The sequence below is a fragment of the Clavibacter sp. A6099 genome (assembly GCF_021919125.1).
Classification (GTDB): domain Bacteria; phylum Actinomycetota; class Actinomycetes; order Actinomycetales; family Microbacteriaceae; genus Clavibacter; species Clavibacter seminis.
Map to the genome: position 1 here is coordinate 1 of NZ_CP083439.1, position 112,321 is coordinate 112,321.

General features: G+C 73.3%; 106 protein-coding genes and 3 tRNA genes (1 of these 109 cut by a window edge). 60 read left to right on the forward strand and 49 right to left on the reverse strand.

Annotated elements, in window-relative coordinates; genetic code table 11:
• The 10 genes from dnaA to KYT88_RS00050 all read left to right on the forward strand — a co-directional run bounded on the left by dnaA (position 1) and on the right by KYT88_RS00050 (position 11,450).
• Complete coding sequence (gene dnaA / locus KYT88_RS00005) at positions 1–1,434, forward strand: chromosomal replication initiator protein DnaA (RefSeq protein WP_011931220.1); 1,434 nt, start codon at positions 1–3, stop codon at positions 1,432–1,434.
• A gap of 542 nt (positions 1,435–1,976) precedes the next feature.
• Positions 1,977–3,128: a DNA polymerase III subunit beta gene (gene dnaN / locus KYT88_RS00010; RefSeq protein WP_043583638.1), complete on the forward strand. Its 1,152-nt coding sequence runs from the start codon at positions 1,977–1,979 to the stop codon at positions 3,126–3,128.
• A 20-nt stretch (positions 3,129–3,148) separates the two neighbouring features.
• Positions 3,149–4,036: a phosphogluconate dehydrogenase (NAD(+)-dependent, decarboxylating) gene (gnd, locus tag KYT88_RS00015; protein WP_011931222.1), complete on the forward strand. Its 888-nt coding sequence runs from the start codon at positions 3,149–3,151 to the stop codon at positions 4,034–4,036.
• A 7-nt stretch (positions 4,037–4,043) separates the two neighbouring features.
• Positions 4,044–5,258, forward strand: coding sequence for a DNA replication/repair protein RecF (gene recF / locus KYT88_RS00020; RefSeq protein ID WP_043583636.1), 1,215 nt, complete (start codon positions 4,044–4,046; stop codon positions 5,256–5,258).
• Entirely contained in the window at positions 5,255–5,767 is a 513-nt protein-coding gene (locus tag KYT88_RS00025; protein WP_079533820.1) for a DciA family protein, read from the forward strand. Before recF ends, KYT88_RS00025 begins: the two co-directional genes overlap by 4 nt.
• A 189-nt stretch (positions 5,768–5,956) precedes the next feature.
• Positions 5,957–8,002 carry a DNA topoisomerase (ATP-hydrolyzing) subunit B gene (gene gyrB, locus KYT88_RS00030; RefSeq protein WP_043583634.1) on the forward strand — a complete coding sequence of 682 codons (2,046 nt, stop codon included), beginning with the start codon at positions 5,957–5,959 and terminating at the stop codon, positions 8,000–8,002.
• An 82-nt stretch (positions 8,003–8,084) separates the two neighbouring features.
• Positions 8,085–10,772: a DNA gyrase subunit A gene (gene gyrA / locus KYT88_RS00035; RefSeq protein WP_119374000.1), complete on the forward strand. Its 2,688-nt coding sequence runs from the start codon at positions 8,085–8,087 to the stop codon at positions 10,770–10,772.
• On the forward strand, positions 10,765–11,172 hold the full coding sequence (locus KYT88_RS00040; protein ID WP_011931227.1) for a DUF3566 domain-containing protein: 408 nt from the start codon (positions 10,765–10,767) through the stop codon (positions 11,170–11,172). Before gyrA ends, KYT88_RS00040 begins: the two co-directional genes overlap by 8 nt.
• Positions 11,173–11,220: 48 nt before the next feature.
• A tRNA-Ile gene (locus tag KYT88_RS00045) sits at positions 11,221–11,297 on the forward strand.
• Between the two features lie 80 nt (positions 11,298–11,377).
• Positions 11,378–11,450: transfer RNA gene (locus tag KYT88_RS00050), tRNA-Ala, on the forward strand.
• A 127-nt stretch (positions 11,451–11,577) separates the two neighbouring features.
• On the opposite strand, the gene KYT88_RS00055 is transcribed toward KYT88_RS00050, so the two are convergent.
• Positions 11,578–12,204, reverse strand: a complete 627-nt coding sequence (locus KYT88_RS00055) for a hypothetical protein (RefSeq protein WP_234424836.1) — start codon at positions 12,202–12,204, stop codon at positions 11,578–11,580.
• Positions 12,205–12,326: 122 nt separating this feature from the next.
• On the opposite strand from KYT88_RS00055, the gene KYT88_RS00060 reads away from it, so the two are divergent.
• On the forward strand, positions 12,327–12,866 hold the full coding sequence (locus tag KYT88_RS00060) for a peptidylprolyl isomerase (protein WP_015488823.1): 540 nt from the start codon (positions 12,327–12,329) through the stop codon (positions 12,864–12,866).
• Complete coding sequence (locus tag KYT88_RS00065; RefSeq protein ID WP_043583631.1) at positions 12,866–13,729, forward strand: rhomboid family intramembrane serine protease; 864 nt, start codon at positions 12,866–12,868, stop codon at positions 13,727–13,729. Before KYT88_RS00060 ends, KYT88_RS00065 begins: the two co-directional genes overlap by 1 nt.
• A gap of 392 nt (positions 13,730–14,121) precedes the next feature.
• Here the strand turns inward: KYT88_RS00065 and KYT88_RS00070 are convergent, their stop codons facing one another.
• A complete protein-coding gene (locus KYT88_RS00070) occupies positions 14,122–14,361 on the reverse strand; it encodes a cell division protein CrgA (RefSeq protein WP_015488825.1) in 240 nt (79 codons plus the stop codon).
• A 105-nt stretch (positions 14,362–14,466) separates the two neighbouring features.
• On the opposite strand from KYT88_RS00070, the gene KYT88_RS00075 reads away from it, so the two are divergent.
• Genes KYT88_RS00075 through KYT88_RS00085 form a run of 3 tightly spaced genes read left to right on the forward strand, consistent with a single transcriptional unit; the run spans position 14,467 to position 16,063 of the window.
• On the forward strand, positions 14,467–15,267 hold the full coding sequence (locus tag KYT88_RS00075) for a class E sortase (protein ID WP_043583629.1): 801 nt from the start codon (positions 14,467–14,469) through the stop codon (positions 15,265–15,267).
• 2 nt (positions 15,268–15,269) lie between these two features.
• The gene (locus KYT88_RS00080) at positions 15,270–15,428 is read left to right on the forward strand and encodes a hypothetical protein (protein WP_043560276.1); all 159 of its coding nucleotides are present in this window, start codon (positions 15,270–15,272) and stop codon (positions 15,426–15,428) included.
• Positions 15,425–16,063: an anthranilate synthase component II gene (locus KYT88_RS00085; RefSeq protein ID WP_043583627.1), complete on the forward strand. Its 639-nt coding sequence runs from the start codon at positions 15,425–15,427 to the stop codon at positions 16,061–16,063. The genes KYT88_RS00080 and KYT88_RS00085 overlap by 4 nt, the downstream gene beginning before the upstream one ends.
• A gap of 172 nt (positions 16,064–16,235) precedes the next feature.
• Here KYT88_RS00085 and pknB read toward each other — a convergent pair whose 3' ends face one another.
• The 7 genes from pknB to KYT88_RS00120 all read right to left on the reverse strand — a co-directional run bounded on the left by pknB (position 16,236) and on the right by KYT88_RS00120 (position 25,446).
• Complete coding sequence (gene pknB, locus KYT88_RS00090) at positions 16,236–17,984, reverse strand: Stk1 family PASTA domain-containing Ser/Thr kinase (RefSeq protein WP_043583626.1); 1,749 nt, start codon at positions 17,982–17,984, stop codon at positions 16,236–16,238.
• Positions 17,985–18,118: 134 nt separating this feature from the next.
• Positions 18,119–20,032, reverse strand: a complete 1,914-nt coding sequence (locus KYT88_RS00095; RefSeq protein WP_043583625.1) for a protein kinase domain-containing protein — start codon at positions 20,030–20,032, stop codon at positions 18,119–18,121.
• Positions 20,029–21,480, reverse strand: a complete 1,452-nt coding sequence (locus KYT88_RS00100; RefSeq protein WP_043583623.1) for a peptidoglycan D,D-transpeptidase FtsI family protein — start codon at positions 21,478–21,480, stop codon at positions 20,029–20,031. Before KYT88_RS00100 ends, KYT88_RS00095 begins: the two co-directional genes overlap by 4 nt.
• A complete protein-coding gene (locus tag KYT88_RS00105) occupies positions 21,477–22,874 on the reverse strand; it encodes an FtsW/RodA/SpoVE family cell cycle protein (protein WP_043583621.1) in 1,398 nt (465 codons plus the stop codon). The genes KYT88_RS00100 and KYT88_RS00105 overlap by 4 nt, the downstream gene beginning before the upstream one ends.
• On the reverse strand, positions 22,867–24,129 hold the full coding sequence (locus KYT88_RS00110; RefSeq protein WP_043583619.1) for a PP2C family protein-serine/threonine phosphatase: 1,263 nt from the start codon (positions 24,127–24,129) through the stop codon (positions 22,867–22,869). Before KYT88_RS00110 ends, KYT88_RS00105 begins: the two co-directional genes overlap by 8 nt.
• A gap of 4 nt (positions 24,130–24,133) precedes the next feature.
• Complete coding sequence (locus tag KYT88_RS00115) at positions 24,134–24,718, reverse strand: FHA domain-containing protein FhaB/FipA (protein WP_043583617.1); 585 nt, start codon at positions 24,716–24,718, stop codon at positions 24,134–24,136.
• On the reverse strand, positions 24,715–25,446 hold the full coding sequence (locus tag KYT88_RS00120; protein WP_043583615.1) for an FHA domain-containing protein: 732 nt from the start codon (positions 25,444–25,446) through the stop codon (positions 24,715–24,717). Before KYT88_RS00120 ends, KYT88_RS00115 begins: the two co-directional genes overlap by 4 nt.
• A gap of 199 nt (positions 25,447–25,645) precedes the next feature.
• On the opposite strand from KYT88_RS00120, the gene KYT88_RS00125 reads away from it, so the two are divergent.
• The 4 genes from KYT88_RS00125 (at position 25,646) to KYT88_RS00140 (ending at position 29,979) form a co-directional block, all read left to right on the forward strand.
• Positions 25,646–25,732 (forward strand) — tRNA-Leu (locus tag KYT88_RS00125).
• A 170-nt stretch (positions 25,733–25,902) separates the two neighbouring features.
• A complete protein-coding gene (locus KYT88_RS00130) occupies positions 25,903–28,158 on the forward strand; it encodes a bifunctional lysylphosphatidylglycerol flippase/synthetase MprF (RefSeq protein WP_237583707.1) in 2,256 nt (751 codons plus the stop codon).
• Positions 28,155–28,841 (forward strand): response regulator, encoded by a 687-nt coding sequence (locus KYT88_RS00135; RefSeq protein ID WP_043583611.1) that lies wholly within the window; start codon positions 28,155–28,157, stop codon positions 28,839–28,841. The genes KYT88_RS00130 and KYT88_RS00135 overlap by 4 nt, the downstream gene beginning before the upstream one ends.
• 7 nt (positions 28,842–28,848) lie before the next feature.
• On the forward strand, positions 28,849–29,979 hold the full coding sequence (locus tag KYT88_RS00140) for a sensor histidine kinase (RefSeq protein ID WP_043583609.1): 1,131 nt from the start codon (positions 28,849–28,851) through the stop codon (positions 29,977–29,979).
• Between the two features lie 30 nt (positions 29,980–30,009).
• On the opposite strand, the gene KYT88_RS00145 is transcribed toward KYT88_RS00140, so the two are convergent.
• On the reverse strand, positions 30,010–30,591 hold the full coding sequence (locus KYT88_RS00145) for a hypothetical protein (protein ID WP_043583607.1): 582 nt from the start codon (positions 30,589–30,591) through the stop codon (positions 30,010–30,012).
• A 94-nt stretch (positions 30,592–30,685) separates the two neighbouring features.
• Positions 30,686–30,808 carry a type B 50S ribosomal protein L36 gene (ykgO, locus tag KYT88_RS00150; RefSeq protein WP_011931244.1) on the reverse strand — a complete coding sequence of 41 codons (123 nt, stop codon included), beginning with the start codon at positions 30,806–30,808 and terminating at the stop codon, positions 30,686–30,688.
• A gap of 44 nt (positions 30,809–30,852) precedes the next feature.
• Here ykgO and KYT88_RS00155 point away from each other — a divergent pair, with 44 nt between their 5' ends.
• The 4 genes from KYT88_RS00155 to KYT88_RS00170 all read left to right on the forward strand — a co-directional run bounded on the left by KYT88_RS00155 (position 30,853) and on the right by KYT88_RS00170 (position 34,734).
• Entirely contained in the window at positions 30,853–31,926 is a 1,074-nt protein-coding gene (locus KYT88_RS00155) for a GTP-binding protein (RefSeq protein WP_043583605.1), read from the forward strand.
• A gap of 141 nt (positions 31,927–32,067) precedes the next feature.
• Positions 32,068–33,882 carry a RecQ family ATP-dependent DNA helicase gene (locus KYT88_RS00160; RefSeq protein ID WP_051629200.1) on the forward strand — a complete coding sequence of 605 codons (1,815 nt, stop codon included), beginning with the start codon at positions 32,068–32,070 and terminating at the stop codon, positions 33,880–33,882.
• An 18-nt stretch (positions 33,883–33,900) separates the two neighbouring features.
• Positions 33,901–34,125 (forward strand): hypothetical protein, encoded by a 225-nt coding sequence (locus tag KYT88_RS00165; protein ID WP_043583603.1) that lies wholly within the window; start codon positions 33,901–33,903, stop codon positions 34,123–34,125.
• 357 nt (positions 34,126–34,482) lie between these two features.
• Positions 34,483–34,734, forward strand: coding sequence for a hypothetical protein (locus KYT88_RS00170; protein WP_043583601.1), 252 nt, complete (start codon positions 34,483–34,485; stop codon positions 34,732–34,734).
• Here the strand turns inward: KYT88_RS00170 and KYT88_RS00175 are convergent.
• The gene (locus tag KYT88_RS00175) at positions 34,731–35,768 is read right to left on the reverse strand and encodes an alpha/beta fold hydrolase (RefSeq protein ID WP_043583599.1); all 1,038 of its coding nucleotides are present in this window, start codon (positions 35,766–35,768) and stop codon (positions 34,731–34,733) included. The genes KYT88_RS00170 and KYT88_RS00175 overlap by 4 nt on opposite strands.
• A gap of 139 nt (positions 35,769–35,907) precedes the next feature.
• On the opposite strand from KYT88_RS00175, the gene KYT88_RS00180 reads away from it, so the two are divergent.
• A complete protein-coding gene (locus KYT88_RS00180; RefSeq protein WP_237583708.1) occupies positions 35,908–36,273 on the forward strand; it encodes a PadR family transcriptional regulator in 366 nt (121 codons plus the stop codon).
• Positions 36,270–37,598 carry a hypothetical protein gene (locus KYT88_RS00185; RefSeq protein ID WP_043583595.1) on the forward strand — a complete coding sequence of 443 codons (1,329 nt, stop codon included), beginning with the start codon at positions 36,270–36,272 and terminating at the stop codon, positions 37,596–37,598. Before KYT88_RS00180 ends, KYT88_RS00185 begins: the two co-directional genes overlap by 4 nt.
• Positions 37,599–37,614: 16 nt before the next feature.
• Here KYT88_RS00185 and KYT88_RS00190 read toward each other — a convergent pair whose 3' ends face one another.
• On the reverse strand, positions 37,615–38,004 hold the full coding sequence (locus tag KYT88_RS00190; RefSeq protein WP_043583593.1) for a VOC family protein: 390 nt from the start codon (positions 38,002–38,004) through the stop codon (positions 37,615–37,617).
• Between the two features lie 236 nt (positions 38,005–38,240).
• On the opposite strand from KYT88_RS00190, the gene KYT88_RS00195 reads away from it, so the two are divergent.
• From KYT88_RS00195 to KYT88_RS00215, 5 genes are all read left to right on the forward strand, one after another.
• Positions 38,241–39,047 carry a sugar phosphate isomerase/epimerase family protein gene (locus KYT88_RS00195; RefSeq protein ID WP_043583591.1) on the forward strand — a complete coding sequence of 269 codons (807 nt, stop codon included), beginning with the start codon at positions 38,241–38,243 and terminating at the stop codon, positions 39,045–39,047.
• Positions 39,044–40,153, forward strand: a complete 1,110-nt coding sequence (locus tag KYT88_RS00200; RefSeq protein ID WP_043583590.1) for a Gfo/Idh/MocA family protein — start codon at positions 39,044–39,046, stop codon at positions 40,151–40,153. Before KYT88_RS00195 ends, KYT88_RS00200 begins: the two co-directional genes overlap by 4 nt.
• A gap of 95 nt (positions 40,154–40,248) precedes the next feature.
• Positions 40,249–40,956 (forward strand): HEAT repeat domain-containing protein, encoded by a 708-nt coding sequence (locus KYT88_RS00205; protein ID WP_081840883.1) that lies wholly within the window; start codon positions 40,249–40,251, stop codon positions 40,954–40,956.
• Between the two features lie 22 nt (positions 40,957–40,978).
• Entirely contained in the window at positions 40,979–42,004 is a 1,026-nt protein-coding gene (locus KYT88_RS00210; RefSeq protein WP_237583709.1) for a MerR family transcriptional regulator, read from the forward strand.
• Positions 42,005–42,102: 98 nt separating this feature from the next.
• Complete coding sequence (locus KYT88_RS00215; RefSeq protein ID WP_255720128.1) at positions 42,103–42,729, forward strand: dienelactone hydrolase family protein; 627 nt, start codon at positions 42,103–42,105, stop codon at positions 42,727–42,729.
• A 22-nt stretch (positions 42,730–42,751) separates the two neighbouring features.
• Here the strand turns inward: KYT88_RS00215 and KYT88_RS00220 are convergent, their stop codons facing one another.
• The gene (locus KYT88_RS00220; RefSeq protein WP_043583585.1) at positions 42,752–44,239 is read right to left on the reverse strand and encodes an MFS transporter; all 1,488 of its coding nucleotides are present in this window, start codon (positions 44,237–44,239) and stop codon (positions 42,752–42,754) included.
• An 82-nt stretch (positions 44,240–44,321) separates the two neighbouring features.
• Here KYT88_RS00220 and KYT88_RS00225 point away from each other — a divergent pair, with 82 nt between their 5' ends.
• Positions 44,322–45,065, forward strand: a complete 744-nt coding sequence (locus tag KYT88_RS00225) for a TetR/AcrR family transcriptional regulator (protein WP_043583584.1) — start codon at positions 44,322–44,324, stop codon at positions 45,063–45,065.
• A gap of 10 nt (positions 45,066–45,075) precedes the next feature.
• Here the strand turns inward: KYT88_RS00225 and KYT88_RS00230 are convergent, their stop codons facing one another.
• The 9 genes from KYT88_RS00230 to KYT88_RS00270 all read right to left on the reverse strand — a co-directional run bounded on the left by KYT88_RS00230 (position 45,076) and on the right by KYT88_RS00270 (position 58,633).
• The gene (locus KYT88_RS00230) at positions 45,076–45,771 is read right to left on the reverse strand and encodes a TetR/AcrR family transcriptional regulator (RefSeq protein ID WP_043583582.1); all 696 of its coding nucleotides are present in this window, start codon (positions 45,769–45,771) and stop codon (positions 45,076–45,078) included.
• 76 nt (positions 45,772–45,847) lie between these two features.
• Entirely contained in the window at positions 45,848–49,516 is a 3,669-nt protein-coding gene (gene uca / locus KYT88_RS00235; RefSeq protein WP_200871129.1) for an urea carboxylase, read from the reverse strand.
• Positions 49,513–50,205, reverse strand: coding sequence for an urea amidolyase associated protein UAAP2 (locus tag KYT88_RS00240; RefSeq protein WP_051629199.1), 693 nt, complete (start codon positions 50,203–50,205; stop codon positions 49,513–49,515). The genes uca and KYT88_RS00240 overlap by 4 nt, the downstream gene beginning before the upstream one ends.
• On the reverse strand, positions 50,202–51,044 hold the full coding sequence (locus KYT88_RS00245) for an urea amidolyase associated protein UAAP1 (RefSeq protein WP_043583580.1): 843 nt from the start codon (positions 51,042–51,044) through the stop codon (positions 50,202–50,204). The genes KYT88_RS00240 and KYT88_RS00245 overlap by 4 nt, the downstream gene beginning before the upstream one ends.
• The gene (locus KYT88_RS00250) at positions 51,041–52,636 is read right to left on the reverse strand and encodes an APC family permease (protein WP_043583578.1); all 1,596 of its coding nucleotides are present in this window, start codon (positions 52,634–52,636) and stop codon (positions 51,041–51,043) included. Before KYT88_RS00250 ends, KYT88_RS00245 begins: the two co-directional genes overlap by 4 nt.
• 255 nt (positions 52,637–52,891) lie before the next feature.
• Positions 52,892–56,260 (reverse strand): thioester reductase domain-containing protein, encoded by a 3,369-nt coding sequence (locus tag KYT88_RS00255; RefSeq protein ID WP_237583710.1) that lies wholly within the window; start codon positions 56,258–56,260, stop codon positions 52,892–52,894.
• A gap of 124 nt (positions 56,261–56,384) precedes the next feature.
• A complete protein-coding gene (locus tag KYT88_RS00260; RefSeq protein ID WP_237583711.1) occupies positions 56,385–56,996 on the reverse strand; it encodes a 4'-phosphopantetheinyl transferase family protein in 612 nt (203 codons plus the stop codon).
• Between the two features lie 258 nt (positions 56,997–57,254).
• Complete coding sequence (locus KYT88_RS00265; protein ID WP_051629197.1) at positions 57,255–58,085, reverse strand: hypothetical protein; 831 nt, start codon at positions 58,083–58,085, stop codon at positions 57,255–57,257.
• Entirely contained in the window at positions 58,082–58,633 is a 552-nt protein-coding gene (locus KYT88_RS00270; RefSeq protein ID WP_043583575.1) for an RNA polymerase sigma factor, read from the reverse strand. The genes KYT88_RS00265 and KYT88_RS00270 overlap by 4 nt, the downstream gene beginning before the upstream one ends.
• Before the next feature lie 219 nt (positions 58,634–58,852).
• Between KYT88_RS00270 and KYT88_RS00275 the strand changes: the two genes are divergently transcribed.
• Positions 58,853–59,563 carry a CHRD domain-containing protein gene (locus KYT88_RS00275; RefSeq protein WP_043583574.1) on the forward strand — a complete coding sequence of 237 codons (711 nt, stop codon included), beginning with the start codon at positions 58,853–58,855 and terminating at the stop codon, positions 59,561–59,563.
• Between the two features lie 5 nt (positions 59,564–59,568).
• Positions 59,569–60,237: a class F sortase gene (locus KYT88_RS00280; RefSeq protein ID WP_237583712.1), complete on the forward strand. Its 669-nt coding sequence runs from the start codon at positions 59,569–59,571 to the stop codon at positions 60,235–60,237.
• Between the two features lie 21 nt (positions 60,238–60,258).
• Here the strand turns inward: KYT88_RS00280 and KYT88_RS00285 are convergent, their stop codons facing one another.
• The 3 genes from KYT88_RS00285 to KYT88_RS00295 form a co-directional block, all read right to left on the reverse strand.
• Positions 60,259–60,528, reverse strand: a complete 270-nt coding sequence (locus KYT88_RS00285) for a hypothetical protein (RefSeq protein WP_167332591.1) — start codon at positions 60,526–60,528, stop codon at positions 60,259–60,261.
• A 4-nt stretch (positions 60,529–60,532) separates the two neighbouring features.
• Positions 60,533–60,799: a hypothetical protein gene (locus KYT88_RS00290; RefSeq protein WP_119374231.1), complete on the reverse strand. Its 267-nt coding sequence runs from the start codon at positions 60,797–60,799 to the stop codon at positions 60,533–60,535.
• Between the two features lie 116 nt (positions 60,800–60,915).
• Positions 60,916–62,199, reverse strand: coding sequence for a hypothetical protein (locus KYT88_RS00295; protein WP_043583573.1), 1,284 nt, complete (start codon positions 62,197–62,199; stop codon positions 60,916–60,918).
• Positions 62,200–62,339: 140 nt separating this feature from the next.
• Between KYT88_RS00295 and pcp the strand changes: the two genes are divergently transcribed.
• Together pcp and KYT88_RS00305 are read left to right on the forward strand one after the other, a co-directional pair.
• Positions 62,340–62,981: a pyroglutamyl-peptidase I gene (pcp, locus tag KYT88_RS00300; RefSeq protein WP_043583572.1), complete on the forward strand. Its 642-nt coding sequence runs from the start codon at positions 62,340–62,342 to the stop codon at positions 62,979–62,981.
• A 242-nt stretch (positions 62,982–63,223) separates the two neighbouring features.
• The gene (locus KYT88_RS00305; RefSeq protein WP_043583570.1) at positions 63,224–64,411 is read left to right on the forward strand and encodes an FAD-dependent oxidoreductase; all 1,188 of its coding nucleotides are present in this window, start codon (positions 63,224–63,226) and stop codon (positions 64,409–64,411) included.
• Positions 64,412–64,424: 13 nt separating this feature from the next.
• Here the strand turns inward: KYT88_RS00305 and KYT88_RS00310 are convergent, their stop codons facing one another.
• Positions 64,425–65,819, reverse strand: a complete 1,395-nt coding sequence (locus KYT88_RS00310) for an MFS transporter (RefSeq protein WP_043583568.1) — start codon at positions 65,817–65,819, stop codon at positions 64,425–64,427.
• A 72-nt stretch (positions 65,820–65,891) separates the two neighbouring features.
• Here KYT88_RS00310 and KYT88_RS00315 point away from each other — a divergent pair, with 72 nt between their 5' ends.
• Positions 65,892–66,644 (forward strand): phosphotransferase, encoded by a 753-nt coding sequence (locus KYT88_RS00315; protein WP_043583566.1) that lies wholly within the window; start codon positions 65,892–65,894, stop codon positions 66,642–66,644.
• 4 nt (positions 66,645–66,648) lie between these two features.
• Here the strand turns inward: KYT88_RS00315 and KYT88_RS00320 are convergent, their stop codons facing one another.
• Together KYT88_RS00320 and KYT88_RS00325 are read right to left on the reverse strand one after the other, a co-directional pair.
• On the reverse strand, positions 66,649–67,050 hold the full coding sequence (locus KYT88_RS00320) for an NUDIX hydrolase (protein ID WP_043583564.1): 402 nt from the start codon (positions 67,048–67,050) through the stop codon (positions 66,649–66,651).
• Entirely contained in the window at positions 67,047–67,541 is a 495-nt protein-coding gene (locus KYT88_RS00325) for a MarR family transcriptional regulator (protein WP_043583562.1), read from the reverse strand. The genes KYT88_RS00320 and KYT88_RS00325 overlap by 4 nt, the downstream gene beginning before the upstream one ends.
• Positions 67,542–67,782: 241 nt before the next feature.
• Between KYT88_RS00325 and KYT88_RS00330 the strand changes: the two genes are divergently transcribed.
• From KYT88_RS00330 to KYT88_RS00340, 3 genes are all read left to right on the forward strand, one after another.
• Positions 67,783–68,451 (forward strand): COG1361 family protein, encoded by a 669-nt coding sequence (locus KYT88_RS00330; protein WP_043583560.1) that lies wholly within the window; start codon positions 67,783–67,785, stop codon positions 68,449–68,451.
• An 86-nt stretch (positions 68,452–68,537) separates the two neighbouring features.
• The gene (locus KYT88_RS00335) at positions 68,538–69,608 is read left to right on the forward strand and encodes a S26 family signal peptidase (RefSeq protein ID WP_043583558.1); all 1,071 of its coding nucleotides are present in this window, start codon (positions 68,538–68,540) and stop codon (positions 69,606–69,608) included.
• Positions 69,605–70,447: a LamG domain-containing protein gene (locus tag KYT88_RS00340; protein ID WP_043583555.1), complete on the forward strand. Its 843-nt coding sequence runs from the start codon at positions 69,605–69,607 to the stop codon at positions 70,445–70,447. The genes KYT88_RS00335 and KYT88_RS00340 overlap by 4 nt, the downstream gene beginning before the upstream one ends.
• Positions 70,448–70,499: 52 nt before the next feature.
• Here KYT88_RS00340 and KYT88_RS00345 read toward each other — a convergent pair whose 3' ends face one another.
• The 7 genes from KYT88_RS00345 to KYT88_RS00375 form a co-directional block, all read right to left on the reverse strand.
• The gene (locus KYT88_RS00345; protein ID WP_043583553.1) at positions 70,500–71,483 is read right to left on the reverse strand and encodes a nuclear transport factor 2 family protein; all 984 of its coding nucleotides are present in this window, start codon (positions 71,481–71,483) and stop codon (positions 70,500–70,502) included.
• 366 nt (positions 71,484–71,849) lie between these two features.
• Complete coding sequence (locus KYT88_RS00350; protein ID WP_237583713.1) at positions 71,850–72,542, reverse strand: hypothetical protein; 693 nt, start codon at positions 72,540–72,542, stop codon at positions 71,850–71,852.
• A gap of 125 nt (positions 72,543–72,667) precedes the next feature.
• Entirely contained in the window at positions 72,668–73,312 is a 645-nt protein-coding gene (locus KYT88_RS00355; protein WP_237583714.1) for a TasA family protein, read from the reverse strand.
• Positions 73,312–73,959, reverse strand: a complete 648-nt coding sequence (locus tag KYT88_RS00360; RefSeq protein ID WP_119374319.1) for a signal peptidase I — start codon at positions 73,957–73,959, stop codon at positions 73,312–73,314. Before KYT88_RS00360 ends, KYT88_RS00355 begins: the two co-directional genes overlap by 1 nt.
• Entirely contained in the window at positions 73,956–74,741 is a 786-nt protein-coding gene (locus KYT88_RS00365) for a sortase (RefSeq protein WP_237583715.1), read from the reverse strand. The genes KYT88_RS00360 and KYT88_RS00365 overlap by 4 nt, the downstream gene beginning before the upstream one ends.
• A 115-nt stretch (positions 74,742–74,856) precedes the next feature.
• The gene (locus tag KYT88_RS00370) at positions 74,857–75,555 is read right to left on the reverse strand and encodes a TasA family protein (protein ID WP_043585959.1); all 699 of its coding nucleotides are present in this window, start codon (positions 75,553–75,555) and stop codon (positions 74,857–74,859) included.
• A 146-nt stretch (positions 75,556–75,701) separates the two neighbouring features.
• The gene (locus KYT88_RS00375; protein ID WP_043585961.1) at positions 75,702–79,106 is read right to left on the reverse strand and encodes a CLIPPER-2 domain-containing protein; all 3,405 of its coding nucleotides are present in this window, start codon (positions 79,104–79,106) and stop codon (positions 75,702–75,704) included.
• A 405-nt stretch (positions 79,107–79,511) separates the two neighbouring features.
• On the opposite strand from KYT88_RS00375, the gene dnaK reads away from it, so the two are divergent.
• The 6 genes from dnaK to KYT88_RS00405 all read left to right on the forward strand — a co-directional run bounded on the left by dnaK (position 79,512) and on the right by KYT88_RS00405 (position 85,361).
• The gene (gene dnaK / locus KYT88_RS00380; protein ID WP_043585963.1) at positions 79,512–81,383 is read left to right on the forward strand and encodes a molecular chaperone DnaK; all 1,872 of its coding nucleotides are present in this window, start codon (positions 79,512–79,514) and stop codon (positions 81,381–81,383) included.
• Positions 81,380–82,033 (forward strand): nucleotide exchange factor GrpE, encoded by a 654-nt coding sequence (locus tag KYT88_RS00385; protein ID WP_043585964.1) that lies wholly within the window; start codon positions 81,380–81,382, stop codon positions 82,031–82,033. Before dnaK ends, KYT88_RS00385 begins: the two co-directional genes overlap by 4 nt.
• 120 nt (positions 82,034–82,153) lie before the next feature.
• The gene (locus KYT88_RS00390) at positions 82,154–83,170 is read left to right on the forward strand and encodes a DnaJ C-terminal domain-containing protein (protein ID WP_043585966.1); all 1,017 of its coding nucleotides are present in this window, start codon (positions 82,154–82,156) and stop codon (positions 83,168–83,170) included.
• Between the two features lie 19 nt (positions 83,171–83,189).
• Entirely contained in the window at positions 83,190–83,645 is a 456-nt protein-coding gene (locus KYT88_RS00395) for a heat shock protein transcriptional repressor HspR (protein ID WP_043585993.1), read from the forward strand.
• Positions 83,642–84,868, forward strand: a complete 1,227-nt coding sequence (locus KYT88_RS00400; RefSeq protein ID WP_043585968.1) for a class I SAM-dependent methyltransferase — start codon at positions 83,642–83,644, stop codon at positions 84,866–84,868. Before KYT88_RS00395 ends, KYT88_RS00400 begins: the two co-directional genes overlap by 4 nt.
• 52 nt (positions 84,869–84,920) lie before the next feature.
• Complete coding sequence (locus tag KYT88_RS00405; RefSeq protein ID WP_043585970.1) at positions 84,921–85,361, forward strand: YdeI/OmpD-associated family protein; 441 nt, start codon at positions 84,921–84,923, stop codon at positions 85,359–85,361.
• Positions 85,362–85,389: 28 nt separating this feature from the next.
• Here the strand turns inward: KYT88_RS00405 and KYT88_RS00410 are convergent, their stop codons facing one another.
• From KYT88_RS00410 to KYT88_RS00435, 6 genes are all read right to left on the reverse strand, one after another.
• On the reverse strand, positions 85,390–85,626 hold the full coding sequence (locus tag KYT88_RS00410) for a helix-turn-helix domain-containing protein (protein ID WP_043585972.1): 237 nt from the start codon (positions 85,624–85,626) through the stop codon (positions 85,390–85,392).
• The gene (locus KYT88_RS00415) at positions 85,626–86,264 is read right to left on the reverse strand and encodes a hypothetical protein (RefSeq protein WP_043585974.1); all 639 of its coding nucleotides are present in this window, start codon (positions 86,262–86,264) and stop codon (positions 85,626–85,628) included. The genes KYT88_RS00410 and KYT88_RS00415 overlap by 1 nt, the downstream gene beginning before the upstream one ends.
• 85 nt (positions 86,265–86,349) lie before the next feature.
• On the reverse strand, positions 86,350–86,769 hold the full coding sequence (locus tag KYT88_RS00420; protein WP_043585976.1) for a BLUF domain-containing protein: 420 nt from the start codon (positions 86,767–86,769) through the stop codon (positions 86,350–86,352).
• Positions 86,770–87,184: 415 nt separating this feature from the next.
• The gene (locus KYT88_RS00425) at positions 87,185–87,913 is read right to left on the reverse strand and encodes a 2'-5' RNA ligase family protein (RefSeq protein WP_043585978.1); all 729 of its coding nucleotides are present in this window, start codon (positions 87,911–87,913) and stop codon (positions 87,185–87,187) included.
• Between the two features lie 163 nt (positions 87,914–88,076).
• On the reverse strand, positions 88,077–89,105 hold the full coding sequence (locus KYT88_RS00430; RefSeq protein WP_043585980.1) for a LacI family DNA-binding transcriptional regulator: 1,029 nt from the start codon (positions 89,103–89,105) through the stop codon (positions 88,077–88,079).
• A 120-nt stretch (positions 89,106–89,225) separates the two neighbouring features.
• Complete coding sequence (locus KYT88_RS00435; RefSeq protein ID WP_237583716.1) at positions 89,226–89,543, reverse strand: hypothetical protein; 318 nt, start codon at positions 89,541–89,543, stop codon at positions 89,226–89,228.
• Between the two features lie 206 nt (positions 89,544–89,749).
• On the opposite strand from KYT88_RS00435, the gene KYT88_RS00440 reads away from it, so the two are divergent.
• The 7 genes from KYT88_RS00440 to KYT88_RS00470 all read left to right on the forward strand — a co-directional run bounded on the left by KYT88_RS00440 (position 89,750) and on the right by KYT88_RS00470 (position 97,788).
• Positions 89,750–90,787 carry an amidohydrolase family protein gene (locus KYT88_RS00440; protein ID WP_237583717.1) on the forward strand — a complete coding sequence of 346 codons (1,038 nt, stop codon included), beginning with the start codon at positions 89,750–89,752 and terminating at the stop codon, positions 90,785–90,787.
• 70 nt (positions 90,788–90,857) lie between these two features.
• On the forward strand, positions 90,858–91,760 hold the full coding sequence (locus tag KYT88_RS00445) for an ABC transporter ATP-binding protein (RefSeq protein WP_043585982.1): 903 nt from the start codon (positions 90,858–90,860) through the stop codon (positions 91,758–91,760).
• Entirely contained in the window at positions 91,757–92,746 is a 990-nt protein-coding gene (locus KYT88_RS00450) for an iron-siderophore ABC transporter substrate-binding protein (RefSeq protein ID WP_119374280.1), read from the forward strand. The genes KYT88_RS00445 and KYT88_RS00450 overlap by 4 nt, the downstream gene beginning before the upstream one ends.
• Before the next feature lie 34 nt (positions 92,747–92,780).
• Entirely contained in the window at positions 92,781–94,937 is a 2,157-nt protein-coding gene (locus tag KYT88_RS00455; protein WP_237583718.1) for an iron ABC transporter permease, read from the forward strand.
• Between the two features lie 122 nt (positions 94,938–95,059).
• A complete protein-coding gene (locus KYT88_RS00460; protein WP_051629332.1) occupies positions 95,060–95,545 on the forward strand; it encodes a MauE/DoxX family redox-associated membrane protein in 486 nt (161 codons plus the stop codon).
• Between the two features lie 27 nt (positions 95,546–95,572).
• Complete coding sequence (locus KYT88_RS00465; protein ID WP_043585985.1) at positions 95,573–96,259, forward strand: hypothetical protein; 687 nt, start codon at positions 95,573–95,575, stop codon at positions 96,257–96,259.
• Between the two features lie 398 nt (positions 96,260–96,657).
• Positions 96,658–97,788 (forward strand): acyltransferase family protein, encoded by a 1,131-nt coding sequence (locus tag KYT88_RS00470; RefSeq protein ID WP_043585987.1) that lies wholly within the window; start codon positions 96,658–96,660, stop codon positions 97,786–97,788.
• A 32-nt stretch (positions 97,789–97,820) separates the two neighbouring features.
• Here the strand turns inward: KYT88_RS00470 and KYT88_RS00475 are convergent, their stop codons facing one another.
• Both KYT88_RS00475 and KYT88_RS00480 read right to left on the reverse strand, forming a co-directional pair.
• Positions 97,821–98,507, reverse strand: coding sequence for a response regulator (locus KYT88_RS00475; RefSeq protein WP_043585989.1), 687 nt, complete (start codon positions 98,505–98,507; stop codon positions 97,821–97,823).
• On the reverse strand, positions 98,504–99,700 hold the full coding sequence (locus KYT88_RS00480; RefSeq protein WP_147362301.1) for a sensor histidine kinase: 1,197 nt from the start codon (positions 99,698–99,700) through the stop codon (positions 98,504–98,506). The genes KYT88_RS00475 and KYT88_RS00480 overlap by 4 nt, the downstream gene beginning before the upstream one ends.
• 165 nt (positions 99,701–99,865) lie before the next feature.
• On the opposite strand from KYT88_RS00480, the gene KYT88_RS00485 reads away from it, so the two are divergent.
• From KYT88_RS00485 to KYT88_RS00510, 6 genes are all read left to right on the forward strand, one after another.
• Positions 99,866–100,903 (forward strand): permuted SH3 domain-containing protein, encoded by a 1,038-nt coding sequence (locus KYT88_RS00485; protein ID WP_237583719.1) that lies wholly within the window; start codon positions 99,866–99,868, stop codon positions 100,901–100,903.
• Complete coding sequence (locus KYT88_RS00490) at positions 100,900–101,607, forward strand: ABC transporter ATP-binding protein (RefSeq protein ID WP_043582863.1); 708 nt, start codon at positions 100,900–100,902, stop codon at positions 101,605–101,607. The genes KYT88_RS00485 and KYT88_RS00490 overlap by 4 nt, the downstream gene beginning before the upstream one ends.
• Positions 101,604–102,836, forward strand: coding sequence for an ABC transporter permease (locus tag KYT88_RS00495; protein WP_051629154.1), 1,233 nt, complete (start codon positions 101,604–101,606; stop codon positions 102,834–102,836). Before KYT88_RS00490 ends, KYT88_RS00495 begins: the two co-directional genes overlap by 4 nt.
• Positions 102,837–103,002: 166 nt before the next feature.
• The gene (locus tag KYT88_RS00500; protein WP_043583190.1) at positions 103,003–104,580 is read left to right on the forward strand and encodes a sensor histidine kinase; all 1,578 of its coding nucleotides are present in this window, start codon (positions 103,003–103,005) and stop codon (positions 104,578–104,580) included.
• Positions 104,581–104,594: 14 nt separating this feature from the next.
• A complete protein-coding gene (locus KYT88_RS00505; RefSeq protein ID WP_119374006.1) occupies positions 104,595–105,257 on the forward strand; it encodes a response regulator transcription factor in 663 nt (220 codons plus the stop codon).
• Positions 105,258–105,279: 22 nt separating this feature from the next.
• Complete coding sequence (locus KYT88_RS00510; RefSeq protein ID WP_043582869.1) at positions 105,280–105,510, forward strand: hypothetical protein; 231 nt, start codon at positions 105,280–105,282, stop codon at positions 105,508–105,510.
• A gap of 9 nt (positions 105,511–105,519) precedes the next feature.
• Here the strand turns inward: KYT88_RS00510 and KYT88_RS00515 are convergent, their stop codons facing one another.
• From KYT88_RS00515 to KYT88_RS00535, 5 genes are all read right to left on the reverse strand, one after another.
• Positions 105,520–106,095 (reverse strand): GNAT family N-acetyltransferase, encoded by a 576-nt coding sequence (locus tag KYT88_RS00515; protein ID WP_043582871.1) that lies wholly within the window; start codon positions 106,093–106,095, stop codon positions 105,520–105,522.
• Positions 106,096–106,240: 145 nt separating this feature from the next.
• Entirely contained in the window at positions 106,241–106,657 is a 417-nt protein-coding gene (locus KYT88_RS00520) for a putative immunity protein (protein ID WP_043582873.1), read from the reverse strand.
• A complete protein-coding gene (locus KYT88_RS00525; RefSeq protein WP_043582874.1) occupies positions 106,654–107,172 on the reverse strand; it encodes a GNAT family N-acetyltransferase in 519 nt (172 codons plus the stop codon). The genes KYT88_RS00520 and KYT88_RS00525 overlap by 4 nt, the downstream gene beginning before the upstream one ends.
• Positions 107,169–108,284 carry a phosphotransferase gene (locus KYT88_RS00530; RefSeq protein ID WP_043582875.1) on the reverse strand — a complete coding sequence of 372 codons (1,116 nt, stop codon included), beginning with the start codon at positions 108,282–108,284 and terminating at the stop codon, positions 107,169–107,171. Before KYT88_RS00530 ends, KYT88_RS00525 begins: the two co-directional genes overlap by 4 nt.
• Before the next feature lie 45 nt (positions 108,285–108,329).
• Entirely contained in the window at positions 108,330–110,024 is a 1,695-nt protein-coding gene (locus KYT88_RS00535) for a ribonuclease J (protein ID WP_051629155.1), read from the reverse strand.
• 489 nt (positions 110,025–110,513) lie between these two features.
• On the opposite strand from KYT88_RS00535, the gene KYT88_RS00540 reads away from it, so the two are divergent.
• Both KYT88_RS00540 and KYT88_RS00545 read left to right on the forward strand, forming a co-directional pair.
• Positions 110,514–112,046, forward strand: coding sequence for a SulP family inorganic anion transporter (locus tag KYT88_RS00540; protein ID WP_043582877.1), 1,533 nt, complete (start codon positions 110,514–110,516; stop codon positions 112,044–112,046).
• A 179-nt stretch (positions 112,047–112,225) separates the two neighbouring features.
• Positions 112,226–112,321: the 5' portion of a hypothetical protein gene (locus tag KYT88_RS00545; protein WP_043582879.1), read on the forward strand. 405 nt of this gene lie beyond the right edge of the window; 96 of the gene's 501 nt are visible here — the first part of the coding sequence; its start codon is at positions 112,226–112,228; its stop codon lies beyond the right edge, outside the window.

Below are 112,321 nucleotides of genomic sequence, written 5' to 3' on the forward strand. Positions count from 1 at the left end.
ATGTCCGACCGCTCCGACCCGACGCACGCGATCTGGCAGAAGGTGCTCGCCGCCCTCACCGCGGACGATCGGATCACCCCGCAGCTGCACGGCTTCATCAGCCTGGTGGAGCCCAAGGGCGTCATGACCGGCACCCTGTACCTCGAGGTCCCCAACGACCTCACCCGCGGGATGCTCGAGCAGCGCATCCGCGTGCCGCTCCTGAACGCCATCGGCTCGCTCGACGAGGCGGCGGGCGTCAGCAATTTCGCCATCGTGGTCAACCCCGAGATCGCGCAGGACGCATTCGCCCAGCATCCCGAGCCGGCCGCCGAGCAGCCGTACATCGAGACGCCGACCATCACGGCGCCCACCGACAACCCGGGGCTGCCTGCCTCGCCGTCTCGCGGCGACTCGCGTCTCAACCCGAAGTACGGCTTCGACACCTTCGTCATCGGTGGGTCCAACCGGTTCGCCCACGCCGCGGCAGTCGCCGTGGCCGAGGCGCCGGCCAAGGCCTACAACCCCCTCTTCATCTACGGCGACTCCGGGCTCGGCAAGACCCACCTGCTGCACGCCATCGGCCACTACGCCATCAGCCTCTACCCCGGCATCCGCGTGCGGTACGTGAGCTCGGAGGAGTTCACCAACGACTTCATCAACTCGATCGCGAACAACCGGTCCTCGCTGTTCCAGTCGCGCTACCGCGACAACGACATCCTGCTGATCGACGACATCCAGTTCCTCCAGGGCAAGGACTCCACGCAGGAGGCCTTCTTCCACACCTTCAACACGCTGCACGACCACAACAAGCAGGTGGTCATCACGAGCGACCTGCCGCCGAAGCACCTCACGGGCTTCGAGGACCGCATGCGCTCGCGCTTCGAGTGGGGCCTCATCACCGACGTGCAGGCGCCCGACCTCGAGACGCGCATCGCGATCCTCCGCAAGAAGGCGCAGAGCGAGAAGCTGCAGGTGCCGGACGACATCCTCGAGTACATGGCTACCAAGGTCACGTCGAACATCCGCGAGCTCGAGGGCACGCTCATCCGCGTGACGGCGTTCGCGAGCCTCAACAAGACGCCGGTCGACCTCGCGCTCGTGCAGACGGTCCTGAAGGACCTGATCACCCTGGACGAGGACAACGTCATCGCGCCGGTCGACATCATCAACCACACCGCGGCCTACTTCAAGCTCACCGTCGACGACCTCTACGGCTCGTCCCGGTCCCAGGCCGTGGCCACGGCACGCCAGATCGCCATGTACCTCTGCCGCGAGCTGACCAACCTCTCGCTGCCCAAGATCGGCCAGCTGTTCGGCAACCGGGACCACACGACGGTCATGTACGCGAACAAGAAGATCACCGAGCTCATGAAGGAGCGCCGCTCCATCTACAACCAGGTGACGGAGCTCACGAGCCGGATCAAGCAGAACCACCGCTACGGCAAGATGTGACGCCGTCTGCACGCGCCGCTGAGGCGCGTGCACGACATCGGGCAGGAGAAGGGGTCGGACCACCAGGTCCGACCCCTTCTGCGTGCGCAGGCGGCAGCGGCACGGCGCCGACCGCTCCGGCGAGGACGGCCCGCGGGCCCTGGAGCGTGCCTCCCGGCTCGTGAGAGAGCGTCAGAGGGGCTGGATGCGCCGTTCCCCACAGTGTGCACAGAGTGTGGATAACTGTGGAGAACCGCCGGAGCCGATGTGGGTTCGAGGACCCGGCCTGTGGAACCGACGTCGTCGCATCGGTGGCATCCCGCCGAGTCCCCAGGCCGCTCCACACCCGTCCCACAACTTCCAGACGTGTAGTTCCCGCTCGATGACGGGGACTCCGGGAGTTGTCCACAGATTCCACAGCGGTTAAGACTATTGATCCTTAAACCCTTCATTGGATGTCGCCCAAGAACCTCAGGGTGTGGAGGGATCGACGGTCGTGGGGTCCCCCGTCGGCACGGCTAGCATTGACCGACAAATCTTCCGCTCATCGAGGGGTCCACAACGTGAAGTTCCAAGTCAACAGGGACGTCTTCAGCGAGGCGGTGTCCTTCGCCGTCAAGCTCCTGCCGCAGCGCACGACCCTCCCGATCCTGAGCGGGGTGCTCATCGAGGCGACCGAGGACGGACTGACGCTGTCGTCGTTCGACTACGAGGTCTCGGCGCGCACCCAGATCCAGGCGGACATCGAGGAGCCCGGCCGCGTGCTGGTCTCCGGCCGTCTGCTCGCGGACATCGCCAACCGGCTCCCCAACGCGCCCGTGCGGTTCACCACCGAGGACTCGAAGATCACGGTCTCGTGCGGATCGGCGCACTTCACGCTGCTGAGCATGCCCGTCGAGGAGTACCCGACCCTGCCGCAGATCTCGGAGCAGTCCGGCCTGCTGCCGGCCGAGCAGTTCGCCGCCGCGGTCTCGCAGGTCGCCGTCGCTGCATCGCGCGACGACGTGACGCCCGTGATCACCGGCGTCCAGCTCGAGGTGGGGGAGACGAGCCTCGGCCTGATCGCCACGGACCGCTACCGCGTGGCCGTGCGCGAGATCGACTGGGACGGCGGCGACTCCACGACCGACGGCAGCAGCCGGACCGCGCTGGTGCCCGCCCGCACCCTGCAGGAGATCGGCAAGACCTTCGGTCACAGCGGCACCATCTCGGTCGCCATCACGGACACCGACGACCGCCAGCTCATCGCGTTCAGCGCAGACAGGAAGACCGTCACGTCGCTGCTGATCCGCGGCAACTTCCCGCCGGTCAAGCGCCTGTTCCCCGAGACGGTCGACAACTACGCGGTCATCAACACGGCCGACCTCATCGAGGCGACCCGGCGCGTCCAGCTCGTGCTGGAGCGCGAGGCGGCCCTCCGGTTCACCTTCACGATCGACGGCCTCACCCTCGAGGCCATCGGATCCGAGCACGCGCAGGCATCGGAGAGCATCGACGCCCTCCTGACGGGCGTCGACACCGTGGTGTCGCTGAAGCCCCAGTTCCTGCTGGACGGCCTCGGCGCCGTCCACTCCGAGTTCGTCCGCCTCTCGTTCACGAAGACGGACAACCCCAACAAGCCCGGCCCCGTGCTCATCACGAGCCAGTCCTCCAAGGACCAGGCCGGCGCTGACAACTACCGGTACCTGCTGCAGCCGAACCTGCTGCTGCGCTAGACCGCGATCAAGGAGAGAACATGCACATCGGACTCGTCGGACTCGGCAAGATGGGCGCCCGCATGCGCGCGCGCCTCGAGGCGAACGGCATCGAGGTGACCGGCTACGACACCAACCCCGACGTCTCCGACGTGGCCACGCTCGACGACCTCGCCGCCGCGCTGCCCACCCCGCGCCTCGTCTGGGTCATGGTCCCGGCCGGCAAGGTCACGCAGAACGTCGTGGGCGACCTCGCGCGCATCCTGGAGCCGGGCGACCTCGTGATCGACGGCGGCAACTCCAAGTTCACCGACGACTTCGCGCACGCGGGACTGCTCGCGGAGAAGGGCATCGACTTCGTCGACGCCGGCGTCTCGGGAGGCGTATGGGGCCTCGAGAACGGCTACGGCCTCATGGTCGGCGGTCCGGTCGAGCAGGTCCAGCGGGCGATGCCCGTCTTCGACGCGTTGCGTCCCGAGGGACCCCGCGAGGAGGGCTTCGTCCACGTCGGCGACTCCGGCGCGGGGCACTACGCGAAGATGGTCCACAACGGCATCGAGTACGCGATGATGCAGTCGTTCGCGGAGGGCTACGAGCTCCTCGCGGCGCGCAAGGACATCATCAAGGACGTCACCGGCACCTTCGAGGCGTGGCAGCGCGGGACTGTCGTCCGCTCCTGGCTGCTCGAGCTCCTGGTCAAGGCCCTCAAGGAGGACCCGGGCTTCGAGGACATCGAGGGCTTCGTGCAGGATTCGGGCGAGGGCCGGTGGACCATCGAGGAGGCGCTCGACAACGCCGTCCCGATGCCCGCGATCAGCGCGTCGATCTTCGCGCGCTTCTCCTCCCGCCAGGAGGACTCCCCGGCCATGAAGGCCGTCGCGGCGCTGCGCAACCAGTTCGGCGGTCACTCGGTGCAGAAGAAGTCCTGACCACCGGATGATCGTCCGTCACCTCTCCCTGGGTGACTTCCGCAACTACACCCGCGCGGACGTCGCGCTCCTGCCGGGTGCCACCCTCTTCGTGGGGAGCAACGGGCAGGGCAAGACGAACCTGGTGGAGGCGTTGGGCTTCCTGAGCACGCTCGGGTCGCACCGCGTCTCCACCGACCAGGCGCTCATCCGCCAGGGCGCCGAATCCGCGGTGATCCGGGCGCTGCTGCAGCATGCTGGCCGGGAGCTCCGGGTGGAGGTGCAGATCAACCGGTCCGCCGCCAATCGCGCGCAGGTGAACAGCACGCCGACCAAGCCGCGCGAGCTGCCGCGGTACTTCTCGAGCGTCCTGTTCGCGCCGGAGGACCTCGCGCTCGTGCGGGGGGATCCATCGGGTCGCCGCCGGCTGCTGGACCAGCTGCTCGTGCTGCGCACGCCGCGGCTCGCCGGCGTGCTGTCCGACTACGACCGGGCGCTGAAGCAACGCAACACCCTGCTCAAGTCGGCTCGGGCGCGTGGGATGAAGGGCGACCAGCTCGGGACCCTCGACATCTGGGACGAGCGGCTCGTCGCGATCGGATCCCAGATCATCGCGGCGCGCGGCGCCCTGGTCGAGGCGCTGCAGCCGGAGCTCGCACGCGCGTACCTGGCGGTGGCGGGATCCGACCACGGTCCCTCCGCACGTCCCGAGCTGAGCATCCTCGCGGACGACCCGGGGGAGGACGACGTCGCGGACAAGACGGGCGCGCGCGACGGCGCCCGCTTCACGCGGACCGAGGACGTCGTGCCGGTCTTCACCGCGGCAATCGCGCGCATGCGACCGCGCGAGCTCGAGCGGGGTCTGACCCTGGTCGGCCCGCACCGCGACGATGTGCTGTTCCGGCTCAACGGGTTACCCGCGAAGGGCTACGCCAGCCACGGGGAGTCGTGGTCGTTCGCCCTCGCGGTGAAGCTCGCGTCGGCGGAGCTGCTGCGACGGGACTCGCAGACGGGGGATCCCGTGCTGATCCTCGACGACGTGTTCGCCGAGCTCGACCAGGCCAGGCGCGGGCGCCTCGCGGAGGCCGTCACCGGCTTCGAGCAGGTGCTCATCACCGCGGCCGTGTTCGAGGACGTGCCCGCGCACCTGGCCGCGAACGCCGTGCACATCCGGGCCGGCGAGATCGTGGACGCTCCGACGCCTGCGCCGGCATCCGACGCCGAGGACGGGGGAGCGGCGTGATCCCCCGCGCACCCGACGGCGGTCCCATGCCCGAGTCGGAGGCGGTGGCCGTGTACCGCCGGTTCCGCAAGGTGTTCGGCGACGCGTCCGTGCGGTCGCCGTCTGCGCGGAAGCGCCGGGAGCAGAAGGCCGGCAGCTCGCCCTTCCAGCCCGGACGGGATCCCGACTCCCTCGGGAACGTGATGGATTCGCTCACCTCGCGGATGGGCTGGACGTCCTCGCTGTCGCAGGCCGAGCTCATGGCTGCCTGGACGACGATCGCCGGCGAGGAGACGGCCGTGCACTCGTCCCCCGTCGGCATCGAGGACGGTCTCCTCACGGTCGAGTGCGAGTCGACGGCGTGGGCGACCCAGCTGCGGTTGATGCGCGTGGAGATCACGACGCGCATCGCCGAGCGCTTCCCCGACGCGGGCATCCGGTCGATCCGCTTCCAGGGGCCCAACGCCCCGTCCTGGAAAAAGGGTCCCAGGTCGATCCCAGGGCGGGGCCCGCGCGATACCTACGGCTAGGGAGGCGAATCAGGTCACCCCCGTCGGGAAAGCGCGTCAGCGGGCCGGATAGAGAGGTGCGGAGCCTACTACTGCGATAGAATGAAGGGTCGCCCGCAGTCCAGGGACGACGGTCCCCGGTTCATCTCCTGATCCGCGCGCGGCCGCCGTCGGGCAGGGGCGCGTCGACGCGGCAGGAGCCACCACTTCATGACATCGGATGCCACTCAGGACCTCCCCGACGACTCCACCCCCGACGAGGTGGAGGTCGAGGAGACGCACAACGACTCCGACCACATCACCCGCCAGCAGGTGAGCAACGACTACGGCGCCAACGAGATCCAGGTGCTCGAGGGCCTCGAGGCCGTGCGCAAGCGGCCCGGCATGTACATCGGGTCCACCGGCCCGCGCGGTCTGCACCACCTGGTGAGCGAGATCGTCGACAACTCCGTCGACGAGGCCCTCGCCGGGTTCGCCAGCGACATCCAGATCACCATGCGCAAGGACGGCGGGATCCGCGTCGTCGACGACGGTCGCGGGATCCCCGTGGACATCCACCCCGTCGAGGGCATCTCCACGGTCGAGCTCGTCCTCACCAAGCTGCACGCCGGCGGCAAGTTCGGCGGCGGCGGATACGCGGTGTCCGGCGGCCTGCACGGCGTCGGCAGCTCCGTGGTGAACGCGCTGTCGGAGCGCCTCGACGTCGAGGTCCGCCGCCAGGGCGCCGTGTGGCGCCAGAGCTTCACCATCGGCGTGCCGGACGCACCGCTCCAGAAGGGAGAGGGATCCACCGAGACGGGCACCACCATCACCTTCTGGCCGAGCCGCGAGATCTTCGAGACCGTCGAGTTCGACTACGACACCCTGCGCGCGCGCTTCCAGCAGATGGCCTTCCTCAACAAGGGCCTGGCATTGACGCTGCACGACGAGCGCTCGGGCGACGCCGCGGAGCACCGCACCGAGAAGTTCCTCTACGAGCGGGGACTCGTCGACTACGTGGAGCACCTCGTCAAGGCGAAGAAGACCGAGGTCGTCAACGCCGACGTCATCGCCTTCGAGTCCGAGGACACGGTCAAGAAGATCAGCCTCGAGGTCGCGATGCAGTGGACCACCTCCTACACGGAGAGCGTCCACACCTACGCCAACACCATCAACACGCACGAGGGCGGCACGCACGAGGAGGGGTTCCGCGCGGCGCTCACCACGCTCGTCAACCGCTATGCGCGCGAGAACAAGCTGCTCCGCGAGAAGGACGAGAACCTCACGGGCGACGATGTCCGCGAGGGCCTCACCGCCGTCATCTCGGTGAAGCTCGGCGAGCCGCAGTTCGAGGGCCAGACCAAGACCAAGCTCGGCAACACCGAGGCCAAGGCCTACGTCCAGCGCATCGTCGGACAGCAGCTGGGGGACTGGCTCGAGAAGAACCCCTCGCAGGCGAAGGACATCATCCGCAAGGGGATGCAGGCTTCGCAGGCGCGTCTCGCCGCTCGCAAGGCGCGCGAGCAGACCCGACGCAAGGGCCTCCTCGAGTCGGGCGGCATGCCCGGCAAGCTCAAGGACTGCCAGAGCAAGGACCCGGCGCTCAGCGAGGTCTTCCTCGTCGAGGGCGACTCGGCCGGCGGATCCGCGGTGCAGGGGCGCAACCCCACGACGCAGGCGATCCTCCCGCTGCGAGGCAAGATCCTCAACGTCGAGAAGGCCCGGCTCGACCGCGCGCTGCAGAACAACGAGGTGCAGTCGATGATCACCGCGTTCGGCGCGGGCATCGGCGAGGACTTCAACGCCGAGAAGGTCAGGTACCACAAGATCGTGCTGATGGCCGACGCGGACGTCGACGGCCAGCACATCACGACCCTCCTGCTCACCCTGCTGTTCCGCTACATGCGGCCCCTCATCGAGCTCGGCTACGTGTACCTCGCGCAGCCGCCGCTGTACCGGCTCAAGTGGTCGAACGCCGAGCACCAGTACGTCTACACCGATGCCGAGCGCGATGCCCTGCTGGTGCACGGGCAGGCCAACGGGAAGAAGATGCCGAAGGACAACGGCATCCAGCGCTACAAGGGCCTCGGCGAGATGGACTACAAGGAGCTGTGGGAGACCACCATGGATCCGGCCACCCGGACGCTCATGCAGGTCACGCTCGACGACGCGGCGGGTGCCGACGAGGTGTTCTCGACGCTGATGGGCGAGGACGTCGAGTCCCGCCGGAGCTTCATCCAGCGCAACGCCAAGGACGTCAGGTTCCTCGACATCTGATCGACCGGGCGGCGGCACGGCACGATGCCCACCGCCGCCCCATGCCGACCCCACGATCCACCGACCTCTGAACGGGACCTCCATGGCCGACGACAACACTCCGGACGACGAGCAGGGCACGGGGGCGACCCCGGACGACGAGCAGGCGTCGTCGACCGACGACGCCCTTCCCCAGGAGGGCGTGACGCCGGCGTCCGCCGCCGCCGCGGCATCCGACTCCCTGCCCGGTGCGATCGTCGACCCCGATGCCACCGTCGTCGTCACGCACGACCGCATCGAGCAGGTCGACCTCCAGCTCGAGATGCAGCGCTCGTTCCTCGACTACGCGATGAGCGTCATCGTCCAGCGCGCCCTCCCCGAGGTGCGCGACGGCCTCAAGCCCGTGCACCGCCGCGTGATCTACGCCATGTACGACGGCGGCTACCGTCCCGACCGCTCCTTCTTCAAGTCGGCCCGCGTGGTCGGCGAGGTCATGGGGCAGTTCCACCCGCACGGCGACTCGTCCATCTACGACGCGCTGGTGCGGCTCGTCCAGCCGTGGAGCCTCCGCTACCCGCTGGCGCTCGGCCAGGGCAACTTCGGCTCGGCCGGCAACGACGGCGCCGCCGCGCCGCGATACACCGAGACCAAGATGGCGCCGCTGGCCATGGAGATGGTCCGGGACATCACCGAGGACACGGTCGACTTCCAGGACAACTACGACGGCCGCACGCTCGAGCCGAAGATCCTGCCGTCGCGCTTCCCGAACCTGCTGGTCAACGGATCCGTCGGCATCGCGGTCGGCATGGCCACCAACATCCCGCCGCACAACCTCCGCGAGGTCGCGTCCGGCGCCCAGTGGCTGCTCGCCCACCCCGACGCGAACCGGGAGGAGCTCCTCGAGGCGCTCCTCGAGCGGATCAAGGGGCCGGACTTCCCGACGGGTGCGCAGGTGCTCGGCACCAAGGGCATCATCGACGCGTACCGCACGGGCCGCGGGTCCATCACGATGCGCGCGGTCGTCGCGGTCGAGGAGATCCAGGGCCGCGTGTGCCTCGTGGTCACCGAGCTGCCGTACCAGGTGAACCCCGACAACCTCGCGATCAAGATCGCCGAGCTCGTGAAGGACGGCAAGCTCGGCGGAGTCGCCGACATCCGCGACGAGACCTCGGGCCGCACCGGCCAGCGCCTCGTCATCGTGCTCAAGCGCGACGCGGTGGCGAAGGTCGTGCTGAACAACCTCTACAAGCACACGCAGCTGCAGGAGAACTTCGGCGCGAACATGCTGGCGATCGTCGACGGGATCCCACGGACCCTCGCGCTCGACGGCTTCATCTCCGCGTGGGTCGACCACCAGATCGACGTCATCGTCCGCCGCACGCAGTACCGACTCAACGAGGCCGAGGCCCGTGCGCACATCCTGCGCGGATACCTGAAGGCGCTCGACGCGCTCGACGACGTCATCGCGCTGATCCGCCGGTCGGAGACGGTCGAGGTCGCGCGCAGCGGGCTGATGAAGCTGCTCGACATCGACGAGCTGCAGGCCAACGCCATCCTCGAGATGCAGCTCCGACGCCTCGCCGCGCTCGAGCGCCAGAAGATCCAGGACCAGGCGGCCGAGCTCGAGCAGCGCATCGCCGAGTACAAGCACATCCTGGCGACGCCCACCGTGCAGCGCGAGATCATCAGCACCGAGCTGCAGGAGATCACCGACAAGTACGGCGACGACCGGCGCACGGAGATCATGCTCGGCTTCGACGGCGACATGAGCATGGAGGACCTCATCCCCGAGGAGGAGATGGTGGTCACGGTCACGCGCGGCGGGTACATCAAGCGCACGCGCATCGACAACTACCGCAGCCAGCACCGTGGAGGCAAGGGCGTCCGCGGCGCGCAGCTCCGGGCGGACGACGTGGTCGAGCACTTCTTCGTCACGACCACGCACCACTGGCTCCTCTTCCTCACGGACAAGGGCCGCGTCTACCGCGCCAAGGCGTACGAGCTGCAGGAGGCCGGCCGCGACGCCAAGGGCCAGCACGTGGCGAACCTGCTCGCCATGCAGCCGGACGAGGAGATCCAGCAGGTCCTCGACATCCGCGACTACCAGGTGGCGCAGTACCTCGTTCTCGCGACCCGCGACGGCCTGATGAAGAAGACGGCCCTCACGGAGTACGACACGAACCGCACCGGCGGCATCATCGCGATCAACCTCCGCGACGGAGACGCGCTCGTGTCGGCGCTGCTGGTGGACGAGGACGACGACCTGCTCCTCGTGTCGCGCAAGGGCATGTCGCTGCGGTTCTCCGCCGACAACCAGGCGCTCCGTCCGATGGGCCGGTCGACGTCCGGCGTGAAGGGCATGACGTTCCGCGGGGACGACACGCTCCTCAGCGCATCCGTCGTCGGCGAGCAGGGCTACGTGTTCGTCGTCACCGAGGGGGGCTTCGCGAAGCGCACAGCCGCGGACCAGTACCGCGTGCAGAACCGCGGCGGCATGGGCATCAAGGTGGCCAAGCTGCAGGATGCCCGAGGCGACCTCGCGGGTGCGCTCATCGTCGGCGAGGAGGACGAGATCCTCGTCGTGCTCGCCAGCGGCAAGGTGGTACGGTCTGTCGTGGCCGAGGTCCCGGCTAAGGGCCGCGACACCATGGGTGTCGTGTTCGCCCGGTTCGCGGACGACGACAGGATCATCTCACTGGCCAAGAACTCCGAACGCAACCTGGTGGTCCCCGAAGCTGCGCCCGACGCGTCCGACGGTACCGCCGCTGGAAAGGGAACACCTGATGAGTAGTGTCGCCGAGAAGCTCGCGAAGAAGTCGTCGCGGGCCACCACCACCAAGCAGGTGCGGCTCAAGCTCGTGTACGTCGACTTCTGGTCGGCGCTGAAGCTCGCGTTCCTCTTCTCCGTGGTGCTCGGCATCATCACCGTCGTCGCGACGTTCCTCATCTACGTCGTGCTGCAGACCACGAACGTGTTCGGGACGGTCGACCAGCTGTTCCAGGAGGTGTCCGGATCCGCGGACTTCTCCCTCCAGGACGTCTTCGGCCTCGGCCAGGTGCTCGGCTTCGCGATCGTCGTGGCCGTGCTCAACATCGTCGTCGGCACCGTGCTCGGCGCCGTGGCCGCGCTGCTCTACAACCTGAGCGTGCGCATCACGGGCGGCGTCCTCGTCGGCTTCACCAACGCGTAGCCGATTGGGAGAAACGGGCAGGCGTACGGTAACGTGTACCTGCCCGATGGGGATATAGCTCAGTTGGTTAGAGCGCTTCACTGATAATGAAGAGGTCCCAGGTTCAAATCCTGGTATCCCCACCAACACCCCCGGATCCGCATGATCCGGGGGCATGGCGGGAAGCGAGTCGGTAGATCGCAAGGCGATCCGAGGCTCGCCGATCGGGGTCATAGCTCAATTGGTAGAGCGCCTGCTTTGCAAGCAGGAGGTCCGGGGTTCGATTCCCCGTGACTCCACATCTCGCCCGTCACAGGGCCTCTGCCCCTCTCCGAGCTCGCGTCGAGCTCGACCGCACGACGAAGGCCCGGACACCTCTCGGTGTCCGGGCCTTCGTCGGATCGCGGGGCGATCGCGGAACGGGGATCAGCTCGCGGGCTGGTCCTTCGCGGTCGCGTCGACGGCCTCGGGCTCGTCGTCGGCGATCCACAGGTCGTCGTCCGCGCGGAACGTCTGGTACAGCGCGTAGCCGACGCCCCCGACCACCACGACGCCGAGCGCGATGAGGGCGACTCCGCCGAAGCCGAGGCCCTTCTTCGCGGGCGCCACCTGCGGCACGTAGCGGCCCACGTAGGAGCGGCCGTTGTCGACGTAGTGCTTGCCGAACTCCTGCGCCTTGGAGGAGACCTTGCCGGCCTTCTTGACCGCGTCCTTCACCTGCTTGCTGTTGCGGATGCCCTCGGTCGCGGCGACCGCGGATCCCGCAGCCCCGGCGACGGCAGGGAGGACCGTGTGGGTGAAGCCCTTGTATGCGGAGTCTGCCGCGGTGCGGACGCGCTCGGCACCGGCCTCGTAGCCCGGACGGATGTGGTCGTCGACGCCGCGCTTGACGGCGGGGACGACATGCTGGTCGGAGAGCTTGCGGGCGGTGTGCGCGGCCTCGGCCACGACGACGTTGGCCCGGTCGAGGACCTCGCGCTGCTCCTTGAGGACGGCGGCCGCGTGGGTGCGGAGCTTCGCCAACTCCTTCTTGTTCTTGCGTGACAGACCCAAGGGGACCTCCATCGGTATGATTTCGCCAGGAATCCCCAGTCTGGCACGGGTGCCTCTGCGGGCAAACACGATGGAGCCTGTGCGTCCGCCGAGTCCCAGCTCCGCCATGAGACCATTGCTCCATGTCTGCGCACACTCACGTCGCCACCATGACGACCAACCACGGCACCATCGTCCTCAACCTCTTCGGGTCCCACGCGCCCCAGACCGTCGAGAACTTCGTCGGCCTCGCCACGGGCGAGAAGGAGTGGACCCACCCCCAGACCGGCAAGAAGTCGACCGACCCGCTCTACGACGGAGTCGTCTTCCACCGCATCATCAAGGACTTCATGCTCCAGGGCGGCGACCCGCTCGGCCAGGGCACCGGCGGCCCGGGCTACCAGTTCGACGACGAGATCAGCCGCGACCTCGACTTCTCCAAGCCCTACATCCTGGCCATGGCCAACGCCGGCACGCAGGGCGGCCGCGGCACGAACGGCTCGCAGTTCTTCATCACCACGGCGCCCACGACGTGGCTCCAGGGCAAGCACACGATCTTCGGCGAGGTCGCCGACGACGCGTCCAAGAAGGTCGTCGACGCGCTCAACGCGGTCCCGACCGACGGCCGCGACCGTCCCCGCGAGGACGTCGTGATCGAGAGCGTCACCGTCGAGAAGGTCTGATGACCGACTCACCCCGTACGGCGGCCGACCGCTGCTACCGGCACCCCGACCGGCAGAGCTTCGTGCTGTGCCAGCGATGCGGGCGGACCATCTGCCCCGAGTGCCAGACGCCGGCCGCCGTCGGGGTGATCTGCCCCGAGGACATGAAGGAGCAGCGTCGTACCGCTCCCCGTTCCCGGGCGTCCTTCGTCACGCGGATGACGCGGAGCTCCGCCCCCGTCGTGACGTACGGGATCATGGCGGTCTGCGCCGTCATATGGATCCTGCAGGTGCTGCCCGTCGTCGGCGGGTACGTGACCACGTCGCTGTGGTTCGCCCCTGTCTACGGCAGCGTCGCGTCCGACGCCTACGAGCCGTGGCGCATGCTCACGAGCGCCTTCACGCACTCGCCCGACAGCATCCTCCACATCGTGTTCAACATGCTGTCGGTCTTCGTCTTCGGCCGCGTCCTCGAGCCCATGCTCGGACGCGCCCGCTTCCTCGCCCTCTTCCTGATCTCGGCGCTCGGCGGATCCCTGGCCGTCGAGGTCATCGGCGCCGCCATGGGCGAGCCGCTGCAAGCCGTCGTCGGCGCCTCAGGAGCGATCTTCGGGCTCATGGGCGGCTACTTCGTGCTCGCCCGCAAGCTGGGCGGCAACGTCGGCCCTCTCCTCGGCATCATCGTGATCAACCTGCTGCTCGGCTTCGTCGTGCAGGGCGTCTCCTGGCAGGCGCACGTAGGCGGGCTGGTGACGGGAGCGCTCGTGGCGCTCGTGCTCCTGCGCACGCGGGACGCCCGCCAGCGGGGTGCGCAGATCGGCTCCCTCGCGGGCATCGCGGTGGCCATCGTCGTCGCGGCGGCCGTGTTCCCCGTCGCCCTCTGACCGACACCCACTCGCGCGCCGCCCTGGATGGGGCGGCGCGTTCGTCGTTGCTGCCGTCAGCGGATCCTCATGCCCGCGGGCAGCAGCGGGGTTATCCACAGGCCAGTCCACAGTGGGGATAGTTACACGCGTGTGATTAGCAGCCGAGGGGGGTCGGTCGCTGACGGCACGGCGCCATGTCGAATCCGAGCGGATCGCGACGCTCGTGGGCTTCCACGGGTAACCCGTCGTGCCGGCGGGATCCGGCGGAGCGCTCAGCTCGGTTCTCCACATGTGTGGACGGTTGTGCACAGGACGTCTGTGGACAACGCAGGGCACCAGGGTGCCCCTGGCCGGATGCAGAAGAGCCCGTCACCAGCTGATGGTGACGGGCTCTTCTGATCGCGCTCGGGTCAGCGCCACCTGGTGGTCATGAGGAAGCCGACCAGGATGAGGCCGAAGCCGATGAGGATGTTGCCGACGCCGAGGTCGGGGATGGGGAAGGCGTTGAGGCTGACGTAGTACACGATCAGCCACGCGAGCCCGACGAGCATGAAGCCGAACATGATGGGCTTGAACCACACGGGGTTCGGGGCGTCCTCGTCCCGCACGCGTTCCTGGCGGGAGGGTCTCGTCGTCTTGTCGCGGGCCATGCGGAGATTCTAGCCGTACCCTCCTCCACCGGGCCGGGAGGATGCCCGGCTGCACGGGGCGCCTGTGGCGGCGTCGCGCACATCCCGGACACCTACAATCGGCACATGAGCGCTCAGGAACCCGCCCCTTCGCGCCGCGCGATGCGGCGACGCGGCCGGCGGGGCGATGCGCTCCTCGGCACGGTCGGCGTCCTCGGCGAGCTCCTCCTCACGGCCGGCGTGCTCATCATGCTGTTCCTGGGGTGGCAGCTGTGGTTCAACGACATCGTCGTCAGCAGCGGCCAGCGCGACCAGGCGCTGGAGAACAGCCGGAGCTGGGCCACGGCCGCGCCGGACGCGGCGGCCTCTCCCGACCCGGCCGCCACGCCCGCTGCACCGGGGGATCCCGTCATCACCACCGCGCCCACGTCGGACGCCACCGACTTCGGCAACATCTACATCCCGCGCTTCGGATCCGACTACGTGGTGCCGGTCGCGACGGGCGTCGGGCTCGGCAACGTGCTGAACCTCGGCAAGATCGGGCACTACCGCGAGACGCAGATGCCGGGCCAGGTGGGCAACTTCGCCGTCGCCGCGCACCGCACGACGTACGGCAAGCCCTTCAACCAGATCACGGATCTGCGGGTGGGGGATGCCATCGTCGTCGAGACGCAGGACGGCTGGTACACCTACCGCTTCCGTACACTCGAGTACGTGAAGCCCACCGGAGTCGACGTGCTCGACGAGGTGCCCCAGGCACCGGACGCGCAGCCCGGGGACCGCATCCTCACGATGACGAGCTGCAACCCGCTCTTCTCGGCCGCCGAGCGCGTGGTCGCGTACAGCGTCTTCGAGTCCTGGCAGCCGCGCTCGGATGCGTCCACGCCCGCGGCGCTGGCCGGCACGTCGTTCGCGAAGGCGGGCTGAGCGTGTACGCGGCCTTCTGGCGTGTCCTGCCCGGCCCGGTGTGGGTCCGACTGCTCATCGTCCTCGTGCTGCTCGCGGCCGTCCTCTTCTCCCTCGTCACCTGGGTCTTCCCCTGGGTCGACTCCATCGTCAACACCCAGGAAGTCACGGTGCATCAGTGACACGCGTCCTCGTCATCGACAACTACGACAGCTTCGTCTACACGCTCAACGGGTACCTGCAGCAGCTGGGCGCCGAGACCGTGGTGATGCGCAACGACGACCACGCCGCCGCCGACATGGCCGGGGTCATCTCCGAGTACGACGCGGTGCTCGTGTCGCCGGGGCCGGGGAAGCCCTCCGAGGCCGGCGTCTCGATCCCCACGGTCACGGCGGCGCTCGCATCCGGCACTCCGCTGCTCGGGGTCTGCCTCGGGCACCAGGCGATCGCGGAGGCGTTCGGCGCCACCGTGACCAACGCCGAGGAGCTCATGCACGGCAAGACCTCGCTCGTGACGCACGACGACGGGGAGTTCTACCTCGGAGTGCCGCAGCCGTTCACGGCGACGCGCTACCACTCGCTCGCGGTCGTCGACGGGACGGTGCCGTCCGACCTGGTGGTCACGTCGCGCACCGAGGGCGGGGTGATCATGGGCCTGCGTCACGAGGCGGCGCCCATCGTCGGCGTGCAGTTCCACCCGGAGTCCGTCCTGACCGAGGGCGGCTACCGCATGCTCGGCAACTGGCTGGAGGGCGCCGGGCTCGCCGGGGCTCGCGACACCGCCTCGCGGCTGTCGCCGCTCGTCCGCGTGGCCTGAGCCGTCCGGCGAGGACGCCGTCCAGCGGCGGCCGCCGGGCGCCAGCGCTCCTGGAGGACGCTCTCGTCTACCGAGCTGTCCCTGGCCGAGCCGACGAGTGCGTAGCGGTGGCCTGCGGCGTGGCGACCGACCGAGGTCGGGCGGGTCATGCGCGGTGAGGCGCGTGCGCTGATCAGCCGCGCGCGGGATCCGCGGTCGGCGTGCCCGTGGTGGGCGCGGGCGTGCTGCGGACCGCGCCCGTGCAGTACGTGAGGCCCACCGTAGAGCGCTGGGCGACGTCTCCCGGCGGCACCGACTGCTGGCTCACCGGGGATCCGTCTGCTCGGCTGCAGGACGGGTCGCGACGGGTGGTGACGACGAGATCCGATGCCTCGAGGAGCTTCTGCGCGTCCACGAGCGGCTGGCCGAGCACGTCCGGCAGGGCGACCTTGCCGTTGGACAGGATGAGCTTGACCGCGGAGCCCTGGTCGACCTGCTGGGAGGATGCCGGCTCCGTCTGCATGACCACGCCGTCGGGGACCGTCGGCGACGACTGGCGGACCACCTCGCCCACCTTGAGCCCCGCCGCCTCGAGGGCCGCGGTGGCGGTGCCCTCGTCCATGTTCATGACGTTCGGGACCTGGACCTCCGGCGGGCCGGAGGAGACGAAGACGTCGATCTCGGTCTTGGCGGCCACGTTCTCGCCCGGGTCCGGGTTGGTGCGCAGCACGATGCCCTCGGCGACCGAGGTGCTGGCCTCCTCGCGTTCGAGGGGGACGAGGTCGGCCTCCTCGAGGGCCGCGGCCGCGCTCGCGTAGGTGGAGCCCGTGACGTCGGGGACGGTCGGGCTGATGTCGGGCGGCGCGATGTTGCTGAGGCTGGTGACCCAGATGACGACGGCGATGAGGATCACGACGACCACGGTGACGCCGGCCCAGATCCAGGGCACCGGCGGGCGGCTCTGGGTGCGCACGGTGCGGTCGTCGTCGACGCCGAGCTGACGGAGCGCCTGCTGGGAGGAGGACGGGCCGGCGGGGGCACCGAAGAGCGTGGCACCCACGTCGTTGGTCGGCGCCTCGCGGGGAGCGAGCGTGCCCGCGGCGGCGCGATCGAGGTCGGTGCGGAAGTCGCCCGCCGTCTGGAACCGCGCGTAGCGGTCCTTCGCCATGGCGTGCAGGACGACCTGGTCGAGCTGGGGGGAGACGGCGTCCTGCACGGTGCTCGGCGCGACGGGCGTCTCGCTGACGTGCTGGTAGGCGACGGCGACGGCCGTGTCGGCGCGGAACGGCGCCTGGCCGGTGAGCATCTCGAAGAGGACGACGCCGGCGGAGTAGAGGTCGGTGCGCGCATCCACCGACTCGCCCTTGGCCTGCTCGGGGGAGAAGTAGCGAGCGGTGCCGAGGATGGCGGTGGTCTGCGCGATGGTGGCCGAGGTGTCGGACACGGCGCGCGCGATGCCGAAGTCCATGACCTTCACCTGGCCGGTGGACGTGACCATGATGTTGCCGGGCTTGATGTCGCGGTGGACGACGCCCGCGCGGTGCGAGTACTCGAGAGCGGTGAGGACCTGGCCCATGATGCGGACCGCTTCGTCCGGATCGAGCGGGCCGTCGGTGATGACGTCCTTGAGGAGGCGGCCCTCGACCCGCTCCATGACGATGAAGGGGACCGTGTGCGAGGCGCCGTCCTGGTCGGTGACGACGTCCTCGCCCGCGTCGAAGACCCGCACGATGGTGGGGTGCGACATGCGCGCGGCCGCCTGTGCCTCCTGGCGGAAGCGGCTGCGGAAGGCGGGATCCTCGGCGAGGCCGCGGCGCAGCACCTTGACGGCCACCCGGCGACCGAGTCGGGAGTCGACGCCCTCGAAGACGTCGGCCATGCCCCCGCGACCCAGCAGCGCCCCGACCTCGTAGCGGCCGCCCAGCACACGCGTGTCGGTCACGGACTGCCTCTCGTCGGGATCGGGAATCGAACGGGGATGAGCTTACCGGGGGTCCGCTGGGGATCCGGGCGGCACCGCGACGCACGGACGGGGGCGGGCGACCCGCCGCCGCCCGCCCCCTCGGACAGGGCCGGTCAGGGGTTCCTGTGGGAGCTGGAGACGAGCGAGCGCTCGTCCGTGCGACCCGGCGCGGGCGTCGGCGCCATGCCGGTGGTGCCGCCGTTGCCGCCGCCTGTGCCGCCTGTGCCGCCCGTCCCGCCGCCCGTGCCTCCGCCGCCCGTGCCGGTGCCGCCCGGGGCGGCCTCGACGGTGACGGTCACGGTGCTGCTGTACGGCGACTCGTTGGTGCCGCAGATGGCGAGGTACTTGACGGTGAACGTGCCCGGGTTGGTGCCCACCTTGATCTCGCCCGACGTGGTCTGCGCGTTCGTCGGGTTCGTGCTGCCGCCCCAGGTGCCGGTGGCGCCCTGCGAGACGGAGTCCGCCTGGATCTGGTACCCGTTCAGCGTCTGGCCGGCGGGGCAGGAGTAGGCGGGCCAGGAGATGTCCACCGTCTGGCCGGCGCGGACGTCCGTCGGGGTGACCGTGGGCGTGCCCGGTGCCGCGGTGGGCAGCGTGGGCGGTCCGTAGGCCGTGATCTGGATCGTGGCGCCCTTCGCGACGGTTCCGGTAGGGGTGATGGCGGTGACGCGACCCTCCTCCTCGCCGGACGGCGCCGCGCTGCCCGTGACGACGGTGACCTTGAGGCCGAGGGCGGTGAGCTCCGCCGTGACCGTCTTCTGGTCGCGGCCGATGTAGTCGTCGCGGTTGACGTCCACCGTGCTGGCCGTGGGCGAGGGGGTGGGGGACGGGCTCGGCGAGGGGCTCGCGCTCGGGGTGGCGGTGGTCTCGACCGGCGCCGGGGTCGCATCGTCGCGGCGCTGGCCGGCGGTGAGGGCGATGGCCCCCGCCACGATGGCGCCGATCACGAGGATCGCGACGACGACGAAGATCCAGATCGCGCGCTTGCGGGCGCGCGGCTCCTCGGGCTCCTCGTCGTCCGCGTCCTCCAGGAGGAAGGGGTCGGCTGCGCCGGCGCGCGGCCCAGACGACGACAGGACCGTGGTCGCGCCCGTGTCGGCGGCGCGGCGGCCGGACGGCATGAGCTGCGTGGCCTGCGTGGGCGTGCCCGGATCCGCCAGGGCGGCGGCACCCGCGACGGCCGCGACCGCGATGGTGGCGGTGGCGACGTCGCCCCGACGGAGCGCCTGCGCGGCGCGCGCGAGGTGCGCGGCGCTCTGCGGACGGTCGGCCGGCTTCTTGGCGATGCACGACATCACGAGGTTGCGCACGGGCTCCGCGACCGTGACCGGCAGCTCGGGCGGCAGCTCGTTGATCTGCGCCATGGCGATGGCGACCTGCGACTCGCCCGTGAAGGGGCGACGGCCGGCCAGGCACTCGTAGGCGACGATGCCCATCGAGTACACGTCGGTGGACGGTGATGCCGGGTGTCCGCTCGCCTGCTCGGGGGAGAGGTACTGGACGGTGCCCATGACCTGGCCCGTGGCGGTGAGCGGCACCTGGTCGGCGATGCGCGCGATGCCGAAGTCGGTGATCTTCACACGGCCGTCTGGCGTGATGAGCAGGTTGCCCGGCTTGATGTCGCGGTGGACGAGCCCGGCCTGGTGCGCGGCGTGGAGGGCCAGCGCGGTCTGGGCGATGATGTCGAGCACCTTGTCGGTGGACAGCACGCGCTCGCGCTCGAGGATGGTGGAGAGCGCCTCTCCGGGTACCAGCTCCATCACGAGGAAGGCGCTGCCGTCCTCCTCGCCGTAGTCGAAGACGTTGGCGATGCCCTCGTGGTTGACGAGCGCGGCGTGGCGGGCCTCGGCGCGGAAGCGCTCGAGGAACCCGGGGTCGCCGAGGTACTCGTCCTTGAGGATCTTGATCGCGACCTTGCGCCCGATGACGAGGTCGGTGGCCTCCCACACCTCGCCCATGCCGCCGATGGCGATGCGATCGCCCAGCTGGTAACGCCCTCCGAAGGTCAGTCCGCTCGTGGGTCTCATCTGTCCAGCACCGCCTCAATCACTTTCTTCGCCACGGGGGCGGCGAGGGTGTTCCCCGAGCCCGATCGTCCTCGTCCGCCGCCGTCCTCGACCAGGACCGCGACCGCCACCTGCGGGTCCGCCGCCGGCGCGAAGCCGGTGAACCACAGCGTGTACGGGTCGTCGCTGCCGTTCTGGGCTGTGCCCGTCTTGCCGGCCACGTCGACGCCACTGATTCTCGCATTCGACGCGACGCCGCTCTGGACGTCGTCGATCATCATCCGGGTCATGGTGTCGGCGGTCTCCTTCGAGATCGGGTCGGCGAAGCGGCTGGGGGAGAAGCCGGAGAGCTCGCTCAGGTCGGGGTTGAGGACGCTGTCGACGACGGACGGCTTCATGACCTCGCCGCCGTTCGCGATCCCGGCGGTGACCATGGCGGTCTGCAGCGGGGTGGCGCGCACGTCGAGCTGCCCGAACGCGGACTGCGCGGTCTGGGCGTCGTCGAGGTCGGGGGAGAAGACGCTCTTGGCGCTCGCCATGGGCACCTCGATCGACTTGCCGTAGCCGAACGCCTCGGCCATCTTCGCGATCCGCTCGGAGCCGAGCGCGATGCCGAGCTGCGCGAACGGGATGTTGCAGCTGAGGCGCAGGGCGGTCGCGATGCTGACCTCGGCCTCCGGGCCGCACGCGCCCTCGCCGGCGTTGGTGATGACCGTGCCGGTGCCGGGGAGCGTGAACGTCGGCGGGTTGGGGAGCAGCGAGTCGGGCGTGTACTGGCCGGACTCGATGGCGGCGGCCGCGGTGATGAGCTTAAACGTGGATCCGGGCGGGTTGAGGCTGTTCACCGCGCGGTTGATGAGCGGGTTGGACTTGTCCGCGAGGAGCGACGAGTAGCTCTGCTGCACGGCGGCGCGGTCGTGCGAGGCCAGCGTGTTCGGGTCGTAGCCGGGCTTCGACACCATCGCGAGGATGCGGCCGGTCTTCGGCTCGATCGCGACCACGGATCCCTGCAGCGACCCGAGCGCGTCGTAGGCCGCCTGCTGCACCTTCGGGTCGATCGTGAGCTCGACCGACGCGCCCTTCGGGTCCTGCCCGGTGAACGTGCGCGTGAGGCTGTCGAAGAACTGCGTGCCGCTCGTCCCGCTGAGGACGTCGTTCATGGAGTCCTCGAGCCCGGTGGATCCCTGGCCGAGCGTGTAGTAGCCGGTGACCGCGCTGTAGAGGTCGGGCCGCGCGTAGGTGCGGAGGAACTTGTAGCGGTCGTCGACCGGGACGGAGGAGGCGATGGGCGTGCCGTCGACGAGGATCGAGCCGCGCTCGGCCGAGTAGCTGGCGATGATGGTGCGGCTGTTCCGCGGATCCGCCTGCAGCGTGGGCGCGGAGATGACCTGGATGACCGACGCCGCGACGAACAGGGCCACGAACATGGCCAGGACGAACACGGAGACGCGCTTGAGCTCGCGGTTCACGACTCGACCACCAATCGGGGCTGGTTGCGGACGGTGTCGGAGAGGCGGAGGAGCAGGGCCGCGATGATCCAGTTGGCCAGCAGCGAGGATCCGCCCGCCGCCATGAACGGGGTCGTCAGGCCCGTGAGCGGGATGACGCGGGTGACGCCGCCGATGACGATGAAGACCTGCAGCGCGATGACGAACGAGAGGCCGATGCCGAGCAGCTTGCCGAAGTCGTCCTGGCCCGCGAAGCCGATGCGGAAGCCGCGCGAGACGAGCAGCAGGTAGAGGGCGAGGATCGCGAAGACGCCCGTGAGGCCGAGCTCCTCGCCGAGGCTCGCGAGGATGAAGTCGCTGTTGGCGAGCGGAGTGAGGTTGGGCATCCCCTCGCCGAGCCCGCGCCCGAACAGGCCCCCGTCGGCCATGCCGAACAGGCCCGTGACGAGCTGGTAGCTGCCGCCGTTCGCGTCGTACACGGCCGGGTCGAACGGGTTCAACCAGGCGTCGACGCGGCCGCCGACGTAGCCCAGGGTGCTCGCGCCGTACGCGCCGCCGAGGAACAGGACGAGGCCGAGCACGACCCAGCCGATGCGGCCCGTGCTCACGTAGGTCATGACGATGAAGAGGCCGAAGTAGAGCAGCGACGTTCCGAGGTCGCGCTGGAAGACCAGCACGCTCATCGACACGGCCCAGACCAGGAGGATCGGGCCGAGATCGCGGATGCGCGGGAACCGCATCCCGAGGACCTTGACGCCCACCATCGAGAGGCTGTCCCGGGCGGTGACGAGGTAGCCGGCGAAGAAGATCGCGAGGCAGATCTTCGCGATCTCGCCGGGCTGGAACGAGAAGCCGCCGATGTGGATCCAGACGCGGGCGCCGTTGATGTTCTGGCCGAGGACCGGGAGCATCGGCAGCAGCAGCAGGATGAGGCCCACGAACATGGCGATGTAGCGGTAGCGCTGCAGCACGCGGTGGTTCTTCAGCAGGACGATGACCGCGAGCCCGCACACGATGGCGAGGCCCGACCAGACGATCTGCCGCACGGCCACGCTGTCCCAGCCCGACAGCCCCGCGGCGAGGTCGAGCCGGTAGATGGCGGCGATCCCGAGGCCGTTGAGCACGGTCGCGATGGGGAGGATGAAGGGATCCGCGTCGGGCGCCAGCCAGCGCAGCGCCACGTGCATGCCGAGCACGAGGACCGCGAGGCCGGTGGCGGGGATGAAGAAGCTCTGGTCGAACGCGCCGAGCACGCCGAGCTGCACGAGGTACAGGGCGCCGCCGTTGATGACGGAGGCCAGCACGACCAGCGCGAGCTCGAGGTTCCTGAGGCGTCGGGGCACGTGGATCCGCGGGACCTTGGGTGCGCGCTCGCGGGGGCGCGCCGGGGCGTCCGCCACGCCGGCGCTAGCCACCCGCGGCCTCCTGCAGGCGGTCGACGATCTCCTCGGCGCCCGCGAGCGAGTCGGCGTTGATGGTCTGCTCCACCTGCTGGCGGTAGAAGGGCTGGAGGTCGTCGACCTGCACCTCGGTGCGCGCGTAGACGTGGGAGAGCTCGATCGGGCCGATGGTCTGCTGCACGCCGTTGTAGACCGCGACGACGCCGTCCGACTCGCCCACGTAGTAGCGGGACTGGGTCCAGCGGTAGCCGAGGACGCACGCGAGGACGAGGCCCGCGAGGATCAGCGCGACGCCGACCAGCCAGGTGACGCGGCGGCGGAGGGCGCGGCGCTTGTCCTCGGCGATGAGGGCCTCGAGGTACTGGTCCGACTCCGGCTCGAACTGCGCGTCGCGCGCGGCCGTGGTGGCGCGCAGCGGGTGCAGCAGCAGCGACGGGATGCGGACGGCGCGCTTCGCCGGCTCGTCGCCGAACGCGAGGGGCTGCGCGGCGGATCCGACGACCACCGGCTCCGGCGCGGGGCGGGATGCGGCGGTCTCGTCGTCCTCGTCGAGCACGTCGACCACCACGACCGTGACGTTGTCGGGGGCGCCGTGGTCGAGCGACTCCTTCACGAGCGCGTCGGCGACGGTGTCGGGGGTGCCCGCTGTCGCGAGGATCTCGGTGATCCGCTCCTCGGAGACGTAGCTGCTGAGGCCGTCCGAGCAGAGCAGCCAGCGGTCGCCCGTGTGCGTGTCGAGCACCTGGGTGTCGACCTCGGGCGCCGCGTCGACGTCGCCGAGCACGCGCATCAGCACGGAGCGGCGCGGGTGGACGAGCGCCTCCTCCGGCGTGATGCGGCCGCTGTCGACGAGGCGCTGCACGAAGGTGTGGTCGGCGGAGATCTGGCTGAGCTCGCCGCGGCGGAAGAGGTAGATGCGCGAGTCGCCGATGTGGGCGATGGCGACGTGGCGGCCGACGCGGGCGAGCGCGCTGACGGTCGTGCCCATCCCGGTGAGCTCGGAGTGCTCGAACACGGTCTCGGCGAGGAGCTGGTTGGCCGCGACGAGGCCCGCCTGCAGCGCGAACTCGGCGTCGTGCGCGGAGGCGTACGGCTTGTCGGCCTCGATGATCCGCGTGAGGGCGACCGCGGAGGCGACGTCGCCGCCCGCATGCCCGCCCATGCCGTCGGCGACGACGAAGAGGTCCCGCCCCGCGTAGCCCGAGTCCTGGTTGTTCGACCGGACCTTGCCCACGTGGGAGACGGCAGCGGCCTGCGTCACTGTCGCCACGCCGCTACCGCCTGAGCTCGAAGCTGGTCGCGCCGATGCGGATCGGCGTGTCGAGCGGCACCTGCGTCGGCACGCTCACGCGCTTGCCGTCGAGGAAGGTGCCGTTGGTCGAGTCGAGGTCCTGGATCATCCACTCGTCGTTCCAGAGGAGCAGGCGCGCGTGGTGGGTGGACGTGTAGTCGTCGCGGATCACGAGGCCCGACTCGCTCGAGCGGCCGATGGTGAGCGGCTCGGTGCCCAGCGGGATCTCCGTGCCGGCCTTGGCGCCGGAGGTGATGACGAGGTGGCGGGCGGTGGAGGTGGTGGCCTTCGCGCGGGACGGGACGGCGCCGGAGTTGGCGCCGGACGGCATCGACGAGATGGGCGGCGGCTGCACGCCGGGCTGCGGGGACCTCGGCGGGGCGGCGGCGGCCGAGGCGTAGGGGGACTGCGGGAACGGGGATCCGCCGGCCGAGCCCGTCTCCTCGCGGAGCTTCCGCACGCGCTGGCCGAACAGGTCGGAGCGCAGCGCGTAGACGATGCCGAAGATGAACAGCCACAGCACCGCGAGGAACGCGAGGCGGAGGACGAGGAGGGTCAGCTCGGTCACGACGCTCCCCAGAACCCGTCGTCGTGGCGCTGGCCCCGGGTGCCGCGTCCGCCGCGCTCCTCGGTGGCCTGCGGCACGACGCGGAAGGTGATGGCTGTGCGGCCGATGCGGATGACGGACTCGGGCGGGAGCGGCGCCTTGGTGACGGGCGCGCCGTTCAGCTCGGAGCCGTTCGTGGAGCCGAGGTCGCGGACCTGGGCGCGGGATCCATCCCACGCGATCTCGACGTGGCGGCGCGAGGTGCCCGGGTCGTCGACCGTGATGTCGGCGTCGCTCCCGCGGCCGATGACCGTGCGGCCCACGGGGAGCGGGTGGCGGGTGCCGGCGACGTCGACCACGGGCATCCACGTGACGGTGCCCTCGGCGGTGCGGCTGTCGATCTCGAGCACGCCCTCGGAGACGGCGTCGTCCTCGCGGAAGCCGACCTGCACCACTCCGGCGAACTGGTAGCCCTGCGACGACGCGTGCTTCTCGACCGCCTGGCGCAGCTGGTCGGTGAGCGCGGTGCCGATGCTCGCCATGCGCTCGGCGTCGGCCCGGGAGACCCGGAGGGTGAAGGAGTTGGGCACGAGGATGAGGTCGCGGTCGACGACCGCGGCGTGGGTGTCGAGCTCGCGGCGGAGCTGCGCGGCGATCTCCACGGGCTGCAGGCCGGACTTGAAGGTCTTCACGAAGGCGCCGTTGACGGCGCGCTCGAGGCCCTTCTCGAAGTTGTCCAGGATTCCCACGTGTGATCCGTCCTCGCGCGGTCCTTCCGCGGATGAATAGGGAGATCGTAGCCAACTCGGGAGGCGCCGCCCTGGACACCGGCCACGTGGCGGGTGCGCGACGGCCGCTCGCGGGGTCGTCTTGCGGGCCGGGGAGGCGCCCGTCCGGGCTCGCCGCGGCGCGGGATCGGCCTCGGGGCGTGATAATGTCGTCCGGTTGGCGCGAGTGGCGGAATTGGTAGACGCGCACGGTTCAGGTCCGTGTGTCCGTGAGGACGTGGGGGTTCAAGTCCCCCCTCGCGCACCAGCACGAGAGGCCCCCGGGATCACCCGGGGGCCTCTTCGCGTCGCCCCCGCGGCGTCGACGGGAGCGGTCCTCCGGGCCCAGCCGATCGGCGGGCGGTCTCAGCCGATGGGCGGACCGATCGGATCCCCCGGTGGATGCCCCGGCGCACCCGCGCTCCGCACACTGGGGACGTGACGCACCCGACGCTCGCCCCCGCCGCCCGACCGCTCCCCGTCGACCCCGCGGATCGGCGGCCCGCCGACGATGACGCCGCCGCCGGAGCCGCGAGGTCCGGCGCTCGCGGTGCGCTCCGCGCCGTCGGCCGCGCCGTGGCCCGCCACCCGCTCGCGATCGCCGCGGTGCTCGGCGGCAGCGCGTGGATCGGGCTCATGGCGGGCCTCGGCGAGCTCGCGCATCCGGCCGCCACCGCGATCGGCATCGCCGTCACCGTGATGGTGTTGGCGTGGTCCGAGAGCCGCATAGGGATCCTCCGCACCGCGCTCGTCGCCGCGCTCGGCTCGCTGGCGCCGGTGGCCGTCGCGTCCCTCCTCCTCGCCGCGGGCGTCGCGCTGGGCGACCTCTACTCGCAGCTCGACGCGGCCGACCGGCTGTGGGCGCCGTCCGTCGTGCTCGTCGCGGTGGCCGCCGCCGCCAGCCGCGGGCTCGCGCCGGCCCACCGCGACGGCCTCCGCGCGGCTGTCCTCGCGGCCGTCCTCGCGGGGCTGCTCGCCGGGGGCCACGGCGTCGACCTCACGCGTGGCGTGGCGCTCCTCATCGGGCTCGGGCTCGGGCGGATCCTCGTGCCGCTCTCCGCTCGTCCTGCCTGGCACGACCGTGCGGCGTCGAGCGCCCGCGTGGTCGCCGCGACCGTGCTCGGCACGGTCACGCTGAGCTGGTGGATCGCCGCCGTCTCGGGCGACGCGATCGGCGTGCTGAGCGCCATGGGCTCGCTGCTGGATCCCGGCCCCACGGTCGCGGCGCTGTGCGTGCTCATCGTCGCCGTCGCGCTCCTCCTGCGCGGCCGTCGGCTCGGCCTCGTGCTCGGGATCGCCGCGCTGCTGCTCGTCACCGGGCTGCTCGGCTGGTACTACACGGTCATCCCGCTCGCCGAGGACTGGTTCGCGTTCCCGATCGACTCCTGGATCGACCTCGAGCTGCCCCTGCTGGTGCTGACCACCTGGCTCCTGCCCGCGGCGGCGCTCGTCGTGCTCGTGGTGCGGCGGCGGTCGTTCGCCGTGCGCGCGGTCGCGGACGGGCGGTCCGCGGGGCGCGACCGCGTCCTCGCGCAGCTGATGCGCTCCGACGCCGGATCCCTCGGCTTCATGGGCACGTGGACAGGCAGCAGCCACTGGTTCGCCGGCGACGACGGGGATGTCGCTGCCCGCGGCGCCGTCGCATACCGCGCGGCGCACGGGGTGGCGCTGACGGTCTCGGATCCGCTCGCCTCGGCGGAAGACGCACCCGCGACGATCCGCGCCTTCGCCCGGCACTGCTCGGCCCGCGGCCTCGTGCCGGCCTTCTACAGCATCCACTCGCGCCACCTGCCGGTCTTCGCCGAGCTCGGCTGGAGCGTGACACCGGTCGCCGAGGAGGCCGTGATCGACCTCCCCGGCTTCTCCACCTCGGGCAAGCGCCGCCAGGACCTCCGGACGGCGACCAACCGCGCCGCGCGCGACGGGGTCGACGCGCTGCGGGGGACCTACCGCGGCCTGCCCGACGACCTCCGCGCCGCCGTCGACGCCCTGAGCGGCGACTGGGCCGACGCGAAGGCGCTGCCCGAGATGGGCTTCACGCTCGGCGGACTGCGCGAGCTCGACGACCCCGAGGTCCGGATGCTGCTCGCGGTCGACGCCGCCGGCCGCGTGCACGGCGTCACCAGCTGGCTTCCCGTCTTCCGCGAGGGGCGCCTCGTCGGCCGCACGCTCGACGTGATGCGCCGCGGCGCCGACCCCATGCCCGGCGTGATGGAGTTCCTCATCGCGACCGCCGCGCGCGCCTTCCAGGAGGAGGGGCTCGAGACGCTCAGCCTCTCCGGGACGCCGCTCGCGGGCGTCGGGGCGACACGGCCGGCCGGCGCGGTGGATCGGGTCGTGGCGCGCCTGCTCCAGGCGACCGGGCGCGTGCTCGAGCCGTCCTACGGCTTCACCTCCCTGCTGCGCTTCAAGGCCAAGTTCGATCCGCGCTACGAGACGCTCTGGCTCGCCTGCCCCACGGCGGCGGACCTCGCGCCGATCGGTCGCGCGCTGACGGCCGCGTACGTGCCGACCCTGCGGATCCGCCAGCTCGCGGGCGCGCTGCGGGCGGCGCGGGCCGCGGCCCGCGCCGGGCGCCGGGCCGGCAGGGCAGCCAGGCGCGCGGCACAGGACGCTAGCCTCGGCCACGCGGGGGACCGCGGTGCCGCGAACGGCGACGGCGGCGGATCCACCGGCGGGAGGCGGGACGCGTGATCGAGGGACCTGGCGCGGGCGACGGCACCCCCGAGGCGGGACCCGTCGTGAGCGTGGTCGTGATCGACGACGAGTCGCTCGTGCGCTCCGGCATCGCGATGGTGCTCGGCGCCAGCCCGCGCATCGCCGTCCGCGCGGCCGTCTCGAGCGACACTGCCGTCGCGACCGTGCGGGAGCACGTGCCCGACGTGGTGCTCCTCGACATCCGGATGCCCGCGCCCGACGGGCTCGCGATCCTCGCCGAGCTCATGGCCGAGCCCCGGCCGCCCGCCGTCGCCATGCTCACGACCTTCGACACCGACGACCAGGTGCTCGAGGCGCTGCACCGCGGGGCGTCGGGCTTCCTGCTCAAGGACACGGATCCCGAGCAGCTCGCCCGGCACGTGCTCACGCTCGCGTCCGGCGGCATCGTGCTCGCGCCCGGCCTCCGGCCCGGCCGGCTATTCCGCTCGCTCGAGGACGACGCGGCCCGGGCGCGCGTCGCCCGGCTCGGGGACCGCGAGACGATCGTGCTGAAGGCGCTCGCGCGCGGCCTGTCCAACGCGGAGATCGTCGCGGAGTGCGGGCTCACGCTCGGCACGGTGAAGGAGACGGTCAGCTCGATCGTCCAGGCGCTCGGCGTCGGCACGCGCGTGGAGGCGGCCGTCGTCGCCGACCGCGCCGGGCTCGTGCCCCGCGGGTGAGCGGACGATGCGCGTGAGCAGGGCCGACGCGGTGACCGCCGCGGGAGCCGCGACCGGCGCCGACCGGATCCGCGCGGCGCTCGTCGACCTCCTCGTGGCCGGCATCGCCACCGCGGCCTCGTACACGTTCCTCGCCCACGCGGAGTCGCCGTGGGACGCGGTCGCCGGCGTCGTCGCCTGCCTCGGGCTGCTGCTGCGCCGTCGCTGGCCGTGGCTCAGCCTCCTCGCCGCGATGCCGGCCTTCTACATCGGGATCGCGTACGTGCCGCTCGTGGTCGCCCTCTTCGACCTCGGCCTCTCGCGCGCCGCGCGGTGGCGCGTGGGCGTCGCGACCGGCGTGTCCGTCCTCGCGTACCTGCTGCCCATCACGCCGCCCGAGGACCTGCAGTCGGTGGTCGAGCCGCTGGTGGACGCGACGCTCTACACGGTCGGGCCGGCGCTCCTCGGGGCCTTCCTCCGGGAGCGGCGGACGGCCGCGGCGCAGCTGCGCGAGCTGCGGGAGGCGCAGACGCTCGGGCAGCGGCAGGCCGCCGAGGTCGCGCTCGCCCGGGAGCGCGCGGTCCTGGCGCGCGAGATGCACGACGTGGTGTCGCACCAGGTCAGCCTCATCGCCGTGCAGGCCGGCGCCCTGCAGGTGGGCGCGGCCGACGAGCGCTCGCGGGAGGCCGCGCGCACGATCCGCGGGCTCAGCACGGTGACGCTCGAGGAGCTGCGCGGCATGGTCGAGGTGCTGCGCGCGGCGGGCGGCGAGCGGCGGGAGCTCGCGCCCCAGCCGACGCTCGGGGACGTGCCGGCGCTCGTGGCGGCCAGCGGGATCCGCGCGACGACCGACATGGACCTCCCCGCCGACCTGCCCGCGGCCGCGCAGCGCGCCGTGTACCGCACGGTGCAGGAGGGCCTCACCAACGCACGGAAGCACGCGACCGGCGCGGCCGTGCGGATCACCGGACGGCTGGACGCGGGACACGTCGTGCTCGAGGTGGAGGCGGGCCGGGCGACGCTCCCGCTCCTCGACCTGCCGAGCGGGCGCCACGGGCTCACCGGCCTGCGCGAGCGAGCCCAGCTGCTGGGCGGGAGCCTCACGGCCGAGACGCGGCCCGACGGATCCCACCTGCTGCGGCTGCGGTTCCCGCTCTGAGGCGGGTCGGCGGGTCGGCGCCCGCGCGGGTCAGCGGCCGGCCGCCGAGGAGGCGGCCGCGGCCGGCTCGGCCTCGCTCGCGGGCTCCGGGCCGGGCCAGATGGTCCACGCGATCGCCCAGAGCGTGCAGATGCCGAGGAGCACCGTGAGGCGGGCGATCCAGTCCTCGAGCGCCTGGGTGCGGGCGGCGTCGCCGACGAACGCGATGGCGGCGAGCAGCAGGGCGCAGGCGATCGCGTAGGCGACGACCGTGAGGATCCAGAGCCGCCACTCGTGGCGCACCTTGGCGCGGCCGGATGCGGGCGGCCGCACGGGCGCGGGGCCGCCGGCGAAGCGGTGGGCGAAGCGCACGTCGAGCCAGCGGACCATCGAGTGGCCGAAGGCGACGGATCCGCCGAGGTAGGCGGCGGCGAGGCCGTGGGTCCAGTCGGCGGTGGCCCCGCCGCGGAGGTCGACGGTGACGGCGACGAGCAGCACGAGATCCACGACGGGCACGCACGCGAGGAGCGCGGCGCCGAGGCGCGGGCGGCGGAGCGCGTAGCGGACGGCGAGGCCGGCGGCGAGCACGGCCCAGAAGCCGATCTCGCAGGCGATGATGACGGCGACGATCATGCGGCGACCCCCCCGGCGCTCGGCTGGTCTCCACCGTATCGACGCGGAGCTCGGCGGCGACGCCCCAGATGAGGGGCGCCGGCCGAGCGGCGGATCAGCCCTGCCGCGCCTTGTTCCGCGGGTTCTGCTTGTTGATGACGAAGACGCGGCCGCGGCGGCGCACGACCTGCGCGCCGGGGAGCTTCTTCAGGGCCTTGATCGAGTTGCGCACCTTCATGGGGATGGTCCTTTCACGAGAACAGTTCTCAATAGACTAGCGGCATGCCCGCTCGCGACCACCTCCCGCTCCCCGTGTACCCGCAGCCGCCGTCGGGCGTCGTCCTCGTGGTGGGCGAGGGATCCGGCCTGCGCTCCGTGCTGCGGGACGCCGTCGACGACATCGCCGGGACGCTGCTCGTGCTGCCGCCCGAGGAGGCGGATCCGGTCGAGCCCATCGCGCGGTTCCTCGACGACCTCGCGGAGCGCCGGCCGGGCGTCGAGGCCGTGGTGGGGATCCCCGCGACCGCCGACGCGCGCGCGACCGGCATGCAGCTCGACCTGCTGCTGCGCCGCGAGCACGAGATGCAGCGGGCGTTCGGCGGGGCGGGATCCGGCTTCGGGCTCCGCCACGTCGTCTCGGTCGTGCCCGCCGACCGGCTGCACGCCATCGCCTTCGGCCGGATCGAGGACGCGTTCGACGAGGCCGAGACGCTCGCCGACCTCGTCGAGTACGCGACCGTCGTGGTGCTGACCGGCATGGCGCGCGTGCCGCTGGAGTCGCGCGGCGCGCTGCTCGCGCTCGTGCGTCGGCTGGCGCCCCGGGCGGCCGTGCTGGACGCCCGCCGGCCGCTCGCGCTCGACCGGCTGCCGCGCTGGGGCGACGTGGCGGGGCTCGCGGCCTCCGCGGGGTGGATGCGCGAGCTCACCGCGGCGGGCGTCGCGTCGCGGCCCGCCGACATCGACCGGCTGGACGGGCCCGTGGGATCCGTCGTCGTGAGCGATCCGCGACCGCTGCACCCCGAGCGGCTCGCGCTCGCCGTGGAGGAGGAGCTGCGGCCCGACCGCGCGGGCCTCGTGCTGCGGTCCAAGGGCTTCGTGTCGCTCGCGTCGCGGCCGGGCGAGGTGGGCGGGTGGTCGAGCGTGGGGTCCATGCTGACGCTCCAGCCGACCGGGATCGACCCGTGGCAGGAGGGCGCGCCGCACGGCACGGAGATCGCGTTCTTCGGCGTGGGGCTGCGGCCGGCCGTGCTGCGGCGGGCGATCGGCCGGGCCGTGCTGACGGGGGAGGAGCTCGCGGCGGGGCCGGCGGCCTGGGTCGGGTACGCGGATCCGTTCCCCCGGGTGGACGCGGGCTGACGGCGCCGCGCGGCCGGCGTCTGCTCCCGCGGCGGGGGCCGGCCCACGTGCGGCGCGCCCGGAGACCCGCGACCGTGACGGCCAGCCGAGAGCGGATCCGCGCGCCTGGTCACTGCTCGGCGCCCGGCGTTCAGTGGGGAGGTGAAGCAGAACCCCACCGCGGCGGGCACGACCCGCACCACCCGCACGACCACACGCACCGCGCAGGACCGCCCGGCGGACGAACGGCCCGATGCCGACCGGCCCGCCGCCGAGGATCCGGCCATCGTCCCGGAGCCCGCGCCGGGCCCCGAGCCGGAGGACGCGCTCCGCGTCGCCCGCGAGTCCTTCGGCTGGGACGAGCTGCACGACGGCCAGGTGCGCACCATCGGCCCGCTCGTGCGCGGCCGCGACGCGCTCGTCGTGATGCCCACGGGCTACGGCAAGTCCGCGATCTACCAGGTCGCCACCGTGCTGATGGATGGCCTCACGGTCGTCGTCTCGCCGCTCATCGCGCTGCAGGCCGACCAGGTGCAGAACCTCGAGGACGCGCCCGCGGCGCCGCCCGCGCGCGTGATCAACAGCACGATCCGCGGGGCGGCGCTCGAGGAGGCGTGGGCGATCGTGGAGGAGCCGGGCGCCCGGATCGTGTTCCTCACGCCCGAGCAGCTGGCCCGCGACGAGGTCGTCGAGCGGCTGGTGGCGCGCGGGGTGTCGCTCGTGGTGATCGACGAGGCGCACTGCGTCGCGTCGTGGGGTCACGACTTCCGGCCCGACTACCTCGGGCTCGGCGGCGTGATCGACGCGCTCGGGCACCCGCCGACCGTCGCGATGACGGCGACCGGATCCACGCCCATCCGCACCGAGGTCGAGGAGCGGCTGGGGCTGCGCGACCCGTTCGTGCTCTCCAGCGGCTTCGACCGGCCGAACATCCGGCTCGAGGTGCGCCGGCACACCGAGGAGTCGGAGAAGCGGCGCGCGATCGTCGCGCACGTGATGGAGCAGACGCAGCCGGGCCTCGTCTACGTCGCGACGCGCAAGGACGCCGAGGACTACGCGGACGAGATCCGCGCCGCCGGCCTCCGCGTCGACGCGTACCACGCGGGCCTCCCCGCGGCCGAGCGCGAGCGCGTGCAGACGGCGTTCCACGAGGACGACGTGGACGTGGTGGTCGCCACGAGCGCGTTCGGCATGGGGATCGACAAGCCGACTGTCCGGTACGTGATCCACGCGGCGCCGCCCGAGTCGGTGGACGCGTACTACCAGGAGGTCGGGCGCGCGGGCCGCGACGGGGAGCCGGCCGTCGGGATCCTGCACTACCGCGCCGAGGACCTCGGCCTCCGCCGCTTCTTCGCGGCGCGCACGCCCCGGCCGGCGAGCCTCCGTGACGTGTACGCGGCGGTCGCGGTGGCGGGCGTCGACGGTCCCGTGCGCCCGGCCGCGGTCGCCGAGCGCGCGGGCATGTCCGCGCGGACGGTGGGCGGCGTGCTCAACCTGCTCGTGGACGCGGGCGTGCTCGGATCCGACCGCGACGGCGCGTTCGTGCGCGAGGAGCTGGATCCGCGCGAGGCCGCCTCCCGCGCCAAGGAGGTCGCCCAGGAGCGCGAGCGCATCGAGGTCTCGCGCCTGGAGATGATGCGCGGCTACGCCGAGACGCAGCAGTGCCGCCGCCAGTTCCTGCTCGGGTACTTCGGCGAGGAGTCGCCGGAGCGGTGCGGCAACTGCGACGCGTGCGACCGGCTCGACGCGGACGACGCGCACGAGGAGGCGATGGGGACGACGGACGCCGATGCCGCCGCTCCCGCCGCCTCGGACGAGGCGTTCCCCGCGCAGTCGCGGGTCACCCACGCGGAGTGGGGACCAGGCACGGTGATGAGCACGGAGGACGACCGGATCACCGTCTTCTTCGAGAAGGAGGGGTACCGCGTGCTCTCGCGGAGGCTCGTGGAGGAGGGGGAGCTCCTGCAGCCGGCCTGATCGCGGGCGTCTGCGAGGGTGGCCCCATGCACCTCCTCCTTCCTGCACCGCAGCCGCTGGATCACCTACGGCACCGCGATCGCCATCGGGCTCGCGGGTGTCGCCGGGCTGGTGGTCGGGAATCCGCGGGGGTGGATCCCGATCGGGATCGCGGTGCTCGCGGTGCTCTTCCAACGGCTCGTCTCCCGGGACGCGCGGCGGGCGCGGGAGGCCGGAACGGACCCGCGCGACACCGTCGGCTGACCAGCCGGACTAGCCGCGGAACGTCGATGCAGATGCATGCGGTTCTCCGTTGGCCTACGTTGTCAATCAGCGGGACGAGCCCTTCGGGTGGGACGTCCTCGCGCAGCGTCGGCCTCTCGGGGGAGAGGGTCCGACCGCCCGGCTCTCCGTGCACGGAGGCCGGGCCACACCCTCTTCCGCGGAGTCGCGGTCCCGGCAGGCGCCGGGGCCGCGATCCGCTCGCACGGACCGGGCGCTCCCGTCGACCCCTTCCGGCCGCGCCCGTGCGCGGGTAGCGTCGCCCGGACGCGCCCGTCGACCCTGGAGGACCCCACCGCACTCGCGCTCATCGCCCTCCTCACCTTCGACCCGCCCACGATGGAGGACTTCGGCGGCCCGGGCGGCCCCGGCGGACCGATGGCCGGGCTCGTGCTCGGCGGCCTCGTATCGCTGCTGCTCCCGCTCGCGGCCGTCGTGCTCGGCATCGTCATCGCGGTGTCGGTCGTGCGCACTCGACGGGCGACGGAGCGCATCGAGAAGCGGCTGGATGCGCTGGAGCGTTCGTCGCGCGATGCGTCGACGGCCGGCCGCGAGGCGACGGACGCCCGTCCGGACGCGACGCCGCGCTAGCCGCGGGATCGGGCGTCGCGGCGCACCCCGCGTCGCCGGGCCCGCTCCGCCGCATCCGCCATGGCCTCCGCGTGCGCGGTCTTGGCGCGGCCGATCGCAGCATCGTCGTCGCGGCGGATGGCGATGCCCTCGGCCACCTGCGCGCGCAGTGCCCGGATCGAGTCGCGGAACGTGGGCGCGAAGTCCGCGTGCTCCTCGTCCCGCTCCTCCTCGCCCACCGGGAACCGCCGCAGCTCCGCCGACGCGTCCTCGGTCGACGAGCCCTCGGCCGGCGGCCGCTCGAGGTGGGCGAGGCAGAGGCGGGCGACCTCGTCGGCGTGGTCGTGCATCACCGAGTGCGCGGCGCCGGGGATCTCCCACAGCCGTGCGCGCGGCAGGAGCCGCCCCATCTCCTCCACCCACGCGCGCGGGACTACGGCGTCGTGCTCGCCGCGGATCACGAGGGCGCTGGCACGGATGCCGGGCAGGCGCGCCTCGATCCGGAACGACATCATGCGCGGGAGCACGCGGAGGAACCAGCGCACCCCGCAGACGAGGTAGGCGCGGATGGCGAGCACCTGGATCCGGCGGGGTTCGTGCAGCGACGACCGCAGGAACCGCATTGCGGCCACCGGCATCGAGCGCGCCGCCGGATCCACCACCGGGCTGATCATGACGAGCGTGCTGATCCCGGGGCGCCTGGCCGCGAGATCCGCCACCATCTGCGTGCCCATGGAGTGGCCGACGAGCACCGGGTCGTCGAGGCCGAGCTCGTCGATCGCGGCGCCCACGAGGTCGGCGTACTCGCGGATGGAGAGCGCCCGCCCGGGGTGGCGCACGCCCGCGAACCCGGGCAGGTCGAGGGCGTGCACGGTGCCGTGCCCGTCGAGGCGGGGCGCGAGGCGCTCGAAGTAGTCGGAGCTCACGCCGATGCCGGGCACGAGCACGAACGCGCGGCCGTCGGGGCTGCCGAGGGTGCTGATCCGCACGGTGAGGCCGCGATGCACGAGGCGCGTGACGCGGACGGTCGTGGCGGGGCGGCCGTGCTCGGTCATGCGGTGCCTCCTGCGGCGGACGGGTCGTCGGGCGCGATCCGCGAGGCGTCCACGCTAGGGCACGGCCGCCGGACGTCCGCCGAGTCCTCCCGCCCTCGTGTCTCGCGCTGATGCTCCCATGGTGGGTATAGTCCCGTCCATGACCGCGACAGCCTTCTGGATCCTCACCGCGCTCGCCGCGGGACGCCGCCACGGGTACGCCGTGCTCGCCGACGTCACGCGCCTCAGCGACGGCGAGGTGACGCTGCGGGTGACGACGCTCTACGCGTCGCTCGACCGGCTGGTGCGCGAGGGGCGGATCCGCACCGCGGGCGAGGAGGTCGTCGACGGCCGTGCCCGTCGCTACTACGAGATCACCGACGCGGGTCGCGGGGAGCTGCAGGCCGAGGCCGACCGGCTGCAGGCGCGCGCCGCGGCGGCCCGGGCGAGCATCGCTGCCGCCGCACCCGCGCGCTCGCGTCCCGTGGCGACACCCCGCGCCACCGCGACGGCGGCCCGCGCATGACCGCGTCCCGGCGGGAGGCCCACGCCCGGCTGCTCCGCTGGTACCCCGCGGCCTGGCGCCGGGCCGACGGCGACGTGATGCTCGACACCCTCGAGGAGCATGCCGACGCCGAGGGGCGTGCGATGCCGACGCGCGGCGATGCCTGGTCCCTGCGCGCCCACGGGCTGCTCGAGCGTGTGACCCCGCGGGCGATCCTCGTGGTCGCGGCGGCCGCTCTGGTGCTCGCCGTGGCGCTGCCGGCCGCGGCGCTCTCCTCCCTCTTCCTCGAATCGCCCGTGCTCCTCGCGATGCCGTGGGCCGCCGCCCTCCTCGCGACCCTCGCGCTGATCGGACTGGTGGGCAGGTCGGGCGTGCTCCGGGCCGATTCGGCGCTGGCGGCGGCGGTGCTCGCCGTGCCGTCGTGGATCCTCGGCGCGGTCGCGGCCGCAGCGTGGTCGATCGGGTTCGACGAGGCGGACGCCGGGGAGTCTCGGAGTGCGTTCTCGTCCGCCTTCGCCGCGCTCGCGCTGGCCGCCTGGCTGCTCGGGGCGGCGTCGCTCGCGGTCGTGCTCGCAGGTCTGCTCGGGATCCGCTCGGCCGTCGCGCGCTGGATCGTCGCGGTCGTCGTGGCCGTGCCCGGCGCGCTCCTCGTCGGCGGCGTCGCGCTGACGTCCGGGGCCCTGGCGCTCGCGCTGGCCGCGCTGATCGCGTCGGCGCGGCATCGCATGCGAGGCCGCGGGCGCGACGTCGGCTTCGCGGTGGACGGATCGGCCTCGGTGTCCGCCGCCCGCGCCCCGCTGTCCGCCTCCGGGCGCCGGGCCGTCGTGATCACCTCTCTGATCGGATCCGCCCTCGGGCTCGCATGCGCCGCCTTCGCGCTCGCCGGGAGCGCCTGGCTGCCCGCCGTGGGCGACGCGACGGACGCCATGAGGGCCGGCATCGCAGTCGGCTCGGTCGTGGCGCTCCTGCCGGTCGCCGCCGGCGCGGCCGCCCTCCGACCCCGGCTGGGACGCGTCGTGATCCCCGCGGCGGTGTCCCTGGGCGCCGCGTTCGCCACCATCGCGGCGTCGTACGCGGTGCCGGGCCTCGACGCCGCGGCTCCGGGCTACCTGGAGGTGGCCGCGGTCCTCGTGGGAGCGGCCGGGGCAGCGCTCCTGCTGCCCGTCCTCTCCGGCGGCCGGGTCGTGCGCGGGATCCTCGTGGTGGGCGTCGCCGTCGGGATCGCCGCGTTCGCCGGCATGGTGGTCGCCGTCACAGGCGCGTTCCTGGCCCCGGTGCTCGGCGTCGTCACGGCCGTCCTCGTCGCCCGTCGCGCGCGCGTCCCCCGGCGGACGCAACCCGCCTAGCGCGACGCGCCCGGTCTCAGCCCTGCGCGTCCCCGCCCGACACGCACAGGCAGAACGGGTGCCCCGCCGGATCCGCGTACACGTCGAAGCGGTCGGGCGCCGTCGGGTCCGCGGCCGGCTGGAGCAGGCGGCCGCCGAGGGCGACAACGCGCTCGCGGCCCTCGGCGAGGTCGTCGACATAGAAGTCCAGGTGGATCTGCTGCTGCTGGCGCGGGCCCTCGCCCGGCCACACCGGCGGCACGAAGTCGGGGGCGAGCTGGATCCCGATCCTCCAGTCGCCGTCGACTCTGACACTGTGCCAGTCGTCCTCCGCGTGCACCTCGCCGCCGAGGAGCCCGGCCCAGAAGGCGCTCTCCGCGGCCAGGTCCGGTGCGTCGAGCACCACGATCGTCTGCCGGATCCTCATGCGCGGTCCTTCTCTCGTCGGCGAGCGGGTGCTGCCAGCCTGGCACCGGCGTCCGACACCGACCAGGATCCGCCGCCCGCGCCCCTGGGATCCGGACCCCGACCACCGGTAGGTTTGACGACACGGCGCGTCTCGCGCCGGAACACCCTGCGGGCATCGTGGCTCAGCCGTCGTACGCGACGGCGGGAGCGTGCGGTGGCCGTCGGGCCACCAGTCACCTCCTGAAAGGAGCGACCATGACCGCCCCCTCCGTCCAGCTCTACACGGTCCGCGACGCTGTCTCCGCGGACCTGCAGGGCGCCGTCGCCCGCGTCGCCGAGATCGGCTACACGCAGGTCGAGCCGTACGCGTTCGTCGAGCGCGCCGACGAGTTCGCCGCCGCCTTCGCCGCGTCCGGCGTCACCGCGCCCTCCGGTCACGCGCCCGTCATCGACGGCGACGACGACCAGGCCTCCCGCACCTTCGACGCCGCCGCGAAGCTCGGGATCCAGACGGTCATCGACCCCTTCATCCCCTCCGAGCGCTGGCAGACCGCCGACGACGCGCACAAGATCGCCGACCGCGTCAACGAGCTGCAGGTGCAGGCCGCCGCGCGCGGGCTGGCCTTCGGGTACCACAACCACCAGTGGGAGTTCGCGAACAAGGTCGACGGCCGGCCCATCTACGAGCTCTTCGTCGAGCGCCTCAACGACGACGTCGTGCTCGAGCTCGACGCGTTCTGGTCGACCGTCGGCGGCATGGACACGCCCGCCCTCCTGAAGCAGCTCGGCGACCGCGTCAAGTTCCTGCACGTGAAGGACGGCAAGATCTCCGACGCGATCGCCAAGGTGCTGCCGAGCGCCGAGTCCGCGCTCGTCGTGCCGCCGGAGCTCGCGCAGGCCTTCAAGATGCAGGAGCCCGCCGGCCAGGGCGACGTCGACGTCGCCGCCGTGCTCGCGGCCGCGCCCCACGCGCTGCGCGTCGTCGAGTTCGACGACTACGCAGGCGACGTGTTCGACGGCATCGCGGCGTCCTTCGCCTGGCTGCAGGAGAACGACAAGTGACCGGCGGCACCGGCCGCGTCGGCGTCGGCGTCATCGGCGCGGGCGTCATCTCGGGCACGTACCTGGAGAACATGACGGCGATGCCGGACCTCGAGGTCCTGTTCGTCGCCGACATCGACCTCGACCGGGCCCGCTCGCGCGCCGAGGAGCACGGCGTGCCGAACCACGGCACCGTCGACGAGCTGCTCGCGATGGACGAGATCGAGATCGTCGTGAACCTCACGCTGCCCGCCACGCACGCCGAGGTCGGCCGACGGATCGTCGCGGCCGGTAAGCACGTGTGGAGCGAGAAGCCGCTGGCCCTGGATCACGAGTCCGGCCAGGACCTGCTCGAGGCGGCCCGCGCGGCCGGTGTGCAGGTGGCGTGCGCGCCCGACACCGTGCTCGGCGCGGGGATCCAGTCGGCCATGCGCGCCATCGCCCGCGGCGACATCGGCGAGCCGCTCACCGCGACGACGCTCTTCCACGTGCCCGGCCCCGACGCCTGGCACCCGAACCCCGAGTTCCTGTTCGCGCGCGGCGCCGGACCCCTGTTCGACATGGGCCCGTACTACGTCACCACGCTCGTGCACGCGTTCGGCGCGGCGGAGACGGTGAGCGCGGTCTCCTCGACCTCGCGCACCACGCGCACGATCGGCAGCGGACCCCGCGCGGGCACCGACTTCCCGGTGGAGGTGCCCACGCACCACGCGGCGCTCATCTCGTTCGCGGGCGGGCAGTCGGCGCAGTCCACGTTCAGCTTCCAGAACGCGCTGCCGCGCATGGGCTTCGTGGAGATCTCGGGCAGCGAGGGCACCATCGTGCTCCCCGACCCGAACACGTTCGAGGGCGACAGCCAGCTGTGGCGCTTCGGGCAGCAGGAGCCGGAGACGCTGACGGCTCACGGATCGACGTACGGCCGGGGTTCCGGCGTGCTGGACCTCGCGCGCAGCATCCGCGGCGGCGACCCCGTGCGCGCATCCGGCGAGGTCGCGGCGCACGTGCTCGACGTGCTGCTCGCGATCCGCGACGCGGCCGACAGCCGCGAGGTCGTGAAGGTCGCGTCGAGCGTCACGAAGCCGACGCCGCTGGCCGAGGACTGGGACCCGGCGGCGGCGACGCTGTAGCGCCGCGTCCGCTCGGACCGACGGCCCCGCATCCTCCGTGGATGCGGGGCCGTCTCGCGCTCGGCGCCGGGCGTCGCGCGGGGGAGACTGGACCCGTGCCCGCACCCTCCGACCGCCCCGCCGACGCCGAGATCGCCGCCCGGCTGGCCGCCGCCCTCCGCGCGCCCGACGCGTCCGCCCGGCTGCAGGCCGCGCTCACCGCGGGCACCCGGCCGGATCCCGCGCTCGTCGAGGGCCTGATCCACCGCTGCCGCGTCGAGCCCGACCTCAACGTGCGCGAGATGCTCACGTGGGCGCTGATCCGCCACGACCCCGAGCAGACGATCCCGCCGCTCATCGCCGAGCTGACGTCGCCCATCCCGCAGGCCCGCAGCCAGGCGCTGCACACGCTCTCCAAGATCGGCGACCGGCGCGCGCTGCCCGCCATCACGCCCGCGCTCCTGCGGGATCCGGACGACCACGTCGCGCGCACCGCGTGGCGCACGGCGTCGGGCCTCGTCGACGGCGACCGGGATCCGGCCGGCGGGCGCTGGCTGTCGCAGCAGCTGGCGTCGCAGCTCGGCCGCGGCGGCCGCGACACCCAGGCGAGCCTCGCGCGCGCGTTCGCGAGCGTCGGGCGGGCGGCGATGCCGGTGCTCGAGCGGTCGCGGCGCGCGGCGGACGCCCGGGTGCGGATCCACGCGCTCGCCGTGCTCGCGCAGCTCGCCGACCCGGAGCTCCGCTTCGACGACGCGATGGACGAGGCCCGCCGCACCTCCTTCGGCGCGCACCTCGCCCGGCGGCCGGGCTTGCACCTCCCGTAGCGTCATGTGATCGGGTGGTCCCATGACCCACCCCGCCGAGACCCACCCGACCGAGGACGACCCCGTCGTGACCGCCTCCCCGATCCCCATGCCGACCCCGCCCCGTCGGGTCCGGATCGGCGACGCGGCCGCGTTCGTCGGCGTCACGCCGCGGACCATCCGCCACTACCACCAGATCGGCCTGCTCCCGGAGCCCGAGCGGGGCACCGACGACCGGCGTCGCTACGGGTACGCCGACATGGTCCGGCTGATGTGGATCCGGCGCATGGCCGACGCCGGGATCGCCCTCGAGGACATCCGCGCGGCCTTCGCCGACCCGGAGGCGGGGGAGGGTGCCGGTGCTGCCGCGGATGCCGCCGCTCGCGCCGCCCGCGCCGCTCCCGCTGCCCCGGGCGCCGCCGCTGTGGACGACGACGTCGCCGACGTCCTCGGCCGCCTCGAGGCGACCCTCGCGGCCCAGGAGGCGGAGCTGCGTCGGCAGCGGGACGCCGTGCGCCGGCTGCGCGCCCGGGGCAGCCGGCTGGGCCTCCTCTCCGACCTCGTCGCGCGCCGCCTCGAGGGCCTGCCCGAGGGATCCCTCCGCCAGGCCGACCTCGACGCCCTGTTGGTCATGGAGCGCAGCCTCGGCACCCTCGTCGCGGCCCTCAACGCCACCCGGTACATCGCCGTCGCCACGCTGCCCGGCCTGCGCGAGGCGTCCGACCGGGTCGACGCCGCCGAGGAGGCGCTCGACGACACGGTCTCCGTCGACGACCCGCGCGTGGCGGAGGTCGCGGCCGAGCGGCGCGCGTTCGAGGAGGCGCTGCAGGCGGCGATCGAGGGGTCCGACCTCCCGCAGCAGGACGAGGAGCTGGTCGCCGCCTGGGACGAGCTGCACCCCGACGGCGATGGCGACGAGGACGACGCCCGCGGCGGATCCGGCCGGCCGGCCCGGTCCCTGAGCACGATGGACGCCTTCGCGAAGATGCCCTACGACTTCTCCCCGGCCCGCCTCCGCTCCATGGAGCTGGCCATGGACTTCGTGGTGTGGGGGCCGCCCGCGCGGTGAGCGGGCGTCGGCCCCGCCGATCCCCGCGGCCGGGCCGATCCCGTCGCGGAGCCGCGGAGTAGGTTCGCGGCACGGCGCCCCGCGACGGGAGCGCCCGGATCCGCGCCCGCGCGCGGACGACGAGAGGCGCGCCCATGGCCGAGATCGTGCTGTTCCACCACGTGCAGGGCGCGACCCCCGGGGTCCACGCCTTCGCCGACGCGCTGCGGGACGGCGGGCACACCGTGCACGTGCCGGACCTCTTCGACGGGGCCCTGCCCGAGTCCATCGAGGCGGGTCTCGCGCTGATGGCGGGCCTCGCCGACCACGTCGTCGCCGAGCGCACCGACCGGGCGCTCGACGGTCTGCCCGCGGAGCTCGTCTACGCCGGGTCCTCCTGGGGCGGATCCATCGCGCAGCGCCTCGCGCAGACCCGCCCGGGCGCCCGCGGCGCGCTCCTCTACGAGTCGTTCGTGTCGCTCTCCGCGGAGTGGTCCTTCGGGCCGTGGCCGGCGGGGCTGCCGGTGCAGGTCCACGGCATGGCGCGGGATCCGTTCTTCGCGGGAGAGGGCGACCTCGACGCGGCCCGCGAGCTGGTCGCCGAGGTCGGCCCGGAGCTCGCCGAGGTCTTCGTCTACGACGGCGACGCGCACCTGTTCACGGACGCGTCGCTGCCGTCGTCGGATCCGGTCGCCACCGCGCTCGTGCTGGAGCGGTCGCTGGAGCTGCTCGCGCGTCTCGGCTGATCCGCCCGGGCCCCGCGACCGGTCACGCGGCGATGTGCGCGGCGTCGTCGGACGGGGTCCGCTCCTCCGTCGCGCGCGAGTCCGTGAGCGACAGCGAGCCCACGGTCGCGATCACGCCGGCCCCGACGGCGACGACGATGTAGGCGGTCCGCTCACCTGCGAAGAAGGAGTGGACCAGGTCGGCGCTCCACGCGCCCGCCGGGAGCGCGGTCGTGACGAGCGCCGCGATGAGCGTCCCGACGACCGCGGTGCCGAGGCTCGTGCCGAGCTCCTGCGCGGTGTCGTTGAGGGCCGCGCCGATCGAGGTGCGGTTCGCGGGCATCGACTCGACCAGGGCGACCGCGCAGATGGTCATGATGGTCCGCAGCCCGACGGTGAACACGATCATCGACGCCATGATGGCGAGGTAGCCGTGCTCCACCGCCCAGGCCAGGCCGAGCAGCCCGGCCACCAGGAAGCCGGTGCCGACGAGGCAGGCCATGCGGTGGCCGAGGCGGCTGGCGAACCGCTCGGCGATCGGGCTCGCGGCGATCATCGTGACGATGATGGGCAGGTTCGCGAGGCCGGCCCGCATGGGGCTCCAGCCGTACGCGTACTGGAAGTGCAGGATCAGCCCGAACAGGATGCTCGCGAACGCGACCGACGCCCCGAGCTGCGTGAGCGCCGCGCCTCGGACGGGCCCCGCGCGGAAGATCGCGAGGTCGATCATGGGCGCGGCCGCGCGGCGCTCGCGGAGGACGAAGCCCGCGACCGCGGCGACGGCGCCGAGCGCGCAGGCGAGCGTCAAGGGCGCGAGCCAGCCGCGCTCGACGCCGCTCGTGAGCGTGTAGCAGCCGAGCCCGATCGCGGCGACGGTGAGCACGGTGCCGGGCAGGTCGAGCCGCTCGGAGGTGAGGTCCTCACGGCGGTCGGCCGGGACCCCGAGGCGGACCCCGATCCAGACGAGCAGCGCGATGGGGGCGTTGATCGCCAGCAGCCACTGCCAGCTGACGGCCCCGAGGATCGATCCGCCGAGGAGCGGGCCGAGGACGAAGCCGGACATGCCGACGACCATGACGATGGTGATCGAGCGCATGCGCAGCTTGTCGTCCTCGAAGAGGCGGAAGATCAGCGACATCGTGACGGGAGCCATGGCCGCGGCGGCAGCGCCGAGCTCCGCGCGCAGGGCGATGAGCTGGCCGATGTCGGTGACGAGGACGACGGCGACGCTGATGAGGCCGAAGGCCGCGAGGCCGATCAGCAGGACGCGGCGGCGGCCGAACCGGTCGGCGGCGGATCCCGCGGTCAGCAGCAGGCCGCCGAAGGTGAGCGAGTAGGCGCCCGTCACCCACTGGAGCCCCGTCGTGCCGCTGTCGAGCGCCCGGCCGATCGTGGGCAGCGCGATCGACAGCAGCGTGTTGTCGACCATCTCGACGAAGAAGGCCAGGCAGAGCGCGGCCAGCGGGATCGCCGCGGCCCGGAGGGAGGCGTAGCCGCGGGGTGGGGCGGTGGTGGTCGTGGGGGTGCTCATCGGGGTCCTCTTCTCATCGAACGTCGTACGAGTATCGGACGACGTTCGATAGTATGGAACGACGTTCGGTAGGATGCAAGGCATGGCCGCGAATGGATCCCCGAAGACGGAGGGCGCCCGCACGCCGCCCGCCCGCGCACGAGGCAGGCAACGCGCGTCGCACTCGCTCGACACGGTGCTGGCGGAGGCGATCGCGATCCTCGACGAGTCGGGGGAGAGGGCGTTGACCTTCCGGGCCCTCGCGGCACGGCTCGGCGGCGGCGTGGCGAGCATCTACTGGTACGTCGCGAGCCGCGACGAGCTGCTCGAGAAGGTGACCGAGGAGGTGATGGGCCGGGTCCTGACGGAGACGGAGCCGCTGACCCACGGATCCGACCCGGTCGACAACGTGCGCGCCGTCGCCCTCGCGCTCTTCGACGAGCTCGTGCGCCGGCCGTGGTTCGGGCAGTACATGCTCAGGAACAACGGGCTGCAGCCCAACTCGATGATGATGTACGAGCGCATCGGCCAGCAGCTGCTCGGGCTCGACCTCACGTCGCGGCAGCGGTTCCACGCGGTGTCGTCCATCGTCAGCTACGTCGTCGGGGTCGCGGCCGACCTCGCGGAGCCGCCGCCGCAGGAGTTCCTGGAGAGCGGGCTGGACCGGGAGGGCTTCCTGGGGACGCTCGCCGACCGCTGGCGGGAGCTCGACCCCGAGGAGTACCCGTTCGCCCACGACGCCGCGGGCGAGATGGCGACGCACGACGACCTCGACGTGTTCCGCTCCGGGCTCGACCTGCTTCTGGCCGGTGTCCGCCAGCAGGCCGGGCTGCCGCCGGCGGCGTGACCCGAGCGGGCTAGAGCGCGGGCACCGTCGCCAGCAGCCCCTCCGCCTCGCGCCGCGCCCCGTCGATCTCCGCCGTCCCCAGCCCGCACGCCCGCAGGCACGTGGCGGCGATGGCGTCGCGGTCGGCGTCCCCGGGCTCGCCGCGGCGGCGGAGCTGGATCACGAGCTCGGCCAGCTGGATCAGCACGGCCCCCAGCGCATCCGGCCCGATGAGCGACCGGACGTCGGCGCTCGCCGCGGCAGTGCCGATGCGCCCGTACGCGTCCTGCAGCTCCCGGCGCTGCTGGCGGAAGCCGTCGTAGCGCTCGCCCTGCACCTCGGGCAGCAGGTAGAGCGTGCCGATGTTGTGCGGGGTGTCGGCGAGCGTGCGGAAGTCGACCATCACGAGCGCGTGCAGCGCGGCGGCCGCGGAGGCGCGGTCGGGGACGAGGTCCTCGATGCCGCGCACCACGTCGAGGCTGGGGCGCACCGAGCGCGTGAGCAGCTCGACGAGCAGGTCGTCCTTGCCGGCGAAGTGGTAGTAGAGGGACGCCTGGCGGATCCCGACCCGCTCGGCGATCGCGCGCGTGGACGTGCCGCTCAGCCCGTGCTCGGCGAAGAGCGCGGCGGCGGCGTCGAGGATCTGCTCGCGCGGGCTCAGCGGGGACCCGGCGTCGGGCACCGCTCGAGGGCGGCCGACGCGGGCCGGCTTGTCGTCCTTGGCCATCCCGCCATCCTCGCAGGTGGGGATCACGCGGCGACCCGCGCGGACGGCCGGCGCGCGACGCGGTGCACGACGCGGATCACGACGCGGCGCCGATCACCGCGAGCACCTGCCCGGGCGCGACCTGCTCGCCGGGCCGGATGTGGACGTCGAGCACGCGCCCCGCGACCGGCGCGCCGACGACGGACTCCATCTTCATGGCCTCCACCGCGAGCACCGCGTCGCCGACGCCGAGGAGATCGCCCGGGCGCACGTCCACCCGCCAGACGGTGGAGGTGAACGGCGCCGTCACGGCCGTCGCGCCGGGCGGGATCGGCACGGTCGCGGCCTCGACGACGGGCGGCTCGTCGCGCACGTCGAACTCGCCCGACAGACGCCAGCGCGCCTTCTCCTCCTCGAACGCGCGCGTCTGCGTGTCGCGGAAGTCGCGGATCGACGCGTCGTTCGCGGCCAGGAACGCGTGGTGGTCGGCGATGGAGAACTCGCCGTCCTCCGTCTCGTAGCGCCCGCGGCCGGCGTCCGTCTCGGCGCGCAGCTCCAGCAGCTCCTCGGCGCCGACCGGGTACCACTCGATGCGGTCGAAGAACCGCAGCGCCCACGGGTCCTCCTGGAAGAGCCCGCCACGGCGGAAGCGGTTCCAGATCTGCACCGTGCGGCCCACGAACTGGTACCCGCCCGGCCCCTCCATCCCGTAGATGCAGAGGTACGCGCCGCCGATGCCGACCGAGTTCTCGGCTGTCCACGTGCGCGCCGGGTTGTACTTCGTGGTCACCAGGCGGTGGCGCGGATCCAGCGGCGTGGCCACGGGCGCGCCGAGGTACACGTCGCCGAGGCCGAGCACGAGGTAGCTCGCGTCGAAGACCGTGCGGAAGACGTCGTCGACCGAGTCGAGGCCGTTGATGCGGCGGATGAACTCGATGTTCCACGGCGTCCAGGGCGCGTCGTCGCGGACGCCCGCCATGTAGCGCTCGATGGCGAGGCGCGTCGCCGGGTCGTCCCAGGAGAGCGGCAGCCGCACCTTCCGCGACGGCACCACGAGCTGCCCGGTGGGCGGGATCTCGTCCTCCAGCTCCTGCAGCAGCCGCGTGACGGCCGTGGCCTTGAGCACGCGCGCGTCCGTGCGGACCTGGAGCGAGCGGATCCCGGGCGTCACCTCGAGCACGCCCGGCGGCATGTGCTCCTGCAGCCGGGTCATGAGCGCGTGCACGCGCATGCGCAGCGCGATGTCGAGGGTCATGTCGCCGTACTCGACGAGCACGTTGTCGTCGCCGTCGCGGCGGTAGGCGACGCCGGGACGCGCGTCGGTGGGCTCGAGCCGGCCGATCACGCCGTCGTCGCCGTCGCCGCCCGCGCGGATCACCTGGAGCGAGGCGCGGGAGTCCACGAGCGACGCGGCGGCCGCCTCCGTCACGGGCACGAACCGCACGGTGTCGCCGGGCCGCAGCTGGCCGAGCTTCCACAGCTCGCCGCTCGCGACCACTGCCGGGCACACGAAGCCACCGAGGGACGGGCCGTCGGGTCCGAGGATGATCGGGGTGTCGCCCGTGAAGTCGATCGCGCCCACCGCGTACGGGGTGTCGTGGATGTTCGACGGGTGCAGCCCCGCCTCGCCGCCGTCCTCGCGCGCCCAGCCGGGCCGCGGGCCGATGAGCCGGATGCCGGTGCGCGCCGAGTTGTGGTGCACGCCGTAGTCGGTGGCGTAGAGCACGTCGATGTCGGCGCGCGTGAAGAAGTCGGGCGCCGCGTGCGGGCCCTCGGTGACGCCGATCTCCCACGCCGAGGTGAGGGCGGGCCGGCGGTGCGCGGGCGTCGGGCCGCCGATGATCCCGAGGCGCGCGCCCGCGGGGAACGCGGGGTGGTCGGCGTCGGAGTCGGGGGATCCGGGCCGCAGCACGTCGCCCGCGAGCAGCGCCCGGCCCGCGTGCCCGCCGAAGCGGCCGAGCGTGAAGGTGGACGCGGATCCGAGGTACGCGGGCACGTCGATCCCGCCGCGCACGGCCAGGAACAGGCGGAGCCCCGGCCCGTCGGCGCGACCGATCGCGAGGGTCTGCCCGGCGGCGACCTCGAGCGGCTCCCACATCGCGGCGGGCTCGCCGTCGACCGTGACGGGGGCGGGCGCGCCCGTCACGGCGACCACGGACGCGGTCGAGAAGCGCAACACGGGTCCGTCGGCCGTGATCTCGAGGCCGGGCGCGCCCTCCGGGTTGCCCACCGCGAGGTTCGCCTCCGCGAGCGACACCGGGTCGAACGGGCCGCTCGGCGGCACGCCCACCTGCCAGTACCCGAGCCGGCCGGGCAGGTCTTGCACGGTGGTCATGGTGCCGGGGGAGAGGACGTCGATCCGCGGCGCCGGGTCGTCCGTCTCGTCGAGCGTCGACGTGGAGTGCGTGGCCGTGCGCAGCTCGATGTCGTCGGTGAGCGCCCGCAGCAGGCCGATGTTCGTGACGATGCCGTCGATCCGCGAGCCGTCGAGCGCCTCGCCGAGGAGGTCGAGCGCGTCGTCGCGGGTCTCGCCCGTGGCGATGACCTTGGCGAGCAGCGGGTCGTAGGAGGCGGAGACCTCGAGGCCGGTCTCGATCCAGCCGTCGACGCGGATCCCGGGCCCGGCCGGCAGCACGGCCTGCGTCACGAGGCCGCTCGACGGCAGGGATCCCTTCGCCGGGTCCTCCGCGTAGACGCGGGCCTCGACGGCGTGGCCCTCCGGGATCCACTCGCGCGTGAAGAGGTCGTCGGGCAGCCCCGCAGCGCCGTCGCGCGCGAGCCGCAGCATGAGCTCCACGAGGTCGACGCCGTGCACCTCCTCGGTGACGGGGTGCTCGACCTGCAGGCGCGTGTTCACCTCGAGGAACGCGGCCTCCTCGCGCACCGGGTCGTAGACGAACTCGACCGTGCCGGCGCTGCGGTACGAGACCGACTCCGCGAGCGCGCGGGCCGAGTCGTGCAGCTGCGCGCGCACCCGGGCGGGCAGCGCGGGCGCCGGCGCCTCCTCGATGACCTTCTGGTTGCGGCGCTGGAGCGAGCAGTCGCGGTCGCCGATCACGGCCACGCGGCCCTGGCCGTCGCCCACGAGCTGCACCTCGACGTGCCGGGCCGGGCGCACGAGGCGCTCGAGGAAGATGCCGGTGGATCCGAACGCAGACTCCGCGAGCCGCGTCACCCTCCCGAACGCCTCCCGCACCTCGGCGGGCGTCGCGCACGCCTGCATGCCGATCCCGCCCCCGCCGCCCGTGGCCTTGAGCATCACGGGCAGGCCGATGCGCTCGGCCTCGGCGACGGCCTCGTCGGCGTCGGCGAGGAGGCCCGTCCCGGCGAGCAGGGGCACGCCGGCCGCCTCGGCCAGCTCGCGCGCGGTGTGCTTCGCGCCGAAGGCGAGGATCTGGTCGGCGGTCGGCCCGACGAACCGGATCCCCGCCTCCTCGCACGCCGACGCGAATTCGAGGTTCTCGCTGAGGAAGCCGTAGCCGGGGTGGATGAGGCCGGCGCCCGTCGAGCGGGCCGCCTCGATGATCGCGTCGATGCGCAGGTACGACTCGCGCGGCGCCGCCGGGCCGAGCCGCACGGCCTCGTCGGCCTCGCGGACGTGCGGCGCCGCGCGGTCGGCGTCGGAGAAGACCGCGACCGTGCGCATCCCCATGGCCTTGGCGGTGCGGATCACGCGGCACGCGATCTCGCCGCGGTTCGCGACGAGGACGGTGTCGAGGTCGAGCGCGCGGCGCTCGCCGGCTGCGCCGCTCACGAGCGCGCTCACGGCTGCACCACGATCATCCGCAGCGGCGTGCAGCTGAAGTCGTTGCACGGGTTGTTCATCTGCGGGCAGTTGGAGACGATCACCAGCACGTCGCGTTCGGCGCGCAGGGCGACCCGCTTCCCGGGCGCGCTGAGCCCGTCGACGATCCCGAGGGATCCGTCCTCCTCCACCGGCACGTTCATGAACCAGTTGATGTTCGACACGATGTCGCGCGCGCCCAGCCCGTGCCGCGACGCCTCGGTCAGGAAGTTCTCGCGGCAGCCGTGCTGGTACGCGGTGTGGTGGCCGTAGCGGAGCGTGTTCGACTCCTTCGAGCACGCGCCGCCGAGGGTGTCCTGCCGGTCGATCTCGTTGCCCACCACGGTCATCAGCGCCCGGCCCTCGCTCGACATGAGCACGGATCCGGTGCCGAGGTACGCGTTGCCCTGCGCCACGATCGTGTCGGGAACGCTGTACCGCTCCTCCGGGTCGTCGGCGTCGTAGACCAGGCAGTCGGCGGACTGGTTGCCGCCCACGTCGACGATCGTGAGCACCTCGCCGGCGCGCACCACGGCGGACCAGGGCGCGAGCGGCGCCACGCGGTCGTCGCGCACGACGGCGCCCTCGACGAGCGACGCGCCCCAGTCGAGCACGGCGTCGGGCGCGTGGACGGCGCCGGTCGGGACGGGGGATGCCACGGTGGGGGTCATCGGGTTCCTCTCGCTTCGCAGTGGTCGATCGAGTTCAGGTAGGCGCGCGTGAGCTCGGGGGTCGCGTGGAAGCGCGCGTCGTCCGGGCCCGTGGGGGAGCCGCGCCAGGCGTGGATCCGCAGCGGGCCGACGACGTGGTCGGGCCGCTGGTCCAGCGGGTGCGGCACGTTCGCGAGCAGCACGATCAGCGGCATCTCGGCCACGAGCGTGACGTGCGTGCCCGGCCCGGCGGATCCGGTGGGCCGCAGCGCGCCGTCCTCCTCCACGCGCACGCCCTGGAAGAGGGAGACGCCGGGTGGCAGGTCGCGTCGCGTGAGGCCGTGCTTCGCGGCGGCCTTCACGAGCAGCGACCGGCCGCTGGGCGTGGGGCCCTCGGGCGCGGATCCGCCGTAGCGCCGGTCGTTGAGCGCGTCGGTGGAGGTGCCGCAGAGCGCGTCGTGGTGGCCCGAGGTGTCCTCGACGATGCTCGCGAGGATCCGGCCGTCCCCGCTCAGCAGCGGGGAGCCCTCGCCGAGGTACGCCTGCCACGGGATCTTGACGGTGTCGGCGACGTTCAGCCGCTCCCACGGTGCCTCCGCGTCGTAGAGCACGAGGTGCGCGCACGCGTCGCCCGTGGGGTCGTCGAGGCGGAGGCGGGATCCGCGCGCCAGCACCCGGTGCGCGTACCCGCCGGGCGCCACGGTCTCGGCCCAGGTGAGCTCGTCCGCGGCGACGCCCTCCGGCCGGTGCGGCGAGGAGGACGCGGGCACGTACGGCATCCAGTCGCTGCGGCGGTCGGCCTGCGCGCGGGCGTCCGCGCGGGAGGCGGTGACGCTGTCGGTCGTGCGCAGGTCCCTCATCGGATGGCCGCCCCCGCCGGCTCGACCACCGGGATCGTGGCCGTTGTCGGCACCTCCGTGAGCTGGATGGGCCCGTCGGAGCGGTGCCGCCACGCGTGGTAGCCCCAGCCCACGAGCAGGGTCGCGCCGATGAAGAGGAGCGCGCTGTACTGCAGCCACCACGACTCGCCCGTGAGGTCGTAGATCTCGGGGCGCGGCCAGATCAGGTTCACCGCCATCGCCGCCTGGAAGAGCACCGCGACGGCGTTGATCGGGATCCCCCAGCGGCCGAGCGTGAACAGCGGCTTGCCGTCCTCGTCGACGCCGCCGGCCGGGAAGCGCCCGCGGATCCGGGCGACGAGCAGCGGGCCGGTGACGCCGAGGTAGGCGAGGTACAGCATCGCGATGCAGAGGCTCGACAGCGCCGTGAAGATCGCCGACTGCCCGGCGTTGACCGCGAGGGCGAGCACCGCGCCGACGCCGACCACGACGGAGGTGAGCACGGGCGTGCCCGTGCGAGGCGACACCTTGGCGAGCTGGCGGTGGAACGGCAGCGCCTTCTCGCGGGCCATCGAGTAGATCATGCGGGTGCCCGAGGTCTGCACGGCGAGCGTGCACGCGAACACCGCCACCGCGACCGCGCAGAGCAGCAGGCGGCCGCCCACCTCGCCGGCGACCGAGGTGATCACCCAGGCGAGGCCCTGCGTGGCGAGGTTCCCGTCGGTGAGGCTGGGCGCCGCGACGAGCGCGCCCACGATGAGGAGCGCCCCGCCCAGCCCGGAGACCGTGAGCGCCCGGATGATCGTGCGCGGCGTCGTCTTCCGCGGGCTGTGGGTCTCCTCGGCGAGCTCGCCCGCGGAGTCGAAGCCGACCATCACGTAGGCGGCCATGAGGGAGGAGGCGAGGAACGCCCACACGTACGGCTCCTGGCTCGCGGATCCCGCGGTCGTGAAGACCACCTCGGGTCCGCGCTTGGGCAGCAGGAACAGCACGGCGACGAGCGCGACGACGCCGACCATCTCGATGGCGACGCCCGCCGTCGTCACGCGCGCCATGAGCCGCACGCTCAGGATGTTCACGACCGTCGTGATCGCCAGCATGATGATCCCGAGCAGCACCGCGTTCGCGGAGCCCGTGGGGGAGGCGACGGACGGATCCGCGTCCGGCCCGCCCACGATCTGGAACCCGGCCCAGATGGACGGCAGGACGGCCTGCACCGCGATGGCCGCGACGGCGACCGTGAGGATCTGGCCGACGATCATGGTCCAGCCGGTGAACCAGCCGAACGTGGTGCCAGCGAGCCGGCTCGACCACTGGAAGATCGCTCCCGAGATCGGCCACGACGCCGCGAGCTGCGCGAAGTTCAGCGCCACGAGCAGCTGGCCCACGAACACGATCGGCCAGGCCCAGAAGAAGGCGGCGCCGCCCAGCCCGAAGCCGAGGCCGAAGAGCTGGAACACGGTCGTCAGGATCGAGACGAAGGAGAACCCGGCCGCGAAGGAGGAGAAGGGGCCGACGCCGCGGTGGAGCTCCTGGGCGTAGCCGGGCGGGATGACGGGAGCGGGGGCCGTGGTGGGTGCCGCGGCCGGCGAGGGGAGGTTCGGGGTGCTCAATGTTCTGGCCTCTCACGAGGGCGCGGTGGAGCAGGTGCGCCGGAGATCCGGTTGCCCGGTCGGAGTATCTATCGAGCGATAGGTATTTCCGTCCAGTGTGGTTCTGCCCGGTATCGCCGCCGTTTCCCTCGTGTTACCGGCGTGTATCTTCTCCGGCGCGACGGATCCGGTCGCGGTCGCCGGCCGCCGGCACGCGCGGAGGGGCCGGCAGCTGATGGCTGCCGGCCCCTCGATCTCAGTCCTCGCGCGTGGGTGTCACGCGGCTGCCGCCCGCGCCGGCGCCGGCGCGAGCAGTCCGAGGAACGCGAGGTCGTCCGCCACCTTGGCGATGAGCGCGCGGTCGAGCGACGGGATGTCCGGCGACCCGAGCGGGCGCACCGCCCTTACGGCCTCGGCGAACGCGTCCGCCGGGATCGCCGAGCCGGCGTGCGGCTCCTCGGGCGCGGCGAACGCGTGCATCAGCGGCAGGACGGACCGGGCGCGATCGGCGTCCGGGAGCGATCCCAGCGCCGCGCGGAACCGGTCGACCCACTCCGCGTGGTCCTCCACGCGCTCGATGTCGTGGCCGTCCTCGCGGAGCCAGTCCACGAAGGTGTCGAGCGAGACGCCGTCGTCGTGCGGGTTCACGACGTTGAAGGTGCGGTGCCCCTCGGTGAGCGCCGCGCCGATCCCGTCGATCGCCGCCGCCGTGAAGTCGGCAGGCAGACCGTCGTAGTGGGACCGCTGCGGCTCGCCGTCGGGGCCGCGTCGCACGAACGAGGCCGGCGCGAGGCCGGTGGTGAGGACGCTCCAGATCAGCCGGGTGAAGACGTCGGGGAGGTTCACCTGGCCGCGCCAGCGGGGGTGCGCCAGGATCATGTCGGACCGGAACACGGCCACGGGGACGCCGTGGTGCTCGTGGGCCTCGCGGAGCAGCACCTCGCTCGCCCACTTGCTCGCGCCGTACCCGTTGGCGTACTCGTCGCCGACGGCCCACTCGGGGATCATGGCGCGGATGTCGGCGTGCTCGTCGAGCGCGGCGGGCGCCGACGGTTCCGCGTCGGCGGCCGCGCCCGGCTGCGCGCCGCCCGCGACGGCGACGCTCGAGACGAAGGTGACGGGCACGCTGCCGGCGGCGATCGCCAGGCGGATCGCCTCGGCGGTGCCGACGACGTTCGGGCCGAACAGCGCCTGGTAGGGGAGGACGTGGTTCACGAGGGCAGCCGCGTGCGCGACGAGGTCGACCCGGGCGGCCAGGTCGATCCACCGCTCGTCGTCGAGGCCGAGGCGGTGCTCGCTGACGTCGCCGGCCAGCACCTCGAGCGAGCCCGACAGCTCGGCGAAGCGCCGGGCGAACGCGGGATCCGCGGCGAACGCGGCCTCGAGGCGGCGCCGGGCGTCGGCGTCGTCGGCGCCGCGCACGACGCACACCAGCGTGCCGCCCTCCGGGGCGAGGCGCTCGAGCCAGTCGATGGCCATGAAGCGGCCGAGGTAGCCGTTCGCGCCGGTGAGCAGGACTGTCCGGGATCCCGGGCGGGCGGCCGAGGCGCGGGGGACCGGCGCCGGGATGCCGCCGAGCATCCGGTCGAGGCGGAGGTCGCTGACGCGGAGGGTGGATGCGCCCGCGCCGTGCACGCGGGTCACGGTCGGCCGGTCGTCGGAGGCGGAGCGCTCCACGAACGCGGCGACGGCCGCGAGGTCGTTGGTCGGGTCGGTGAGGACGCCGACGGGCACCTCGGTGCCGAAGACGTCCTCGAGGATCCCGGAGAACGTCAGCGCGGACAGCGAGTCCCCGCCGAGGTCCTGGAACCGGGCCGCGGCGGCGGTTGCGGGAGACACCTCGGCGCCGAGGAGCTGGAGGGCGGCGCGCACCACCGTGTCGACCGTCGGCTCGTCGGCGGCGCGCTCGCGGAGGGCGGCCACCAGGGTGCCGCTCTGCTGCTCCTCGAGCGCGTCGTAGAGGGCGGCGAAGCGCTCGCCGTACCGCTGCGTGAGGCGCAGGCGCAGGAGCTTCCCGGCGTCGGAGAGCATGCCGCCGTCGACCGTGAACGGCTCGGGTTCGACGATCACGCCGCGGGGCACCTCGTAGGGGGCGAGGCCGTGCTCGCGGGCGGTGCGCTGGAGGGCCGCGAGGATGTCGCGCTCCGATGCCCCGGCCTCTGCCGGGACGACGACCGCGACGAGGAACGCGTGCCGGCTGTCGCCGTGCACGGCGATCTGGTGCACCTCGGGCGTCCCGCCGTAGGTCGCCTCGAGGGACGCAACCGCGACGAACTCGCCCTGCGACAGCTTGATCACGTTGTTCCGACGGTCGACGTACTCGTAGGTGCCGGGTCCGGTCTGCGCCATGACGTCGCCGGTCCGGTAGAAGCCGTCCTCGTCGAACACCGCGGCGGTGACGTCCGGCCGGCGGAAGTACCCGGCGATCACGGACGCGCTCTTGACGAGCAGCTCGCCCCGCGGGTGGGGCAGATCGGTGGTGCGGTACCCGAGCTCGGGCACGTCGACGAGCTTGTGCTCGGTGACGGGAGGCTGCTGGATCACCCCGTCGTGGAGGATGCCGCCGGCCTCGGTCGACCCGTACAGGTCGTGCAGCGTCAGCCCGAGGCATCCCTCGATGTAGGTGCGGAGCTCGGGCGTCAGCGGGGCGCTGGTGCAGATCGCCCGGCGGATCCGGCCGCCGAACGCGCGGACGCGCAGGTCGGCCTGGACCTCGGCGCGGACCGCGTCCGGGTCCGCGCCGCCGGCGGCGAGCCGGCGCTGCTCCTCGCGGTCGCCCTCCTGCCGGACCATCTCCGCGACGCGCGGCACGAAGACGAACTCGGTCGGGGCGAAGGTCCGCAGGTCGTCGAAGAGCGTCGACAGGTCGGTCGAGGTCGCGAGCGCGACCGTGCCGCCGCGGCCGAGCGTGGCGAGGAGGGAGGAGCGGCCGGTGAGGTGGCTCATCGGGAGGTACGCGTACCCGACGATGGCGTCGGCTGCGTCATCGGATCCGTCGTGCGCGGGCGTGGATGCGTCCGGGCCCATGGCCGGGTAGGTCCGCATGGCGTGCCACATCCGCTCGACCATGGAGCGCGTGTACATCGCGCCCTTCGGCGTCCCGGTGCTGCCCGACGTGTAGAGCAGGAGCGCGAGCGGGTCGTCGCCGGGTGCGGGGTGCCACGGGCTCGCTCCCGGCAGGCCGGCGCCTCGGGCGACGAGCGCGTCGAGCGTCAGGGCGGTGCCGGTGCCGGTGCCGGTGTCGAGCAGCATCGTCCGGATGCCGTCGCCCGATGCCTCGGCGACCGCCCGGGCCGTCGCGGCCTGCTCGGCGGTGGCCGCGATCCACACCGGCGTCGTCTCCTCGACGATCCGCTGCAGGGTCCCGACGGGCGCGCTCGCCTGGAGGGGCACGCTCACCGCGCCGAGGATCCACGCGGCGAGGTCAAGGGTGACGGCGTCCGCGGTCGCGGTGCCGAGCACCGCGATGCGATCGCCGGCCGACACGGTCTCGCCGAGCGCCGCGGCCAGCGCGCTCGCCCGGTCCCACAGCTCCCCGAAGCTCATGTCCGTGACCTCCGGCCCGGAACGCTGCCGCAGCGCCGTCCGCTCGGCGTGCTGCGCGAAGATCGCCTCGATCGAGGTGTCGTCGTGCTGGCTCCCCATGTGCGCAGTCCTCATGTCTCCGGTCCCCATGTGCTCGGTCCCCATGTGCTCGGTCCCCATGTGCTCAGTCCCCAATGTGTCGGTCCTCTCGTCGTTCGTCCCGGCGCGCCCCTGCGCGCCGGCTTCAGTGCTCGTCGAGCGCGATGCCCGCCAGCGCCAGCCCCCCGGCCACCGCCCACCGGCCGGTGCCGGTGAACGCCGGACCCCGGCGTGCGCGGACGGCGAATGAGCCGTCCGCGTGGAGCGCGATGTCCGCGCCGTCGATGCCGTGCCAGCCGCCGTGCGCCGAGGTCCGCGCCTTCGCGACGGCCTCGGCCGCGGCGAAGAGCACGCTGTCGGGACTCGCGACCCCGGCTGCCCGGAGCGCGTCGAGGCCCGCGGCGACGGGTGGGCTGCCGAGATCCGCCACGCGCGCCAGCACGCCTCCCGGGAGGGGACGTGTGGGTGTCGCGTCGATGCCGATCCCGGCGTGCTCGTCGCGTCGTCCGACGGCGCACGCGCGGAGCCCGGCGCAGTGGGTGATGCTGCCGACGACCCCGGCCGGCCACATGGGAGCTCCGCTCCGCGCGACCGGGATCGGTCCGGGTCGGATGCCCAGGGCCGCGAGCGCCTGCCGCGCGAGCACGCGACCGGTCACGAACTCCGCGCGGCGGCCCGGGAGCGCGGTCGCGACGGCGTCGCCCTCGTCGCCGGCCAGGCCTCCGTCCACGTCGTGGTCGGCTGCCGCGACGACCACGGAATCCGGGAGGAGTCGCCCCCAGGGGTTCCGCGGTAGTAGTTGCACTGACACAACTAAACCCCCGCTTCCTCCATGGTTCCCGGGTCACGTGCGGCGCACTACACTCCGCCGCCGGGTGCTCAGGGCGCGCGATGCCGCCGGTGGGCCGCGTTAGCGCCGCGAGCTACGGGCAGCTTTCGCAGGGGGCGGGTAACGCGTCCCGGGGCGCGTCCTCTCGGGTTCGGCGGTCGCGTCAGGCGGTGAAGGTCGGTCGCGTCAGGCGCCGACGGGCGGCAGCTCCGCCACGGCGACGCGGTCGCCCGCGGCGTCGCGGATCTCGACGGACGCGGCATCCTGGCGCAGCACGTCGGCGTTGAGGCGGCAGTCGATGCGCACGGCGGATCCGAGCATCGTGCCGGAGGAGTGCTCCCCGCCCGCGGCGTCGACGACGACCACGGAGTAGCTGTCGCCGACCGTCAGGCCGTCGACCGTGAGCAGCGTCTCCGTGCCCCAGGTGTGCGCGACCACCTCGCCCGTGACGTCGACGCCCGCGGGCGCGCCCGCGAAGGACACGCCCTCGACGGCACCGAGCGTGCCGGCCGGGCCGGACGCGACGTCGGCGCGCGGGGTCGCCAGGAACGCGCCTCCTGCGGCGCCGACGGCGAGGCAGGCTGCCGCGCCCGCGATGAGGAGGGCTGTCCGGCGGGTGCGCGATCCGCGGCGCGCGCGGTGCGCGTCGAGGTCGGCGGGCCCATCCGCGGTCGCGCGGCCGGCAGATGCCGACGCCGACGCGCGCTCGTCCGACCTCGCGACCGCGGACCCGCGCTCGTCCTCCGCCTCGCCGCTCCCGTCCGCGATCAGGCCGATCCGGCGAGCCAGCTCGTCGCTCGGCTCCGCCACCTGCCACGCACCGAGCCCGCCGAGCGCCGCCGGCAGCCCGCCGAGCAGCGCGAGCTCCTCGTCGATCGTCGGGTCGGCCGCGCGCAGCGCATCCAGCTCCGCGGACTCGGCGGGGGAGAGGTCGTCGGCGAGGGCCGCCGCGATGAGCTCGCCGCGGCGGTCGTCGGGCTCGAGACCGTGCGGATCGGGGGTGCGGTCGTCGGTCATGCGGGATCCACTTCGTCGAGATGCGTGCGGAGGGCGCGGAGCGCGTGGAAGACGCGCGTGCGCAGGGTGGCGACGGGCACACCCGTGGCCGTGGAGAGCTCCTGGTAGCTGAGCCCGGTGAGATGCACCGCGACGACGGCCTCGCGGTGGGCGTCGCTGAGCCGGGCGAGGCCCTCGACGATGCCGAGCCGGTCGAGCGGATCCGCCTCCCGCGTCGCCTGCTCGGGCGCCTCGTCCTCGGCCACGATGCGCGGCGTGCGGGCCCGGGCGCGGTGCACGTCGAGGATCACCCGCCGCTCGATCGCGAACAACCAGGTGCGCGCGCTGCCGCGCTCGCCGTCGAAGGAGTCGCGGGCGCGCCAGGCGCGGAGGAACGTCTCCTGCACGCAGTCCTCGGCGAGCTGGCGGTCCTGCAGGGCGTTGACCGCGAACCCGAGCAGAGCACCGCCGTGCTCCGCGAACGCCTCGCGCACGTCGAACCCGGGCGGGGACGCGCTCATCGTGCTCCGCTCGGGTGCAGGGGCCGGACGCGTCAGGACGAGCGCCATCGTGATCCCCTCAGCCTAGGCGGCGGGTGCGCGCCCTCACCGGGGGATACGTCGGCGGGGGGCCCGGCGTTCATCCGTCGGGTGGGGAGGGACCGCGGATCGCCGCGACACGCCTCCCGGACGAATTTCCGCGACCGATGAACGCCTGCCGCCCGCCGTGCGTATGCCCTGTCAGAAGCGGTGCCCGTCCGGGTGCCCCACCACGAGAGGCTGCACGCGATGACGCACACGAGACTCGTCCGGAACATGACCATCGGGGGCGCCGCCGCGGCCGCCCTCACCCTCCTCGCCGCGACGCCCGCGTCCGCCGAGACCACCGTCCCCGAGCCCGACCGCTTCACGAGCGCGTTCACCGTGATGGCGACGCCCGACCAGGTGCTCAACGCCGACGGCGTCGCGACCCCCGGCGAGCCCGGCGCCACCGGCCGATTCGACCTCCGCCTCGACTCCGCGTCGAACACCATCTGCTACGACATCACCCTCACGGGCGTCACCGGCGAGTACAAGAGCCCCGCGAAGACGGCCACGCACATCCACCAGGCCGCCGTCGGCAAGGCCGGCCCACCCCGCATCGCCTTCCCCAACCCGGTGGACGCCGGCGACGGCACCCGCACCAGCTCCGGCTGCATGCAGGGCCCCTTCACGACCGGGATCATGAACGCGCAGAACCAGGACACGGGCACGGGCTTCACGGTCGCGCAGATCGAGGCCGACCCGGCCTCGTTCGCGGCCGACACCCACACCGCGTCGTTCACGGCCGGTGCCGTGCGCGGCCAGCTGACCCAGGTGCCGGTCGGCGGTGTCGACACGGGCGCGGGCGGATCCGCCACCACGACCTCGGCCCTCCCGCTCGTCGCGGGCGGCGGTGCCGTCGCGCTCGCCGCGGCCGGCGTCGTGCTGATGCGCCGCCACCGCGCGCAGGAGTCCTGATCCCCGTGCACCGCAGCCCGGCTGGCGCGTCGCCCGCGCGGCGCGCCCGCCGGGCCGTGGTGCTGGCGGCCGCGCTGATCCCGCTGGTCGCGCTCGCGGGCTGCGCGCCCGCGGAGCCCGGAGCGGCACCGGGTGCTCGCTCCGCGACGTCGCCCGCAGCGCCGTCCGCCCCACCGGCCGCCGCGTCGAGCGCCCCGCCCACGACCTCCCCCACGGTCGTGCAGGGCCTCGGCGCGGTCCCCACCCGCGTCGCCATCCCCGCCATCGACCTCGACCAGCCGCTCATCGACCTCGGGATCGCCGCCGACGGCCGGATGGAGGTGCCCGTCGACTTCGACGACGTCGGCTGGTTCACGGGCGGCGGGCGTCCCGGCGGTCGCGGGCCCACGGTGATCGCCGCGCACGTCGACTCGCGCGTGGGACCCGCCGCGTTCGGCCGGCTCGCCGAGCTCGGCGTGGGCGACGAGGTGTCCGTGCAGGACGTCGACGGCGGATCCACGCGCTACGCCGTGACCGAGGTCGCCGACTTCGCCAAGGCCGACTTCCCGACCGCGCGTGTGTTCGGCGCGCAGCCCACCGACCAGCTCCGCCTCATCACCTGCGGCGGGATCTTCGACCGGAGCGTCGGCCACTACGAGGACAACCGCGTCGTGTTCGCGGAGCCCGTGGGCTGATCCGCGCGGCGCGTGCGCGGGTCAGGCGGCCGGATCCTCGGGGCCCTTGCCGCCCGCATCCGGCAGCCCCGCCCGCAGGCGCGCCGTGCGCTCGCGCACCAGCTCGAGCCGGGCTTCGTCGAGCGCGGCGGATGCGGCCCGCGCCCGTCGGCCCGCGCGCGCGAAGCGGACGAGCGCCACGAGGGCGATCACGATCGCGACGATGACGGCGACCGTGACGACCGACCAGACCACGTCGTACGCCGCGGGCAGCAGGATGCTGGGCGGCTCGGTGCTCTCCATGTCGCGCATCCGCTCAGGCGATCGGATCGGAGGGCCCGGCGCCGGGCCCGTACGGCCCGCCGTTCCCGTCGCCATCATCATCCGCCTGCAGCCGCGCGGTCTGCTCGCGGATGAGCTCGAGCCGGGCCTCCTGCAGCGAGGTGGTGACGAGCAGCGTGCGGCGCGCGACGAGCGCGAGCCGGATGAGCACGACGGTCGCGACGATCGACAGCACCGCGAGGGCGAGGATCACGAGGACGTAGAGGGCGATGCCGATCCCGGCGCCGGAGTTGGAGATCATCCCCCGAAGCTATCGGCCGGGACCGCTCCCGCACGAGGGGCCGCCCGCATGGGGGCGGACGCCGACGGGCCCGGCCCCGTGGAGGAGCCGGGCCCGTCGGGCGTGCGATGCGCGGGTCAGCGCACCTTCACGCCCGCGCTCGCCACGGCGGCGCGGTCGTACAGGTAGATGACGCCGCTCACGACCACGTGCACGGTGAGGCCGCGGTCGGCCTCCGTCAGCGTGTACGTCTTCGCGGTCGCGCCGGGGATGACCTTCCCGTCGCGCTTCCACTGGTAGCCGAGCTCCAGCGTCGACGGCTTCCAGACGCCGGGCTGCGCCGTGAGCGTCCGGCCGACGACGGGGTTGCCGGTGACGCGCGGCGTGCCCGCGGTGACGACGGGCTCGGCGACCTTCTTGGTCGGACCCGAGGTGCGGGTCTGCGAGACGTAGCCGTCGCGGGATCCGCGCACCGAGACCGTGATGCGGTGCCCGATGTCGTTGCCGCCCACCGCGTAGGTCGGCGTCTGGACGCCGGTCCGCACGCCGTCGCGGTACCACTGGTACTCGAGCGTCACGGGTGCGGGCTGCCAGGCGCCCGTGCGCACCGAGAGCGTCTGCCCGAAGTCGGCCGAGCCGACGATCGACGGCAGGGGTGCGGCCGTCAGGCGCTGCGCGCCGGGGGCGTCGGCCGTGACGCCGTCGACGTGGACGGTCAGGTAGGTGTCGGCGATGAAGCCGTAGGTGAGGTCGAAGCCGACGCGCTTGCCGTAGCCGGGCGTGACCGTGACCGATCCCACGCCGCCGACCTCCACGAACGCGCCGTCGTCGAGCTGGTAGAAGATGCGGCTCTCCTCGGGGGTGACCCCGTTGAGGGCCTCGCGGACGTCCCAGCGGAAGGTGACGGAGGGCCCGTCCACGACGACCTCGGGCGTGGTCTCGATCGTCCCGCCGACGAAGCGGGCCTCCTGGGGTGCGGAGGCCGTTCCGGTGACGGCGACGCCGTCCACCGTCCCGGCCACGCGCACGCTGAGCAGGTGCGTCCCGGCGGCCCCGGGGAGGTAGACCTCGTCGTCGGCGAGCCCGGAGACGCTGGTGTATCCGGCGGAGCGCCAGGTCCCGGTGCCGTCGACCTGGTACTCGTAGCGGAGGTCGCGGTCGGCGCCGTCGGGGAGGCCCGACAGGTCGGCGGTGACGAAGCCGTGGAACACCGGCGTGGAGCCGAACTCGAACGAGCTCGGCCGCACCTGGGGTGCCGGGATGCGGATGGCGGCGGCCGCGGCGCCGCTCGTCGAGTCGGCGGCCGGCGCGGGTGCGTCGGCGGCCTGCGCGGGCGCGACGCCCGCGAACGCGGTGCCGGCGGCGACCACGACGGCCAGGGCGGTGAGCGGGAGACGTCGTCTCGGTGAGGTGCGGGTCATGTGCGTTCCTTCCGTGCGGGCCGGGTCGCCCGTGCCCATGGTTCTCGCTGAGGTGGACTCCGCGCATCCCCCCCTCCGGGCCGCCCCCGGACGAGGCGTACCGTGGACGGGACCCGCCTCGCACCGACAGGAGCCCCCGCATGCCCACCGTCCTCCTCACCGGTTTCGAGCCCTTCGACGGCGACACCAGCAACCCGTCGTGGACCGCCGTCCAGGAGGTCCGCGACCGCTGGGACGGCGACGCCGAGATCCAGGTGCGGCAGCTGCCCGTCGACTTCGCGAAGGTCGACGACGCGCTGCGGGCGGCGCTCGCCGAGGTGGATCCCGATGTCGTGATCTCCGTGGGCCTCGCCGGCGGCATCGAGACGCTCGAGGTGGAGCGCGTCGCGATCAACGTCGACGACGCCCGCATCCCCGACAACACGGGGTTCCAGCCCATCGACGAGCCGGTCGTCGACGGCGGCCCGGCGGCGTACTTCAGCACCCTGCCGATCAAGGCGGCGGTCGCGGCCGTGCGCACCAAGGGGATCCCCGCGGTCGTCTCGCAGACCGCCGGCACCTACACCTGCAACCACGTCTTCTACCTGCTGATGCACGAGCTGCGCGACCGCCCCGGCACCCGCGGCGGCTTCGTCCACATCCCGTACTCGACGGAGGAGGCGATCGGCACCGACCGCCCCTACATGCGCATGGAGCAGATCGCGACGGCCCTCACGGCCGTGGTCCGCGCGACGCTCGCGAACGCGACCGACGTGAAGGTGGGCGGCGGGTCGCTCGACTGATCCGCTGAGCGAGGCACGGCCCCCGGTCTCCCGGCGTCCGCGCCTGGGGATCGGCGCGGCGGCTCCCCGGGCGCGCCGCCTACCCTCGCGGCATCCCCCTGGCAGTCGGTCACGCGGGTCGCGGCCGTCCGGTCTCGACCACCCCATCCCGTGACGCGGGTGTCGCGCATCGCGGTGCGCGCGCCGACCACGGATCCCGGGGCGGTCGAGAGGCTCCGCATGATCGAGATCGGGACACCCGCATGCACGTCGTGATCGCCGGCGGCGGCATCGCCGGTCTCGCCACGGCCATCGCCGTCCGTCGTGCGGGGCACGAGGCGACCGTCCTCGAGCGCCGGAGCGCCGCCGAGGTGACGGGATCCTGGCTCCAGGTCGCGAGCAACGGCATGGTCGCGCTGGACTCCATCGGGCTCGGCGACGCGGCGAGCTCTCTCGGCGAGGCCACCCCGCGGGTCCGCATCTCCGCGGCCGACGGGCGCCGGACGGCGGACCTGCCGCTCGGCCCGCAGCCGGGTGAGGGCCTCGTCACCCGCTCGCTGCGTCGGGCGGAGCTGCACACGCTGCTGCGGGAGGAGGCGACGCGCGTCGGGGCGCGCACGGTGCACGCGGCGCGCGTGACCTCCGTCGCGCAGGACGAGCGGGGAGCGAGCCTCGTGACGGAGTACGGGGAACGGCACGCGGGGGACCTGGTCATCGGCGCGGACGGGGTGGGCTCGGCGGTCCGGGCGGGTCTGGGTGCGCAGGCGGCCGGCCCCGCGGAGCGCGTCACCGGTCTGGTCTACGTCGGCGGCACGGCCCGGGCGGGTGCGCTGCCCGCCTCCGCGTCCACGCCGGGCACCCTGCAGTTCCGCTTCGGACGCGACTGCTTCCTCGCGTACGCGATCCTCGAGGACGGCACCACCGGATGGTTCGCGAACCCCCGCGTCCCCGTCTCCCGGCGCGGGTCCGCCCCGGGCGCGCCGCTCACGTCGGAGGACTGGGCGGATCTGCTGCTGCGGCTCGGCGCCCGGGACGCGCTGCCGCTCGAGCAGCTGATCCCCGCCACGCCGGACCTCGACTCCCGCTTCCCGCGCCGGGAGGCGCCTCCCGCGTGGGGCGCGCGCCGGGTGGTCCTGGTCGGCGACGCCGCGCACGCCATCTCCCCGTCGTCCGGCCAGGGCGCGTCGCTCGCGCTCGAGGACGCCGCCGTGCTCGGGCGCATCCTGGCCGGAGGCGCGGATCCGGTCGACGTCGTGGCGCAGCTCGCCCGGCGGCGCCAGGAGAGGGTGGCATACGTCATCGAGCAGGGCCGGTGGCTCGATCGGATCAAGCTCCTCGGCACGGTGGGCGCCGCGGTGCGGGATCGGGTCATCATGCCGCTCGCCGACCGCCAGGCCGCGCGAGGCCGTGCCGGGGCCGGATCCGAGCTCTACGACTTCGTGCTGGCCTGACGGCGCGGACGCGTCACGCCACCCGCGCGTCCGCCCCGCGCACCCGCAGCATGAGCAGCAGCCCCGCGAGCAGCACGATCACGATGCCGATGATCCCGAAGCGCGTGTCGCCCGTGATGGCCACCGCGATGCCGAACAGGCCCGGCGCCAGGAACGAGACCGCGCGGCCCGTGGTCGTGTAGAGGCCGAACATCTCGCCCTCGCGGCCGGCCGGCGAGATCCGCGCGAGGAAGGTGCGGCTCGACGACTGCACGGGGCCCACGAACAGGCAGAGGAACAGGCCCGTCGCCCAGAAGCCGGCCTTGGCGTCGCCGACGGCGAGCACCGCGGATCCGCCGAGGATGAGGCAGACGAGCGACACGAGGATCACCGGCTTCGCGCCGAACCGGTCGTCGAACCAGCCGGCCGCGAACGTGCCGATGCCGGCGACCACGTTGGCCGCGACGCCGAACAGCAGCACCTCGGTGGTCGTGAACCCGAAGACCTGGGCGGCGATGATGGCCCCGAACGTGAAGACGGCCGCGAGCCCGTCGCGGAACACGGCGCTCGCGACGAGGAACACGATGACGCGCGGCGACTCCCGGTAGAGCTCCGCGATCCGGCGGAACAGCGTGCCGTACGACGCGAGGATGCCCTGCCGCTTCCGCCCCGGCGCCGCCGGGATCTCGGGCACGCCCACCAGCACGGGGATCGAGAACACGGCGCACCAGATCGCGGCCACGAGGATCGCGATGCGCACGTCGAGCGCGCCACCCTCGGCTCCCGACGGCAGGCCGAGGAGGCCGGATGCGCCCGGCGTCCCGAAGTCGAAGAGGAAGAGGCCGAGCAGCAGCGCGAGCAGCACGATCCCGCCCACGTAGCCCATGCCCCAGCCGAGGCCGGACACGCGGCCGACCGTGCGCGGCGTGCTCACCTGCACGAGCATCGCGTTGTAGTTCACGCTCGCGAACTCGAAGAACACGTTGCCGGTGGCGAGGAGCACGGCGCCGAGCCAGAGGTAGGAGGGCACGGGCTCGACGAACACCATGCCGAGCATCGCGAGCACGACGATTCCGGTGTTGATCCCGAGCCAGAGGCGGCGGCGGCCGGATCCGTCGGAGCGCTGCCCGAGCACGGGCGCGAGCACCGCGATGAGGAGCCCGGCGATGGTGAGCGCGAGCGAGATCACGCCCGAGGTGTCGGCCTTCGCGGCCACGAGCGCCGGGTTGCGCGCGTCGTCGCCCGCGGCAGCGACGATCGCGGGATCCACGAACAGGCTGCTCGCGAGGTACGTGCTGAAGACGAAGGTGGTGACCACGGCGTTGAAGGCCGCGGATCCCCAGTCCCACAGCGCCCATGCGGCGACCCGTCGGCGGGGAGGGGCGGCGGGCTCGGGCTCGGCGACGGCGGCGGGCGCGGTGGTGCTCATGGTCGCAACCTAGTCGGTGGACGTGTCGCGGCAGGGTCGCGCGGCCGCGGAGCCCGCCCCTACGCTGGCCCGATGGACGGACCCCTCGAAGGCGGCAACATGAACCGCGTCGAGCGCGAGGGCGACACCGTCACCCGCGACGCCGGCCCGTGGACCCCGACCGTGCACCGCTGGCTCCGGCACCTCGCGCTCGCGGGCGTCGAGGGGATCCCGCAGCCGCTCGGCATCGAGGGCGGCCGTGAGCGGCTGGCGTTCATGCACGGCGATGTGCCCGTCTACCCGCTGCCGCGCTGGATCTGGGCCGACGACGTGCTCGCGCAGGCCGGCCGCCGCCTCCGCGAGCTGCACGACGCGAGCATCGGCTTCGCGCTCGACGGCGCGGTCTGGCAGTCGGTCACCAAGGTGCCGAGCGAGGTGATCTGCCACAACGACTTCGCGCCGCACAACCTCGTCTTCGCCGACGGCCGGCTCACGGGCGTGATCGACATGGACATGGCCTCGCCCGGCCCGCGCATCTGGGACCTCGCGTACCTCGCGACGCGCGCGGTGCCGCTCTCCGGCTCCGCGCAGGACGGCGCGCCCGGCATGGACGACGCCCGCCGCCGCGTCGCGCTGCTCCTCGACGCGTACGGATCCGACGCGACCTGGGCCGACGTCCTCCGCATCGCGATCCTCCGCCTGCACGACCTCGCCGAGATGTCGATCGAGAAGGCCGCCGAGTTGGGCAAGCCGCATCTCCGCGACGAGGCCGCCCACTACTCCGCCGATGCCGCGTTCCTCCACGGGATCCTCGACGCCGAGCGCGCGCAGCCGGGCCCGGCCTGACGCCTCAGCCGCGCGCGATCCGCCCCGCGACCTCCCGCAGCACGTCCGCGTCCTCGTACGCCAGCTCCATCCCGACCGCGTCGCCCACCGGGAACCACGCGACGCGCTGCCCCTCGGTGAGCCGGATGTCCTCCACCGCCACGTCGAGCCGTGCGGTGAACGTGTGCTCGATCCCGTAGGAGCGCGTGCGCGTCATGAGGTGCGCCACCTCGGCCGGCGGGATCCGCGCGCCCAGCTCCTCCTCGACCTCCCGCACGATGCACGCGAGCGGCGTCTCGCCCGGCTCGAGCATGCCGCCGGGGATCGCCCACATGCCGGGGAAGGGGATCGTCGGGATGTCGTCGCGCAGCTGCAGCAGGATCCGCCCGGCAGCGTCCACGAGCACGACCTGGCAGCCCTCGCTCACGCGGATGCGCCCGCGTCCGGTCCGTCGATGGTGTGCGCGGTCATGGCGATCGCGGCGCGCGCGATGTCCTCCGCCGTCTCCTCGGTGCCGAGCGCGGGGGAGGCCCGGAGCGCCACGGCGGCCGCCTCGCGGTAGTCGGCCTCCATGCGCGCGAGCGTCTTCCGGCCGGCGGGGGTGAGCTCGAGGAAGACGCTGCGGCGGTCCCGCGGGTTCGGCACGCGGTCGAGGTGCCCGGCGCCGACCAGCCGGTCGATCACCGCGGTCACCGCGCCCGTGCCCATCGAGATCTCGGAGGCCAGGTGCTTGGGGGTCATGCGGTGGAGGTCGCCCACCACGCTGATCACGGTCAGGTCGGTGGCGTTCATCCCGATGTCCTGCGCGATGCGCGTGCGCAGGTGGCGCTGCGCGGTCTCGATCATGTGCAGCGCGTTGGCGAGGGCATCCACGGCCGCGGCGTCGTCGCGGCGGCGTGCGGTTCTCTCCGGGGTCATCTCGGGTGTCCCTGCGTCGGTGGATCGGGTGTATCCGGGGGCGGTCCAGCGACTGTAACGCGCCAGGGCGGCCGCCACGGCGGCCGCATCCCCTCGGCGAACGCGTTGCCCCCCGCAGTGGGGGGATTGCGCGGAATGCGAGTAGCTGTACATTCGAGTTACTCGCACAGCGAGTCACCGAGCTTCCTTCCTCAGGGGCTCACCCAGCCCCTCCCTCCCCCTACAGACCCGGAGTCAGACCATGTCGCACCACATCGCCGCCGCCGCCAAGACCAAGCGCGTCCGCTTCGCCCCGCTCGCCATCGCCGGCGGCGTCGCCGCCGCCGTCCTCCTCTCCGTCTCGATGTCCGGCACGCTGTCGGGCTTCGTCGCCTCGATCACCAACGACACCAACACGGCGGCCTCCGGCTCGCTCGTCATGCAGGAGTCGCAGGCAGGCGCCACCGGCGCCCCGACCGTCACCTGCCTCAGCACGAGCGCGACGTCCGGCGTCGACTCCAACGCCGCCACCTGCTCCACCATCAACAAGTTCGGCGGCTCGACCACGATGACCCCCGGCCAGACGGTCACGAGCGTCGTGAACATCAAGAACGTCGGCACCTCCAAGGCCTCGACCTTCACGCTGACCCCCGGCGCGGCCTGCACGCAGACCAAGAACGGCACCGTCAACGGGTCGGCCACCGACTTCTGCGCCAAGCTCAACGTCGTCATCACCGCGGCCGGCAGCGCCACCCCCGTCTACTCGGGCACCGCGGCGGCCCTCGCCGGATCCTCCGCCAAGACGCTGACCGCCCTCGCCGCCAACGGCAGCACCGACTTCACCTTCGCCGTCACGCTCGACGCCTCCGCCGGCAACACGTACCAGGGCCTCGGCGCCTCGCTGCCCCTCACCTGGACCTTCGCCGCCTAGTCCCCCAGTCCGCCAGCCCACCCAGCTGGATCCCCCGCGGGGCCGCCGAGAGGCGGCCCCGCACCCCTCGACCCGGGAGGTGCCCCATGACCGACATCCAGGACCGCTCGCCCGCCCCGACGGCAGGCATCGCTCCGATCGACGCCCTCGAGCTTGAGGCGGAGCTCGCCCTCGACCTGGAGCTCCCCCTCGACCTGGAGCTCGACCTCGAGCTGGACCTCCTCGCCGAGGAGCTCCTGCTCGACCCGGCCGCCCCGGTGCTCCCGGACTCCGGCCTCACCGCCTCCGTCCTCCCCGTGCGCGGCGCGACCCGCCGCGCCGCGCGCACCTCCCGCACGATCCGCCGCCGCACCGTCCTGATGTGGGCCGCCACCGTCCTCCTCACCGCCCTCGTCGCGGTGACGCTCCTCTTCCAGGCGTCCGGCGGCCGCTGGTTCGTCGTGCAGACCCCGTCGATGGGCACCACGGCCCCCGTCGGCACGCTGCTGCTCACGACCCCCGTCCTCCTCGAGGACCTGCACGTCGGCGACGTCGTCAGCTTCCACCCCTCCACCACGCCTGACGAGACCTACACGCACCGCGTCATCGCGGTCGACGCCGACGGGATCACCACCCGGGGCGACATCAACGGCGCCGTGGATCCGTGGAAGACCGACCAGGCGCACCTCGTCGGCGAGGCCACGACGATCCTCCCCGGCTTCGGCTGGCTCGCGAAGGGCGTGCCGCTGCTGCTCGCCGGCCTCGTCATCGTCATGGTGCTCACCCGCCCCATCGGCTCGCCGACGCACCGCGCCTCCCTGCGCATGCTCGGCGGCGCGCTCGTCGCCGCGCTCACGGTCTTCCTGCTCAAGCCCTTCGTCGGCCTCGTCGTGCTCGACGCGGCGACCCGCGGCAGCGACGTGGAGGCGACCGTCGTGTCGACCGGCATGCTCCCCATCCGCATCGCGGCCGAGGGCGGCACCCACACGACGCTCGCCGCGGGCCAGGTCGGCACGATCACCGCGCCCGCGGCGGAGGCGGGCCGCTTCCACGACGTGACGTCCACGCTCGACCTGCCGCTCTGGGGCTGGGTCCTCTTCTCCGTCCTCTGCGCGCTCCCCCTCATCTGGACCCTCTCGGTCGGCCTCCCCGCCGAGCGCGAGGAGCGCCGCGCATGACCGTCGCCGCCCGCCTCGCCGCGATCGCCGCGTCCGTCTCCGCGGTCGCCCTCGGCGCCGTCCTCCTCCTCGCGCCCGGGACGAGCGGCGCGTACACCGCCGCCATCACGAACACGAACAACACGGCCGCGTCGTCCGCCGCCTTCTTCACCTGCTCGAGCGCCTTCGCGGCCGACAAGGCCAATGCGCTGTTCGCGTACCCGCTCAACGAGGCGAGCGGATCCACCCGGGCCGTCGACGCCGCGAGCGGCGCGTACCCCGGCACCTACCGGGGCGCGATGATGAGCGACACGACCAGCGCGCGCGCCTGCGCCCGCGACACCGGCGGTGCATACGTGCTCGACGGCTCCGACTTCGTGACCAACGCGCTGCAGACACAGGGCCCGGCGACGTTCAGCACCGAGGTGTGGTTCAAGACGACCGTCAAGGGCGGCAAGCTCATCGGCTACGGCAACTCGCAGGCCGGCTCCTCCTCCGCCTACGACCGCCACACCTACGTCTCCACGACGGGTCAGCTGGCCTTCGGCACCTACAACAGCGGGTACCAGACGATCACGAGCTCGGCCAACGTGGCCGACGGCGCCTGGCACCACGTGGTGGCCACGATGTCGCCGGGCACGGGCATGACCCTGTACCTCGACGGCGCCCGCGTCGCGCAGAACACGGGCTTCACCGCGCCGGAGAGCAACAGCGGCTACTGGCGCATCGGCTACGACAACGTGTCGGGCTGGCCGAACGCGGGATCCGCCTACTTCGTCGGCAGCATGCGGTTCGCGGCCGTGTACAAGACGGCGCTCACCGCGGCGCAGGTCCAGAACCACTACGCCGCCGGCCGCTGACGCGACGACGGGACGGTCGCGTGACCGTCCCGTCGTCCGTGCGTGCGATGGATCAGCTCGCGGGCACCACGTCCCAGTGCTCGCGGATGAGCCCGCCGTCGACCCGGAAGATGTCGGCGGCGAGGAACGGGTCGTCGGCCTTCGCGCCGACCGGCTGCGAGAAGGTCCAGACGAGGTCGTCGTCGGCGATGGAGATCACCGACTGCTGCGCCGGGAACTGCGCGCCCCCGGAGAAGAAGGCCTTGAGCGCCGCCGTGCCGTTCGCGGCGACCGTGTTGTGCTGCAGGTACGCCGGGTCGAACGAGCGGTCGAGCACGCTCGCGTCGTGATCCCGGAAGAGCGTGTCGTAGGCGCCCACGGCCAGCTGCCGGTTCGCCTCCTCCTGCTGCTCGGTCAGCTCGGGCGCGTCCGCCTTGCCCTCGTAGAGGTCGCTGAACATCGTGTTCGTGTTGCCGCTCGCGGGCTTGCCCTGCGGGATCGGCTGGTCGAACGTCCAGCGCGCGGTGACCTTTCCGTCCGCGAGGCGGAAGAGGTCGACCGCGGCCTCGCCGGTGCGCTCGTCGTCGGGGTTCGAGGCGACCTGCCAGTGCACGGCCACGAGGTCGCCGTCGGCGGCGATGTGCTTGATAACGGCGTGCGCGCCGGGCACGCGCTGGTGCGCCGTGGCGAACTCGTCGAGCACGCCGCTCGGGCCGGCCTTCGCCCCGGAGCCGTTCGCGGTCGAGTCGGGGGCGACGGCCGCCAGCACGGCGGCCTGCGCGCCGGCGGAGGCGGGATCCGGGAAGGCCGCGGTGAACAGCGTCGAGATGATCGTCGCGTTCCGGTCCTCCGTGTCGGAGTCGGTGCGGTCGGCCGTCGTGCCGCCGTCGCCCGCCGAGCTGGGAGCGGTGGTGGCGACGGCGGTGGTCGCGTCGGGCGTGGTGTCGGAGGCGGCCGAGGCCGCGCCGGGAGCGGAGCATCCGGCCAGGACGACCACTCCGGCGAGGGCGGCGGTGCCGCGGGCGAGCAGGGAGACGGGGATTCGTTGAACGCTCATGCACGTACGATGCGACCCGCGGCTGGGAGCCTCCGATGTGCATGGATGCGGCGCTCGCGGGCTTCTCCTGCTAGGCCACGCGCGGGGCGCGTCATCCGGTCACGAGCTCGCGGGGCCGCCCGCCCGCCCGATCGCCCCTCCGTTCCGAAGCCCATCCGTCGGGTCCGAGTCACCTGGCAGGGGCCTCCTCGTTGCGCATGCGAGGGGGCTTCCCTGCGTCCGGGGCCGGGATCCTGCCGCGTGCGCGCCGCGCCGCCCGCCGTCGCCGTCGTCTTCGCCGGCTCCCGGGCGCACGACGAACGGCCCGGCGTCGTGGGCCGGGCCGTTCGTCGTGGTGCTGTCCCGGGGTCGAGCCCGGGAGAGGTGCTACTTGGTGTTGACGGTGATCTTGGCGATGCCGACGACGAGCTGGTCGGTGACGGCGGTCGTGCCGAACGTGCTGTTCAGGAGCGACGCGGCGTCGGGGCTGACCTTGACCGTGGTGCCCTCGAGGACGGCGTTGTCACCCTCCATGGCGAGGGGCTTCAGGGTCGTGCCGTCGAGGTTGAAGATGTAGACGTCGTTCATGACGGCGCCGTCGCCGACCTGGACCGAGCCGGTGAGGCGGCTGGTGCCGGGGTCGATGACGAAGTCGGTGAGCTTCACGACGGTGGAGCCGGCGGTGAGGCTGATGCCGGAGCCGGAGTGGTCGATCTCGCCCTGGACGTAGGGGCGGTAGGACTGCTCGGGGTCGAAGTACTTCACGTTGCCGCCGGTGATGGGGAACGCGAGGGTGCCGGTGGCGCCGTCGAGGGTCGCGGTGCCGATGACGCCGGGGGTCAGGCCCAGGGTCGTGAGGGCGCCGGTGAAGCCGGAGTCGAGGGTGACCTTCGTGTCGACGCCGGTGAGGGTGGGGATCGTCGCGAGGGGCGTGGGGTTGGCCTCGGTCGTCGCGGTCGCGGCGGGCTTGGAGGAGGTCGAGGACGACGGGGTCTCGGCGGGGGTCGAGCAGGCCGCGAGGCCGACGACGAGGAAGCCCGCGGTGGCGAGGCCGAAGACGGACTTGGTGAGGTTGCGCATGATGGATCCTTTGTTCTCAGGGCGGCCGACGTGGTCGCCGGTTGGAGTCGGATGGTGCTTCGGTGCCCGTCGCCGGGCCGATGGGTCCCGTGATGCTTTCGTGACCCTGGGCGTCCTGTTCGGGGTCACCGCTGCAGCCCCGGGCGCTGGTTGCCGTCGACGCGGAGGGTCATGGATCCGGTCGCGCCCTGGGCGGTCGTGGGCGCCGACGCGGCCAGCCGCACGGTGAGGCGCAGGTGGTCCCGGCCGCCGACCGCGCGGGCAGGGGATCCGGGCAGCGCGACGCGTCCGACGGCCGGGCGGTCGGCCACCACCGAGGTGATCGTGCCCGAGCAGGTGGCGGTGCCGGGCGCGCCGGTCCACGCGACCGGGCAGCGGTCGAACGCCACCTGGAGGCCGTCGGACGTGCTCGCGACGGCTGTGCCGCCGAGCGTGACCATGAGCTCCGACGCTCGGACGGTGCCGGTGTTGGCGAGGTCCACGAGCCGCACCTGGGCGTCGCCCGGCCGCAGCCCGGTGATCGGGACGGCGAGCTGATCCGCTCCGCCTCCGCCCCAGTCGAGCTCCACGGCGCCCGCGCGCACGGTGACCCGCGACGTGGCGCGGTCGGCGAGCACGGCGTACGCGGTGCCGGCGCCCGCGAGGGCGAGGGTCACCGCGATCGCGGTGACGAGCAGCGTCCGGGCGCGGCGGACCGGGTGGCGGGCGGCGCGGCGGCCGTGCAGCACGGGGCGGACGGGAGCGTCGGGTGCGGCGCGATGGCGGGGCATCAGGCCGGCCCGCCGGCGGTGCGCGGTGGACGGCGCCAGATCACGGTCAGCAGCCAGATGGTGCCCGTCGCGCCGACGACCGCGAACGCGATCGCGCGGGTGACGGGGTCGCCGAGCCAGACGAACGGCCAGCCGAGGAACGGGACGACGGACGTGCGCTCCCATACGGCGTCGTCGCCGATGGTGACGATCCACGGATCGCCAGAGGGGTTGTTGTCGCCCTTGGTCTGGATGGCGAGGCGGTCGGCGGACCAGCCGTCGAGGCGCTCCGCGTCCTCCGGGCCGAAGACGTGCGTGACGCGGTGGATCACCCGCACGCGCGGGCCGCTGGGGGCCGTGAAGACGACGACGTCGCCTTCCGCCACCTCCCCGCGGGGCGTCGGGCCGGTGATCGCGAGGGAGCCGACCGGCATGCCGGGCGCCATCGAGTTCGAGAGGACGGGGACGAAGCGGGTGACGCCGAGGGCGGAGAGGGCGACGACCGCGATCACGGCCAGACCGACGGCGGCAGTGAGGAGCCCGCCGAGGACGCCGAGGGCGCGACGGGCCGGGCTGCGGCGATTCGGCGCTGCGGCGGGGGCGGCGTCGGCTCCGGCGGGGGCCGCGGGTGCGGGCTCGGCGGTGCGCGCGGCCCGGTCGCGGATCACGAGGCGGCCTCGGTGGTGCGGCGGCGTCGGCGGCCGGCGAGCAGCAGGATCCAGCCGCCGAGGAGCGCGAGGAGGGCGCCGGCGAGGGCGGACGCGATGTCGCGGCCCGTGACGGGGAGCAGGTCGCGCGGGGCGTCGGCGGCCGGGGCTGATCCGGCGGGCGAGGTGACCGAGCCGGTGCCCGTGCCCGAGCCGTTCCCGGTGCCGCCGCCCGTGGACGGTTCCGTGCCGGTGCCGCCGTCGTCCACCAGGGCGAAGCCGATGCGCACCATGCCGGCGGTGGACTCCATCCCGTTGTCGGCGCCGGACGGGAAGCGCACGCGCACGGCGATGCCGACGGTCTCGCCCGCGGCGAGCGGGGTGCGCGTGACGACGCTGTCGAGGGTGGCGGCGGGGCCGGATCCGAGGGGCTCGACGGGCCCGCGGCAGCGCATGGGTGCCGTGAGGGTCTCGAAGCCGTCCTCGCAGAGCCGGACGGACAGCTGGATCCCGCCCAGCGCGTCGCCGGTGAGGGCCATCGAGCGCATGGCGTCGAGGCGGACGGAGAGCGGCGAGGAGTCGTCGGAGACGTTGGTGACGTCGGCCGCCCAGTCGACGGTGTCGCCGGGGGCCAGGTCGTCGAGCGGGATGTCGGGGCCGGTGAGCTCGCGGACCTCGAGCGAGGGGGAGTCGATGGCGGTGGGGAGCGCGTCGGCGCGAGCGGGGGCCGCGGCACCGGAGGCGACCAGCGTCAGGCACAGCGCGGCGGCGGCGATGCTGCCGGTGCCGTGGTGTGCGCGCATGGTCGTGTCCTCCGGGGGCGGGACGGATGGGGGGTGGTGCGATGGAGCGGGGCGACGCGCGGGCGCGACGCCGGGCGATCGGGCCCCGGCGCGTGCCGGGACCCGATCGGGGCGATCAGCGCTGCAGGCCGTCGCGCTGGATGGCCGACGCCGTGAACGTCAGCGTCGCGGCCGCGTTCTCGTAGTCGTTGTCCGCGGTGTCGGGCAGCTGCAGGACCATCAGGGTGTTGAGCGTCACGTCGGCGGTGTCGCTCGGGAAGGTGCCGTCGGCCGAGGGCGCCACGCCGAAGGCCGCCGGCGTGAACGTCGTCCCCGCGCCCGTGAGCGACGCGAGGGTGCCGGTGCCCGTGGTGGACGTGGTGCCGCTGCAGGTGTAGGGACCCACGGGGTCCGCGGCCGAGGGCGTCCACGCCGTGGAGCAGGTCTGCAGGGTGTAGCGCAGCCCGTCCGTGCCCGACACCAGCGACTCGCTCGGGCCGGGGACCGCCGGGTCCTCGGTGCCGAGCGTCTCGCCGGTCACCTCGTACGCGAACGTGACCGACTCGACGAGGTTCCCGTCGTTGGTCGCGTTCGGCAGCGAGAGCACGATCGGGCGCTGGATGGTGTCGCCCGGCGCGATGTCCGTGATCGTGTAGTCGCCGGTCGCCAGCTCGATGTCCAGCTGACCCGCGTCGGCCTGGAGGGTCGCCGTGTCGGAGTCGGTGAAGATGGCGAACGCGCCGCCGGTGATGATCGTGCCCACGGCGACGACCGCGCCGGTGGCGACGATCTTCTTCCAGGGGCGACGACGCTGGGGTGCTGTGGTGGTGCTCATGGTGGTTCCTCTCGATGGGTCTCGCGGTGCGCGGTGCGCGCGGGTCGTGCGGGTGCTGTTCCTGCTGGTGCGGTGATCGGCGTGTCGGTCGAGGTGGGTCGCCGCATCCGGGGGCGGATGCGGCCTGGGTGGTCGCGGGGCGGGCATCAGCAGCCCACCGCGGAGACGGTCGCCGGTTGGGCGACGGCGGAGGAGGGCGCGCTCGGGATGCCGACCCAGCGCTGCAGGTCGGGCCGGACGCGCCACTGGTAGGAGCGGGACTCGCCGAGCCGATCGTCCGAGAACGACGTCACGGTGCCGGCGAGACGGGCGACGGTGATCCAGGCGCCGGGCGTGGTGCCCGCGACGCGCCGCTCGACGAGCTGGTCGGTGGCACCGGGGACCGCGGTCCAGGCGAGCGCCGTGACCGGGCGGCCGGCGACGCAGCTCGCGGTCGCGCCGGTGACGGTCGTCGTGCTCGTCCAGGTGCCGGTGGAGGCGCCGAGGCTGGCGTCGTCCCGGTGCGTGAAGCCGCGGGGCACGAGCGGGGCCGGATCCAGGAACACGGTGATGGTGGACGACGCGGCGATCCCGGTGCCCGGCGCCGCGGGACGGTCGGTGATCGCGTAGGCGACGACGGAGGATCCCGGCGTCCCCGTGGCCGGCGGCTGGTAGGTGCACAGGACGGCCGTGCAGGCGAAGGACCCGGGCAGCGCGGCGGGCGGGGTGGCGCCCGTGATCGCGAGCGCGTCGCCGTCGACGTCGGTGTCGTTCGCGCGCGGATCGACCGTCACGGCCGGCCCGCCGACCGTCGCGACCAGGCGGTCCGCCCGGGCGACGGCCGCGCTGTTGACGGCCGTGACCGTGATCGTGACCCGCACGTTCCAGGTGCCCGCGCCGCTCTGCAGCGCGTAGTCGAAGACGTCGACGCCCGTGAAGCCCTCGGCCGACCGGTACGTGCACTTGCCGCGATCCGTGCCCGTCGCGACGCACGTGGCGCTGCCGGCGGTCGGCGACGCGGGCACGGGACCCGCCGCGCCGCCCACGAGGGTCGGCGTCGCCGAGAGCTGCCCGCGGCTCAGGGTCGCGCCCGTCGCGGCGCGTCCGTCGTTGGCGAGCACGTCGATCACCACGGGCACGCCCTGCGGCGTCGTCGCGGAGTCGGGCAGCGGGTCGGCGACGGCGAGGACGGTCGCCGTCGCGGTGGCGCTGACCTGCCCGGTCGGCGCGGTCGCGGTGGCCGTCGCGGTGTTGACGATGGATCCGGCCGCCACATCCGCGGTCGTGGCCGTGTACGTGGCGGTCGCCGTGACGACCTGGCCGGGCGCGAGCGTGCCCGCGGTGCCGGGCCACGTGTAGGCGAGCGCGGAGACGCCGGTGCGCGGATCCGCGATGGAGACGCTCGTGAGCGTCGTCGACCCGGTGTTCTGCAGCCGGAACGCGTACGTCACGACGCCGCCCGCGGCCGGCACGTTGCCGGGCGTCGCGGTCTTCGTGAACGCCAGGGTCGCCGTGCGGTCGAGGGTCAGCGTGCGCGTCGCGGTGGCCTGCGCCTGGGTGCCGCTCGAGGTCGCGCCGCGCACGCTCGCGGTGTTCGCGATCTGCCCCGCGTCGACGTCGGCCTGCCGCACCGTGTAGCTCGCCGTCGCCGTGGCGGTGGCGCCCGCGGCGAGGGTCCCGGCCGTGCCCGGCCACGTGTACGTCATGGCCGACAGCCCGGGCAGCGGATCCGTGAGCGCGACGCCGGTCAGCGGCACCGTGCCGGTGTTCGTGATGGAGAAGGCGTACGCGACCGTCGAGCCGGCCTTGGATCCGCCCGTGAGCGTCGCGCCCTTGGTGAGCGTGAGGGCCGCGGATCCGTTGACGGGCGTGCTCGTCGACGAGCTCGCGGTCGGCGCGGCCACGCCGGCGAAGGTCTGGCCGGAGACGGTGGCGGTGTTCACGATCGGCGTCGCGGCGTTCACATCGGCCTGTGTCACGACGTAGGAGGTGGAGGTGAAGGTCTGCGATGCGCCGGGCGCGAGGGTCACGGAGGCGGGGCTGATGCCGGTGACGCGCGGATCCGCGACCGCCACCTGCCGCAGCGACACGTTCCCGGCGTTGCGCGCGACGAACGAGTAGGCGATCCGCTCGCCGACGTCCGCCTTGCCGTTGCCGTTGGAGTCGGTGAGCGCGCCGGTCTTCGTGAGTGACAGCGCGGGCGCGGGCGCCACGATCGGCACCGTGACGGAGCTCGCGTTGCTCGTCACTCCCGCGAGCAGCGTGTTGACGCCGGTCGCGGTCGCAGTGTTCGTCAGTGAGGCGTTCACGGCCTCCGCGGGCGTCACGACGTGGATCCCTGTGCAGGTCACCGACCTGCCGCTGAGGAACAGGCCCAGCCCGAGCAGGCCGCCGGGGCAGGAGACGGAGGAGACCAGGGGATCGTTCACGGCGAGGTTCGAGAGCGTGAGCCCGCCGGTGTTGGTGATCACGAACTGGTACGGGATCTGCTGCCCCTCGGCGTAGGCCGCCGGCTGCGCGGTCGACCGGTCGATCTGCTTCACGAGGGTGAGGGTCGTGAGGTCGACGAGGCTCGAGACGCTCACCTCGCGGATCAGGTGCGTGTCCGTGAAGGTGCCCGTGGACGCGAGGTAGCCGAACTTGTAGGAGGAGGGGGCGGGGGTCGTCATCGTGTACTGCAGGACCTGCGTGAGGGAGGCGGTGGATGCGCCGGCCGCCGCGCCCATGTAGACGGTGACGACGGGGAGCCGCGCCGACGACACCGTGATGCGGACCGTCCGGCCGAGATCCGCGGTGGGCGTGCTCAGGGTGGTGGTCGCGCGCAGGCTCGTCGCGGGCGATGCGCCCGTCAGGTAGCAGTAGCCGGTGAGGCCCGTGCCGGGTCCGCGCAGGGCGATCGCGTTGGGGCGCTGGCCGACGCCGGCGCTCGGGGTGGTGCAGCCGGTGCCTCGGCCCTCGGTGGGGCTCGAGAAGTTGCCGAACGCGTCGAGTCCGACGCCGAGGTAGCCGCCCGCGACGCCCGCCGCGGTCGTGGTCTGGGCGTAGCCGAGGCCTCCGCCGGACGGGCCCGCTGCGGTGAGCGGCACGGATCCGTCGGTGAGGAAGAAGCCGATGCCGTCGGCGCCGCCGGACGAGGTGCCGTACTGGTACTGGTCGAACTTGACGTCGAGGCCGCCCGTGGCGGGGATCGCGTTGTCGTAGACCACGCCGCCGACCGCGTTGGCGCGGTTGTCGGTGAGCTGGAGGGCCCCCGGGTTCGCGCTCGCGGGCAGCGACTGGTTCCTGCTCGAGCACACGCCGAGGCTCGACCCGCTCGTCGGGGCGGAGGTGGCGCGGGTGAGGCACGCGCTGCCGAGCGGCTTCCACGCGGCGTCCGCCACGGTCGTCCCGCTGAACGACTCGGCGACCAGCTGCGACGCGGCGGTCGCGGTCTGCGCGGGCAGGGTGACGAGGAGGGCGGCGGCGACGGCCGCTGCGGCGAGCGCGGCCAGGCGGCGGATCCCGGGGCGGGAGCGCGCTCCGGAGGCGACCGGATCCGGTCCGGCGGCATGGCGCGCACGCGTACCCACCACTTCGACCACCCCCTGGAGACCACGTCCTCGTCAAGGGCGTCACGAGGCCCCCCGGCCTCGCGTCGGCAACGCTAAATCAGCAGGTCGACGCAGGAAAAGGGACCCAGTAGCGATCTAGGTGAACCAGTAGCCCCCGTCTCGGCCCTCCGGCCCCCCGGCCGGGGCACACCGCCTGCGCGGGGGCGGTCCGCGACCCGTGGATCCTGTGAGTTGAGCCGACATCGCTCAACTCCTGCCGCCGCGACTTGACGCTCGGCGAGGTCCGGGTAGAGTTGAGTCATCGCGGCTCAAGTAGCACGCCGCTGACGAAGCGGCACCGCGAGACAGACTCCGCGGGACACCCGCGTCACCACACGAAGCGACCCCGTGATCCGGGGCCTCGCGGCAACAGAAGGAGAACACCCCATGGCTCGTGCAGTAGGAATCGACCTGGGTACCACCAACTCGGTGGTCTCGGTCCTGGAGGGCGGAGAGCCCACCGTCATCGCCAACGCCGAGGGCGCGCGGACCACGCCGTCCGTCGTCGCGTTCACCAAGGACGGCGAGGTGCTGGTCGGCGAGACCGCCAAGCGCCAGAACGTCACCAACGTCGACCGCACCATCTCGTCCGTCAAGCGCCACATGGGCACCGACTGGACCGTCGGCATCGACGACAAGAAGTACACGTCGCAGGAGCTGTCCGCCCGCATCCTCGGCAAGCTCAAGCGCGACGCCGAGCAGTACCTGGGCGACTCCGTCACCGACGCCGTCATCACCGTCCCCGCGTACTTCAACGACGCCGAGCGCCAGGCCACGAAGGAGGCCGGCGAGATCGCGGGCCTCAACGTGCTCCGCATCATCAACGAGCCCACCGCGGCCGCCCTCGCCTACGGCCTCGACCGGGGCAAGGAGGACGAGCTCATCCTCGTCTTCGACCTCGGCGGCGGCACGTTCGACGTCTCCCTCCTCGAGGTGGGCAAGGATGACGACTTCAGCACCATCCAGGTCCGCTCCACCGCGGGCGACAACCGCCTCGGCGGCGACGACTGGGACCAGCGCATCGTCGACCACCTCGTCAAGCGCTTCAAGGAGTCGACGGGCGTCGACGTCTCGAACGACAAGATCGCCAAGCAGCGCCTCAAGGAGGCCGCGGAGCAGGCGAAGAAGGAGCTCAGCTCCTCCACCAGCACCTCGATCCAGCTCCCGTACCTCTCCCTCACGGAGAACGGGCCGGCCAACCTCGACGAGACGCTCACCCGCGCCAAGTTCGAGGAGCTGACGAACGACCTGCTCGAGCGCACCCGCAAGCCCTTCGAGGACGTCATCCGCGAGGCCGGCGTCTCGGTCGGCGACGTGGCCCACGTGGTCCTCGTCGGCGGATCCACCCGCATGCCCGCCGTGGTCGACCTCGTGAAGAAGCTCACGGGCGGCAAGGAGCCCAACAAGGGCGTCAACCCGGACGAGGTCGTCGCCGTCGGCGCCGCGCTCCAGGCAGGCGTGCTGAAGGGCGAGCGCAAGGACGTCCTCCTCATCGACGTCACCCCCCTGAGCCTCGGCATCGAGACCAAGGGCGGCATCATGACCAAGCTCATCGAGCGCAACACGGCCATCCCGACCAAGCGCAGCGAGACCTTCACCACGGCAGACGACAACCAGCCGTCCGTGGCGATCCAGGTCTTCCAGGGCGAGCGCGAGTTCACCCGCGACAACAAGAACCTCGGCACCTTCGAGCTCACCGGCATCGCGCCGGCGCCCCGCGGGATCCCGCAGGTCGAGGTCACCTTCGACATCGACGCCAACGGCATCGTGCACGTGTCCGCCAAGGACAAGGGCACCGGCAAGGAGCAGTCGATGACCATCACGGGCGGATCCTCGCTCGGCAAGGAGGACATCGAGCGCATGGTGCGCGAGGCCGAGGAGCACGCGGCGGAGGACAAGACGCGCCGCGAGCAGGCCGAGGTCCGCAACAACGCGGAGCAGCTCGCCTACTCGATCGACAAGCTCATCAAGGAGAACGACGACAAGCTGCCCGAGGACGTCAAGTCCGAGGTCCAGGGCGACGTCGACGGCCTGAAGAGCGCCCTCGCCGGCGACGACGAGACGGCCGTGAAGACCGCCTTCGACAAGCTGTCCGCGAGCCAGACCAAGCTCGGCGAGGCCATCTACGCCCAGGGCCAGCAGGAGCAGGCCGCGGGCGAGACCCCCGAGGGCGCGTCCGAGGCGAAGAAGGACGACGAGGACATCGTCGACGCCGAGGTCGTGGACGAGGACGACGAGGACAAGAAGACCGACCGATGACCGAGGACACCGCGAACGGCGAGGGCCGCGTGCCCGAGGACGAGGGAGCCGAGCAGTCGGCCCCCGCGTCCTCGGACGGACCTGACGCCACGGCGGACGAGGCGGCCGACCAGGCCTCCGTCCCCGGCGCCGACGGCGCGTTCGTCGAGGCCGAGGGCCCCGACGTCGAGACGACCGACGCCATGGACGAGGAGCTGCAGGACCTCATCGAGCAGACCCGGGCGGAGCCCGTCGAGGGCGACTCCGAGCACCTGGCGGACCTGAAGCGCGTCACCGCCGAGTACGCCAACTACCGCAAGCGCACCGAGGCCAACCGCGAGATCGAGCGCCAGCGCGCGGTCGGCGACGTGGTCAAGGGCATCCTCCCGGTGCTCGACGACCTCGACCGGGCCGAGAAGCACGGCGACCTCGCGGAGGGCGGACCGCTCACCGCGATCGTCGCCAAGCTGCGGACGAACGTGGAGCGCATCGGGCTGGTCAAGGTCGGCGCCGTCGGCGACGCCTTCGACCCGCAGGTGCACGAGGCGATCTTCCAGAAGCCGAACCCCGAGGTCCAGGTGGACACCGTCGCGGACGTCGTCGAGAGTGGCTACTACATCGGCGAGACGCTGCTGCGGGCCGCGAAGGTCGTCGTCGACAAGCCGGAGTAGCGCCATCAACCGCAGCATCGATCCGGCTGCACCCACCCCGGTCCGGGCGTCCGCACGCGCGGGCGCCCGGACTGGGTCGTGCGGCCCCCACCACGAGACGAAGAAGAAGGGAGGCGTCTGATGGCCAGCCAGGACTGGTTCGACAAGGACTTCTACAAGGTCCTCGGAGTGTCCAAGGACGTCTCGGAGGCCGACCTGAAGAAGGCCTACCGCAAGCTCGCGCGGCAGTACCACCCGGACAGCAACCCGGATCCGTCGGCCGAGGCGCGCTTCAAGGAGATCAGCGAGGCGCACGCCGTGCTGGCCGACAAGGAGCAGCGCCGCGAGTACGACCAGATGCGGGCCATGGGATCCGGCGCGCGCTTCACCGCCCCGGGTGCCGGCGGCGGCCAGGCGGGCGGCTTCGAGGACGTGTTCGGCGGCATGTTCGGCCAGCAGGCCGGCGGCCGCGGTCGGCGCGCGGCCGGGTTCGGATCCGGCCAGCCGCAGTACAGCCAGGGCGGCTTCGAGGACATCCTCGGCGGCATGTTCGGCAACGGCGGCTTCGGCCAGTCGTCCGGCGGCTACCGGGGCTACGGCGCGCCCACCAAGGGCCGCGACGTCACGGCCACCACCACGATCGACTTCCTCACCGCGGTGCAGGGCGACGTCGTGCGCCTGCAGGACTCCGACGGCCGCCCCCTCACGGTGCGCGTGCCGGCCGGCGTCTCCGACGGGCAGAAGATCCGGCTCGCCGGCAAGGGCGAGCCGTCCGGCGACGGCGGCGCGTCGGGCGACATCATCCTCACCGTGCACGTGCGACCGCATCCCGTGTTCGAGCGCGATGGGCTGAACCTCCGGGTCAACGTGCCCGTCACGTTCCCCGAGGCCGCGCTCGGCGCGACCATCGAGGTGCCCACGCTCGGCGGCGATCCGGTGCGGCTGAAGGTCGCGCCCGGCACGTCCAGCGGCAAGGTGCTGCGCGTCAAGGGCCGCGGCGTCACGACCCCGAAGGGCACGGGCGACCTGCTCGCGCGCATCGAGGTCGCGGTGCCGTCCCGCCTCACCGACGCCCAGCGCGTGGCGCTCGACGCGTTCGCCAGCTCGGGACCCGGCGAGGACCCGCGCCGGGAGCTCATCGAGCGGGCCAGGAGCTGACGTGGATCCCCGCGACACGATGGACGAGGACGCCCCCGTCTTCGTGATCTCCGTGGCGGCCGAGCTCTCGGGCATGCACCCGCAGACGCTCCGGCAGTACGACCGCCTCGGCCTCGTGTCGCCCACCCGCACCGCCGGGAGGAGCCGCCGCTACTCGATGCGCGACATCGTGCAGCTGCGGGAGGTCGCCCGGCTCGGCGCGGAGGGCGTGAGCCTGGAGGGCATCGCGCGGATCCTCGAGCTCGAGAACCAGGTGACCGAGCTCCGCGGGCGCGTGCGCCAGCTGGAGTCGGCGCTCGCCGACGAGCTGCTGTCGCGGCCCGGCCGCCGCGTGTTCGCGGCGCGCGGTGACGGCGACGTGGTGTCGCTGCGCGCGGGCGTGCGTCCGTCCCGGCCCACCGAGGTCGTGCTGTACCGGGCGGCGCTCGCGATGCCCGGCGACGACCGCGACGGCTCCGGGCGCGACGCCCGGTGAGCGCCGCTCCCGACGACGCCGCCTCATCCGCCGCCGACGACCTGCTCGACCTGGGCGCGCTCCGCCGCCGGCCGGACGTCGAGGCCGAGAACCTCTTCGCCGTGGACGCGGCCGACCGGCTGCTGCTCGACGAGCTGGTCGCGGTGCTCGCCGCCGCGGCCGAGGCGGGCCGCCCGGTGCGGCCCGAGGAGCTCGTCGTGATCGGCGACCAGTACGGCGCCCTCGCGCTGGGCGCCGCTGCCGCGCTGCGTCGAGCGGGGGCGGCGGATCCCGTGCGCATCCGCGTGCACCAGGACGCCCTCGCCTCCGAGACCGCGCTCCGCCTCAACGCGGAGCTGATCGGCGAGACCGCGGAGATCGCCCACCACGGGCTGGACGACGTGCTCGCGGCCGGTGCCCGCGTCGTGATCGCGCGCCTGCCCCGCAGCCTCGACGCGCTCGACGAGTGGGCCGGCGTGGTCGCGCGGGCGGCCGCCGACGACGTGACCGTCCTCGCCGGCGGACGCGTCAAGCACATGACCCCCGCGATGACCGACGTGCTCCGCCGCCGCTTCGGCGACGTGCACGCCACGCTCGCGCGGCAGAAGTCGCGGATCCTCGTCGCGCGCGAGCCCGTGCGCGCGGCAGGCGGCGACGCTGCCGACGCCTACCCCCGCCGCGAGTCGCACCCCGACCTCGGCCTCGAGGTGCGCGCGCACGGAGCCGCCTTCGCGGGCGCCCGCATCGACATCGGCACGCGCTTCCTCCTCTCCTTCCTGCCCGACCTGCCGGCGGGCGCGGCGACCGCCGTCGACCTCGGCTGCGGCACGGGCGTCATCGCATCGGCCGTTGCGCTCGCCCGGCCGGACCTGCGCGTGATCGCGACCGACCAGTCGTGGGCGGCCGTCGACTCGGCGCGCGCGACCGTCGACGCGAACGGGCTCGCCGACCGCGTGACCGTGGTGCGCGACGACGCCGGATCCACCGTCCCCGACGGATCCGCCGACCTCGTGCTCCTGAACCCGCCCTTCCACACGGGCGCCACGGTGCACGCGGGCCTCGCGCCGCGCCTCTTCGCCGCCGCCGCGCGCATGCTCCGCCCGGGCGGCGAGCTCTGGACCGTCTACAACAGCCCGCTCGGCTACCGGCCGCAGCTGACCCGCATCGTCGGGCCCACGCGCGAGGCCGGTCGGAACGCGAAGTTCACGGTCGCCGTCTCGACGAAGCCCGAGGCGCGGGCCTAGCCTCGGATCCACCGCGGCCGCCCGAGCCGCGCCCGCTCGCCGAGGAGCCCACATGCCCACCTTCCGCACCCGCGTCATGCATGCCCGCGTCAACGCGAGCGGCCTGCCCGTGCCGCCGGAGGCGCTCGACGAGCTGGGGGCGGGCAAGCGGCCCGCGGTCGTCGTCACCGTCGCGGGCTACACGTACCGCACGAGCGTCGGCGCGATGGGCGGCCAGCACCTCATCCCGCTGAGCGCCGCGCATCGCGCCGCGTCGGGCGTCGCAGCCGACGACGAGGTCGAGGTGACCATCGAGCTCGACGAGCAGCCGCGCGAGGCCGTGATCCCGGATGAGATCGCCGCCGCCTTCGCCGCGGAGCCCGCCCTGGCCGACGCGTTCCGCGCGCTGTCATCGAGCCGGCAGCGCGCCCTCGTGGATCCGATCGCCGAGGCGAAGACGGACGAGACCCGCGCGCGCCGCGTGGAGAAGGCGCTGGCGGCGCTGCGCGGCTGACGCGGATCGCACGCGCGGGTCGTGCGCGTCAGGGCGCGGGCGGATCCAGCACGAGCAGGTCGCCGATCTCGCACTCGAGCGCGCGGCAGACCGCGACGAGGGTCGAGTAGCGGATCGCCCGGGCGCGGTCGTTCTTCAGTACCGACAGGTTGACCTGGCTCACGCCCACGATCGCGCTCAGCCGCGTCAGCGTCATGCCGCGCGCCGCGAGCAGCTCGTCGAGTCGGCAGTGGACGCCGGTGGGGCCGTCGTCGTCTGCGCCCATCAGACGAGGCCGCGGGTGTCGCGCTGCAGGGTCTCGCCGTGCTCGACCACGAGCCCGACGATCATCAGGGCGAAGCCGAGCGCGATGGTCGACGCGTCGACCTCCGCGACGACGGGCCAGAAGCCGTCGAGCCCGTCGGCGGGGTCGTTGAGCGCGTCGCCGACCATCCAGGCCACGCCGGTGCGCGCGGCGAGCGAGAGCAGCGCCGCGATCATCACGGTGCCGCCCGCGAGCGTGACCACGAGGCTGAGGCGGCGGGCGAGCGGATTCGGCCGGAGCAGCCGGCGCGCGAGGATCGCGACTGTGGCCGCGAGCGCGATGCCCACGGAGGCGTCGAGCGCGATGCGGACGACGTGCAGCGCGACGATGCCACCCGACAGCTCGCCCACCGCGACCTCGGCGGTGCGGTACGCGCCGGAGCGGAGGTCAGCGGGGCCGGCGTCGGCCTCGGCGGGAAGGGATCCGCGCATCTCGAGCGACGTGTGCACCACACCGGTCCGCACGGTCTCGACCGCGCTCACGACGGCCGCCGCGGCCACCGCCAGCAGCACGAGCACGGCGATCGCGAGGGCCGCCCACAGGACGCCGCGCGTGATGCGCGCGGCCGACCCGGTACCGGCGATGGATGTGCGTGCCATGGTGCGTCCTATCGATCATCGTTACAACGAATGTCGATATGGTGGCACGCGGTCGGGCCCGCTGTCGAGGCCCGGGGGCGGGGGATCACGCCGGGTGCGTGCGGAACCACTCCAGCAGCCAGCGGGCGCGGGACGGCGCGTTCGGACGCGCGGCGGCGGACGCCGGGCGGTCGAGGAAGTCGTCGTAGCCGCGGAGCTCGCGGAGGGTCGCGTCGTCGACCGTGCGGAAGCCCATCGACCAGGCGGGGAACTGCCGGGCGGGGATCTCCTCGTCGAGCAGCAGCCGCACGTCGGTGTGGCGCTCGTCGGCCTCGATGGCGGCGAACACCGACTCCACGGCGTCGTGCGGGCCCTCGAGCACCTGCATGAACTTGCCGTCGCGGTGCAGCAGCAGGCCCGTGAGGCCGGTCCGCTCGTTGTTGTGGATGCACTGGCCGAGGAGCTCGGCCAGGTCGTCGTCGGTCATGTGCCGTGTGGCCGTGCTCGTGTAGACGGTCGTCCGCATGGTGCCCCCTGGTGCTGTCCTCCCCATCCTCGCGCGTCGCGGGCGTGCACCGCGCCCCCGATGCGCGCGCGGCGCGGGGCGGACATCGCGGGGCCGGGGATCCATCGGCATGCGGCCGGCCGGACCGGTGACAAGAGCCCGGCGCGTCCGCGGGTACGGCGCGCGCCGGGCTCCTGCTGCTGCCGCGTCCGTTCGGGTCGGATCGCGGAGGGATCTGAGAGCTGCCCCGCTGGGCGGGGGGACGCGGCGGGGCGCTCCTCGGGTATCCATTCGCACGGCGGCATCGGGGGGAATCCGCTGTACTTCGACGACTCTACGACGCATGTCCTCGCTTTGGAGGACAAGTCGTGCACGAACGGCGGGTGATCCGAGGGTGAGGGGAGGGTGAGAGGGCCCGCCCGCCGCGGATCCGGGGTCAGCGGGAGCCGCCGCCGAGCGTCCAGGTGCGCACGTGCTCCCACGTGAGGGTGTTCCACCAGCGGCCGGACCAGTCCGGGCTGGCGGTGCGGTACATGACGACCGTGTCGCCGACGAAGCCGGTCGGCACGGGCTCGTCGAGCTCGCGGATGAAGGCGCCGACCTCGTCGTGCAGGTCGGGGCGGACGAGGAGGTCGTGCGACGCGAGCGAGAGGTGCGCGCGGAAGCGCGCGGGGTCGAACGAGTGGTGCTCGGGGGAGTCCATGGGTCGGCGGAACGGGGCCGCGACGCGGTCGATGTCCGCCGCGAGCGCGAGCAGCGCGGCGTTCTTGCTGCCGTCCGCCAGGCCGTCCACGTCGTAGACGAAGCCGAAGCCGTGCTCGCGGACGCCCGCGTTGTGCACCGGGAACGCGGGGCGGTCGGCGAGGAGCTCGGTGACCGCCTCGATCACCCGTGCCTCGTCGTGCCCGAACGGCTGGCTGCCGATGAGCGTCGCGTGCGGGGGGAAGGCGCCGGCGGACACGAGGCCGTACTGCGCGCGGATCTGGTCGGTGATGACGGTGACGGCCCGGCAGGTGCGCGGGTCGGGGCGGAGGAAGATCCCGTAGCGGAAGGGGTCGCTGTCGTCGCGGGGGAGCAGCGACGGACGCATCTCGACCCGGCTGGCCGACGCGGGCGCGGTGTCGGGGGCGGCGAGCGCGTAGGCGGTGGGGTCGTCGTGGTCCATGGGGATCCTCCAGGCGTCGAGCGAGCGCAGGGAACGTTCCCTACGTGGCGACGACGATAGTTCCACATCGCGGATCGGCGAGGACGGCCGCGGGGTGAACGGCGGGTGGACGCGCGGTGCGCGGGCGAGGGGCCGGTGCCCCACGGCGTCCGGGCGACCTGCGTCAGGCGCGGAGGGGGACGGCCGTGCGGCCCGGGATCAGCTCGCCGTCGACCGCGGTGTGGCGGGTGCCCGTGACGGTGCCGTCGATGCGGTCGACCACGGCGTCGACGGCGAGGGCGCCGATGACGGGGATCGGCTGGCGCCAGGTGGTGAAGTCGAGGAGCGCGCTCGTGAAGGGCGGCAGGCCGTCGTAGCCGGTGATGGAGACGCTGTCGGGGGCGGTGACGCCGCGGCGGCCGAGGCCGTCGAGGATCGCGAGGGCCCACCCGTCGCTCGGGGCCATGATCGCGGTGATGCCGCCCGCGTCGACGATCGCCTGCGCGATGCTGTCCGCCCCCTCGATGTGCCCGCCCCGGTGCTCCTCCCCGCGCACGTGCACGGCGTCGAGGCCGAGCTCGCGGAGGCGGTCGAGCATCGCGAGGGTGCGTGCGGACATCGTGAGGGAGATGGCGGGCGGGAGCGTGAGGACGGCGACGCGGCGGTGGCCGAGCGACGCCACGTGGTCGGCGAGCCCGCGGCCGCCCGCCGTCTCGTCGCAGTAGACGCTGCTGAGCGACGCGTCCACCTCGGGGCGGCCGGCGACGACCGTGGGGATCCGGCGCGCGGACGGCAGGATGTCCGCGACCGGGAGCGCGCCGCTGCACACGATGAGCCCCTCGACCTGCAGCGAGACGAGGGTCTCGAGGGCCTTGCGCTCCTCCACCACGTCGAACGCGCCGAACCCGGTCGCCGTGACGACCCGGTACCCGCGCTCCGACGCCCGCTGCTGCAGCGCCGTGAGCAGGTGCCCGTAGAAGGGGGTGGATGCGTCGCGCACGAGGACGCCGAGCGTGTGGGTGCGGTGCGCCGACATCCCGCGCGCGTGGGCGTTGGCGACGTAGCCGAGCGCGGCCGCGGCGTCGCGGACCGTCTGCTGCGTGGCGGCGGCCACGCCCGGCGCGCCGGAGAGGGCGCGCGAGACGACGGACTTGGAGACTCCCGCGCGCGCGGCGACGTCGTGGATGGTGGGGGCTGCGCCGGGGCGGCTCATGCGCGGATCCGTGGGGCGAGCGGCGCGACGTGCGCGGCGGGGACGGGGATCGGCGCGGGGTGCGGGGCGGCGGTGGGCACGGGTCCACGGTAGCGATGCGGGGACGGCGTGAGGGGCAGGTCAGGGGTGGTGCGGCGCCGGATCGGTGGCGGGCGGCGGATCCGCGGGGGGCGTGGGATGCGCGTCGGGCGCATCCGCGGCGGGCGCCAGCGGCAGGCCGGCCGCACTGGCGCCGAGGCGGCGGAGGATCGCGCGGCACGCCAGGCGGAGCGGGCCGGCCGGTCGCGGCGCGTGGGGCCCGCCGGCGTCCGCGGCGGCCGTCGTGCGTCGGATCGCTCGGAGCGGGTCGTCGTCGCCCGGATCCCCGGGCCACACGTCGTGCAGCGCGCGGAGCCGCTCCTGCAGGAGGTCGTCGTCGCGGTCGGGGCTGCTCAGCACGCGCGGGCTCCCGGGGGCGTGCGGCGCCGACGGCCGGGGTGCGCCGGGCGTACGCCGGGCGGCGTGCGCGGGTGCGGGGCGTGCGGCATGGGACCTCGTGCTGCGGCTCGGACGGGAGGGGCACGAGGCTACGGGCCGCGCGGATCCGGTGGCGCGGCTCCTGCACATGCCGCGGCGCGCTAGGTTCGGCGGGACCCGGGAGGCGCATGGACCACGACGCCGTCGAAGCCGCACGCGACGCCCGCGGCGGCGTGTGGCGCGTGCGGGAGCTGCGGCTCGAGCGGATCCACCGGGACGTCGCCGTGTGGATCGCCGGCGGTCGCGTGACGCTCGCCGACCCCGCCGAGGCGGTGCTCGGGCGGCTCGACCTGGCGATCAGCGACGGCGTCGTCGACCGGCACGTGCACCTCGGGCTCGTGGATCACGCGGCGCTCGCCGGATCGCCCGTCACGGCGGTGGTCGACCTCGGGTGGGACCCCGCGGAGATCGCCCGCATCGCGGCCCGTCCGCCGGAGGGAGTCGCGGTCCGCTACGCCGGTCCGTTCCACACCGCCCTGGGCGGTTACCCGTCGGATCGCGCGTGGGCGCACGCGGCCGCGGTGCGCGAGGTGGCGCGCGCGGAGGACGCGGCGGCGGCCGTCGCGGAGGCCAGGGCGGGCGGATCCGGCGCGGTGAAGATCGTGCTGCACGACGGCGGTCCGCTCCTCGCCGACGACGTGCTGGCCGCGCTGGTCGACGCCGCGCACGCCGCCGGGCTGCCCGCGGCCGTGCACGCAGAGGGCGCGGGGCAGGCGGCGCGCGCGATCCGGGCGGGCGCCGACGTGCTCGTGCACGTGCCGTGGACCGAGCGGCTCGACGACGCCACGCTGCGCGAGTCCGCGACGCGGGACGTGCTCTGGATCTCGACCCTGTCGATCCACGACGGCGCCGACCTCGCGACGGCCCTCGAGAACGCCCGCCGGTACGTCGCCCTCGGCGGCCGGACCGCGTACGGCACCGACCTCGGCAACGGCGACCTCCCGGTGGGCCTGAACGCGCGGGAGGTCGAGCTGCTCGGCGAGGTCGGGCTGCGGGGCCCGGCGCTGCTCGACGCGGTGCTGGGCAGCGCGCCCGGCGGCATCGCGCACGCGCTGGCGAACGCGGATCCGCTGCCGTCGTCCGCCGACGCCACCGCCGGGGAGCTGGTGGCGTGGCTGCGCGGGGCGCACCGGCTGGGTGCGGTGGACCTGCCGCGGCGGGCATGAGCGGCCGACGGCACCCTTCCGCCGACCACGGGTTGTCCCTCGACGTGAGGTTAGGCTAACCTCACCTATCGTGACCTCCGCCGCCTCCACCGCCCCGATCGCGCGCGCCGCGGACCCGGACCCGACGCCCGCGTCACCCGTCGCCTCCGCCCTCGAGGCCCGCGACATCACGGTCGCGTACGGCGACACGGAGGTCGTGCACGGCGCCGGGCTCGAGATCCGACCGGGCTGCGTCACCGCGCTCGTCGGGCCGAACGGCAGCGGGAAGTCGACGCTGCTGCGCACGATGGCGCGCCTCCAGGCGGCGCGCTCCGGATCGCTGGTGCTGCGCGAGGAAGGCGCGGAGGCGGGCGAGTCCGACGCCCTCGATCTCTCCCTCCGCCGCTTCGCCCGCCGCGTCGCCCTCCTCACGCAGGGCCGGCCGACGCCCGGCGGCCTGAGCGTCCGCGACGTCGTCGAGTTCGGCCGCTACCCGCACCGCGGCCGCTTCGGCGGGGCGGATCCCGACGGCCGGGCGGCCGTGGATCGCGCGCTCGACCTCACGGGCCTCGTCGCCCTGGCGGACCGCGGGGTCGACCAGCTCTCCGGCGGCCAGCTCCAGCGCGTCTGGCTCGCGAGCTGCCTCGCCCAGGAGACGGGCGTGCTGCTCCTCGACGAGCCCACCACGTACCTCGACCTCCGCTACCAGGTCGAGCTCCTCGACCTGGTGCGCGACCTCGCCGATGACGCATCGATCGCCGTCGGCGTCGTCCTCCACGACCTCGATCAGGCCGCCGCGCTCGCCGACACCGTCGCGCTGCTCTCCGACGGCCGGATCGTCAAGACCGGCACCCCATCCGAGGTGCTGACCCCCGACCTCCTCACCGAGGTCTACGGCATCCCCGTCGAGGTCCACGCGGACCCGACGACGGGCAGCCTGCGCACCCGCGCGGTCGCCCGCCACCACCACAGGAACGAGAGGCTCCACCCGTGATCACGAGACGACGAACCCTGGCGATGACCGCCCTCGCCGCCGCGACAGCGCTCACGCTGACCGCATGCGGCACCACCGAGGAGGCGTCCACCGGCGCCGGCGCGACGCCGGCCGGCGAGCAGATCACGCTCACCGACGGCACCGGCGCGGAGGTCACGCTCGACGGGCCCGCGACCAAGGTCGTCGGCACCGAGTGGAACGTCGTGGAGAACCTCGTGTCGCTGGGCGTGGATCCCGTCGGCGTCGCGGACGTGGCCGGCTACAGCGCCTGGTCGTCCGCCGTCCCGCTCGTGAACGAGCCCGCCGACATCGGCACGCGCGGCGAGCCGAGCGTGGAGACCATCGCGTCGCTCGCGCCCGACCTCATCGTCGCGACCACCGACCTGCCGGCCGACGCGTTCACGCAGCTGAAGGCCATCGCGCCCGTGCTGCAGGTGAACTCGGCCGACGGCAGCAAGCAGATCCAGCAGAGCGAGGACAACCTCGAGCTGATCGCGAAGGCGACGGGCACCGAGGACCAGGCGACGAAGGTCATCGACGGCTACGACCAGGCCGTGTCCGACGCGAAGGCCAAGCTCGACGCGGCCGGGCTCGCGGGCTCGAAGTTCCTGTTCGCCGACGCGTACGTGGACGCCGGCGCCGTCACCATCCGCCCGTTCGGCACGGGCTCGCTGATCGGCGACGTCACCACCGAGCTCGGCCTCGAGAACGCGTGGACCGGCGAGGTCGACCCGGCCTACGGCCTCGGATCCACCGACGTCGAGGGCCTCACGACCGTCGGCGACGTGCAGTTCCTCTACAACTCCAACTCCACGCAGGGCGACGACCCGTTCGCCTCCACGCTGGCGGGCAACGCCGTGTGGCAGTCGCTCCCGTTCGTGACCGCGGGCGACGTGCACCGCATGCCCGACGGCATCTGGGCGTTCGGCGGCCCGGCGTCGATGACGGCGTACGCGAAGGCCGTCACCGACCTGCTGGCCGGCTGACCCGCGCCCGGCCGACCCGCATCCCGCTGAACCGATGACCGCTCCCGTCCGCACCGCGCCCCCGTCGGCCGACGCGCCTCCCGCGTCCGCCGCCGCGGCGTCGATCCCGGACCCCGCCCCGTCGCTCGCCGCGGTCACGCGCGCCGACGGGGCCGGCCGGATCCCGGTGCGGGCGGTCGCGGTCGTCGCCCTCCTCGCGCTGGTCGTGGCGGTGCTCGCGGTGATCGACGTCACCCAGGGCACCGCCGCGGTCGGCCCGCGCGAGGTGTGGCAGGCGCTCACCGGGCGCGCGACGCCGGGCGACGCATCCGTCGTGGTCGCGTCGCGGCTGCCGCGCATGGCCGCGGGGATCCTCGTGGGCCTCGCCCTCGGGGCGGCCGGCGCCGCCCTGCAGACGGTGAGCCGCAACGTGCTCGCCTCGCCCGACACGCTCGCCGTGAACGCGGGCGCCTACGCGGCGCTCGCCGTCGCGGCGGTCACCGGGCTCACGCTGCCGGTGCTCGCGGGTGCGGGCGTCGCGTTCGTCGGCGGGCTCGTCGCGGCGGCCATCGTGCTCGCGGTCTCGGGCCTCGGATCCGGCACCGTGCGCCTCGTGCTCGCGGGCAGCGCGCTCGCGCTGGGCCTCGGATCCGTGACCAGCGCGCTCCTCCTCCTCTTCCCGCAGCAGACCTCCGGCCTCTACCGCTGGGGCCAGGGCGGCATCGGCCAGAACGGCTTCGACGCGGTCGCGCAGATGGCGCCCGTCGTGGTCGTCGCGCTCGGGATCCTGCTCCTCATCACCCGCCGGCTCGACGCGCTCGGGCTCGGCGACGACGCCGCCCGCAGCCTCGGCGTCGACGTGCGTGCGACCCGCGTGATCGCCGTGCTCGCCTCGGTGCTGCTCGCCGCCGCCGCCGTGACGGTCGCCGGGCCCATCGGCTTCGTGGGCCTCTACGCGCCCGCGTTCGTGCGGCCGCTGCGCCGGCTCGTGCCGGGCGTGCGCCGCTCGTGGGTCTTCGTCCCCATCGCCGGCCTCATGGGCGCGGCCGTCGTGCTGCTCGCCGACGTGCTGCTGCGCGCGGTCGTCGGCGCCGAGGCGTCGGTCGCGGTGCCGACCGGGCTCGTCACCTCCCTCATCGGCGCGATCGTGCTCGTCGTGCTGGCCGTGCGCACCCGCGACAGCGCGACGCCCGCGCCCACCGAGCGCCACGGCGTGATCACCCGCCGGCGCGCCGCGCTCGTGGTCGGCGCGCTGGTGCTCGTCCTGGTTGGCCTGCTCCTCGCGTCCGTGCTCCTCGGCGACGCGAAGCTGCTCCTCGGCGACCTCGTCAACGGGATCCGCGGCACCGCCGGCCCCGTCGTCAGCTACGTGCTCGACACCCGCGTGCCCCGCGTGCTCGCCGCCGTGCTCGCGGGCGCGGCGCTCGCGCTCGCCGGCGTGCTCGTGCAGGCCGTGACCCGCAACCCGCTCGCAGATCCCGCGATCCTCGGCGTCTCGGGCGGCGCGGGCCTCGGCGCCGTGCTGTTCGTGACGACCGCGCCGCTCGCGTCGGGCTGGGGCATCGCCGGCGCGGCCGGGCTGGGGGCGCTCGCCGCGGCGGTCGTCGTCTTCGGCCTCGCGGCGCGCGGCGGCTTCCCGCAGAACCGGCTGGTGCTCATCGGCGTCGGCGTCTCGGCGGGCACGGCGGCGGCTATCAGCATGATCATCGTGCTCACGGACCCGTTCAACGGCGCGAAGGCGCTCACCTGGCTCTCCGGATCCACCTACGGCCGCGGCTTCGACGACGCCCTGCCGGTGCTCGCCGCCCTCGTGCTCGCGGTGGCGGTCGCGGCCCCGCGCCACAGGATGCTGGATCTGGTGGCCCTCGACGACGACACCCCGCGCCTGCTCGGCGTCTCGCTCGGCCGCTCGCGCCTGCTCGCCCTCTCGATCGCGGTGGTGCTCACGGCGACGGCGGTCGCCGCGGTCGGCGTGATCGGCTTCGTCGGCCTGGTCGCGCCGCACGCCGCCCGCGCGCTCGTCGGATCCCGCCACGTGCGCGTCGTGCCCGTCGCGATCCTGCTGGGCGCCGCCCTCGTGACCCTCGCCGACCTGCTCGGCCGCACCGTGATCGCCCCCGGCCAGCTCGGCGCCGGCCTCGTGACCGCGCTCGTCGGCACGCCGTACTTCGTGTGGCTGCTGTGGCGCGGGCGGGCGTCGCGCGGGCGGTAGCGGGGCGATCGTGGCACGGCCGACCTCGAGGTTGTGGAAGGACACGTCACGGCGGCTGGGGATGACCTAGCTTCTCGTGCGCGGGCCTCTTCGCCTACCTCGCCCGTGTTGTGGGGACGCTCATGCTGGGGACGCTGCTGGTCATCGCCCGCATGTGCGCAGGTGGATTCTTCGTCTGGACGGGCAGCGCGAAACTGAGCCGGTCTCGACACTTCTGGTCTCAGATCATGGGTTACAAGATCGTCGGACCGCGTCAAGCCAGGTTCCTCGCCGCAACGCTGCCTCCCGTCGAGTTCGTCGCCGGCTTGTTCTTCGCCGCTGGGCTATGGCCCGCCGGGACGGGGTGCGTCCTGCTCCTGCTGCTCGCCGCATTCACTGTCGCCATCGCATCCTCTCTGCTCCGTGGCCTCGAGAACGATTGCGGCTGCGCGGGAAGCGGTCGCGTCTCACCGATCCTCATCGTCCGCAATGTCATTCTCGCTTCGCTGGCGGTGGCTGGAATGTCATCCGCGGCGCCGGAGTATTCCGGCGAGATCATCCTCGTGACATGCGGGTGCCTCCTTGTCGTCGCAATCAGCTCCCATTCGTATCGTGCAATCGGAAGATGATCACCATTCAGATCGAAAGGTATTCGCATGTCGACTCGACGCAGCATCTTGAGGGGCCTCATCGGGGCAGCGGCGCTCACGGCAACCGGACAGGTCCGATCATTCGCGGCGTCCGCCTCACCGGTTTCGGCGTCACCCATCCGTGAGTCAGACCATCCCTGGTACCTGCAGCCGCTCGCGGCGACTGCCACGGCAGGTGCCGATGACCTGACGGTCCTCCATCGGGCGGCAACAGCGGCGGCGATACAGGAGGGGTATGCGCCGGACGTGGTGGCCTCGGCGGTATCGCAGGCCACCGTGTCGGTCAACACTCGCGGCAACAGGGTTGGCAAGTGCTCCCTGATCTTGGACGCGCACGCCGTGTTCGTGCTGACGAAGGAGTTCGGAACGGGGCATCTGAATCGCCAGGCGGTGCAGACGCTCTGGGCCGGCGCAGACGATATCGTCCGAGACCTCGTACCGGCGGCTCACGCCAAGATGATGGCCTCCGGTGAATCGGGCAGCATAGAGGCGGCGGACGCGGCTTCGAGCTGCTGCACCGTCCTCGGCAACGCGATCGGCACGTGTTGCCGATATGACTTCCAAGGGCTGTTCGAATGCTGCGGACCCTGTGCGTTCACCTTCCCCGAGATCCCGGTCTTCATAGCCTGCGTCGCCGTATGGTGCAATTACTGCTCGGCCGCGCACTGCAAGGAGTGGTACTACGAGTGTTGATGCGTCCAAGGTGAGGTGCTCCCCGCGGTCGATCACGCCGATTTCCCGGAATGCGTGCTGAGCTGGATGAGTAGGCACCCCGTCCGCCTCACGCGGAGCCGGTGCGCCGCGCCGGCTCGATCTCTCGACCCGCTCGGCCGCACCGTGAACGCCCCGGCCAGATCGCCCCGGGCCAGCTCGGCGCCGGCCTCGTGACCGCGCTCGTCGGCACGCCGTACTTCGTGTGGCTGCTGTGGCGCGGGCGGGCGGCTCGCGGGCGGTAGTCCGGCGCGGGTCCCGGGGTCCCCCGAGCAGCCGACGCCGGATCGGTCGTCCGGCTCGGGAGGCCTGGTCGAGCGGCCCGGACCCGTGGTCGCGCGGCCGATCCGCGGCGGGAGCGGCGCGATCACGCTCGGAGCATGTCCTCCCTCCGACTCCCGACCGCCCTCCCGCTGCCGCAGGCGGCGCCCGGTGCGGCGCCGCTCCTGCCCTCCCTGACGGGACTGCGGTGGGTCACCGCGGTGACGATCTTCGGCTTCCACATCCTCGTCGTCCGCTACTTCGCGGATCCGGCCGCCATGCCCTGGATGGGCGCCTTCACGGGCGGCCGCTCCGGCGTCACCATGTTCTTCGTCCTGTCCGGGTTCGTGCTCGCCTGGGGTCACGTCGCGGGTCGCTCGACGCGCTCCTTCTACATCCGGCGGCTGGCGCGGGTGTACCCGCTGCACCTGGTCGGGATCGTGCTGGCGCTCGTGGTCGCGGCGACGCTCGTGCCGAGCATCCGGACGGACGGGCCCGTCCCCCTGGCGGCGAATGTGCTGCTGGTGAACCCGTGGAGCCGCGACTGGTGGCAGGCGGGCAACCCCGTGAGCTGGTCGCTCGCCTGCGAGGCGTTCTTCTACCTGCTCTTCCCCGTGCTGATGCGCCTGCTGTCCGGCCGGTCGGCGCGCACGCTGGGGCTCGTGGTCGTCGGGTGCCTCGCGGTGGCGCTCCTGGCGCCGGGGATCGGCGCCGCGTCGCCGCTGCCGATGGACGGGGACTCCACCCCGCTCCTGCGCCTTCCGGAGTTCGTGGTCGGCATGGCGGCGGCGGTCCTCATGCGCGAGCACCGGTGGGCGCCGCCGCGCCTGCGCGCTGCGGTCCTCCTGGCCGTCGTCGGCTACGCCGCCTCCATCCTCGCCATGCTCCCCGCGAACGACGGGAGCTGGATCCAGCCCGGGCACGTCGTGGAGGTCGGCGCCTACGCGCTCCTCATCGCCTCCCTCGCGCACGTCGACGCCCGCGGCGGCCGGACGTTCCTCGCGGGCCCGCGGTGGCAGGTGCTCGGCCAGGTGTCGTTCGCGTTCTACCTCGTCCACGTGCTCGTCATCTGGTCCGTGTCGTCCCCGTGGCCGGACGGCCAGCCGGTCCTGCCCTGGCCCGAGGCCACCGCGCTGATGCTCTGCGCGTTCCTCCTCGCGCTCTCGCTCGCGTGGATCCTTCACCGCTACGTGGAGATCCCCGCCCAGCGCCTGGTGCTGCGGCTCGACCGGCGCGTCCGCGTCGCGTGACGCGGGGATCGGTCGAGCCGGCCGCGCGGAGGTCACGCTCCGCGGCGGTCGCCCTCCCCGGGCACGACGAAGCCGCTCTCGTACGCGAAGACGGCGGCGCCGACGCGGCTCCGCGACTCCGACTTGGCGAGGATGGCGCTCACGTGGGACTTCACGGTGCCCTCGCTCATGAACAGCCGGCCGGCGATCTCGAGGTTGCTGAGCCCGTCGACGAGCGCCGCGAGGACGTCGCGCTCGCGTTCGGTGAGCGTGTCGAGCTGAGCGGTCTTCACGGGATCGGAGACGCGGGTCGCGTCGATGCGGCGTTGCAGGAGGCCGCGGGTCATGGCGGGGTCGATGAGCGCATCCCCGCGGACGGCGCTGCGCACGGCGGCGGCCAGCACATCGGCGCCGGCGTCCTTGAGGAGGAAGCCGGATGCGCCCGCCCGCGCGCTGTCGAGGAGGTACTCCTCGTCGTCGAAGGTGGTGATCATGAGCACCGCGCCGGCGGTCTGCGCGTCGAGGATGCGGCGGGTGGCCGCGATGCCGTCGAGCTCGGGCATGCGGATGTCCATCACGACGACGTCCGGCCGGTGCTCGGCCGCGGCCTCGACCGCGAGCCGCCCGTTGGCCGCGGTCGCGACGACGGTGAAGTCGGTCTCGTACTCGAGCATCGCGCGGATCCCGAAGAGGATCACCGGCTGGTCGTCGGCCACGACGATCGTGATCGTCCCGCTCATCGGTCGGCCGCCTCTCGGGTCTCCTCGAGGGGGATCGACAGGACGGTCCGCCAGCCGCCCTCGGCGGTCGGCCCCGAGCGGAGGCTCCCGCCGAGGGACATGGCGCGCTCGGACATGCCCACGATGCCGAAGCCGGGCGCACCCGTCTCGCGGTGACGGGCGGGACCCTCGTCGTCGACGACGGCGTGGAACCATCCGTCCCGATGGCGGAAGTCGATGGTCACGTGCCGTCCCTCCGAGTGCTTCATGACGTTGGTGAGCGCCTCTCTGGCGACCTCGACGAGCGCGTTCTGCGCGTACTCGGGTCCCTCGAGCGCGCCGAACACCTCGACGGAGACGCCCGTCGACCGCACCGTCTCGACGACGCGATCCAGCCGCTCGACGGGCGATCCCTGCGGGCGCGTCGTCGCGGCGTCGGGGGAGCGCAGCAGGGTGACGGCCCGGCGCATGGAGGTGAGCGCCTCGCCGCCGTCGGCGACGACCGCCTCGAGCGTCCGGCGGAGCGCGTCGGGATCGTCGGAGGAGGTGCGGAGGGTGGCCTGCGCGCGGATGACGATGGCGCTGACGTGGTGAGCCACGGTGTCGTGGAGGTCGCGGGCCACGGCGGTGCGCACCTTCGCGGCGTCGCGTTCGCGCTCGGTCTCCTTCAGCGCCTCGTCGCGCCGCGTCGCGACTAGAGCCGCCTCGCGCTGCCGGTGGATCATGCTGCCGAGTGCGATGACGACCGCCAGCAGCACCATCAGCAGGGTCCGCGGGACGGGATCGTCCAGGAGATGCCGGGGGACATCGAGCAGCCCCGAGTAGTTCGCAGCGGGGTCGTAGATGCACAGCAACGCGCCGAAGGCGACGAGAGGCAGGAGCACCGCCCAGCGGACGCCCTCGATCGCGGCGCGGAAGGCGACGACCAGGACGGCCAGCGACCGGAGCAGCAGCGCCTCGAGGTCCGTGAGGTCCACCTGCCATTCCAGGGCGTAGACGAGCACGGGGATGAGGACCAGGGAGGCGCGCGGAGATCGTCCCGTCGTGAACCAGGCTCCCGCCGCGAGGGCTCCGGCCACGGCGATGAGGAGGACCTGGGCCTCCCGGAGGCCCAGGGCGATGGCGAGCAGGCTCCCCGCGGAGATGGCCCCGAAGGCGAGCAGGACGAGGCCGGCATCGCGCCGCCAGGACCTCCTGCTCGTCAAGAACCTCATCACAGGGGCAACCGTATGTCCCCGCTCGTGGCGCACCTACGGCGGGACGCGGGAATGGCCATCCGGCTGACGGTCCTGGCCGTTCGACCGATCCCGCGCGAGCACCCCCGTTCGTAGCGTCGGAAGCGACCGAGCGGACCACCACGGGCCGCCGGAGAAGGAGCGATGGTGAGCGTCTGGCGCAAGTGGGTATTCCCGATGACGAGGCTGGTGGTGCTGGCGGCGATCGCGGTCGCGCTCGTCCGCATGGCGTTCGTCGGCCAGGCGACGGAGGAGACCGCCGAGACGCCGACGGGCTCGGTGGTGCAGTCGCAGGTGGCCGCGAAGATCGGCACGGTCGTCAACGACGTGACCGTGAAGGGCAGCATCCAGCCGGATCCGGACGTGGCCGTGAAGGCGACGCTGCAGGGCAAGGTCTCGAAGCTCGTCGCCGGTCAGGGCGCGACCGTCAAGGCCGGCGACCCGATCCTCGTCATCCGCCAGGAGACGGCGGCGGACCCGGTGGTCGCCGCGGATGGCAGCGTCACGCAGCCGAAGCCCAAGGTCGTCACGCAGACCGTGACCGCGTCCGCCGCGGGGACCCTCTCCTCGCTCGGCGTGCTGGTCGGCCAGGAGGTCGCCGTCGGCGACGCCGTCGGCCAGGTCTCGCCGACCACCTTCCGCGCCACCGCGCCGCTGACGGCCGAGGAGCAGTACCGGCTCGTCACGCAGCCGACGGCCGCGAAGGTCGCCATCACCTCGGGCCCGGCCCCGTTCGACTGCACCGACCTCCGGATCGGCCAGCCGGCGGCATCGACCGGCACCGCGACGGGGACGTCGGGCGGCACCGGCACCGGATCCGCTGGGTCCGCGAGCGGCGGCGACGCCGGCTCCTCCAGCGGCGTCGTCTCCTGCGCCGTGCCCGCCGGCGCCCGGGTCTTCCCGGGGCTCGCCGCGGAGATCACGATCCCCGCCGGGCAGGCGTCCGACGTGCTGACCCTCCCGACAACCGCGGTCGAGGGCCTCGTCGACACGGGCAACGTCTGGCTGCCCTCGGCGACCGGCGCACCGGAGGAGCGGGCCGTCGGCCTCGGGATCAGCGACGGCACGGTCGTCCAGATCACCTCGGGCCTGAACGAGGGCGACCAGGTCCTCGAGTTCGTCCCCGGCGCCCCGGCGCCGAAGACCGACGACGCGAGCACGACGGGCGGGTACGGCGGATGAGCCTGATCCGTCTCGAGCAGGTGACCCGGACGGTCGAGCGTCCGGATGACGAGCCGCTCACGATCCTCCACGGCGTCGACCTCGACGTCTCCGTCGGCGACCACGTCTCGATCGTGGGCCGCTCGGGATCCGGGAAGTCGACCCTGCTGAACATCCTCGGCCTGCTCGACACCCCGACCACAGGTGAGGTCTACCTCGACGACGTCCCGATGGCGCGCGTGTCCGGTTCCCGGCGCGACCGGGCCCGCGGGGGCGACATCGGGTTCATCTTCCAGCAGTTCAACCTGCTGCAGGGCCGCACGGCCCGGGAGAACGTGATGACCCCGCTGCTCTACTCGACGGGCCGTTCGTTCTGGCGCCGGGCGTCGATCGCGGCGGACATGCTCGAGCGGGTCGGCCTCGGCCACCGCATCGATTCCATGCCGGAGACGATGTCCGGCGGCGAGCAGCAGCGCGTCGCGATCGCGCGGGCCCTGGTGCGGTCGCCGCGGCTGATCCTGGCGGACGAGCCGACCGGCGCGCTCGACATCGAGACCGGCGCGACGGTGATGACCCTGCTGGCGGAGGTCGCGCACGCGTCCGGCGCGGCGCTGGTCACGATCACGCACGACCCGACCGTCGCGGCCCGCGCGGATCGGCACCACCGCCTCGAGATGGGCGTCCTCGCCCGCGCCGAGGCCCTCACCGGCGGGAGCCGCGCATGAACGCAGCACTGAAGCGCATGGCCACCGGCCTCGTCGGCGCCGTCGTCGAGGCCTGGACGGAGCTGCGGATCCACCGCACCCGTGTCCTCCTCTCCCTCATCGGCGTGGCGGTCGCGGTCGCCGCGATCACCTCCGTCGTCGGCCTCGGCGCGGTCGTGCAGCAGGCGCAGACCGAGAAGATGGACCGGCAGACCGGCCAGCCGGCGACGCTCTCGGTGACCATGAAGCCCGAGGGGAACGTGAGCCTGCCGTACGCGGACCAGCGCGCCCTCCTCGCGCAGGCCTCGGGCCGGTTCGGGATCACCCGATCGACCACGGTCGGCTACTCGGACGTCCAGGTCGAGCTCCCGAAGGGGGCGACGGACGTGCGCACCACCATCGTCGACGCCGACTACGGCGAGATCCACCGCGTCGACGTCACCAAGGGCCGGTGGTTCGACGACCAGGACGCCGACGCGCTCGCCCCGAGCATCGTCGTCAACCAGGCCTTCCTCGCGACCTTGGGCTCGCCCGACGTCGCCACCCATCCGACGGTCGTCCTGCAGGGGGCGCAGGGGGAGCGCACCGCCGTGGTCGTGGGCGTCATCCCCGCCCAGGACGCCACCGAGCCGCCGTCGATGTACGTGCTGCCCGACACCGCCACGCAGGTGCTGACGACTGACGCGCTGGACGCCATGCTCCCGCAGATGGAGTTCTGGGTCCCGGAGCACGAGGCCCCCGGGCTCGCGACGGCGATCCGCTCCGACCTGGCGTCCTCCGTCCCCGACGGCGTGCAGGTCGACGTCGAGCGGCACGATCGCGGCGTCTTCTCCTACGACCCGCTGCAGTCCCTGAAGATCCTCGTGGGCGCGGTGGCCGGCCTGGTCATGCTCCTCGGGGCGCTCAGCCTGGTGAACATCTCGCTCGTCACCGTGCGGCAGCGGATCCGCGAGATCGGCGTGCGTCGCAGCTTCGGCGCGAGCGCGGGCCGGATCTTCTTCGCCGTGATGATGGAGAGCATCGTCGCCACGGTCGCCGCGGGCGTGATCGGCGTCGTGGTCGCCGTCGCGATCGTGAAGAACCCGTGGATCCTCTCGCACGTCGCCTCGGGCGTCACCCGGTTCCCGCCGTTCCCGCTCTCCGCGGCGTTCCTCGGGCTCGGGGTGTCGCTCGCGGTCGGCGCGATCGCGGGGCTGCTGCCGGCGCTGGTCGCGGTTCGGGTGTCCGTGATCGACGCGATCCGGTACTGAGACGGGGCCGGGCGGGGATCATTCCGCCCGGCTCCACACGGGCGTCCGTCTCCTACGGGCGCCCGTCCGTCGTACGGCGGGGCCCCACCGTACGGGGGCATTCCCCACCCCCGATCCGGGAGCGAGCAGGATGGGCGACGTGCCCGTCGCTCGCGAGGCTGGGAACATGAACACCACACCATCCGCGACCGAGGCCGAATCGACGCCCGTGCCACCCGAAGAGCTCTTCCCGGAAGCCGCCGACGCGTCCGACGCGTCCGACGCCGGCGGGCCTCCGTCCGATGCCGCGGGCGGGAGCGAGGACGTGGATCCGGACGACGCCCCCGCTCCCCGCGATCGCCGCCGCTCCTTCTACTCCTCCGCCTGGCGGCGCTTCCCCCGCGACATCGGGTACCTGCTCCTGACCGCGGCGCTGTGCGCCACGGTCTACCTCGCGCTCCCCAACATCGTCTTCGGCCTGATCGACCAGCTCCTCTGGTCGGCGACCGGCCTGTTCGCGGCGCTCGCGCTCTCCGTCGTGCTCTTCGGGGCGCTGTTCGCGGCGCGCGGGCTCGGCGCCGTCGAGCGGATCCGCATCGGGTGGGCCGAGCCCCGGCCGATCCGCCCGGTCGACTGGACGCCGCGGTGGACGCAGAACCGGGCCATGCGCTTCCTGTCCGCGGTCGCCAACCCGCACTACTGGCTGCACCTGCTGCACGCGGTCGTCGTCTACCCGCTCGTGGCCATCGTCACGCTCGGCGCGGGCGCCATCCTGCTCGCCGGGTTCCTCGGGCCCATCGCGGGCGTCTTCGCCCTGATGGCGCTCGACTGGCGCATCGACCCCTACCTCACGGAGCGCGGCTTCGACACGGGGCGCACCGAGGCCCTCGCGGTCGCGATCGGCGTGGTGGCGATGGTCCTGTCCGTCGTGCTGCTCCCGCTCTGGGCGCGCGGCGCCGTGCTCGCCCACTACTGGGTCGACCACGCCCTCCTCGGCGGCTTCAAGTCGGACGCCCTCGAGCGCCGCGTCCAGGGCCTCGAGCAGTCCCGCGCCGGTGCCGTGACGGCCGAGGGGCAGACGCTCCGCCAGATCGAGCGCGACCTGCACGACGGACCGCAGCAGCGCCTCGTGCGGCTGCGCATGGACCTCGCGGCCGCCGAGCGCGCGCTGGACACGGATCCGGAGCGCGCCAGGACGCTCATCGCCGAGGCCTCCGAGCACGCGCACGACACCCTCGAGGAGCTGCGCGCGCTGTCCCGCGGATTCGCCCCGCCGATCCTCCTCGACCGCGGGCTGGTCGCGGCGCTGGAGGCCCTCGCGTCCCGGGCGACCGTCCCCGTGGCGCTCGACGTGCAGCTGCCCGAGAAGCTGGTGCTCCCGACCGAGGTCGAGCGCAACGTCTACTTCACCGTCAGCGAGCTCCTCACCAACGTCGCGAAGCACTCCGAGGCGACCCGCGCGGACGTCACGCTGGTGCTGATGCGGGACTTCGACGGCGCGCGGATCCTCGTGGCCCGCGTGACCGACGACGGCCGGGGCGGCGCGTCCGTGCAGGAGGGCCACGGCCTCGAGGGGCTCGTCGGGCGGATCGGCGCGCTCGACGGCGACGTGAGCATCTCCAGCCCGCAGGGCGGACCCACGCGGATCACCGCGCGTGTCCCGCTCGTGACGCTGAACGGCGTACCGACCGACGGATCCGACCGCACCGGCACCGGCACCGGCGCGGGCGGCCCGGTCGGCGCCTCGCCCGACCCCACCGCGTGACTACGCTCGGGACCATGGACGACGGCCCGGATGCAGCGCGCATCCGGGCCGTCGTGGTCGACGACGCCGTGCTCCTCCGCGAGGGGCTCGCGCGCGTGCTCGTCGAGGCCGGCATCGACGTCGTCGCCCAGCACGCGGACGCCGCCAGCTTCCTCGCGGCGCTCGCCGCCGACGCCCCCGACGTCGTGGTGATGGACGTCCGCATGCCGCCGACCTTCTCCGACGAGGGGATCCGCGCCACGGTCGAGGCCCGGCGGCGCGTGCCGGGGATCGGCGTGCTGCTGCTCTCCCAGTACGTCGAGGCCGCCTACGCCGAGGAGGTCTTCCGGAGCGGGACGGCAGGGATCGGCTACCTGCTCAAGGACCGGGTGACCCGGCTCGAGGAGATCGACGACGCCGTGCGCCGCATCGCGTCCGGCGGCACCGTGCTCGACCCGGAGGTGGTGACGCAGCTCATGGCCCGACGACGAGATCCCCTCACCGCGCTGACCCCGCGCGAGCGCGAGGTGCTCGCGCTCATGGCCGAGGGCCGCACCAACGCGGCGATCGCGCGGGCCCTGGTCATCGGCACGGGCGCGATCGAGAAGCACGTGACGAGCATCTTCGTGAAGCTCGGCCTCGAGGACACCGGCGAGGACCACCGCCGGGTCCTCGCCGTGCTCGCGTACCTCGGCTGATGCGCTCCTCTACGGTCGGGGCATGACCCGTCCCGTCTCCGACCCCGCCGCCCGCATCCGGACGACGCGCCGGGTCCTCGTCGGCGTTCACGCCGTCCTCGCCGTCGGTCAGGTCGTGGTCGGCGTCCTGGCGTTCACGGTGACGGACGCCTCCGAGGGCACGCGGGCGCTCGGCATCGTGATGCTCCTGGGTGCCGTCGCCTCCGCGACTCTGGCGATCCTGTTCGCCGTCGCCCTGCGGCGCTCGCGCTAGCCGCCCGGATCAGCCCCCCAGCGGCTGCACGTACCTCCGGCACACGTGCACGCGCCGGAACCGCGCCCGCATCTCCGCCTCGCGCTCCACGGCCGCGTGCAGGAACGTGAGCACCGGCCGGCCGAGGCCCTCGGGCGTGGTGAAGCCGCTCGTGTCGTCGCCGTCGCCCACGAAGACGTGGAGATAGCGGGTCTGCTCGACGAAGCCGACGCCGCGGTACCAGGCGTTCGCGGCGGGATCCTCGCGGGTCCAGGCGTCGAGCTCGGTGGCGCCGGTGCCCGCGAGGAGCGGGACGGCGGTCTCGAGGAGCGTCGTCGCGATGCGGCGGCCCTGGTGGTCGGGGTGGACCGCGACCGTGTCGATGGTGGCGAGGGCGTCCTCGACGCCGATGTCGAGGATCCCGACGATCGTGCCGTCGGGATCGGCGGCGACGAGCGCGACCGACGGCTCGGCCGGTTCCGGGCGCCGCGGCAGCACGTCGTCGAAGTACTGCGAGCCGAGGAACGAGAGCGCGCGGCAGCGGATCCAGCCGGACTCGTCAGCGGGGGAGTAGGCGCGGATGGTGGGCGCGGGGTGCGCGGGCATGCGGAGTCCTGTCGTCGAGGCGCGCCGGGCGGATCGGCCGGGCGCGGGTGGAGGGGGAGCGGGGCGGGCGCTCATCTCGACGACATGCGTCCATGGTGCCGGACGCGGAAGGCGGGCACCAGGGTCCGCCGCGGATCCGCGTGGCTCACCCGAAGACGTACGACGCGAAGTCCGCGGGCACGTTCTCGCGCTGCCACTCCAGCTCCGCCACGAGCGCCTCGCCCGACAACGCCCGCCGTGTGTACCGCGGGATCACGCGGCTGTGGGCGGCCATGTGCGCGACGGCCGCGGCCTGCCCGACGGCTCGTGCGACGGCCGTCGCCTCCGGTGACACGGCGTCGCGCGCGGCGGCATGGCACGCGAAGGCGAGCGAGCGCATCGCGCCGACGCCCAGCGCTCCGTCTGCGAAGGCCGCCGCTCCCGCGATCGCGTCGCGCAGTCGGCCGTCGTCCGGGCGTTCCGCGGAGAAGACCGGGAGGAGCCGGGCTCCGCATGCCGCGGCCCAGACGATGAGCCGCCTGCGGTCACCCTCGGCGAGCGTCGGGTCGGTCGGGTCGATCATGCGTCCAGCTCGCGCCCCATCTGGATCCGCCGACCGAGCCGGTCGAGGCCGAGCCGCGCCTCCGTCTCCACGAGCGCCACGTGGAACGGCGTCGCGGGCGGCTCCTCGACGAAGCCGGCGCGAGCGTAGGCGGGCGCGTTCCATGGCACGTCGGCGAACGTGCGCAGCGTGATCCGCCGGTGGCCGCGCCGTCGGGCCTCATCCGCGGCCGCCTCGACGAGCGCGCGCCCGTGGCCGCGGCGGCCGTGCTCCGGCGGCACGGAGACCTGCTCCAGGTGCGCGAGGCCGTCGACCTCGAGGACGTGCGCGAAGCCGACGAGCCCGGTGTCGGATCCCCCGGCCTCCTCCTCCGCCACCAGCAGGAACCCGGGCTCCGCAGCGCGCGACGCACCGGTGGGCGCCGGCGGCCAGCCCTCAGGATCCAGCAGGTCGACGAGCAGACGGTCGGCCGCGTCCTCGATCCCCTGCAGCGCATCGAGGTCGGAGGAGGCGGCGAGACGGATGCGGGTGGTCACCCTGCATCGTACGAGGGGGTGCCCGCGGCGGTCAGCCGAGCGCGCTCCGCCGCCTCGAGCACCAGGTCGAGCAGCGCGACGAGCTCCGCCATCGCCACCTCGCCGGGCTCGTCGGGGAGGCTGCCCCGTCGCGGCGCGGATCCGGAGTCGAGAGCGGCCACGAGGTCGGCCGCGAGCTTCCATCGCAGCGCCATCGACGCGTCGAGGCCGAGGCGCACGACGTCCGTCGGCACGGCCGACCCGGCCGAGCGGATCCCCCGCGCGTAGCGGTCGACGGCGACGTCGAGCACAGCCGCCACGTCCGCGACGGACGCATCGCCCCGCCGCACCGACGAGCACAGCAGCGACGCGAGGTCGGCGCCCACCGGCCCCGGCCCCAGCGACTCCCAGTCGATGAGCACGATCCCGCCCGCGTCCCGGAAGACGTTGGCGCCCGTCGCGTCGTGGTGGCAGAGCGTCCGAGGCAGCGCCTCGAGCACGCCGCGCACGCGGTCCTGCTCGGCGAGCAGCCTGGCGGCGGCGGGGATGCGCGCGCCGAGCCGGGCGCGCGCTGCGGGCCCGGGTGCCGCGAGGATCCGCGTGCCGTCGGCGGCGGCCTCGGGCTGCGCGTGCCGGTCGATCCATCCGGTGAAGAGCCACGGATCCACCGGCGGCCGACCGAGCCAGCGCCCGGCCAGCGAGCCCAGCGCCTCCGCGGCGTCGAGCAGCGCGGGGCGGTCGAGCGGCCGCGGGCCGAGGTGCCGCACCTCCTCGATCCAGAGCGTGACGCCCCCGGACGCGTCCCGCAGCGTCCCGAGCGCGTGCGGCGCGCGGATCCCCGCCGGCAGCGCGTCGAGGAGCCCCGACCGGTAGGCGGCCAGCTCGCGCGCGCCGTTCGCGACGAGGTACGGCACGGCCAGCGCGGGCCCCTCCGTGCGCTTCTCGACGAGCGTCCACGCGAGAGCCGCCCCATCGGCGAGTCGCGCCAGTCCGCCGATCCGCGTCACCGACCGGTGCGCGAGGAACGCGTCGTACTCGAGCGGCTCGCGCACCACATCATCGAGCGCCGTGACGGGCCTGCCGAGGAGGTCGGCGACGGCGGCCGTCAGCCCCGCGTGCCTCTCGTCGTCCATGCCCCGACGCTACCGATGCGGCGCCGGGGCGAGGAGCGGCTCCTGCTAGTCCGCGTCCACCACGATCACCGTGACGACCGGCGTGCGGCGGTGGCGGCGCTGGAGCCAGCGCTGCAGGCCGTCGCTCATGGCGCGCTCGGCGGCGACGCCGTCGAGGTGGCGCTTGGCGGCCGCGTTCTTGAGCGCGGTGCTGATGGCGGCCTCGGCCTCGGGGATCCAGCCGTCGTGCTCCACGAAGCCGCGCGTGATGAGCTCGGCCGGGTGGATCAGCTTCTGCTCCTTCTCGTCGAAGATGCCGAGCACGGTGATCTGCCCCTCGGCGGCCAGCGTGCGGCGCTCCTCGAGGGCCTCCTCGGTCGCGACGCCGATGGTCATGCCGTCGACGAAGACGTAGGGCGCGGGCACGCGGCCGGAGATGGAGGCGCGGCCGTTGACCAGGTCGACGCTCACGCCGTCCTCGATGACGAGCGCGTTCTTCACGCCCGTGCTCTCGGCGAGCGCGGCGTTGGCGACGAGGTGGCGCCACTCGCCGTGCACGGGCAGCACGTTGCGCGGCTTGACGAGGTTGTAGCAATAGACGAGCTCGCCGGCGCTGGCGTGGCCGGAGACGTGCACCTTCGCGTTGCCCTTGTGCACGACGTCCGCGCCCCAGCGGATCAGGCCGTTGATCACGCCGTAGATGGCGTTCTCGTTGCCGGGGATGAGCGAGCTGGCCAGGAGGATCGTGTCGCCCTCGCCCACCTCGATGATGTGCTCGCGGCGCGCCATGCGGCTCAGCGCCGCCATCGGCTCGCCCTGCGAACCCGTGCAGATGAGCGTGACCTTGTCGTCCGGCAGCTTGTTCAGCGCCTTGAGGTCGATGACGAGGCCCTTGGGGATGCGCAGGTAGCCGAGGTCGGACGCGATCTTCATGTTGCGGACCATCGAGCGGCCCACGAACGAGACCTTGCGGCCGTACTGCTCGGCGGAGTCGAGCACCTGCTGGATCCGGTGCACGTGGCTCGCGAAGCTGGAGACGACGATGCGCTTGGGCGCCGTGCGGAACACCTTCTCGATGGCGGGCGTGAGGTCCTTCTCGGCGGTCGTGAAGCCGGGGACCTCCGCGTTGGTCGAGTCGGTGAGGAACAGGTCCACGCCCTCCTCGCCGAGGCGTGCGAACGCGCCGAGGTCGGTGAGGCGGCGGTCCATCGGGAACTGGTCCATCTTGAAGTCGCCCGTGTGCAGGACCATGCCGGCGCCGGTGCGGATCGCGACGGCGAGGCCGTCCGGGATGGAGTGGTTCACGGCGACGAACTCGAGGTCGAACTTGCCCGCGGTGATGCGGTCGCCCTCCTTCACCTGGCGGGTGACGGGCTTGATCTTGTGCTCCTCGAGCTTCGCGCTGATGAACGCGAGCGTGAGCCGGGATCCGATGACGGGGATGTCGGGCCGCTCCTGCAGGAGGTAGGGGACGCCGCCGATGTGGTCCTCGTGGCCGTGCGTGAGGACGATGCCCGTGATCTTGTCGAGGCGCCCGCGCAGGGTGCTGAAGTCGGGGAGGATCACGTTGATGCCGGGCTGGCTCTCCTCGGGGAAGAGGACGCCGCAGTCGACGATGAGCAGCTCGCCCTCGTACTCGAACAGCGTCATGTTGCGGCCGACGTCGCCGAGGCCGCCGAGGGGCGTGACGCGCAGGCCGCCGCGGGGCAGGCGCCCGGGCTTGGCGATGTCGAGGGCGTGGGCGTGGGACGTGGGAGGCATGGTGCCTTTCTGGTCAGGTCGTGCAGGTGATGCCGAGGTGCGCGGGTCGTGCTCGCGCGGTTCGTGCGTGGAGACGGTGCCTCCGGTGATGTTCAGGGGGCCGTCCGGGAGGACGGGTGGTGCGGCGCCGGGTCGCGGGCGACGGGGGCGATGCGCGTCGTGCGGATGCCGTCTCGCTCCCGGTCGGATCAGGGACCAGCCGGTGTGGGCTGGGGTCCGTGTCGCGGTGGTGAGCGGCGGCGCGCGATGCGCGGTCAGGGTCGAGTCTCCCATGCCCGGGGCGGGGAGTCCGCCCGGGCACTCCGCGCGCCCGCTCCGGGAGCCGGGGCGACGCCAACCCTCCCTTCACGTTAGGGTTGGTCGCAGGAGCCCCGCTCCGATCCCCTTCCCCCTCCGGCTGCCCGACCGGCCGCCCATCACCCGCGCGACGCCGCGCCCTCGAACCTCATCAGAGCGGGCGCGCAGCCCGCGACAGAACGGAGCCCCTCCATGGCCTCAGGAACAGCCATCCCCACCGTCCCCGCGCCGCCCGTGCGCCACCCCAGCCCCACCGTCCTCCAGGCGCTGCGGAGCCCCCGCCTGCTCAGCCGCGAGGTGCTCGCCGGCCTCGTCGTCGCGCTCGCGCTGATCCCCGAGGCGATCTCGTTCTCGATCATCGCGGGCGTGGATCCGCGCGTCGGCCTCTTCTCCTCCTTCGTGATGGCCGTCGCCATCGCGTTCCTCGGCGGCCGGCCCGCCATGATCACGGCCGCCACCGGCGCCGTCGCGCTCGTCGTGGCGCCGGTCGTCCGCGACCACGGCCTCGACTACCTCATCGCCACCGTGATCCTCGGCGGGCTCCTGCAGATCGTGCTGGGCCTCCTCGGCGTCGCGAAGCTCATGCGCTTCATCCCGCGCTCGGTGATGGTCGGCTTCGTCAACGCGCTCGCGATCCTCATCTTCTCCGCGCAGATCCCGAACCTCGTGGGCGTGCCGTGGCTCGTCTACCCGCTCGTGGCCGTCGGCATCGCGATCATCGTGCTGATGCCGCGGATCACGAAGGTCGTCCCGGCGCCGCTCGTCGCGATCGTCGTGGTCACCGTCGCGGTGGTCGTCACCGCGCTCGCCGTGCCGACCGTGGGCGACGAGGGCGCGCTGCCCGACAGCCTGCCGACCCTCTTCATCCCGGACGTGCCGCTCACGTTCGACACGCTGCGGATCATCGCGCCGTACGCGCTCGCGCTGGCACTCGTCGGGATCCTCGAGTCGCTGATGACCGCCAAGCTCGTCGACGACATCACCGACACCCCGTCGCGCAAGACCCGCGAGACGCTCGGCCAGGGCGGCGCGAACATCCTCTCGGGCCTGTTCGGCGGCATGGGCGGCTGCGCGATGATCGGCCAGACGATGATCAACGTGAAGGCCTCCGGCGCCCGCACCCGCATCTCGACGTTCCTCGCGGGCGTCTTCCTGCTGATCCTCGTGGTCGGCCTCGGCGACGTCGTCGCGATCATCCCGATGGCCGCGCTCGTGGCCGTGATGATCATGGTCTCGGTCGGCACGTTCGACTGGCACAGCATCCGGCCGTCGACGCTGCGCCGCATGCCGGTGGGCGAGACGCTCGTCATGGTGCTCACGGTGATCGTCGTGGTGCTCACCGACAACCTCGCGATCGGCGTCATCGTCGGCGTGATCGCGGCGATGATCGTCTTCGCCCGCCGCGTCGCCCACTTCGCCACGGTCGAGCGCACGGAGCGCACCGACGAGGACGGTGCCCCGGTCGCGCACTACGCCGTCGTCGGCGAGCTGTTCTTCGCCTCCAGCAACGACCTCACCACCCAGTTCGACTACGCGGGCGACCCCGAGCGCGTGGTGATCGACATGACCGGATCCCACGTGTGGGACGCCTCGACCGTCGCCGCCCTCGACGCCATCACCCACAAGTACGAGCGCCACGGCAAGCGGGCCGTCATCAGCGGGATGAACGCCTCATCCGCCGCGATGCACGGCCGCCTCGCGGGGGAGCTCGGCGCGGGGCACTGACCCGGGCTGGCCCCGATACACCCGGCCGGGCCGGGTCCGGCCGGACGTTGGACGACCGACCAACGACCGCCCCGGACGCGTGCGCCCGCGCATCCGCTGCCGCAGTCTCTTCCTCGTCGGCAACACCGTTTCGACAACACGACAGATCAATCCGAACCCCTATGGAAGAGGACGAAATCATGAGCAAGCTGAAGTCGAAGACCACGAAGACCATCGCCGCGGCCACCCTGAGCGGCGCCCTGATCGCCGGGCTCAGCGGATTCGCCGCGGCCCCC

Coding starts and splice junctions, on each gene's coding strand:
- dnaA (WP_011931220.1), top strand. CDS start 1: ATGTCCGACCGCTCCGACCCGACGCACGCGATCTGGCAGAAGGTGCTC.
- gnd (WP_011931222.1), top strand. CDS start 3,149: ATGCACATCGGACTCGTCGGACTCGGCAAGATGGGCGCCCGCATGCGC.
- recF (WP_043583636.1), top strand. CDS start 4,044: ATGATCGTCCGTCACCTCTCCCTGGGTGACTTCCGCAACTACACCCGC.
- gyrB (WP_043583634.1), top strand. CDS start 5,957: ATGACATCGGATGCCACTCAGGACCTCCCCGACGACTCCACCCCCGAC.
- gyrA (WP_119374000.1), top strand. CDS start 8,085: ATGGCCGACGACAACACTCCGGACGACGAGCAGGGCACGGGGGCGACC.
- KYT88_RS00040 (WP_011931227.1), top strand. CDS start 10,765: ATGAGTAGTGTCGCCGAGAAGCTCGCGAAGAAGTCGTCGCGGGCCACC.
- KYT88_RS00060 (WP_015488823.1), top strand. CDS start 12,327: ATGTCTGCGCACACTCACGTCGCCACCATGACGACCAACCACGGCACC.
- KYT88_RS00065 (WP_043583631.1), top strand. CDS start 12,866: ATGACCGACTCACCCCGTACGGCGGCCGACCGCTGCTACCGGCACCCC.
- KYT88_RS00070 (WP_015488825.1), bottom strand. CDS start 14,361: ATGGCCCGCGACAAGACGACGAGACCCTCCCGCCAGGAACGCGTGCGG.
- KYT88_RS00075 (WP_043583629.1), top strand. CDS start 14,467: ATGAGCGCTCAGGAACCCGCCCCTTCGCGCCGCGCGATGCGGCGACGC.
- KYT88_RS00095 (WP_043583625.1), bottom strand. CDS start 20,032: ATGAGACCCACGAGCGGACTGACCTTCGGAGGGCGTTACCAGCTGGGC.
- KYT88_RS00140 (WP_043583609.1), top strand. CDS start 28,849: ATGCGCGTGAGCAGGGCCGACGCGGTGACCGCCGCGGGAGCCGCGACC.
- KYT88_RS00145 (WP_043583607.1), bottom strand. CDS start 30,591: ATGATCGTCGCCGTCATCATCGCCTGCGAGATCGGCTTCTGGGCCGTG.
- ykgO (WP_011931244.1), bottom strand. CDS start 30,808: ATGAAGGTGCGCAACTCGATCAAGGCCCTGAAGAAGCTCCCCGGCGCG.
- KYT88_RS00155 (WP_043583605.1), top strand. CDS start 30,853: ATGCCCGCTCGCGACCACCTCCCGCTCCCCGTGTACCCGCAGCCGCCG.
- KYT88_RS00170 (WP_043583601.1), top strand. CDS start 34,483: ATGGAGGACTTCGGCGGCCCGGGCGGCCCCGGCGGACCGATGGCCGGG.
- KYT88_RS00175 (WP_043583599.1), bottom strand. CDS start 35,768: ATGACCGAGCACGGCCGCCCCGCCACGACCGTCCGCGTCACGCGCCTC.
- KYT88_RS00180 (WP_237583708.1), top strand. CDS start 35,908: ATGACCGCGACAGCCTTCTGGATCCTCACCGCGCTCGCCGCGGGACGC.
- KYT88_RS00185 (WP_043583595.1), top strand. CDS start 36,270: ATGACCGCGTCCCGGCGGGAGGCCCACGCCCGGCTGCTCCGCTGGTAC.
- KYT88_RS00190 (WP_043583593.1), bottom strand. CDS start 38,004: ATGAGGATCCGGCAGACGATCGTGGTGCTCGACGCACCGGACCTGGCC.
- KYT88_RS00195 (WP_043583591.1), top strand. CDS start 38,241: ATGACCGCCCCCTCCGTCCAGCTCTACACGGTCCGCGACGCTGTCTCC.
- KYT88_RS00210 (WP_237583709.1), top strand. CDS start 40,979: ATGACCCACCCCGCCGAGACCCACCCGACCGAGGACGACCCCGTCGTG.
- KYT88_RS00220 (WP_043583585.1), bottom strand. CDS start 44,239: ATGAGCACCCCCACGACCACCACCGCCCCACCCCGCGGCTACGCCTCC.
- KYT88_RS00225 (WP_043583584.1), top strand. CDS start 44,322: ATGGCCGCGAATGGATCCCCGAAGACGGAGGGCGCCCGCACGCCGCCC.
- KYT88_RS00230 (WP_043583582.1), bottom strand. CDS start 45,771: ATGGCCAAGGACGACAAGCCGGCCCGCGTCGGCCGCCCTCGAGCGGTG.
- KYT88_RS00240 (WP_051629199.1), bottom strand. CDS start 50,205: ATGACCCCCACCGTGGCATCCCCCGTCCCGACCGGCGCCGTCCACGCG.
- KYT88_RS00245 (WP_043583580.1), bottom strand. CDS start 51,044: ATGAGGGACCTGCGCACGACCGACAGCGTCACCGCCTCCCGCGCGGAC.
- KYT88_RS00255 (WP_237583710.1), bottom strand. CDS start 56,260: ATGGGGAGCCAGCACGACGACACCTCGATCGAGGCGATCTTCGCGCAG.
- KYT88_RS00265 (WP_051629197.1), bottom strand. CDS start 58,085: ATGACCGACGACCGCACCCCCGATCCGCACGGTCTCGAGCCCGACGAC.
- KYT88_RS00270 (WP_043583575.1), bottom strand. CDS start 58,633: ATGGCGCTCGTCCTGACGCGTCCGGCCCCTGCACCCGAGCGGAGCACG.
- KYT88_RS00275 (WP_043583574.1), top strand. CDS start 58,853: ATGACGCACACGAGACTCGTCCGGAACATGACCATCGGGGGCGCCGCC.
- KYT88_RS00285 (WP_167332591.1), bottom strand. CDS start 60,528: ATGCGCGACATGGAGAGCACCGAGCCGCCCAGCATCCTGCTGCCCGCG.
- KYT88_RS00290 (WP_119374231.1), bottom strand. CDS start 60,799: ATGATCTCCAACTCCGGCGCCGGGATCGGCATCGCCCTCTACGTCCTC.
- KYT88_RS00295 (WP_043583573.1), bottom strand. CDS start 62,199: ATGACCCGCACCTCACCGAGACGACGTCTCCCGCTCACCGCCCTGGCC.
- pcp (WP_043583572.1), top strand. CDS start 62,340: ATGCCCACCGTCCTCCTCACCGGTTTCGAGCCCTTCGACGGCGACACC.
- KYT88_RS00305 (WP_043583570.1), top strand. CDS start 63,224: ATGCACGTCGTGATCGCCGGCGGCGGCATCGCCGGTCTCGCCACGGCC.
- KYT88_RS00310 (WP_043583568.1), bottom strand. CDS start 65,819: ATGAGCACCACCGCGCCCGCCGCCGTCGCCGAGCCCGAGCCCGCCGCC.
- KYT88_RS00315 (WP_043583566.1), top strand. CDS start 65,892: ATGGACGGACCCCTCGAAGGCGGCAACATGAACCGCGTCGAGCGCGAG.
- KYT88_RS00325 (WP_043583562.1), bottom strand. CDS start 67,541: ATGACCCCGGAGAGAACCGCACGCCGCCGCGACGACGCCGCGGCCGTG.
- KYT88_RS00330 (WP_043583560.1), top strand. CDS start 67,783: ATGTCGCACCACATCGCCGCCGCCGCCAAGACCAAGCGCGTCCGCTTC.
- KYT88_RS00335 (WP_043583558.1), top strand. CDS start 68,538: ATGACCGACATCCAGGACCGCTCGCCCGCCCCGACGGCAGGCATCGCT.
- KYT88_RS00340 (WP_043583555.1), top strand. CDS start 69,605: ATGACCGTCGCCGCCCGCCTCGCCGCGATCGCCGCGTCCGTCTCCGCG.
- KYT88_RS00345 (WP_043583553.1), bottom strand. CDS start 71,483: ATGAGCGTTCAACGAATCCCCGTCTCCCTGCTCGCCCGCGGCACCGCC.
- KYT88_RS00350 (WP_237583713.1), bottom strand. CDS start 72,542: ATGCGCAACCTCACCAAGTCCGTCTTCGGCCTCGCCACCGCGGGCTTC.
- KYT88_RS00355 (WP_237583714.1), bottom strand. CDS start 73,312: ATGCCCCGCCATCGCGCCGCACCCGACGCTCCCGTCCGCCCCGTGCTG.
- KYT88_RS00365 (WP_237583715.1), bottom strand. CDS start 74,741: ATGCGCGCACACCACGGCACCGGCAGCATCGCCGCCGCCGCGCTGTGC.
- KYT88_RS00370 (WP_043585959.1), bottom strand. CDS start 75,555: ATGAGCACCACCACAGCACCCCAGCGTCGTCGCCCCTGGAAGAAGATC.
- dnaK (WP_043585963.1), top strand. CDS start 79,512: ATGGCTCGTGCAGTAGGAATCGACCTGGGTACCACCAACTCGGTGGTC.
- KYT88_RS00385 (WP_043585964.1), top strand. CDS start 81,380: ATGACCGAGGACACCGCGAACGGCGAGGGCCGCGTGCCCGAGGACGAG.
- KYT88_RS00390 (WP_043585966.1), top strand. CDS start 82,154: ATGGCCAGCCAGGACTGGTTCGACAAGGACTTCTACAAGGTCCTCGGA.
- KYT88_RS00395 (WP_043585993.1), top strand. CDS start 83,190: ATGGACGAGGACGCCCCCGTCTTCGTGATCTCCGTGGCGGCCGAGCTC.
- KYT88_RS00405 (WP_043585970.1), top strand. CDS start 84,921: ATGCCCACCTTCCGCACCCGCGTCATGCATGCCCGCGTCAACGCGAGC.
- KYT88_RS00410 (WP_043585972.1), bottom strand. CDS start 85,626: ATGGGCGCAGACGACGACGGCCCCACCGGCGTCCACTGCCGACTCGAC.
- KYT88_RS00415 (WP_043585974.1), bottom strand. CDS start 86,264: ATGGCACGCACATCCATCGCCGGTACCGGGTCGGCCGCGCGCATCACG.
- KYT88_RS00420 (WP_043585976.1), bottom strand. CDS start 86,769: ATGCGGACGACCGTCTACACGAGCACGGCCACACGGCACATGACCGAC.
- KYT88_RS00425 (WP_043585978.1), bottom strand. CDS start 87,913: ATGGACCACGACGACCCCACCGCCTACGCGCTCGCCGCCCCCGACACC.
- KYT88_RS00430 (WP_043585980.1), bottom strand. CDS start 89,105: ATGAGCCGCCCCGGCGCAGCCCCCACCATCCACGACGTCGCCGCGCGC.
- KYT88_RS00440 (WP_237583717.1), top strand. CDS start 89,750: ATGGACCACGACGCCGTCGAAGCCGCACGCGACGCCCGCGGCGGCGTG.
- KYT88_RS00455 (WP_237583718.1), top strand. CDS start 92,781: ATGACCGCTCCCGTCCGCACCGCGCCCCCGTCGGCCGACGCGCCTCCC.
- KYT88_RS00460 (WP_051629332.1), top strand. CDS start 95,060: ATGCTGGGGACGCTGCTGGTCATCGCCCGCATGTGCGCAGGTGGATTC.
- KYT88_RS00465 (WP_043585985.1), top strand. CDS start 95,573: ATGTCGACTCGACGCAGCATCTTGAGGGGCCTCATCGGGGCAGCGGCG.
- KYT88_RS00470 (WP_043585987.1), top strand. CDS start 96,658: ATGTCCTCCCTCCGACTCCCGACCGCCCTCCCGCTGCCGCAGGCGGCG.
- KYT88_RS00475 (WP_043585989.1), bottom strand. CDS start 98,507: ATGAGCGGGACGATCACGATCGTCGTGGCCGACGACCAGCCGGTGATC.
- KYT88_RS00480 (WP_147362301.1), bottom strand. CDS start 99,700: ATGAGGTTCTTGACGAGCAGGAGGTCCTGGCGGCGCGATGCCGGCCTC.
- KYT88_RS00485 (WP_237583719.1), top strand. CDS start 99,866: ATGGTGAGCGTCTGGCGCAAGTGGGTATTCCCGATGACGAGGCTGGTG.
- KYT88_RS00490 (WP_043582863.1), top strand. CDS start 100,900: ATGAGCCTGATCCGTCTCGAGCAGGTGACCCGGACGGTCGAGCGTCCG.
- KYT88_RS00495 (WP_051629154.1), top strand. CDS start 101,604: ATGAACGCAGCACTGAAGCGCATGGCCACCGGCCTCGTCGGCGCCGTC.
- KYT88_RS00500 (WP_043583190.1), top strand. CDS start 103,003: ATGAACACCACACCATCCGCGACCGAGGCCGAATCGACGCCCGTGCCA.
- KYT88_RS00505 (WP_119374006.1), top strand. CDS start 104,595: ATGGACGACGGCCCGGATGCAGCGCGCATCCGGGCCGTCGTGGTCGAC.
- KYT88_RS00510 (WP_043582869.1), top strand. CDS start 105,280: ATGACCCGTCCCGTCTCCGACCCCGCCGCCCGCATCCGGACGACGCGC.
- KYT88_RS00515 (WP_043582871.1), bottom strand. CDS start 106,095: ATGCCCGCGCACCCCGCGCCCACCATCCGCGCCTACTCCCCCGCTGAC.
- KYT88_RS00520 (WP_043582873.1), bottom strand. CDS start 106,657: ATGATCGACCCGACCGACCCGACGCTCGCCGAGGGTGACCGCAGGCGG.
- KYT88_RS00530 (WP_043582875.1), bottom strand. CDS start 108,284: ATGGACGACGAGAGGCACGCGGGGCTGACGGCCGCCGTCGCCGACCTC.
- KYT88_RS00535 (WP_051629155.1), bottom strand. CDS start 110,024: ATGCCTCCCACGTCCCACGCCCACGCCCTCGACATCGCCAAGCCCGGG.
- KYT88_RS00540 (WP_043582877.1), top strand. CDS start 110,514: ATGGCCTCAGGAACAGCCATCCCCACCGTCCCCGCGCCGCCCGTGCGC.